101 protein-coding genes, 1 pseudogene and 1 riboswitch (1 of these 103 running past the window's edge) are annotated in these 115,343 nt (G+C 62.3%); of the genes and pseudogenes, 56 read left to right on the forward strand and 46 right to left on the reverse strand.

Annotated features, from left to right (window positions below; all coding sequences use genetic code 11):
* Positions 1-445: 445 nt before the first annotated feature.
* The 4 genes from V3330_RS17435 to V3330_RS17450 form a co-directional block, all read right to left on the reverse strand.
* Complete coding sequence (locus V3330_RS17435; RefSeq protein WP_354696732.1) at positions 446-1,507, reverse strand: efflux RND transporter periplasmic adaptor subunit; 1,062 nt, start codon at positions 1,505-1,507, stop codon at positions 446-448.
* Between the two features lie 14 nt (positions 1,508-1,521).
* Positions 1,522-4,626: an efflux RND transporter permease subunit gene (locus V3330_RS17440; RefSeq protein WP_354696733.1), complete on the reverse strand. Its 3,105-nt coding sequence runs from the start codon at positions 4,624-4,626 to the stop codon at positions 1,522-1,524.
* 267 nt (positions 4,627-4,893) lie between these two features.
* Complete coding sequence (locus tag V3330_RS17445) at positions 4,894-5,694, reverse strand: LytR/AlgR family response regulator transcription factor (RefSeq protein ID WP_354696734.1); 801 nt, start codon at positions 5,692-5,694, stop codon at positions 4,894-4,896.
* A gap of 303 nt (positions 5,695-5,997) precedes the next feature.
* Positions 5,998-6,990 (reverse strand): leucine-rich repeat domain-containing protein, encoded by a 993-nt coding sequence (locus V3330_RS17450; protein ID WP_354696735.1) that lies wholly within the window; start codon positions 6,988-6,990, stop codon positions 5,998-6,000.
* Positions 6,991-7,176: 186 nt separating this feature from the next.
* Here V3330_RS17450 and V3330_RS17455 point away from each other — a divergent pair, with 186 nt between their 5' ends.
* From V3330_RS17455 to V3330_RS17475, 5 genes are all read left to right on the forward strand, one after another.
* Positions 7,177-8,622, forward strand: coding sequence for a TrkH family potassium uptake protein (locus tag V3330_RS17455; protein ID WP_354696736.1), 1,446 nt, complete (start codon positions 7,177-7,179; stop codon positions 8,620-8,622).
* A 14-nt stretch (positions 8,623-8,636) separates the two neighbouring features.
* Positions 8,637-10,025, forward strand: a complete 1,389-nt coding sequence (gene trkA, locus V3330_RS17460; protein ID WP_354696833.1) for a Trk system potassium transporter TrkA — start codon at positions 8,637-8,639, stop codon at positions 10,023-10,025.
* A 249-nt stretch (positions 10,026-10,274) separates the two neighbouring features.
* Positions 10,275-11,453: an AraC family transcriptional regulator gene (locus V3330_RS17465; RefSeq protein WP_354696737.1), complete on the forward strand. Its 1,179-nt coding sequence runs from the start codon at positions 10,275-10,277 to the stop codon at positions 11,451-11,453.
* A gap of 177 nt (positions 11,454-11,630) precedes the next feature.
* On the forward strand, positions 11,631-12,077 hold the full coding sequence (locus tag V3330_RS17470; RefSeq protein WP_354696738.1) for a hypothetical protein: 447 nt from the start codon (positions 11,631-11,633) through the stop codon (positions 12,075-12,077).
* The gene (locus tag V3330_RS17475; protein WP_354696739.1) at positions 12,035-12,580 is read left to right on the forward strand and encodes a DUF8051 family protein; all 546 of its coding nucleotides are present in this window, start codon (positions 12,035-12,037) and stop codon (positions 12,578-12,580) included. The genes V3330_RS17470 and V3330_RS17475 overlap by 43 nt, the downstream gene beginning before the upstream one ends.
* A 211-nt stretch (positions 12,581-12,791) precedes the next feature.
* Here V3330_RS17475 and V3330_RS17480 read toward each other — a convergent pair whose 3' ends face one another.
* Positions 12,792-13,694: a class I SAM-dependent methyltransferase gene (locus tag V3330_RS17480; RefSeq protein ID WP_354696740.1), complete on the reverse strand. Its 903-nt coding sequence runs from the start codon at positions 13,692-13,694 to the stop codon at positions 12,792-12,794.
* Positions 13,695-14,258: 564 nt separating this feature from the next.
* On the opposite strand from V3330_RS17480, the gene V3330_RS17485 reads away from it, so the two are divergent.
* Positions 14,259-15,416, forward strand: coding sequence for a nucleotide sugar dehydrogenase (locus tag V3330_RS17485; protein WP_354696741.1), 1,158 nt, complete (start codon positions 14,259-14,261; stop codon positions 15,414-15,416).
* Here the strand turns inward: V3330_RS17485 and V3330_RS17490 are convergent.
* Both V3330_RS17490 and V3330_RS17495 read right to left on the reverse strand, forming a co-directional pair.
* Positions 15,403-16,512: a glycosyltransferase family protein gene (locus V3330_RS17490; protein ID WP_354696742.1), complete on the reverse strand. Its 1,110-nt coding sequence runs from the start codon at positions 16,510-16,512 to the stop codon at positions 15,403-15,405. The genes V3330_RS17485 and V3330_RS17490 overlap by 14 nt on opposite strands.
* A complete protein-coding gene (locus tag V3330_RS17495) occupies positions 16,512-17,600 on the reverse strand; it encodes an alginate lyase family protein (protein WP_354696743.1) in 1,089 nt (362 codons plus the stop codon). Before V3330_RS17495 ends, V3330_RS17490 begins: the two co-directional genes overlap by 1 nt.
* A 434-nt stretch (positions 17,601-18,034) precedes the next feature.
* Between V3330_RS17495 and V3330_RS17500 the strand changes: the two genes are divergently transcribed.
* A complete protein-coding gene (locus V3330_RS17500) occupies positions 18,035-18,199 on the forward strand; it encodes a helix-turn-helix domain-containing protein (RefSeq protein ID WP_354696834.1) in 165 nt (54 codons plus the stop codon).
* 644 nt (positions 18,200-18,843) lie between these two features.
* Positions 18,844-19,110 carry a hypothetical protein gene (locus tag V3330_RS17505; protein ID WP_354696744.1) on the forward strand — a complete coding sequence of 89 codons (267 nt, stop codon included), beginning with the start codon at positions 18,844-18,846 and terminating at the stop codon, positions 19,108-19,110.
* Here the strand turns inward: V3330_RS17505 and V3330_RS17510 are convergent.
* From V3330_RS17510 to V3330_RS17535, 6 genes are all read right to left on the reverse strand, one after another.
* Positions 19,070-20,452, reverse strand: coding sequence for an ApeA N-terminal domain 1-containing protein (locus V3330_RS17510; RefSeq protein ID WP_354696745.1), 1,383 nt, complete (start codon positions 20,450-20,452; stop codon positions 19,070-19,072). The two genes, V3330_RS17505 and V3330_RS17510, sit on opposite strands and share 41 nt — an antisense overlap.
* Positions 20,453-21,569: 1,117 nt before the next feature.
* Complete coding sequence (locus V3330_RS17515) at positions 21,570-22,871, reverse strand: metallophosphoesterase family protein (RefSeq protein ID WP_354696746.1); 1,302 nt, start codon at positions 22,869-22,871, stop codon at positions 21,570-21,572.
* A 38-nt stretch (positions 22,872-22,909) separates the two neighbouring features.
* Positions 22,910-23,746, reverse strand: a complete 837-nt coding sequence (locus V3330_RS17520; RefSeq protein WP_354696747.1) for an SGNH/GDSL hydrolase family protein — start codon at positions 23,744-23,746, stop codon at positions 22,910-22,912.
* 44 nt (positions 23,747-23,790) lie between these two features.
* Positions 23,791-23,922 (reverse strand): hypothetical protein, encoded by a 132-nt coding sequence (locus tag V3330_RS17525; RefSeq protein WP_354696748.1) that lies wholly within the window; start codon positions 23,920-23,922, stop codon positions 23,791-23,793.
* A 125-nt stretch (positions 23,923-24,047) separates the two neighbouring features.
* The gene (locus V3330_RS17530; protein ID WP_354696749.1) at positions 24,048-24,491 is read right to left on the reverse strand and encodes a hypothetical protein; all 444 of its coding nucleotides are present in this window, start codon (positions 24,489-24,491) and stop codon (positions 24,048-24,050) included.
* Positions 24,488-24,943, reverse strand: a complete 456-nt coding sequence (locus V3330_RS17535) for a hypothetical protein (RefSeq protein WP_354696750.1) — start codon at positions 24,941-24,943, stop codon at positions 24,488-24,490. Before V3330_RS17535 ends, V3330_RS17530 begins: the two co-directional genes overlap by 4 nt.
* A gap of 295 nt (positions 24,944-25,238) precedes the next feature.
* On the opposite strand from V3330_RS17535, the gene V3330_RS17540 reads away from it, so the two are divergent.
* On the forward strand, positions 25,239-25,436 hold the full coding sequence (locus tag V3330_RS17540; protein WP_354696751.1) for a transposase: 198 nt from the start codon (positions 25,239-25,241) through the stop codon (positions 25,434-25,436).
* Between the two features lie 609 nt (positions 25,437-26,045).
* On the opposite strand, the gene V3330_RS17545 is transcribed toward V3330_RS17540, so the two are convergent.
* The 4 genes from V3330_RS17545 to V3330_RS17560 all read right to left on the reverse strand — a co-directional run bounded on the left by V3330_RS17545 (position 26,046) and on the right by V3330_RS17560 (position 28,695).
* Positions 26,046-26,333: a HigA family addiction module antitoxin gene (locus tag V3330_RS17545; protein WP_435791841.1), complete on the reverse strand. Its 288-nt coding sequence runs from the start codon at positions 26,331-26,333 to the stop codon at positions 26,046-26,048.
* Between the two features lie 32 nt (positions 26,334-26,365).
* Positions 26,366-26,644 carry a type II toxin-antitoxin system RelE/ParE family toxin gene (locus tag V3330_RS17550; RefSeq protein WP_354696753.1) on the reverse strand — a complete coding sequence of 93 codons (279 nt, stop codon included), beginning with the start codon at positions 26,642-26,644 and terminating at the stop codon, positions 26,366-26,368.
* 73 nt (positions 26,645-26,717) lie between these two features.
* Complete coding sequence (locus V3330_RS17555) at positions 26,718-28,238, reverse strand: YifB family Mg chelatase-like AAA ATPase (RefSeq protein WP_354696754.1); 1,521 nt, start codon at positions 28,236-28,238, stop codon at positions 26,718-26,720.
* Between the two features lie 217 nt (positions 28,239-28,455).
* Entirely contained in the window at positions 28,456-28,695 is a 240-nt protein-coding gene (locus V3330_RS17560) for an accessory factor UbiK family protein (protein ID WP_354696755.1), read from the reverse strand.
* A 155-nt stretch (positions 28,696-28,850) separates the two neighbouring features.
* Between V3330_RS17560 and V3330_RS17565 the strand changes: the two genes are divergently transcribed.
* From V3330_RS17565 to V3330_RS17575, 3 genes are all read left to right on the forward strand, one after another.
* Positions 28,851-29,189: a P-II family nitrogen regulator gene (locus tag V3330_RS17565; RefSeq protein ID WP_354696756.1), complete on the forward strand. Its 339-nt coding sequence runs from the start codon at positions 28,851-28,853 to the stop codon at positions 29,187-29,189.
* A gap of 315 nt (positions 29,190-29,504) precedes the next feature.
* Positions 29,505-31,703, forward strand: coding sequence for a hypothetical protein (locus V3330_RS17570; RefSeq protein ID WP_354696757.1), 2,199 nt, complete (start codon positions 29,505-29,507; stop codon positions 31,701-31,703).
* Entirely contained in the window at positions 31,661-32,239 is a 579-nt protein-coding gene (locus V3330_RS17575; RefSeq protein ID WP_354696758.1) for a hypothetical protein, read from the forward strand. The genes V3330_RS17570 and V3330_RS17575 overlap by 43 nt, the downstream gene beginning before the upstream one ends.
* 63 nt (positions 32,240-32,302) lie before the next feature.
* Here the strand turns inward: V3330_RS17575 and V3330_RS17580 are convergent, their stop codons facing one another.
* Together V3330_RS17580 and V3330_RS17585 are read right to left on the reverse strand one after the other, a co-directional pair.
* Entirely contained in the window at positions 32,303-33,097 is a 795-nt protein-coding gene (locus V3330_RS17580; RefSeq protein WP_354696759.1) for a hypothetical protein, read from the reverse strand.
* 29 nt (positions 33,098-33,126) lie between these two features.
* Positions 33,127-33,288: a hypothetical protein gene (locus V3330_RS17585; RefSeq protein WP_354696760.1), complete on the reverse strand. Its 162-nt coding sequence runs from the start codon at positions 33,286-33,288 to the stop codon at positions 33,127-33,129.
* Positions 33,289-33,521: 233 nt separating this feature from the next.
* Between V3330_RS17585 and V3330_RS17590 the strand changes: the two genes are divergently transcribed.
* The gene (locus V3330_RS17590) at positions 33,522-34,100 is read left to right on the forward strand and encodes a hypothetical protein (RefSeq protein WP_354696761.1); all 579 of its coding nucleotides are present in this window, start codon (positions 33,522-33,524) and stop codon (positions 34,098-34,100) included.
* Between the two features lie 112 nt (positions 34,101-34,212).
* Here V3330_RS17590 and V3330_RS17595 read toward each other — a convergent pair whose 3' ends face one another.
* The 7 genes from V3330_RS17595 to V3330_RS17625 are packed head-to-tail and all read right to left on the reverse strand — an operon-like array spanning position 34,213 to position 41,146.
* The gene (locus tag V3330_RS17595) at positions 34,213-34,623 is read right to left on the reverse strand and encodes an ACT domain-containing protein (protein WP_354696762.1); all 411 of its coding nucleotides are present in this window, start codon (positions 34,621-34,623) and stop codon (positions 34,213-34,215) included.
* A gap of 32 nt (positions 34,624-34,655) precedes the next feature.
* A complete protein-coding gene (gene recG, locus V3330_RS17600) occupies positions 34,656-36,737 on the reverse strand; it encodes an ATP-dependent DNA helicase RecG (RefSeq protein WP_354696763.1) in 2,082 nt (693 codons plus the stop codon).
* Between the two features lie 38 nt (positions 36,738-36,775).
* Positions 36,776-37,156, reverse strand: coding sequence for a RidA family protein (locus V3330_RS17605; RefSeq protein ID WP_354696764.1), 381 nt, complete (start codon positions 37,154-37,156; stop codon positions 36,776-36,778).
* Positions 37,157-37,173: 17 nt separating this feature from the next.
* A complete protein-coding gene (locus tag V3330_RS17610) occupies positions 37,174-39,303 on the reverse strand; it encodes a RelA/SpoT family protein (protein ID WP_354696765.1) in 2,130 nt (709 codons plus the stop codon).
* 30 nt (positions 39,304-39,333) lie between these two features.
* Positions 39,334-39,597, reverse strand: a complete 264-nt coding sequence (gene rpoZ, locus V3330_RS17615) for a DNA-directed RNA polymerase subunit omega (protein ID WP_354696766.1) — start codon at positions 39,595-39,597, stop codon at positions 39,334-39,336.
* A 50-nt stretch (positions 39,598-39,647) separates the two neighbouring features.
* Positions 39,648-40,271 carry a guanylate kinase gene (gmk, locus tag V3330_RS17620; RefSeq protein ID WP_354696767.1) on the reverse strand — a complete coding sequence of 208 codons (624 nt, stop codon included), beginning with the start codon at positions 40,269-40,271 and terminating at the stop codon, positions 39,648-39,650.
* 5 nt (positions 40,272-40,276) lie between these two features.
* Positions 40,277-41,146: a YicC/YloC family endoribonuclease gene (locus tag V3330_RS17625; protein ID WP_354696768.1), complete on the reverse strand. Its 870-nt coding sequence runs from the start codon at positions 41,144-41,146 to the stop codon at positions 40,277-40,279.
* A gap of 182 nt (positions 41,147-41,328) precedes the next feature.
* On the opposite strand from V3330_RS17625, the gene rph reads away from it, so the two are divergent.
* The 5 genes from rph (at position 41,329) to V3330_RS17650 (ending at position 45,832) form a co-directional block, all read left to right on the forward strand.
* A complete protein-coding gene (rph, locus tag V3330_RS17630) occupies positions 41,329-42,048 on the forward strand; it encodes a ribonuclease PH (RefSeq protein WP_354696769.1) in 720 nt (239 codons plus the stop codon).
* Complete coding sequence (gene rdgB, locus V3330_RS17635; protein ID WP_354696770.1) at positions 42,041-42,667, forward strand: RdgB/HAM1 family non-canonical purine NTP pyrophosphatase; 627 nt, start codon at positions 42,041-42,043, stop codon at positions 42,665-42,667. Before rph ends, rdgB begins: the two co-directional genes overlap by 8 nt.
* Positions 42,651-43,838 carry a radical SAM family heme chaperone HemW gene (gene hemW, locus V3330_RS17640; RefSeq protein WP_354696771.1) on the forward strand — a complete coding sequence of 396 codons (1,188 nt, stop codon included), beginning with the start codon at positions 42,651-42,653 and terminating at the stop codon, positions 43,836-43,838. Before rdgB ends, hemW begins: the two co-directional genes overlap by 17 nt.
* A gap of 82 nt (positions 43,839-43,920) precedes the next feature.
* On the forward strand, positions 43,921-44,163 hold the full coding sequence (locus tag V3330_RS17645; protein ID WP_354696772.1) for a type B 50S ribosomal protein L31: 243 nt from the start codon (positions 43,921-43,923) through the stop codon (positions 44,161-44,163).
* A gap of 379 nt (positions 44,164-44,542) precedes the next feature.
* On the forward strand, positions 44,543-45,832 hold the full coding sequence (locus V3330_RS17650) for a citrate synthase (protein WP_354696773.1): 1,290 nt from the start codon (positions 44,543-44,545) through the stop codon (positions 45,830-45,832).
* 30 nt (positions 45,833-45,862) lie between these two features.
* On the opposite strand, the gene V3330_RS17655 is transcribed toward V3330_RS17650, so the two are convergent.
* The gene (locus V3330_RS17655) at positions 45,863-46,537 is read right to left on the reverse strand and encodes a hypothetical protein (protein WP_354696774.1); all 675 of its coding nucleotides are present in this window, start codon (positions 46,535-46,537) and stop codon (positions 45,863-45,865) included.
* A complete protein-coding gene (locus V3330_RS17660) occupies positions 46,500-48,986 on the reverse strand; it encodes a penicillin-binding protein 1A (RefSeq protein WP_354696775.1) in 2,487 nt (828 codons plus the stop codon). Before V3330_RS17660 ends, V3330_RS17655 begins: the two co-directional genes overlap by 38 nt.
* 369 nt (positions 48,987-49,355) lie before the next feature.
* On the opposite strand from V3330_RS17660, the gene pilM reads away from it, so the two are divergent.
* The 9 genes from pilM to V3330_RS17705 all read left to right on the forward strand — a co-directional run bounded on the left by pilM (position 49,356) and on the right by V3330_RS17705 (position 57,801).
* Positions 49,356-50,375, forward strand: coding sequence for a type IV pilus assembly protein PilM (gene pilM, locus V3330_RS17665; protein WP_354696776.1), 1,020 nt, complete (start codon positions 49,356-49,358; stop codon positions 50,373-50,375).
* Positions 50,375-50,971, forward strand: a complete 597-nt coding sequence (locus tag V3330_RS17670) for a PilN domain-containing protein (protein ID WP_354696777.1) — start codon at positions 50,375-50,377, stop codon at positions 50,969-50,971. Before pilM ends, V3330_RS17670 begins: the two co-directional genes overlap by 1 nt.
* Positions 50,971-51,621, forward strand: coding sequence for a type IV pilus inner membrane component PilO (locus V3330_RS17675; protein ID WP_354696778.1), 651 nt, complete (start codon positions 50,971-50,973; stop codon positions 51,619-51,621). Before V3330_RS17670 ends, V3330_RS17675 begins: the two co-directional genes overlap by 1 nt.
* Positions 51,618-52,157 carry a pilus assembly protein PilP gene (locus tag V3330_RS17680; RefSeq protein WP_354696779.1) on the forward strand — a complete coding sequence of 180 codons (540 nt, stop codon included), beginning with the start codon at positions 51,618-51,620 and terminating at the stop codon, positions 52,155-52,157. Before V3330_RS17675 ends, V3330_RS17680 begins: the two co-directional genes overlap by 4 nt.
* Positions 52,158-52,262: 105 nt before the next feature.
* Positions 52,263-54,395, forward strand: a complete 2,133-nt coding sequence (locus V3330_RS17685; protein ID WP_354696780.1) for a type IV pilus secretin PilQ — start codon at positions 52,263-52,265, stop codon at positions 54,393-54,395.
* A gap of 143 nt (positions 54,396-54,538) precedes the next feature.
* The gene (hutG, locus tag V3330_RS17690; RefSeq protein WP_354696781.1) at positions 54,539-55,348 is read left to right on the forward strand and encodes an N-formylglutamate deformylase; all 810 of its coding nucleotides are present in this window, start codon (positions 54,539-54,541) and stop codon (positions 55,346-55,348) included.
* Positions 55,338-56,696: a formimidoylglutamate deiminase gene (locus tag V3330_RS17695; RefSeq protein WP_354696782.1), complete on the forward strand. Its 1,359-nt coding sequence runs from the start codon at positions 55,338-55,340 to the stop codon at positions 56,694-56,696. The genes hutG and V3330_RS17695 overlap by 11 nt, the downstream gene beginning before the upstream one ends.
* Positions 56,693-57,328 (forward strand): DUF938 domain-containing protein, encoded by a 636-nt coding sequence (locus V3330_RS17700; protein WP_354696783.1) that lies wholly within the window; start codon positions 56,693-56,695, stop codon positions 57,326-57,328. The genes V3330_RS17695 and V3330_RS17700 overlap by 4 nt, the downstream gene beginning before the upstream one ends.
* Complete coding sequence (locus V3330_RS17705) at positions 57,325-57,801, forward strand: GAF domain-containing protein (protein ID WP_354696784.1); 477 nt, start codon at positions 57,325-57,327, stop codon at positions 57,799-57,801. Before V3330_RS17700 ends, V3330_RS17705 begins: the two co-directional genes overlap by 4 nt.
* On the opposite strand, the gene V3330_RS17710 is transcribed toward V3330_RS17705, so the two are convergent.
* The gene (locus V3330_RS17710) at positions 57,790-58,296 is read right to left on the reverse strand and encodes a SixA phosphatase family protein (protein WP_354696785.1); all 507 of its coding nucleotides are present in this window, start codon (positions 58,294-58,296) and stop codon (positions 57,790-57,792) included. The genes V3330_RS17705 and V3330_RS17710 overlap by 12 nt on opposite strands.
* A gap of 146 nt (positions 58,297-58,442) precedes the next feature.
* On the opposite strand from V3330_RS17710, the gene V3330_RS17715 reads away from it, so the two are divergent.
* Both V3330_RS17715 and V3330_RS17720 read left to right on the forward strand, forming a co-directional pair.
* A complete protein-coding gene (locus V3330_RS17715; protein ID WP_354696786.1) occupies positions 58,443-59,753 on the forward strand; it encodes a S1C family serine protease in 1,311 nt (436 codons plus the stop codon).
* Complete coding sequence (locus V3330_RS17720; RefSeq protein ID WP_354696787.1) at positions 59,750-60,757, forward strand: FHA domain-containing protein; 1,008 nt, start codon at positions 59,750-59,752, stop codon at positions 60,755-60,757. The genes V3330_RS17715 and V3330_RS17720 overlap by 4 nt, the downstream gene beginning before the upstream one ends.
* 12 nt (positions 60,758-60,769) lie before the next feature.
* Here the strand turns inward: V3330_RS17720 and V3330_RS17725 are convergent, their stop codons facing one another.
* Complete coding sequence (locus tag V3330_RS17725; RefSeq protein WP_354696788.1) at positions 60,770-61,774, reverse strand: threonine ammonia-lyase; 1,005 nt, start codon at positions 61,772-61,774, stop codon at positions 60,770-60,772.
* A gap of 116 nt (positions 61,775-61,890) precedes the next feature.
* On the opposite strand from V3330_RS17725, the gene pepN reads away from it, so the two are divergent.
* Both pepN and V3330_RS17735 read left to right on the forward strand, forming a co-directional pair.
* Positions 61,891-64,533 carry an aminopeptidase N gene (gene pepN, locus V3330_RS17730; protein WP_354696789.1) on the forward strand — a complete coding sequence of 881 codons (2,643 nt, stop codon included), beginning with the start codon at positions 61,891-61,893 and terminating at the stop codon, positions 64,531-64,533.
* On the forward strand, positions 64,526-64,963 hold the full coding sequence (locus V3330_RS17735) for a hypothetical protein (RefSeq protein WP_354696790.1): 438 nt from the start codon (positions 64,526-64,528) through the stop codon (positions 64,961-64,963). The genes pepN and V3330_RS17735 overlap by 8 nt, the downstream gene beginning before the upstream one ends.
* On the opposite strand, the gene V3330_RS17740 is transcribed toward V3330_RS17735, so the two are convergent.
* Positions 64,964-65,173, reverse strand: a complete 210-nt coding sequence (locus V3330_RS17740; RefSeq protein ID WP_354696791.1) for a hypothetical protein — start codon at positions 65,171-65,173, stop codon at positions 64,964-64,966.
* A 179-nt stretch (positions 65,174-65,352) separates the two neighbouring features.
* Here V3330_RS17740 and V3330_RS17745 point away from each other — a divergent pair, with 179 nt between their 5' ends.
* From V3330_RS17745 to V3330_RS17755, 3 genes are all read left to right on the forward strand, one after another.
* On the forward strand, positions 65,353-66,180 hold the full coding sequence (locus V3330_RS17745) for a hypothetical protein (RefSeq protein ID WP_354696792.1): 828 nt from the start codon (positions 65,353-65,355) through the stop codon (positions 66,178-66,180).
* 116 nt (positions 66,181-66,296) lie between these two features.
* On the forward strand, positions 66,297-68,180 hold the full coding sequence (gene mnmG / locus V3330_RS17750) for a tRNA uridine-5-carboxymethylaminomethyl(34) synthesis enzyme MnmG (protein WP_354696793.1): 1,884 nt from the start codon (positions 66,297-66,299) through the stop codon (positions 68,178-68,180).
* A gap of 356 nt (positions 68,181-68,536) precedes the next feature.
* Positions 68,537-69,349, forward strand: a complete 813-nt coding sequence (locus V3330_RS17755) for a sulfite exporter TauE/SafE family protein (RefSeq protein ID WP_354696794.1) — start codon at positions 68,537-68,539, stop codon at positions 69,347-69,349.
* A gap of 48 nt (positions 69,350-69,397) precedes the next feature.
* Here the strand turns inward: V3330_RS17755 and V3330_RS17760 are convergent, their stop codons facing one another.
* Positions 69,398-70,174 carry a DUF6065 family protein gene (locus V3330_RS17760; RefSeq protein ID WP_354696795.1) on the reverse strand — a complete coding sequence of 259 codons (777 nt, stop codon included), beginning with the start codon at positions 70,172-70,174 and terminating at the stop codon, positions 69,398-69,400.
* A gap of 141 nt (positions 70,175-70,315) precedes the next feature.
* On the opposite strand from V3330_RS17760, the gene V3330_RS17765 reads away from it, so the two are divergent.
* From V3330_RS17765 to V3330_RS17775, 3 genes are all read left to right on the forward strand, one after another.
* Positions 70,316-72,001 (forward strand): glutamine--tRNA ligase/YqeY domain fusion protein, encoded by a 1,686-nt coding sequence (locus tag V3330_RS17765; protein ID WP_354696796.1) that lies wholly within the window; start codon positions 70,316-70,318, stop codon positions 71,999-72,001.
* A gap of 111 nt (positions 72,002-72,112) precedes the next feature.
* Positions 72,113-72,694, forward strand: coding sequence for a LemA family protein (locus tag V3330_RS17770; protein WP_354696797.1), 582 nt, complete (start codon positions 72,113-72,115; stop codon positions 72,692-72,694).
* Positions 72,695-72,711: 17 nt separating this feature from the next.
* Positions 72,712-74,682, forward strand: a complete 1,971-nt coding sequence (locus V3330_RS17775; RefSeq protein ID WP_354696798.1) for a M48 family metallopeptidase — start codon at positions 72,712-72,714, stop codon at positions 74,680-74,682.
* Here V3330_RS17775 and V3330_RS17780 read toward each other — a convergent pair.
* Positions 74,599-76,254, reverse strand: coding sequence for a GMC family oxidoreductase (locus V3330_RS17780; RefSeq protein ID WP_354696799.1), 1,656 nt, complete (start codon positions 76,252-76,254; stop codon positions 74,599-74,601). The genes V3330_RS17775 and V3330_RS17780 overlap by 84 nt on opposite strands.
* A gap of 243 nt (positions 76,255-76,497) precedes the next feature.
* Between V3330_RS17780 and V3330_RS17785 the strand changes: the two genes are divergently transcribed.
* The 3 genes from V3330_RS17785 to V3330_RS17795 all read left to right on the forward strand — a co-directional run bounded on the left by V3330_RS17785 (position 76,498) and on the right by V3330_RS17795 (position 82,221).
* Positions 76,498-79,581, forward strand: coding sequence for an efflux RND transporter permease subunit (locus V3330_RS17785; RefSeq protein ID WP_354696800.1), 3,084 nt, complete (start codon positions 76,498-76,500; stop codon positions 79,579-79,581).
* Complete coding sequence (locus tag V3330_RS17790; protein ID WP_354696801.1) at positions 79,582-80,646, forward strand: efflux RND transporter periplasmic adaptor subunit; 1,065 nt, start codon at positions 79,582-79,584, stop codon at positions 80,644-80,646. It begins immediately after the preceding gene.
* Between the two features lie 357 nt (positions 80,647-81,003).
* Positions 81,004-82,221, forward strand: a complete 1,218-nt coding sequence (locus tag V3330_RS17795) for an NTP/NDP exchange transporter (RefSeq protein ID WP_354696802.1) — start codon at positions 81,004-81,006, stop codon at positions 82,219-82,221.
* A 4-nt stretch (positions 82,222-82,225) separates the two neighbouring features.
* On the opposite strand, the gene V3330_RS17800 is transcribed toward V3330_RS17795, so the two are convergent.
* Entirely contained in the window at positions 82,226-83,002 is a 777-nt protein-coding gene (locus V3330_RS17800) for an ABC transporter ATP-binding protein (protein ID WP_354696803.1), read from the reverse strand.
* The gene (locus V3330_RS17805; RefSeq protein ID WP_354696835.1) at positions 82,999-83,979 is read right to left on the reverse strand and encodes a FecCD family ABC transporter permease; all 981 of its coding nucleotides are present in this window, start codon (positions 83,977-83,979) and stop codon (positions 82,999-83,001) included. Before V3330_RS17805 ends, V3330_RS17800 begins: the two co-directional genes overlap by 4 nt.
* Positions 83,980-84,103: 124 nt before the next feature.
* On the opposite strand from V3330_RS17805, the gene V3330_RS17810 reads away from it, so the two are divergent.
* Complete coding sequence (locus V3330_RS17810; RefSeq protein WP_354696804.1) at positions 84,104-84,631, forward strand: RNA pyrophosphohydrolase; 528 nt, start codon at positions 84,104-84,106, stop codon at positions 84,629-84,631.
* Positions 84,632-84,693: 62 nt separating this feature from the next.
* Here V3330_RS17810 and V3330_RS17815 read toward each other — a convergent pair whose 3' ends face one another.
* Positions 84,694-87,009: a TonB-dependent receptor family protein gene (locus V3330_RS17815; protein WP_354696805.1), complete on the reverse strand. Its 2,316-nt coding sequence runs from the start codon at positions 87,007-87,009 to the stop codon at positions 84,694-84,696.
* Positions 87,010-87,215: 206 nt separating this feature from the next.
* Between V3330_RS17815 and V3330_RS17820 the strand changes: the two genes are divergently transcribed.
* The 3 genes from V3330_RS17820 (at position 87,216) to sufT (ending at position 88,817) form a co-directional block, all read left to right on the forward strand.
* The gene (locus V3330_RS17820; protein WP_354696806.1) at positions 87,216-87,431 is read left to right on the forward strand and encodes a (2Fe-2S)-binding protein; all 216 of its coding nucleotides are present in this window, start codon (positions 87,216-87,218) and stop codon (positions 87,429-87,431) included.
* A gap of 119 nt (positions 87,432-87,550) precedes the next feature.
* Positions 87,551-88,024: a bacterioferritin gene (bfr, locus tag V3330_RS17825; RefSeq protein ID WP_354696807.1), complete on the forward strand. Its 474-nt coding sequence runs from the start codon at positions 87,551-87,553 to the stop codon at positions 88,022-88,024.
* 238 nt (positions 88,025-88,262) lie between these two features.
* Complete coding sequence (gene sufT, locus V3330_RS17830) at positions 88,263-88,817, forward strand: putative Fe-S cluster assembly protein SufT (RefSeq protein WP_354696808.1); 555 nt, start codon at positions 88,263-88,265, stop codon at positions 88,815-88,817.
* A gap of 133 nt (positions 88,818-88,950) precedes the next feature.
* Here sufT and V3330_RS17835 read toward each other — a convergent pair whose 3' ends face one another.
* From V3330_RS17835 to V3330_RS17855, 5 genes and pseudogenes are all read right to left on the reverse strand, one after another.
* On the reverse strand, positions 88,951-90,033 hold the full coding sequence (locus tag V3330_RS17835) for an FAD:protein FMN transferase (protein WP_354696809.1): 1,083 nt from the start codon (positions 90,031-90,033) through the stop codon (positions 88,951-88,953).
* Positions 90,030-91,775: a phosphoenolpyruvate carboxykinase (GTP) gene (locus V3330_RS17840; RefSeq protein WP_354696810.1), complete on the reverse strand. Its 1,746-nt coding sequence runs from the start codon at positions 91,773-91,775 to the stop codon at positions 90,030-90,032. The genes V3330_RS17835 and V3330_RS17840 overlap by 4 nt, the downstream gene beginning before the upstream one ends.
* A gap of 142 nt (positions 91,776-91,917) precedes the next feature.
* Positions 91,918-92,535 carry a TetR/AcrR family transcriptional regulator gene (locus V3330_RS17845; protein ID WP_354696811.1) on the reverse strand — a complete coding sequence of 206 codons (618 nt, stop codon included), beginning with the start codon at positions 92,533-92,535 and terminating at the stop codon, positions 91,918-91,920.
* Positions 92,532-94,520 carry an O-linked N-acetylglucosamine transferase, SPINDLY family protein gene (locus V3330_RS17850; protein ID WP_354696836.1) on the reverse strand — a complete coding sequence of 663 codons (1,989 nt, stop codon included), beginning with the start codon at positions 94,518-94,520 and terminating at the stop codon, positions 92,532-92,534. The genes V3330_RS17845 and V3330_RS17850 overlap by 4 nt, the downstream gene beginning before the upstream one ends.
* Before the next feature lie 30 nt (positions 94,521-94,550).
* A pseudogene (locus V3330_RS17855) lies at positions 94,551-94,616 on the reverse strand (SEC-C metal-binding domain-containing protein); the annotation flags it as partial.
* Between the two features lie 226 nt (positions 94,617-94,842).
* Between V3330_RS17855 and V3330_RS17860 the strand changes: the two are divergent.
* The 11 genes from V3330_RS17860 to V3330_RS17910 all read left to right on the forward strand — a co-directional run bounded on the left by V3330_RS17860 (position 94,843) and on the right by V3330_RS17910 (position 108,998).
* Positions 94,843-97,299, forward strand: a complete 2,457-nt coding sequence (locus tag V3330_RS17860; RefSeq protein ID WP_354696812.1) for an acyl-CoA dehydrogenase — start codon at positions 94,843-94,845, stop codon at positions 97,297-97,299.
* Positions 97,300-97,376: 77 nt separating this feature from the next.
* A riboswitch (cobalamin riboswitch) is annotated at positions 97,377-97,584 on the forward strand.
* Positions 97,585-97,719: 135 nt separating this feature from the next.
* Positions 97,720-99,495 carry a TonB-dependent receptor domain-containing protein gene (locus V3330_RS17865; protein WP_354696813.1) on the forward strand — a complete coding sequence of 592 codons (1,776 nt, stop codon included), beginning with the start codon at positions 97,720-97,722 and terminating at the stop codon, positions 99,493-99,495.
* 126 nt (positions 99,496-99,621) lie between these two features.
* Entirely contained in the window at positions 99,622-100,206 is a 585-nt protein-coding gene (locus tag V3330_RS17870; RefSeq protein WP_354696814.1) for an RNA polymerase sigma factor, read from the forward strand.
* A complete protein-coding gene (locus V3330_RS17875) occupies positions 100,203-100,784 on the forward strand; it encodes a hypothetical protein (RefSeq protein WP_354696815.1) in 582 nt (193 codons plus the stop codon). The genes V3330_RS17870 and V3330_RS17875 overlap by 4 nt, the downstream gene beginning before the upstream one ends.
* The gene (locus tag V3330_RS17880) at positions 100,781-101,671 is read left to right on the forward strand and encodes a DUF4097 family beta strand repeat-containing protein (protein ID WP_354696816.1); all 891 of its coding nucleotides are present in this window, start codon (positions 100,781-100,783) and stop codon (positions 101,669-101,671) included. Before V3330_RS17875 ends, V3330_RS17880 begins: the two co-directional genes overlap by 4 nt.
* 341 nt (positions 101,672-102,012) lie before the next feature.
* Complete coding sequence (locus V3330_RS17885; RefSeq protein ID WP_354696817.1) at positions 102,013-104,976, forward strand: TonB-dependent receptor plug domain-containing protein; 2,964 nt, start codon at positions 102,013-102,015, stop codon at positions 104,974-104,976.
* 139 nt (positions 104,977-105,115) lie between these two features.
* Positions 105,116-105,763, forward strand: coding sequence for a hypothetical protein (locus tag V3330_RS17890; RefSeq protein WP_354696818.1), 648 nt, complete (start codon positions 105,116-105,118; stop codon positions 105,761-105,763).
* Positions 105,760-106,365: a hypothetical protein gene (locus V3330_RS17895; RefSeq protein ID WP_354696819.1), complete on the forward strand. Its 606-nt coding sequence runs from the start codon at positions 105,760-105,762 to the stop codon at positions 106,363-106,365. The genes V3330_RS17890 and V3330_RS17895 overlap by 4 nt, the downstream gene beginning before the upstream one ends.
* Positions 106,355-107,140 carry a hypothetical protein gene (locus V3330_RS17900; RefSeq protein WP_354696820.1) on the forward strand — a complete coding sequence of 262 codons (786 nt, stop codon included), beginning with the start codon at positions 106,355-106,357 and terminating at the stop codon, positions 107,138-107,140. The genes V3330_RS17895 and V3330_RS17900 overlap by 11 nt, the downstream gene beginning before the upstream one ends.
* 75 nt (positions 107,141-107,215) lie before the next feature.
* The gene (locus V3330_RS17905) at positions 107,216-107,800 is read left to right on the forward strand and encodes a 2OG-Fe(II) oxygenase (RefSeq protein ID WP_354696821.1); all 585 of its coding nucleotides are present in this window, start codon (positions 107,216-107,218) and stop codon (positions 107,798-107,800) included.
* A gap of 121 nt (positions 107,801-107,921) precedes the next feature.
* Positions 107,922-108,998 carry a hypothetical protein gene (locus tag V3330_RS17910; protein WP_354696822.1) on the forward strand — a complete coding sequence of 359 codons (1,077 nt, stop codon included), beginning with the start codon at positions 107,922-107,924 and terminating at the stop codon, positions 108,996-108,998.
* 6 nt (positions 108,999-109,004) lie between these two features.
* On the opposite strand, the gene V3330_RS17915 is transcribed toward V3330_RS17910, so the two are convergent.
* From V3330_RS17915 to V3330_RS17925, 3 genes are read right to left on the reverse strand one after another with little or no spacing between them, the layout of a single operon-like run.
* Complete coding sequence (locus V3330_RS17915; protein ID WP_354696823.1) at positions 109,005-109,685, reverse strand: putative 2OG-Fe(II) oxygenase; 681 nt, start codon at positions 109,683-109,685, stop codon at positions 109,005-109,007.
* 52 nt (positions 109,686-109,737) lie between these two features.
* Positions 109,738-111,102 (reverse strand): DUF697 domain-containing protein, encoded by a 1,365-nt coding sequence (locus V3330_RS17920; protein WP_354696824.1) that lies wholly within the window; start codon positions 111,100-111,102, stop codon positions 109,738-109,740.
* Positions 111,020-112,489 carry a GTPase gene (locus tag V3330_RS17925; RefSeq protein WP_354696825.1) on the reverse strand — a complete coding sequence of 490 codons (1,470 nt, stop codon included), beginning with the start codon at positions 112,487-112,489 and terminating at the stop codon, positions 111,020-111,022. Before V3330_RS17925 ends, V3330_RS17920 begins: the two co-directional genes overlap by 83 nt.
* Positions 112,490-112,744: 255 nt before the next feature.
* Between V3330_RS17925 and V3330_RS17930 the strand changes: the two genes are divergently transcribed.
* Positions 112,745-113,905, forward strand: coding sequence for a sensor histidine kinase (locus tag V3330_RS17930; protein WP_354696826.1), 1,161 nt, complete (start codon positions 112,745-112,747; stop codon positions 113,903-113,905).
* Here V3330_RS17930 and hemE read toward each other — a convergent pair.
* Both hemE and aroB read right to left on the reverse strand, forming a co-directional pair.
* Complete coding sequence (gene hemE / locus V3330_RS17935) at positions 113,878-114,957, reverse strand: uroporphyrinogen decarboxylase (RefSeq protein WP_354696827.1); 1,080 nt, start codon at positions 114,955-114,957, stop codon at positions 113,878-113,880. The two genes, V3330_RS17930 and hemE, sit on opposite strands and share 28 nt — an antisense overlap.
* A gap of 45 nt (positions 114,958-115,002) precedes the next feature.
* On the reverse strand, positions 115,003-115,343 hold the final stretch of the coding sequence (gene aroB, locus V3330_RS17940) for a 3-dehydroquinate synthase (protein WP_354696828.1). 763 nt of this gene lie beyond the right edge of the window; 341 of the gene's 1,104 nt are visible here — the last part of the coding sequence; its start codon lies beyond the right edge, outside the window — the gene reads right to left on this strand; its stop codon occupies positions 115,003-115,005.

The raw sequence follows: 115,343 nt of genomic DNA on the forward strand, positions 1-115,343 counted from the left end.
CCAGGCAGGTGATGCGGCGCGTTCCCCTCAGGGGTCTCGCCGCCAGGACGGCGGCGCGAAGGCCCCAGGGAAGGGTTAACGCCGTCCCCTGAGGGGAATGTGCCGCAGCGCCTGCCTGCTCGAGGGCACGTTTCTCCACGAGCCTTCCAGGTAAGGAGAATTGAACTGACGCGAAACCAGCAGCGTCTCCAGGCTGTTGCACCAAAGCCTCGAAGCGATTGTGTCGCAGCGTTTGTCTTTCGGAAACGTCTGAAGACTTTCAGGCCCGGTGATCAAACCCGACTGCCCGGATACAGCCACGGCCCAGAAAAGATTGAGATGGTTGGCAATCAAAACGGCCCGCCGACTGAATTCAGCCAGCGGGCCGCCAGGACGGGAAAGGAGCGCGGGTCAGACGATGATCAGGGAGAAAATCGCGCGCCCCACCCGTTACCTGATCGAACCATCAACTGTTGGTGAGCTTGGTCTCAGCCGCATTCGTGATAATTACCGACTGACCGGGCCGCAGCCGTTCCGCGCCCCGCACCACGACACGGTCGCCGGCATCGACGGCACCGATCACCTCGACCATCGAACCCAGGCCGATGCCGGTGTCGACCATGACCTTCTCGACGGTGTTTTCGGACGTCACCCTCAGGACGAACATTTCCGAGCCTCGCAGCACCAGGGCATCGCGTGGAATTGCAACCAGTTCGCGTGGGTCGCTGTTGGGCAGGGCCACCCGCACCGGGCTTCCCACCACCCACGCCGGGTCGGTGGCGGCCACCCGGATCTCGAACATGCGCGAACGCTCGTCGCCCACCGGAATCACCCGGGCCACCGGACTCAGGGACTCACTGCCGGCATGGTCGACGGACACCTCCAGACCGGGCCGGACATACGGGGAGACCGACAGCGGCGCCTGCACACGGATTTCCCGGTTATCGGTGTCGACGATACGGGCGACCGGCGTGCCCCGGCTGACAAACTCGCCCACCTGAACCAGCCGTTCTACCACCACGGCGGGGAACGGGGCCGCCACGCGGGTTTGTTCGATGCGGCGCCGGGTCTGCGCCACCGCGATGTCGGCCCGCTGGATCTCCTGCAGGGTCATGTCGAGCTGGGACTGGGCTTCGTCGATCTGGTTGGCAGCGGCATTGTCGCTGCGTTGCAGCCGCTGCAGTCGTTCCAGGTTGGCTTCCTGGAAACGCTTCTGGGCGCGCAGGCTTTCCAGCCGTGCCTGATTGTCTCCCAAAGTGAGTTTCAGATCGGTATCGTCGATGCGTGCGAAAGCCTCACCCGCCTCGATCCGGCTGCCGGGTTCGGCGACCCAGGTGATGCGGCCGTCGGTCTCCGCGGCCACCCGGGCATCGTTGCGGCTGATGACCGTTCCCGGTACCCACAGGGTGGCGGAGAACAGGTCTTTGCGGGCGGACTCCACCGACACCGGCGCGGGCGGCGCACCTTGCGCGAACAGGCTGCACGGCAAAAAGATGGTAAGCAGAGTCCAGGCGGTCAGGCGTTTCATATCCGGTTCCTCCGTCAGGCGACCGATTCCAGGTTGCGCGGTGGCACCCCGGCATCAGAGGACTGCGTCGTGGCATGTTTGCCCGCGCCCAGCCGCAGCAGACTCGGCAACATCAACAGGGTGAAGATCAGGCTGCAGGCCATGCCGCCAACGATGGCGGTGGCCAGGCCGCGGTAGATGACGCTGCCCTCGCCGGGCAGCAGCACCAGCGGCAACATGCCGAAAATACTGGTGAACGTGCTCATGAAAATGGGACGCATGCGTACCTGCAACGCGTGCTCGACGGCCTCGTCGCGGCTCATGCCTTCCTGCTCCGCGCTGCGGGTGCGGTCGACCAGCAGGATGGCGTTGTTGACCACCAGGCCCAGCAGAATGATGAAGCCGATCATGGTCAGCAGGTCCATCGGCTGGAAGCTGACCAGGTTCAGTGCCTGCAGAGCAATGATGCCGCCGACCCAGGCCAGCGGTATGGTCAGAACCACCATGGCGCTGTCGCGCAGCGAGCGGAACAGGCCGGCCATCAGCAGGAACAGAATGGCCAGCGCCATCGCAAAATTGCGGCTCATCGTTCCGATGGCCTCGCGCAGGCTGTCGGCGCTACCGCCATAGATGATGGACCCGTCCGCCGGCAGCGCGTCGCGCAGATCCGGTTCGACCTGCTCCCGGATCGTGGTGATCGCGGTTTCCAGGGATACGTTTTCGGGTGGGCTCACCGACAGCGACACGGTGCGCCGGCCATTCACGCGACGGATCTGGCCAGGTCCCGTCGTGCGTTGTACGCCGACCAGTTCGCCCAGGGGAACCACGCCGCCGGCAGGAGTCATCACCGGGGTCGCCTCCAGTTGTTCGGGGGTGTCCCAGTGACCGGACTTGAGGATGATGTCCATCCGGTTCTCACCGTTGAAGTATTCGCCCAGCCACAGCCCGTTGCCCAGCATGCGCACCACGCTGGCGACCTGGATGCGGTTCCAGCCGGCCTCGGCGATGCGGGCGTCGTCGGGCAGGATGCGCAATTCCGGCTCGGCCAGTTCGGGCGGTGGAAATGCTTGGACATTGGCGCCTTCGAATGCCGCCATCAGGCGTTCCTGGCCGGTGGCGGCGGCGCTGACCAGTGCCTGTTCATTCACGGCCTGCATGTGCACGGCGATGTCGCGCCCGCCGCCGAAACCGCCGAACAGGTTGCCTTGCGCCGCGAAGCCGCGGAAATCCGGTATACCCGCAAGGATCTCATTGCGCATGATCTCTTCCAGTTCCTTGACCCGGGACTGGTCCAGCAGTCGGGCGCCGACCGTGCCGCCGCCGCCCCGCCACAGCCAGATGTAGTAGTTCTTCAGGGCCGGCTCCCTGTCGCCGGACATGTACGGCTCCAGGCGTTCGACCAGGATCGGCGCGATCTCGTTTTCCCGGGTTTCCCAGTTGGATCCCGGGGGCATCTGCACGAAGGCATCCACGGCATCGCGTTTTACCGGCGGCAGGTAGTCGAGCTGTGGAAACAGGGCCCAGCTCAGGGCCAGGGGTACCGCGACCAGAACCGTGATGATGAGCGCGCGGCGTTTGCCGGTGCTGCTCGCCCGCATCAGCAGCCCCGACAGGCGCGAGGACCAGACCGGGGCGTCGTCGCGGGTCAGCCGTCGTGCCTTGAGCCAACTGCCGGCCACCGCGGGCAGAATGGTCAGGGCGACGAACAGGGACGCGACCACGGCGATGGCGATGGTCAGCGCCAGGTCGGCGAACAACTGCCCTTCCACGTCCTCCAGAAACAGCACTGGCAGGAAGATGGCCACGGTGGTGGCCGTGGAGGCCATCAACGCGCCCTTGACCTGCGCGGTGCCCTTGAGCGCGGCGACAAAGGGTACCTCGCCCCGCTCGCGCATGCGCACGATGTTCTCGGAAACCACGATGGCGGCGTCGAGTACCATGCCCACGGCGAAAGCCAGCCCCGCCAGTGAAATCACGTTGAGGGTTCGGCCCGTCACCTGCAGCACCACGAAGGTGGCGAGCAGGGAAACCGGAATCGCGGTGGCGATCAGCAGGGTGGCGCGGGTGTCGCGCAGAAACCACCACAGCACACCCACGGCCAGCAGCACGCCAAGCAGCAGGTTGTTGGTCACCAGGCGCACCGCGCGCTGAATGAACACCGAGGCATCGAAGGACTGTTCGATGCCAAGGCCCAGTTCGGCCAGAGGCCCTTCGCGGGCTTCGGCGACAACGGCTTTCACCCGGGTCAGCGCCTCCAGGACGTTGGCGCCGTTCTGCCGGTTGATGCGCACCCCCATGGCGGGATTGCCATTCTGGATGACGAGATCACGGCGCTCCCCGCGGCCGACCCCGATTTCCGCCACGTCACCCAGCCGAACCGGTCGGCCGTCGCGCCATTCCAGCACCTGGTTGCGCAACTGCTCCGGATCGTAGCGGCCCTCGAAGCGCAGGGTGTACTGGCGACGGCCCACGTTGACGAAGCCGCCCGAAACATCATTGCTCTGGCTGGCCACTGAGGCCACGTCGGTCAGCGGCAGTCCGAATTCCGCGGCCCGGTAGGGATCGATGGTGATCTGCAGTTCCTCGGCCGCGCCGGCCAGAATATCCACGCTGGCCACGCCGTCTACGGCCTCCAGGCGCGGTTTGAGAATGTCCTCGACCTGCCGCGCGTAGTCATCGACCTTGCCTGGCGTGCCGGGCAGCTTCTGCACGAAGAACCAGGTCAACGCCTGGTTGGCGGTGCCCTGGCCACCCATTTGAACCACCGGTGGATCGGCGTCGGCCGGCAGCGGCGGCAGGCGGTTCAGCCGGCCGATGATGTCCATCAGCGTTTCCTGCATGTTCGTATCGAGGCTGAACTGCATGTTGATCCATGCACCGCCGTTGAACGCGTTGGCCTCCAGCGTCTGCATGCCGGGCAGGCCCTGCAGCACGTCCTCCATCGGTTCCAGTATTTCCGACTCGACCTCGCGCGGTGACGCGGCGCGCCAGTTGGCCTGCACGCTCATCTGCGGAAGGGCGATGTCGGGAAAAAGCTGTACCGGGAGCGAGCTGACGCTGAACAGGCCGAACATCACGATGATGGCAACCGCCACCGCGACGCCCGCCGGGTTCGAAACCGCCTTCTCGGTGATGCTCATGTCCGCTCCCGCAGTCGGGGCCGTTACCGGCCCTTGTTATTTCGACGCCGACGGCGGTCCCAGGGTTACGGGGCCGTCCGGTGAGGGTGTCCTGATTCAGGGTTGCGGCATGTTAGAGCGTCAACGGGCGCGGAAGTTGTGCGAATAGTCATGGCCTGCGACGACCGGACGGGCGCGAGCGCCAGAACGAAGGAACACGGAATGGGTTGCACCCGCGTTTTCGCCCGGGCGCACGGGATTCGCTGCATGAATGCGTTATCGCCCGGACTAGCTGAAGTACTTGAGCTTGTCCTTGTAGGTGCGCGACAGCTTCAGGGTGTGCCCGCTGGTGAGGGTGAGAAAGTACTCGCCGTTGATGTGCGACTGCATCTCGCGCACGTGTTTGATGTTGACGATGGCGGAGCGATGAACCCGCTGCAGCAGCTTGGGGTCGAGCTCCTGTTCGAGCTGCTTCATGGTCTTGCGCATGATGTGCGTTTCGCCGTTCGCGTGCACGCACATGTAATCGCCGGCCGCGTCAACCCATTCGATGTCTTCCTGTTTCACCCAGGTGGTCTTGCCGCCGTCCTTGATCGCCAGCCGCGCCGGTTTTTTTTTGAGCCGGTCGAGATCCTTGTCGCCGAGCGCGGCAACGCTGTCAATGGGTTCGCCGGCGATTTCGCTGACCAGGTTGAGCAGCGACCTCCGTTCCTTCCTGGCTTTGCGGGCACCCTGCCGGTCACGCACGCGCTGCAGGGCATCCAGCAGGCGTTCGCCCTCGATCGGTTTGAGGATGTAGTCGACGGCGTTCGCTTCGAAGGCTTTGATGGCGAAGTCATCAAAGGCGGTAACGAACACGATGGAAGGGAGTTTGTCCGGCTCCAGCGCGCGCAACACATCGAAGCCATCCATTCCGGGCATCTGGATATCCAGAAACACCAGGTCCGGTTGGTGCTCCTGAATCACCTTCAGCGCTTCACGCCCATTGCGCGCTTCGCCGATCACATGCACGTCCCGGACCGATTGCAGGCGGTGACGCAGGCCTCTGCGGGCGAGTGCTTCATCGTCGACAATCAGGGTTCTCAGCATAGTTCGGGGTGTCTGCATCTTGGCCAGGCTGGCTGGCCAACCTAAGAAGCTGGCTAAGCACTGCGGCCAGGTTGGGCGCGGTGTGTATCAAAAGCATAGCATACAGATCGAGAGAGTCGCCCCGGATTCCGGTGACATCATCGCGGTAGGCGCACGGTGATGTCATAGCGTCCGCTCTGTGCGCCGCTCTACGTCTGGGCTCAGTGTTATTGAGCGACGTTAAAGCGGGTGGGGATTGTTTGTCCTGTCGTCAAGGATGTCCGGATTTCGCCCCGTTTATTCATCCAGGCGATCAATTCCACTTCAACTCCCCGGGACGGAGGTGCATGGTGAGGCAACAATGACGTCCGCTCCGAGAGAGGTTTTCAGGTGCTCAAGCCCCATGCACTCCAGTGGGTTGCCCTTAACGTTAAGCATCTGGATTGCACCCAGGTTTTCCAGCGATCGAACGTCAACCAGTCGATTGTCACTCAGATTCAGACGTTGCAGCGATATGGCACCAGAAAGCGCCGACACGTCAGTCAGTTGGTTCTCCGCAAGATCCAGTTCCTTGAGTACGGGAAGTTCGGCCAGGGCATCCACTTGTTCGAGCCCATTTCCGTCCAGCCGCAATACGGCCAACTGACGTATGTTTGCCAGGGGGTCAACAGTTGCTATTCGATTGTAGGCCAGGTCGAGCTCACGCAGTTCCGCGAGAACGGTCAGCGGTTCCGCTGATTCAATTTCGTTGTGGCTCAAATTAAGCCATTTCAGGGTTTCCAGTTCGGCGATTGTTTCAATGTTTTTCACCTGGTTATGACTGATGGAGAGATACTCCAGGCGCTTCAGGTGAGACAGAAAGGTGATGTCGGAAATTTCGTTATGGTCCAGGTTTAGCGAATTCATCACCATACGCACACGGCTCAAATCGACGTTTCTGATTCTGTTGTAGGTGAGGTCGATTTGTGTCACATGGTCCAGTCGCGCGATCGCGCTAACGTCGGACAATGCGTTATGTGCCAGATCGAGAATACTCAGGTTGACCAGGTTCTCGATGCCGTCCAATGACCTGATCGGTCTGCCGTCGGGGTTTGTGCACTCCAATCGCGTCATCTCTCCGGACGTTTTCCAACCTTGGTGCAAGGCCTGTTCCCGAACGCAGGCTCCAAGAACGGGGTCCGCGAAGACGAGTGATTCTATCGGCGTGTAGACGCTCGCATGGTGAGTACCGTCGCAGGAAGACAGAATGGCCGCGGCGGCCAGCAAAATTGCCCCCGTTGCAGCATGCAGGCACGCGGGTTCGAACTTCAATGCCATGGAAGGGAGCGCCAATACGGATGATGCATCATTTTAGACACTATCGCGGTACAATCCAAACCGACGGGTAATCAATTTCGAGTCACTCTCATCACAACGAATCGGCGTCCTTGTTCCAGTCCGGTTTGCATTCGGATGTAATCGGAATTCACAAGGCGCAACCGTCCCGGGAAAGGCGGCCCCGAAATGCACTGGCGAATGATAACGCACCTTTTTGGAGCCTTGCTGATCCTGTACAGCCTGAGTTTCCTGCCGTCCATTGGCATCGCTTTGGCCTACCAGGACGGAGAATGGCGCATATTCATGACGTCTTTCGTACTTTCTCTGCTGACCGGGCTTTTCCTTTGGTTTCCAGGAAGGCATCAAAAAAGTGAACTTTCGATCAGGGACGGGTTTCTGGTTGTTACGCTTTTCTGGTTGATTCTCGGCATGGTGGGGTCGTTGCCATTCATGCTGGGCCTCCACCTTGACTTCACCGACGCCATTTTCGAATCCGTTTCGGGGTTTACAACAACCGGGGCCACGGTCATCCACCAGCTGGACTTGCTGCCTCCTTCGATCCTGTATCACCGGCAGCAAATCCAGTGGCTGGGCGGTATGGGGGTCATCGTTCTCGCCGTCGCGATCCTGCCGCTACTGGGTGTCGGTGGCATGCAGCTGTACAAGGCTGAGGCGTCCGGGATTGCACAGTACGACAAAATGACCCCGCGCATTGCCCAGACGGCCCGCGCCCTCTGGCTCATCTACTTTTTGTTGACTTTGTTCTGCGCGCTGGGATTCTGGGCCGCCGGAATGGATCTCTTCGATGCCGTCGGTCACGCATTTTCGACGGTGGCCACGGGCGGTTTCTCAACCCACGACGCAAGCCTGGGTTTCTATGATGACCCCATTATCGAGACCATAGCCATCTTTTTCATGTTGGCCGGGGCCACCAATTTCGCATTGCATTTCGCGGCCTTGCGGCAGGTGACGATGCAGCCATATCACACCCAGCCTGAGATGCGGGCTTACTTGATGATTTTCGCAGCGGGTACCGGGGTGGTTGTCATCAGTCTCTATTTTGTCGGCACCTATGACACATTCATGGGCTCATTTCGTCAGGGCGCATTTCAGGTTGCCTCCATCCTGACCAGCACAGGATTTGCTACGGCACCATTTGCTGAATGGCCGCTGCACATTCCCCTGGTGCTGGTGACGCTGTCCTTCATCGGGGGCTGCGTCGGTTCGACGGCCGGCGGTATTAAAGTGGTGCGGGTTTTGCTCCTGGCGAAAATCGCCGTGCGGGAACTGTTTCATCTGGCTCACCCCCAGGCTGTCTTGACGGTGAATCTCGGTGCGGAGCCCGTGTCAGAAAAGGTCTTGTACTCGGTCAAAGGCTTCTTCGTCCTTTACGTTGTGACCATATTGGTGTTGACGGGGGCAAATATGGCCGTTGGCCTTGATCTCGAATCGGCTTTCGGAGCGGTCATGGCTACGGTCAACTTGCTTGGCCCCGGGCTGGGGGATGTGGCGACGACCTTTGCCGAGGTCAGTCCGGCAGTCAAGTGGCTCGGCGTTGCCGGAATGCTGGTGGGTCGATTGGAAGTGTTTACCTTGCTGATTCTTTTTCTGCCCGCTTTCTGGCGTCACTGAAGCCGGGCCTGGCCATAACATTCGAAACTATGAAAATACTCATATTGGGCGCGGGGCAGGTTGGCAAGACCGTTGCGCGGGCTTTGTCCCATGAGCGCAGCGATGTCACGATTATCGACAAGGATCCAAAAACGCTTCAGGATATGGAAGGGCGCCTGGATGTGAAAACCATTCTGGGACATGCGTCACATCCCGATGTGTTGATTCGTGCGGGGGCGGAAGATACCGAACTGATTCTGGCCGTCACCGACAGCGACGAGACCAATATGGTGGCCTGCCAGGTCGCCTACACACTGTTTCACATCCCGACCCGCCTCGCTCGCGTGCGCTCGAGTTCCTATCAACGACACTCCGAGTTGTTTGGGCACGAGGCGGTCCCCATTGACTTTCTGATCAATCCAGAAACGCTGCTGGTCAATTCGATCAAACATTTGATCGAACAGTCCGAGGCGCTACAGATACTGGACTTCGCCGACGGATTGGTGCAGTTGGTTGCGGTCAAGGCACATAGCGGTGGCCCATTGGTCGGTCATGAACTTCGGAGTCTGTCCCAAAAAATACCCAATGTGGCGACTCGTATCGTTGCCGTCTACCGCCATGATCAGGCGATTGTCGTCAGCGGTGCCACCGTGATCGAAGACGACGACGAGGTATTCTTCCTCGCCGCCACTCCCGACATCCCGGCAGTTCTCGCTGCATTCGGTCGATCTTCCAAGCCAGCCAAGCGCGTGATCATTGTCGGCGGAGGCCGCGTCGGTGAGCGACTGGCCCGCAGCATCGAAAACAATCACCTGGCTAAAATTGTCGAGCGTGACTACGAGCGTTGCCGGGATCTTTCCCGCATGTTGTACCAGTGTATTGTGCTTAATGGTGACGCGACTGACGCATCGTTGCTGCGGGATGAAGCGGTGGGTGATACGGATGTTTTTTGTGCCGTCACCGATGATGATGAGACGAATATACTGGCCGCCATGCTGGCCAAGCGCTATGGGGTCGGCAAAACCCTGTCGATCATCAATCACCCAGACTATCTCGATCTGTTGCGGGGTGGAGCCGTGGACATAGCCATCTCCCCGGCACTCTTCACGATCAGCGCGATCCTGGCGCACATTCGCAAGGGCGATGTCATGGCCGTGCATTCGCTTCGCCGCGGCGCGGCGGAAGCTATTGAGATCATTGCCCACGGCGACAAGACTTCGTCGCGGGTCGTAGGCCGCAAAGCCAAGCAACTGCCGCTGCCCAGCGGCACTGCCATCGGTGCCATCGTGCGCGAAGGTACGTTGTTGTTTATCAACTCGGAAACCGTCATTAGAACCGACGATCACATCATTCTGTTCGTGCCGGACAAACGCGATATACCCGACGTGGAGCGATTGTTTCAGGTGAAATCGGTCTTTCTTTAAACGATGAAATCAACGGATATTCGATCAATCATGGAGTGCCAGTTGGCCGTCGTGTCGACAATCGATGGTCCGGGAGCTATCTGTTTTGACCGGTCGAGCCGGGCGGGCACGGGCAGCCAGTACAAGAATCCGGCCTCGGGACCGGAGCAGCTGGGAGAATAGAACCCGCGACGCGAGCCGGCGAATGTGCCATCGTCTCGATTCCGGCGGCATATCGGTACAATAAGCGCGCACCGTTGGCGGAACCGTATGACACCTTCGTTTTCCCTGATTCCCGTGCTGTATCTACTCGGCGCCGCGCATGGCCTGTTTCTGGCCTTCGTGCTGCTGACCCGTTCGCCCGGGTCGGCACGCGCCAATCGGTACCTGGGTTGCTATACCCTGGTATTCGTCGCCGCGCTGGTCGATTACTTCATCGAACTGACCGGACTGGAACGATCCCTGATCGGGTTGCGGACGCTGCTGTGGCCCAAGGAATTCCTGTACGGCGTACTGGTTTACTTCTACACGCGCGAGATGACGACGCCCGGCCGCTACGTGTTGCGTGGCCGGCAGTGGTGGCATTTCGCTTTGCCCCTGCTGCACGTCGCCGTGACCTGGCCGTTGTTGTTGCTGCCCGGCGACACGCAGTTCGCCATTCTCAATGACCAGCCGGGCCCGCAGTTTCTGCAGCGGGCCTGGGCACTGCTGCTGGGCGATGCGGAACTCGTCGTTACCGTGGTGCAGCTCACGGTTTACCTGGGGCTGTCGCTGAGGCTGATTCGCCGACACCAGAAACGCCTGCCGCAGACCTTTTCCTATCGCGAAAAAGTCAATCTGTCCTGGTTGCGCAATCTGCTGGTGGGCACCTTCGCCGTCTATTTCATCTGGCTGGCGGCGGAATTTTTGAACCTGGAAGAATCGTTGGACGCCGGGCTCGATTTCGCGCTGGGACTCAGCATGGTCCTGCTGATCTACAGCATGAGCATCCTGGGACTGCGTCAGCCGCGCATCTTCGCCGCGGTGCCGGCCGATGCCCGTCCCGACATCGGCACCGTGGAAAGCGTGTCTCGCGATCACGAGCAGAAGTACCGCAATTCGGCCCTTTCCGCGGAAATGAGCGGACAACTGATGCGGGAGGTCGACGCCTTGATGCACCGTGAAAAACCCTACCTCGATGGCAGTTTGTCCCTGCCGCAGTTGGCCGCTCGGATGAATATTTCCAGCAACTATCTGTCGCAGGCCATCAATCAGCACGCCGGCCAGAATTTCTTCGATTACATCAACGCCCACCGGGTGGAGGAAGTGAAGGCCCTGATGCGCAAACAGCCCGATCAAACCGTGCTCGACCTGGCGCTGGACGCGGGCTTCAATTCCAAATCGGCGTTTTACACGGCTTTCCGGCGGCATGCCGGGAAGACACCCGGTCAGTACCGTAAAACCCTTTAGAAACATGAACTTGAATTGATTCCGGCCTTGAGTCTGCGGGGTCCTGATTCCTGATTTACAGGGAATTCGGGTACGGATACTCACGCCCGGACGACCTCGGCTCCAGACATCTCCAGACTGCTCCCCGGTCGGCGGCATCGCCGTTCGACGAACAGACACGACCGAGAGGAGCACATCATGAAAAACTTTCCATTTTCCGTTCTGCTGGTTTCCAGCCTGCTGACCGCCTGTGTCAGCGCCAACCCCGAAAAAGCACCCCATGGCGGAGGCCCCGGATCTGGCAGCGTGGTTTTCTATCGCACCCACAGCCTGCAGGCGACCCTGGCCGACGCCTACATTGGAACCGGCGACGACTACTTTCTGCAGCTCGACGAAGACGAGTACACCCGCGTTGAAGTCAAAGGCGGATTTCACCAGTTCAGGGCCCGGGCGCAGGGTAGCGTTTCGTCGGATACGCGGGTCAAGGTCAATCCCGGTGAGACCGTGTGTGTCGAGGCTCGGCCCAACTACGAAGAACTGGAGTGGTTGGCGGTGCCTTTCGTCAACGCCTTCATTCCCAGCTTCGTGCTGGAGGAAACGCCGTGTCCCTCGGCCGAGGAAATGTCCCGGTGGACCCGGGTGTGACGCCGGCCCGTCCCACTGCGAAACCCGGCCCCGCTGTGGCGGTGATGCTGATCGTTTCCGGGCTGATGCTGGCCACGCTGGCACCGGGAGGTCCCGTGGAAACACGGGATTTCTCGCACATCCAACCGGTGATACTGGGCCTGTTCAATGCGTATCTGACGGTCCTCGGCCTGGGGTCTCTGCTGCTGGGGTTCCTGGCGCTGAGGCGTCCGTTGCATCCGTCCCTGCCGGTGCTGGCCGGCCTTTCCTACCTGGCCGTTTACGGACTGGATCTGACCCGGGTTTTTCCGGTGTCGCCAACCCCGATGAACCAGGCGCTGTGGTCCATAGAAGTTGCGGGTCTGATCCTGGCGGTGCCGCTTTGCATATGCGGCTTCCTGCTCGGCCGCCGGGCGGCGCGGGGTGGGGCGGATCGATCGCTGCCCGTGTCGGCCTGGGTGATTTTCGCACTGGTCGGACTGGCCATCGTCGTGTTCACGACGCTGGAGGCCATGGGTCGGTAGCCGGGTTGCAGGAAGTCCTGCAGCGCAAGCACCGATTGCGGCTGGCCTTTTCGTGACGGCGCAACCAGGCTGAGTTGAGCCACGCCGGCATGCCAGCGCGGCAAGACCCGCTGCAGTTGGCCATTCCGCCGCATCGGCGGGGTGGCAACGCGCTGCCGTGTCCAGGTGGCAGTGCCGTTTCAGGCCGCGACTGCGATGTCGCTATCCGAGATTATCCAGCCAGCGGCGCTGGCGAACAAATGGCATACATTGCGCTATCGAAATGTACTTTGCATGCTGCATTAATTGCACGGTTGATATGGTATTTGGCAACTTTGCGTGCAGGTCGATCGACGTGCACATCATCAATTCCGAAATCAAGAATTCTGAAACCGAGTTGCCTGAGAAATGCTTTGAATACAGCCGGCGTAAAGTGTGTCAGGTGTATTTCTTCCCCAAATGCCAACTGGCCAAGCGAGTGTCGCTCGGCCGGGGATTTTCGGGTGCGTTTTACGCGGTCCCGCAGAATGGGCGTTAACTCATTGGGTATGGCTACCGCAACAATTCCGTTTGGCGTCAGACGGTGCCTGATGTCTTTCATTAGAAGCCGTGGAGCCGGTACATGTTCCAAAACATGCCATAGTGTGATGACATCGAAGTTTTGATAACGGTCTGGAAAATCGGCCAATTGCCCATGGTGAACGCGGTGTCCGTGTGCTTGCGCCTGTCGAACGCCGGTTTTTGATATTTCGGTGGCCTGCGTATCAAAGTGGCGCTTGGCAAATTGCAGAAAAAAGCCGTCGCCGGTCCCAATATCCAGCAGGTTTCCTGACTGCATGTGGCGGAGAATCAGTTGTAGTCTTTTCTCCCATAAAAACGTTCGGGCCGGCAACTCGTCCTGCCATCGGGAAAAGGTTAAACCGGATTCATAGGATTTCAATATGGCAGCCTGGGTTGGTCGGGGGGTTCTGAAATAGAGCGAACAGTTTTTGCAAACGTTCAAGTCAGGTAATGCCACTTGCCGATGTTCATCGGACAAGCAAGCGGGGCAGTTGTGGACTATTTCAGCATTCATGCAGGCCGGTGCTTGCTGGTTGGTCGATGACCACAATGATGCCGCATCACTACTGTCCATTTAGTGGTTTAACACGGTTTTAATTGAAGGCGTCCCACGCCAATGAGTCGTTTGGCCTCGTCTGCAATTGGTTTGCAGGACTTTTTCAGTTTACACGCCCCGGCTGAGTACCCGAATTGCGACCCGCAGGGCCAGTAGTGTTTTCGCAACAGCCTCAGGTTCAATGGCTTTTGGAATTTCACTGCGTGCCTGGCCGACTTCAATGCAGCGTCGAGAGAATGCTTCAAGTTCCCGAAAGCCTTCGAGAGGCAGCAAGGCCTGTTTTCATCGCGCCCGCCGACCCCACCCGGACGAATGGGTCAAGCTGCTGGATTCCCTCACCTGCCGCATCGTCCGGTGCGGGCTCATGCTGTCAGGACCCTGGTAGCCCGCAGGCCTCAGGCACCGGCGGGGAAAATGGATCGCCACATCCTCAAGGGGCCAGGTTTTACGGATTCTCCTCGCCCTCGATGAAGGCGGAAATGGAGTTAACCCGGGTGTGGAAACCGTCTCCCAAAAAAGGTAAATTTCCGTGTGCCATCAGAAGCTGAACAGCCCGCCACACGCACGCCCGATGTAACCATCGTGGGCGGATTGGGCCGCGTGGGCCTGCCGCTTGGAATCACTCTGGCGCAAGCGGGACTGCGCGTATGCCTGCTGGACAGAGACGCCGATAAAGCCGCGGCAGTCAACAACCTTGATATGCCATTTGTCGAACACGGCGCCGAGGCGCTGATGGAACAGACGATGGGCAGCGGCAATCTGTGGGTTTCGCTGGATGTCGCTGCTGTGGCGTCAAGCAGATACGTGGTGGTGACCATCGGTACATCCCTGGATCAAGGGCTGAAGCCGGACGCCCAGGAATTCATCGAAGCCATCTGCGCTCTCATTCCGTTTCTGAATGACGAGCACATCATCATCATCCGAAGCACCATCGCCACAGGCGTCCTGCGACGGCTCAGCGAGGCGCTGGCCGATGGCGGCTACGACGCCCACATCGCCTACTGCCCGGAGCGAATTGCCCAGGGGCATTCCATCCGTGAATTGAGAGAATTGCCCCAGATCGTTGCAGGCTTGAGCGAGACGGCGATCAGCGCTTCGGAGGAATTGTTCAGGCAAGTATCCCCCAGCGTCATTCGGGTCTCGGTCGAGGAAGCTGAACTGGCCAAGTTGTTTTCCAACGCCTGGCGTTATATCGAATTTGCCGTTTCAAACCAGTTCTACATGATGGCCCGCGAATGCGGTGCGGACTACGACCGGATTCGCCATGCCATGACCGAGGGTTACACCAGGATCAAGCGATTGCCGTCGCCGGGATTTGCAGGCGGACCCTGTCTGTTCAAGGACACCATTTACCTTGACGCGCTGGGCTGTGATGGCTTCCCGCTTGGTCGATCGGCGTTGGCGATCAATGAGGGAATGCCCGGGTTCCTGATCGACGAATTGCGGCAACGACATGATGTGGGCAAGGTCATCATCGGGATACTGGGCATGGCATTCAAGGCAGACACGGACGACACGCGCCATTCACTTTCCTATGCGCTGCTGGAACGTCTCCAGAGCCTCGGTGCCCGCGTGCTTTGCTCGGATGAGTACGTAGACGATGAAGATTTCGTCGCACTGGATGAGCTGATTGACCGCTGCGATATCGTGATCGTTGGCGTACCCCACCATGCCTACCGGGGGATGGAAGTACCGGCCACGGTTGAGGTGATTGATCCCTGGGGCATCACTGCCCGGTAAGGGCATGCGCGGGGCCGCGCTCAAGTACCTGATTGAAAAAATCGACGTGTTGTTGGGCGATCTGCGGCCAATTCCAGTGTTGCCGGGCAAAAGTGCGATTGAGTTCGCCGTGGCCGTCCTGGCTGAGCGCATACGCACGTTCCAGTGCCGCTGCCAAAGATTTCGGGTTACCCGGCGCGTATACAGGATTGCCTGTTTCGCGCAGCATCTCTCCAACAACCCCGGTGTCCGGGCCGACTACGACTTTGCCGAATGTGAAACCCAGTTGCAGATTGGCTGAGTTCAGCACATGGATGCGTGAAATCACCAGTACGTCAGCCGAATTGACGTAATACTGAACCTGCTCCGCAGGCACCCGCCCTACCCGAAACCGGACCCTTGAATCGATGGCTGCCCGGGCCCGGAACCAGTGGCGGCGAAACCTCTGGGCGCGGGTCTTTTTGTCTGATCGGCAAATCACCATCAAGCGGGCATCGCGCCGTTTCATCAACCGAAAGCCGTCAAGAACCTGCTCTCCTTCTTCAATGTGCCGCATGTCGCCGAAGGACAGGTAGACGCCGCCGGAATTGTCCAGTCGAAAGTGTTGGCGAGCGGCCTGGCGGCTGACGGTATTGGGAAAATTGACCGGCATTCCGGCTGGAATGATGGCGTGGGGCACATCAGCCGTTTGCGGGTAAGTAGATGTCCATTCGTCCAGCGAACTTCTGCCACGATGGATGATTCCGTCCATGTGGGAATAAACAGCGGCGTACAGTTGACGTGAAATTTCTGAATCGCGGTAGTGGGGAAATCGATTGTGAACCGTGGCGATCAGGCGGGTCGTGCGGCGCGCGGATTGCAGACACCGAACGAGTCGGCGCAGTTGCGATGGGTTCGGCGGCTTCCAGCTGAACAACACCTCTGGCCAGTGAAAATGTGCGATGTCGGCCTCGATTGATCCCCTCCAGAAGCGTTTGAGGCCCAACGTGACGTCGCCGATGTCCGGATGCTCACGTAGGGCACCCACCAGCAAGTCGATCGAGGGATTATCCTGCAGCTTAAGCGTGACTTCGAAAACGCCGATGGGTCTGTTCTGCATGGCCGTGGATTGCAACATCAATAAAACAACTGCCAGAACGGGCGAATGCCGTCACCGGGGTGAAACAACGGCTCAATGGAGTCCAGCTCGGGAACTCTGACGCACGCCGTGTCCGCGGATGTCCCGTAGATCGTATGAAAGGTGTAGGCAATGGGATGAAAGCGCTGTGTATCGAAGGCATCAATCTGGGTGTATGGCCATGGCCTGTCGACGTAATCCAGCAACCATTGCATGCCCTGTCGAATACTCCGGCCATGCTCGCCTTCGACTGTCCATAGATCCAGGCCGAACCCGTCCGCCAGCCTGGCGAGGTGAATCCAGCCCTGCATGTTGAAGCTGCAATAGCTCAGTGACTGGGTTCGCTGAATCTCGTAGACCTGCCGCCCTCGAGCGTCGAATTGCTCCGCCAGCCGGCGCCGGCTGCGTCGAACGGTCTTCTTGACCAGTCGCCGGCGCTCAAGAAACGACCCGATGGCGGCGATCTGCAAATCGTAGTAGGTCCCGTGGTTATTGGCTGTTGCGCACTCTTTCTTGCCCTGTGTGCTGGTGGTCAGCCATTTCAGGTACTGCCCCAGCCATTTTCTGAATTGCGCATGTTCTTGCTTCGAAACGGCCCCGGATCGAACGATGACCCGCACGGCATCCAGAAAATAGTACAGGTCCTTCATTTCAATGACGCCACTGGAAAACCCTTTGTTCCGGTTGTGCCCCCGTCTGACCTGGGCGTATTCAAGACTGGGATTCATGGCGGAACGCGGGTCGAGAAACCAGCTTCGAATCGAACGAGCCGCATGGTCAGCGTATCGCTCTTCTCCAAAATGCTCCCAGGCCAAAGCCAGGATGGTTACGTCATCGAAAGTACGCTGCAGACGCGTTCGGTCGAATTCCCCACAGAGATCGTCGTACAGCCTCGACCCGGGAACGCGGCGCCCGTCCCGTCTGACATATGGAAGGCCGGACTTCGAGTCCGGATCGGGCCACCAGTAAGGCGAGGGGCTCCAGTAGTCATGACGATCGCCGCTGGGCGCACAACCCGATTTGTCGAGGACCGAATACGGTCCGCGCAACATCGCCGCTTCAGCCTCTTCGGCGAGGCGTGTTGACAATGTGCGCCACGCGCCTGCTTTTAGTCGGCGACTGACTCCAGTATTCAAATAGACTCCAATATTTTATTCGACCCCGTATCCGACCCCGAATCCGACCCGCAGCATTGTATTGCCATCATCGCCGCGTAACCAAATTCAACCTCGGACCGCCCACGCAACCTGCGAAACTCCCGCTTCAGGCGGTTACTCCCTGCAGGCAGATAATCACCTGAGGCGTTGCTCCCGGCTGATCGGGGCGGTGGTAAGTGCGCAGCATCAAGAGAGCGTGCCCTGGAAGGCACGTTGGAGTCGATCCAGGTACGGTGTTGAATTGGGAAAAGGGCTCCACAGAGCCACCTATCTCAGCGATTCCAGCCATACTGTCGTATCTTGGCTACGATCCATTTCCAATGCCCAAATCAAGCGCAGAACACCTGCTCTCTAAACGTCATGAAATGGGGTGGTCGATTGAACAGGCCGCGGATGAGCTTGGGGTCGACCCGGCGAATTGGAGTCGGTGGGAGGGGGGGAGGCCGAATCTCTATCGTCGACACCGAAAATTGATTGCTTCGATCTGTGACGCGAACCAAGTCGAGTTCGAGAGCCAGGGCTCAAACTAGCGCGTGGCGCGCGCATCGCCCGATTCACCGCAACTCTCCATTCCCAGCTGATCCACGGGCAATCGCCCAGGGCCACATTCGGCCTGGACCGGAAATTCACGCCATAAGCGCCCGCCATTCTCTCGCTCAGGTGCGCTTGCAGATCCTTTTTCACCGATTCAGCAGAATTCGTCAATCCTCGTTGGGACAACACCGCACAAACAGTACCTGCCTCAGCCCCGAAAAACGCTGTTTATCCTTCCTAAACGCCGCCAAAATGGTTTTCTCGTTGATGCTTTACACTGCTCGGGGTACAAAATGTCCGAATTTTCTGAACATAACGTGTTTCAAATGTATGTGGCTAACGGTGAGAAGCCCGGCTTTTGGCTTCGCCGTACGACATGGGGTAACACCTGCGCAATGGTTACTTCGGTCGGAGAGTTCAGGGGGGCTCCGCCATACTACGGGAATCCGACGGTTCTCGCAGACATCTACGATTTGCGAACGGGCGCATTGAAGGAGAAGGGGGCGGTAATTCCTGTGCCCGGAACCTACAAGACTTGGCGTCTTATCGACCCTCCCGAATGGTCGAAGCAAGCCAATTAGACGCTTTCGGCCTGTTGCAAGAAATCTAGACTTAGCCAACAACAAGGCGTAATACTTAAGTGCGACAGTTCTACGGCGTTAATCCAGTTGAATACACATTTGTGAACATCGCTGTGCGCTTGGGTTACTCAAAGACCAAGGGGCGTAAGGCATTCTTCGCTTTCCGGCAAATCCAAAATGCTGGCATCGAATCATGGGAGCGCGAACATCCCTCAGAAGTCAGTGAGTGGCACCGTGAAATCATTGTTGTTGCCGGGTATCAAAAGATATTTGAAGAGCAGAAAATTACAAACGAAGCTTCTGCGAAAGACGGTGATTGTTCTTAACAATCGCATCGATCTCATCTTCATCGAATCCGAGAATTGCCAAAAAGCTCAATTGCAGCATAGCCTCTAATTTCAAGCAGATTCCGTAAAGTTGCCCGCTTGATGCTGCCTTGCTCTTCAGCGATTCATCCCAGTGAGTGAAATAATTTCGAGTATCAACGATTTTAGCGATTAGGCTTGACCTGCTTTTGGCATTGCCAAAGTGACGTTGGAATGGTTTCATGACTCTAGTAAGTCTTTTCCGAAGAGGAATCTCGTTGGCGTAGGTCATTTTTCCTTTGAGCCATTCTTTATAAGTGTCTGGGCAGGTTTCTATCAAAGTTTCAACGAGCTCATCAAATTCCGCATCGGCAAAATGTGTTTCGTCAGCTGATCTACGATGAAGTGATTCCACCCCTTGGGCCAGTGCCAGAAACTTACCTTCGTTGTACTTATTGGGCTGAAGTCGGGAGTTGAAGTAAAGCCCCAATGAAGGCCAAACAACGTCATATGCTTCAAACCAGTTTTTCAACGTTCTGTTGAAGTCTTTGATGTTCTTAAGCCTGAACAACATTGATCGAAAGTTGATTCGTGGTGGTGACTGCAAGAAAGAAATACTTGGATAGATAAGCTTAATCTGCCGAGGTATCAACTTTCCGCTGGCTAGTTCGTCAGTGATGGACTCGCTCGTGTAAGAGGCTTCGTCAACGGCTACAGTCTCGTCAATTGCCAAACTCAACAGGTTTGTTATCCGATGTACAACGCCTTGAAACTCCGATAATTGACGCGGGGTTTCAGACTTGATCACCAAATGTGCTTTCTGTTTTATTGTGGTTTCGCGCCAATAGGGCGGCCCCGGCAAATTGTACGAATAGGCTATTTCAAGCTTCATTTCGCTCGGCAGTACATACTGGACCTTGTTAATTTGGCGAAACTTGATGTCCATCTCGGAACAGTTCTCGTGATATTGAGTGCTAATCCCTGACAGACCGATCCACTCATCCAATCCCTCAACTGAAAAACAGAACGAGTTCAGTAGAATTTGTTCATTTTTTTCATATGCCACCCCGCATATTAGTTGACCCACATGGATGACAGATTTTGCTGGCACACCAAACGAGTGCATGGAGGAGGTGAAGAAACAATTTTCCAGAGTGACAAAACCTTCTTTTTCAACCAGACCACAAATTCTCGGAAGTTCCTGATCATCAAATAAAGCATTCCCTGTCTCGTTGAATGCTTCGAGAATTTCCAGTTCTATGCTTCCACCATCACGAACCGTTAAATTGCCCGGCACTTTCCGCCCTTCATTTGTTGCGAGCCAAAAGTTTCCCGATAACGAATGTTCTACCGGAATGCGCATGAATCACCCCTAATTTGAAGCCCAGAGGCAAACGATACTTATGTTAACCCGTCGTGTTGGGTTAGGCCCCGTTTCTTCGGACGGTTGAGATAAGAGTGATTTCCGTTTTTTCGCTGCTCTCCAGTCTATGGGCTGGATGGGGTCGGGCCAAGAAAATGCGTCATAACTAACTGAGTTAATGCAGTATTCCATTATTGTGGGGTTGGGTTTGTGCTCTTAGGTGGCAAGTTCTTTTGAGCAAAACCGTGCTTTAAAGGAATCCGGAACCGCTACGCCCTCTGTCGATTTGGGTTGACGCTCGATCGCCCTGGATCTGAGCGCTTCCGAAATCCACCTCCGGTGGTGGCGCCTGAGTGTTTCTGCTGTAGCGAAACCGGTCAGAAGGCATAAAGCTCCAACATCGATGATTCGGTAGCGCGTTGGCGGCGTCTGAATCTCCAGATATCCGCCGTCGTTCCACGGTCCGGGTGTCGGACCACGCCGGCCCGAACCATCGACACCGCAGTGGCGAAATAGCGGCCTTCCCTGAAATCACCCTAGCGCTCCGTGTGCTGGTTGGACTTCTGAGGGACCTGCCCGGCACCGCCTGGGTTCTAATTTCGCTTGGCTCTGGGCATGCAAGTCTCAAAAGCATGATTCTGATGCCCAAATGGCTGTTCTAAGGGACGATTATCCTGTTGATCTTTGTAAGAATCTTTTTATTTCAGGTTATTACACGCCCATGGGCTGGCCCGACCCCAATTAACCCTTTGCCCGAGATTGTAACGCCACCAGCTTTCGCCTCGGGAAACAAGGTTCGTCGATAGGTCTATGCGTTGCTATCGATCGGTCCAGTGACATTTTCGGGAGCCATAAGACAATTCCAAGACTCAGTCGCGTCTATTTTCCGAGCACAGGTCAAGTTCAGGAATGACGTCCAGCCACTGATCGAAACCGTTGACTGTTCAAAGGTTTCCTTGGGGCGATATCGGAATTGAAGGATTGCTAGCTAGGGTGATTGGAGCCTGGAAGAAAGTCGAAAAAACACACACGACATTCTGACGAAAAGCGGACTGTGGTTCACACCTTCGATGTTGGACGGCGCGGCTAGGCGTAGGCGTGTACATTCCCGGGATACCTACTGCTGAAGTTCTATATTCCTTGTATGTCGCTCGTCGTTCTCGAGGATGTATCGCTCTTGTAAGGAATTGGGGCCAATGACAAGCTCCATGTACCCATGTGGCAAATCGGACACCCCTCCCCGCTCGCTCCCGTAGCAGGTACACGTGCCTTGTGCTTCCCATTCAATCTCTTCATCAATGGGCTCACCACCCCTGGCTTCCTGAAACACACCGTTACCCACGAGCGATCCGACCCAGCCGTCTGGCGATGGCTTGTATGCTATGCATCGGTGCTCATGGCCCCAGTACCAGGCTGCAGTTTTTCGCAAAACCGATTGACCAATTTGCTCGACTAAGTCTTCAGATGCCTCGCCATGGGCAGATATTGGTGGGTGATGGCCCATGAGGATGAGACGACGGCCTTGAACAGAGTTGGCGAGTTTTGAGAGCCAATTCACTTGTTGACTATCAAGTGATCCCTTCTCACGCAGGACCGTGGCAGAGGCGAGAGACGTATCAAGGCAGGCTATCCTCCACGCGCCCGCTTCTATGCAAAAGTAGCGGCCTGGTTGCTGCAATATCGTCAATGCGTGCATGAAGGGTTCCGGACCAAAGTATAGGTCATGATTCCCTGCTAAGGCTGCACGCCTCGAAGCGGGCATTTCGAAGATGGCGCTTAGGAGGTTGACAAGCATCTCGCCTGCGCTTCCAGCAAAGTAGGTGTCACCCAGGTGTATTACGTAATCGTAGGTTGTCTCCTCAGTTGTCTGCGCCTTCATTAACTCGACCACGCGCTGTTGCGCCTTGCATCGAAATCCGGCATCGCCTATCACTGCAATCCTATGTTCTGGTTTGTCGTCGAGAACGACAGGGCCAGTTGGCGTTCGTCCCGCAAGATGAATGAAGTCGCGTTCATCCCTGTTGAGTAAGGCAGCGACTCCGGTAGCTATCCACTTGGCCAGGTTGCCACCTTGAACTCCAGCTCGAATTCCTTGGTCGTGGTAATACTTGCTTGTTGCCAGCACAGCGTCGTCGTATGTAAATGGCCCTTCAGCATGTTGATTGACGATATTCGGATCTTTCTCCAGCCTGTCGAGTCGCTCCCTAATTGCCTCTGCGACCTTGTCATTGAGATCTCGGGAGCTGGCTAGGTGCACGACTTCAAGAAGGCGCCTTTCGAATTCTTCAGTATTGAAAAACTCCTCTTCCAGTTGAGCTCTTCTTCTTTGTTCAGCGACTTGCAGCTGTTGCTGAAGTTGCTGGTTGGCATGTGACTGCTGACCGGTGGCGGGCGTTATTTTTTGGTATTCACGCGTCATGTTCGGATGTAGGCTCCTTGATGGGCTTCCTCAGCCAATTACACGTTTGTGACTATTTGACGCCTGATCACCGCGGCCAGCTTGTCACGTCCTCCCGAGGTGGGATGTAGCTCGTCCGCCCAGTCTTCCCTGGCTAGCGTGCCCCTCAGGTCCATATGATGGAAGTCTTGGATGCCAGCAGCGTCGTCGGACGCCAGGTCGGCCAGCATTTCATTGAATTGGTCGACCAGGAAATTGACGATCAGAACCTGGTCGTCAAGGTCATCGATTTCCTTCTTTTTGAAGCTGGGTAGTATCCAAGGCCCTGCAGTAATCAAACCACCGATCAGGGAAAGTCCTTCGCCCGACGGAAACGCATAGTCATAGCCATGGGTGATTATTGGTACCGATCGTCCCGCAGCTCCCACAAAGTGGTCGACGGTCCCTCTCAACGTACGATACTGGTTTCGCATCCGGTCGAGCGTCCTGTTCAGCGCAGTCCTGTTGACCAGCTGGATTCCCTCCCTGGTTCCGCCACCTGGGTGAAGGTATCGTTTCAACTCGGAGCCCACGATGTCATTCCCGCCGCCACTGAACAGAACGACGTCATACTGCTCTCGACCGAGCCAGTCCGGATTTGTACCCAATCCCCAGTCCCGATTGCGCGCGCTAACCATCTCCTCCAGTTCGGCCCCCGGATTGGCGACCGTGACGATGTTCACGGTGGCATAGTCGTTCAGCTTGCCGATCAGCGACTTACTGCTCCACATCAGGTGGCCATGGGTAAACCATGAATCACCTTCAGCGAGCACTCTCACCGCGTTCGGTTTCGAACGTCTCTGAATGCGCACAAACCGTTCGATGCGGCGTTGATAGTGACTAGATAATGTGGGCATCGCGGTCTCCTCGGCGTTGTCTTCGGGTTGGTGCGGCTCAGGGATCAGCCTTCCTTGAGGAACACAAGCACGAGAAAGTGCTCGACGGTGAAGGTCGATCGCAGTTCATATCCGGTTTGCGCACCAGCGTCCACGATACTCTGGACATCCTGCTCCAGGTCGCTTGTCTCGCTCATGTCAATCTTCTTCAGCTCAACGTCTGCCATGACTCATCACCTCGGCAATGTTCAGCGATACGTGGCGCCCTTGCAGACCAGGCATCGCATGATGTGAAAAGCAAAGCTGGTTCAGTGCAAGCCGCCTAGTTGTCGCTGAAGTCGTCATCCAGGTTCTCGATAGCTTTCACCGCGGCCGCTGTCTTCGCATCCACGCTCCCATCCTTGTCTCGGATGAACAGCGCGGTGGCTCCGCCTTGCTCGACCGCCTTGTCTCCAATGGCCAAGCGTTGGTAAATGGTTGAATTGGCAGTGCCGCCGTAGTAAAGCTCCATAAGAACGTTAGGTGAGTCTGCAGCGCCGTCTCCATGGTGGGGTTGGCCAGGCCCCGAGCTGCGGTTGGTGGGCACGAAGGCGTACTCCGCTCGTTTGTACCCCAATACCGTGTCGACACCCGTGCCTTGAGCGTTTTGTCCCACGGACAGTCCGAGGGTGGTTCCGGTAACCGTAACGACGGAAAAGCCGCTGGTACTCGTGCACGCAGACACGGTTAGCGCGAGCGCCGCGACGCCCAGAATCTTCATGCTCATTTGCTTTCCTCCCCTGTTGCATTCTGGATATGCACTTGAAAACGTAGCCCCGATTCCGGTGTCTTGCTGACCTCGACCAGTTGAGCCGGGACGGGATGCGAGAAATAGGTCGCCAAGATCGTTGAATAGCCAATACTTGCGTTGAAACCGGGTGCATCCGTTGCCATCAGACCAAACGCGCTGGCAGAAACGACACTGGTGCCGCCTGTAGGTTTTGCCGGAACTTCGAAAACGCAGATGCCTGCACACAAGTAACGCCAGGAATGCTCATCTTTCTCCAGAGGGATGGCAGTACACGCGGCTAACTGGGCAAAGAGCACCGGAAGCGATAACTGCCGCCAGCGAACGAGTCGACGAACCTTATTCGGGCTGTTCAGATTCGGAGCACAGCGCGATTTCGGACCCGTAGTATGGCCGTGAAGTAAAGCACTGGAGTTGGTTGGCATTGGCATCACAGAATCCGGATAAGCCATCAATCGCAGCCCATCTCTGGTGCGCGAAGTGCTGGTTGGCCTGACGCATCCTGTGTGCTTCGCCCATTGCGGGCGGCTAGGATCCTGCTAGCGCGAAAGTACTTTGGTCCTCGCTGGCGTACAGCTTCCCTCGTCTTAGTAGTGCGCGAAGGGAGCGAAATCTCTCACCTGCGGAGAAAAATATTCTTCGTCGTTACCTGGATAAGCGCATAGGGCGGTTCGCTCATTCCATCGGCCGCTGCAAAACCAAACACGCCCAGGATTGCTGGCCCAGGTGGCCGGTTTCTCGCTGCATGCTGCGACCGTGAGTGAAGCCCATCAGCGATCAAAGCTGGAGCGTCTGTGCCGTTACATCACCCGTCCGCCGATCGCCACCAAACGCCTGTCAGTGGATCGTCGAGGCCGGGTCGTCTATGGTCTGGATGGGTGGCTGGATGGGGTCGGGCCAAGAAAATGCGTCATAACTAACTGAGTTAATGCAGTATTCCATTATTGTGGGGTTGGGTTTGTGCTCTTAGGTGGCAAGTTCTTTTGAGCAAAACCGTGCTTTAAAGGAATCCGGAACCGCTACGCCCTCTGTCGATTTGGGTTGACGCTCGAGCGCTCTGGATCTGAGCGCTTCCAAAATCCACCTCCGGTGGTGGCGCCTGAGCGTTTCTGCTGTAGCGAAACCGGTCAGAAGGCATAAAGCTCCAACATCGATGATTCGGTAGCGCGTTGGCGGCGTCTGAATTTCCAGATATCCGCCGTTGTTCCACGGTCCGGGTGCCGGACCACGCCGGCCCGAACCATCGACACCGCGGTGGCGAAATAGCGGCCTTCCCGGAAATCACCCTGGCGCTCCGTGTGCTGGTTGGACTTCTGAGGGACCTGCCCGGCACCGCCTGGGTTCTAATTTCGCTTGGCTCTGGGCATGCAAGTCTTAAAAGCATGATTCTGATGCCCAAATGGCTGTTCTAAGGGACGATTATCCTGTTGATGTTTGTAAGAATCTTTTTATTTCAGGCTATTACACGCCCATGGGCTGGCCCGACCCCAATTAACCCACTTAACTAAACACCTCAGTGGGAAAGGGAGCCTATCAGGCGGCTTCGTTTCGAGGCTCCACCGTTTGCGCGATACGCTCCCCCGATTCAATTTCGGCCACCCTCAGATCATGGTTATTCTGGAGGCTCAGCCAGAATTCGGCGGTGGTTCCCAGGTAGCGGGACAGACGCAGCGCCGTATCGGCGGTTATGCTGCGCTGACGGTTCAGTATCGCAGTGATACGGTTTGCCGGGACATCCAGTGCCAGGGCCAGGGATCGGGCGGACATTCCCAGTGTCTCCAGCTCTTCGCGCAGGATTTCGCCGGGATGGACCGGCTGCATGCGATTCGTCATGGTCATCCTGTCTACCTCCACTAATGGTAATCCACGATCTGAACATCGTGAGGTCCGTCGGCTTCCGATCGAAAGCAGATTCGCCACTGGCGGTTAATGCGAATGCTGCATTGGCCTGCCCTGTCCCCGGACAAGTATTCGAAACGATTACTTCTCAGCTTCGCCAGATCGTCCAGACTCGCGGCGGCATGAAGCACCGCGAGTCGTCTCGCTGCCTGGCGTGCGAATCCCTCGAAGGCTTTCACGCGGTGCCCCGCGAAAAATCGCTCGGTCCGCCGGTCGCGAAATGTCCGGATCATCGACCGCCGGCCACTGATACATAGTACGTATAACGTATCATCGGCAGCCTCATTTCGCCAGCTTCGACACTGATCAGGCGCCGTACTGCGGTTGCGAATGCGCCGCGGCGCTTCGGTACGAGATTGCCTCCGCCAGGTGCGGCACGTCGATGTGCTCGGCTTTATCCAAATCCGCCAGCGTGCGGGCGACCTTGAGGATGCGGTGGCAGGCGCGGGGCGAGAGGGTTTGCTTTTCGGCTGCGGCCGCCAGCAGGTTTTTCGAGTCCGGTTGCAACTGGCAGTGGCGCTTCAGGTCGTCGAAGTCGAGGCGGGCGTTGAGCCGTCCCGCGCGTTCCTGCTGCAGCGCCCGCGCTGCGATCACCCGTTCACGCACCGGTGCGCTGGGTTCCGGTGTCGCGCTTTCGCATTCCGCCAGAAAGGCCTCCGGGCGCGGCACCTCCACCTGCAGGTCGATGCGGTCCAGCAGCGGTCCGGAGATGCGCGCCCGGTAACGGTCGATCTGCTCGCCGGTGCAGTGGCAGCGTCCGCTGGCGTCGCCGGCGTGGCCGCAGGGGCAGGGATTCATGGCGGCGACGAGTTGGAACGAGGCCGGAAAGACTTCGCGGGCGTTGGCGCGGCTGATCGCGATTTTGCCGGACTCCATCGGTTCGCGCAGCACCTCCAGCACGTGCCGGCTGAATTCCGGCAGTTCGTCGAGAAACAGCACGCCGTGATGTGCCAGGGAAATTTCACCGGGGCGGGGCCGGGTGCCGCCGCCGACCAGGGCGGCGGCGCTGGCCGTATGGTGGGGCGCGCGGAACGGCCGCATCCGCCAGTGCCGGAGGTCGACTCCGCCCAGGCTCAGTGACGAGACGGCGGCGACTTCCAGAGCCTCGGCATCGTCCATGATCGGCAGGATGCCCGGCAGGCGCGAGGCCAGCAGGGTCTTGCCGGTGCCGGGACTGCCCGTGAAGAGGAGATTGTGGCCGCCGGCGGCGGCGACTTCGAGAGCGCGCCGCGCCCGCGGCTGACCGACCACGTCGGACAGGTCGGCGTGCGGGTAGTCGTTAACCGGCTCCACCCGCCGCACCGGTTCGAGATCACCCTTGCCGTGCAGCCAGGCGGCCACGTCGGACAGGCAGGCCGCGCCATGTGCCCGGGTGCCTTCGGCCAGCGCCGCCTCGGCGCTGTTGCCTTCTGGAATGATCAGTACGCGCCCGTCACATCCTGCCCGCATTGCGGCGGGCAGCACGCCGCGCACCGGCTTGACCGCGCCACTCAGGGAAAGCTCGCCGATGAATTCCACCCCGTCCATGCGCTCGGCCGGTACCTGGCCACTCGCGGCCAGGATGCCGAGCGCGATCGGCAGGTCGAAACGGCTGCCTTCCTTGGGCAGATCGGCGGGCGCCAGCGAGACGGTGACTTTCCACTGGGTGAATTCGAACCCCGAATTCAGGATGGCCGCCTTGACCCGGTCGCGCGACTCGCGCACCGCCGTCGCGGGCAGGCCGACCAGCGTGACCGATGGCAAGCCGTGCCCGATGTGGACTTCGACCACCACTTCCGGCGCGTCGACACCACGGCTGCCGCGCGAATATACCTGGGCGAGATTCATCGGGCCTCCTCGATTCCGCGCTGGCGGCGGGAGGTATCAGTGTGCCGTGGCGTAGGCTGTCCGGCCGTCGGAGGATGGCTTCATGGGGTGTAGGAAAAACGCCCGATCCGGGCGCGGGAGCTGGGAGTTGGCCGATCGCAGCAGCCGTCGGGCGCGGCTCCGCCAACGCAAGAGGGTGCAATTTCGAGATGTCGCTCGGCCCGCCGCGCTAGGCGGCTCAGCCGCGCTCGAGATCGGCGATCTGCTGCTGCAGCGTTTCGAGTTTCTCGCGGGTGCGGGCCAGTACCGCCTTCTGCGCGTCGAACTCCTCGCGCGTGACCAGGTTCATGCGCTCGAAAGCGCGCGCCAGCACAAGCCGGAACTGTTCTTCGGCTTCGGTTCGGATCTGCGTGAAGCCGGGCGGCAGGGCTTCGCTGAGCTTGCGGCTGAGGTCGTCGACCAGTCGCATGTCGATCATCATTACGTTCCTCGGGGGTGAATCCGGTTGCGGCGCCATTATGCGCACATTAAAGTCGTGCGTTCCAGAGTCAGCCGCGTGGCCCGGGACAGGGCCCGGGATGCGGCGCCAATCGGGCGAACCCCGGCGACAGCAAACCGACAGGATATCCACGCATGAAAATGATCATCGCCATCATCAAACCGTTCAAACTCGACGACGTTCGGGATGCCATCGCCGAGACGGGCCTCAAAGGCATGACGGTGACCGAGGTGCGCGGGTTCGGTCGCCAGAAAGGCCATACCGAGTTGTACCGGGGCGCGGAGTACGTGGTCGACTTTCTGCCCAAACTCAAACTCGAGGTCGCCGTGCCGGATGACCGGGCCGATGCCGTGGTCGAGGCCATTGCCGATGCCGCAGCTTCCGGCCGCATCGGCGACGGCAAGATCTTCGTGCAGCCGCTGGAGCGCGCGGTGCGTATTCGCACCGGCGAAGAGGGCGACGAGGCCCTGTAATCGGCATCGTCGGCAGGCGTCGGCCCTCCTGCGTTCTGCCGGGGCGGGGCGGGGTGGGTGGTGAAATCCGCCAATGCCTGCGCGCCAGGCCCAACTGAAAGCGTCCGGCGGACAGGAAAACGTGTCCGGCCGAATGCCAATTGGCGGATTCACCAGAAACCAAATCGGGGTTTTGCGCGTCTATGTAACGTAACGCCGCCGATTGCACGTGGCCCCGGGCCGGATTCGCACGAAGGTCACCGGCTCAATCCATTTTGGCACGGGATGTGGATAGAGTAAGCCGACCCCCAGACGGGGCGGTATTTCTGGAGCAGCATGAGACAGCAACACTCATTTCTGTCGGCGACCCTGGCCGAGTTGACGCGGCGTCGGGTGCTGCGCACGCTGGGTGGCTATGCAGTCGCGGTCTTCGTGTTGCTCCAGTTGATGGATGCCGCGGTCGAGCCGTTGCGATTGCCCGACTGGCTGCCGACCCTGGTGGTGATCCTTCTGATTCTGGGCTTCCCGGTCGTATTCCTGCTCGCCTGGCACTTCGATTTGACCAGCGGCGGCATTCGCCGGGCGACCCGGGCCGGAATACTCAGCCGCCGCCAGTCCGGCCTGCTGTTCGGCTCCATGCTGCTACTGACCGCGGGTCTGGGATACGTGTTCTACGTGTATTACTCAGGCGTTTTCGCCGAGCCGCTGCTGCCGGCTGGGGCGGAAGCGGCCGCGGTGCGCAGTTTCTCCGCGCCGCAGAACTCGATCGCCGTGCTGCCGTTCGCCGATCTCTCGGCCGCAGGCGACCAGGCCTATGTTTCCGATGGCGTGGCCGAGGAAATTCTCAACCTGCTGGCCCAGGTGGAGGGTCTGCACGTGGCCGCCCGCACCTCGTCGTTCGCGTTTCGCGACCGGCAGACCGATATCCGTGAAATCGGCCGCGCCCTGAATGTGCGCACCGTGCTGGAGGGCAGCGTGCGCACCGCGGGCAACCGGATTCGCCTGACCGCGCAGTTGATCAACGTCGAGGACGGCTACCACATCTGGTCGCATTCCTACGACCGTGAGCTCGACGACCTGTTCGCCATCCAGGATGAAGTGGCCAGCAGCATCGCCAAGTCCCTGGTCGACTCCTTCGCGGGTCTCGAACGCCGCTCCGCGGGCAAAACCGACAGCCTGGCCGCGGCCAACGCCTACCGCACCGGCCGCCTGCACTGGTGGCGGCGAACGCCGGCCGAACTCGAGCGCGCCATCGGCTATTTCGCCGAAGCCCTGGAGCAGGACGCCGGCTTCGCGCCGGCCTATGCCGCCATGGCGGATACCTGGCTGCTGCTGTCGCTGTACGGCAACCTGAACCCGGTGCGCGCGATCGAAAAGTCCATGCCGATGATCGAAAAGGCACTGGCCATCGATCCGGCATCGGCGGAAGCCTACGCGGCACTGGGACTGGCACGTCAGCAGATCGGGCAAAACGATTCCGCCGAGTCGGCGCTGCGGCGCGCCATCGAAATCAACGAGGACTACATTCCCGCGCACCTGTGGCTGTCGAACACGCTGGGGGACCAGGGACGCCTGCCGGAGCAGCGACGGGTGCTGGAACAGGCCCTGGCCATCGATCCCCTGAACGAGGTGATGGCCGTCAACCTCGCGCACAATCTGCGGACCCGGGGCGATGTGGAAGCCGGGCGTACTCTGCTCGAAAACCTGGTCGAAGTCCGGCCGGACTCCACCATGCTGTTGCGTTCGCTGGCCCAGCACGAGTTTTACAGCGGCGCCCTGTTCGAAGGCTGGCAACTGGCGCGCCGCGCGCTGGTGCTGGAACCCGCCGATCCCACCCAGGTCGCCACCATGGCCAAACTGTGGCTCACTTTGGGCGAGGTCGACCAGGCCGATGCGCTGCTGACCGAGGCTCTCGAGAGCAACAGTCAGAACTACGGTCTGCTGGACACGCGCTGGCTGACCCTGGTGGTGGCCGGGCGGCTGGAAGATGCCGAACGGCTGGTGCGCGAGGCCATGCAGCGCGCGGGTGATGATCTGCCAACCGGCTTGCAACGCGTGTTCAACCTGCGTTTCGGCATGCTGGCGCTGGCGCGCGGTGACGACCTCGAAGCCAGGCGTCGCCTCGCTGCCGCGGTGGACACGGAGGATGAAGTCGCGCACGAGGGCGATACCGTGCTGGCGCTGACCCTGCTGGCCATGATCGCGCAACGCAACGGTGATGCCGCCGCGGCCGCTGCCTGGCTCGCTGAAGTGGAGCGCAAGCTGAGCCGGGCCCGCATCAACGGCGTCGATGATGCGGATTTACACTACAGCCAGGCGGCGTTGCTGGCCTTGCGCGACGATCCGGATGCGGCCCTGCGGGAGCTCACTGCCGCCTACGATCGTGGATTCCGCGAACTCTGGCTGCTGGAAATGGACTGGCGCCTCGAGCCCCTGCGCCAGACGCCGGAATTTCTGGCGCTGGAAGCCCGCATGGGTGAAGATATCCAAGCATGTCTCACGATGATCAGCGAAACGAGCCTGGCGATGCGTTGAATCCGGCGACTCGATCCGAACGGTCGCGGAAGTCCGCAGCCGAACGGAACACCGGGCCGGTCGAAACCCTCGCCGAACAGTTCCGGCGCAATTCAGTGGCCCTGATCAGCCTGCTGATCGCCGTCACCGCACTCGCCTACAACACCTGGCGCAACGAAACCAGCGAGGAACAGCGCAATATCCGGCACGCGGCCTTCCGCGTGCTCGAGGCGCTGGGTACCCTGCAGCAGGTGGTCGATGCCCGCTTCTATTTCCGAGATTCCCTGGCGGCGGATCGGTTAACCCGCGCGGAACTGCACCTGTCGGGTTACGGCAACGCCGCGCTCAGCAGGGACCTGATGAGCCTGATGCCCGAACCGGCGGCATCGGCGGGTACGCGGCTGCACACGGACTGGCTGGCCCATTTCGAATCCGTGGACGATGTCGGCGCGGGCGGAAAACACACCCCCGAAGCCGTGACCGCGGAGGCCGAACTGCGTGAATCCCTGGACCATGCGCGGTCAGCCGTGCTGCAGGTGATAGGAACCCTGGAGTAGCGGGGTTTGACCTTTGGCTTCCGCGCCAGGTGTCGGTGGCGGGTCCGGCTTGGGATCCGCGGCCTAGAGGTCCTCGAATCCGTCGGCGAAGATGAACCCGGAGACGAACGCGACGAAGGCCGCGTCGAGGTCGCCGGGGTTCCAGGCGGCATGCTGGTCCGAACCGTCGTACGCCATAGCCCAGGTTCCGCCGGGCGCATCGAGTTGCAGCAGGTCCTCGTCGCTGAATACCATGCCGCCGACCTCGCCGGCGATATCGAACGAAACGTAGATGCTGCCGCTGTCGGGCGCGAAATGCAGCGCGTCCAGATTCGCGGCTTCCGGCACGAGATCAAGGGAACCGTCGAAGAACATCAGGTAGCTGGCCCCGTCGACGAGGACGACGTCTTCGTCCATGACCGTCAAGCCCGGCAGCGCCACGGCAATGTCGAACGAGAGCAACAGCTTGCCGGCGCCATCGACACTGAGGGCGTCGAGCCGTGCGCCAGACGGCACACCGGCGGCCGAACCGTCCCATTCCAGGCTGTAGGCGTTGCCGTCATAACGCACGACATCCGACGGGCTCGCCCGGACGGCGCCCGGCAGTTCGACGGTGGTATCGAATCCCAGCAGGCGGTCGCCGTTGCCCAGAACGTGGTAGAGCGTGAGGTCCGCCGCGGCGGGAATGGTGCCAATGTCCTGCAGCGTTACGTTGCCCGCCAGGTTGTCCCGCGCGGGGTCGTGATCGGCCGTCGTGACCGAGGCCAGCGCGAGGGTGATGTCCGCGGAGACCTGCACGGATTCGACCTGGGCCGACACCGGGCCGGCGGCAAGCGCCGCGCACGCAGCCACGGTCATGTACGTATATCCCGTTCTCATTACCTTGCTCCCGAAAGTCAGGTTTCTTTTCATGGGCAGGTGGTGTCTTCGCCGCAGACGTTGGTGCCCTTGATGCGGAAGCCGTTGAGGTCGAGGTGAACCCGCTCGGCCGTGATTTCGATTGCAATGGTGTTCTCGGAGGGGTTGTCCAGGTTGCCGGTCAGTACGTACGCGCCCGGCTGGGACAGCACCAGCGGGAAGCCGCCGCCGGCTCGAGGCTTTGCCGGGGCAGGATCTCACGGCCTGGCGCTGACTCAGTTCGGCTACCTGACGTTTGATTTATGCTTGCCTGGGGGCTGGAAAAATGTCCCGAAAAGCTTACGTGAACGGTGCCTGGAATTTAGTATTGCTGGCGGCATGAGCGTTCAGCAGGTGGATGTGTGAGACTTCAAGGTCGGATTGACTCGCAGGACAGCCAATTTTCATGAGTATTTTTGAACACGTCTCGGTTTTCATATCAGTGATCCTCGGTCTGGCCGTCGTGCATTTACTGGGTGGTTTGTCCTTAATCCTCGATCGGCGCGTTTCGACACGCGTGTACTGGGTGCACATGCTTTGGACGGTCAACATGCTCTTCTTCACCTCCCTGGTGTGGGTGGGCAATTTCGCCTTGTCGGAGGTGTCCACATTCAGCCTGTGGCATTTTTTCAACTTGATTCTGTACTCGATGTTCATCTACCTGATGAGTGGATTGCTTTACCCCGTGCGAGGCGGTGAAGTAACCAATTTTCACCAGCATTTTGAAGACAACCGGGTTCGTTTCTATGCCGTTGGCCTGGGTCTGGTCATCACCGATGCCCTGGACGGGCTGCTCGAACAACAGGCCCTGGGCAGTGAGCTAAACGTGGGCCAGTTTTTTACCCTGACGGTGTACATGATCCTGTTCGCGATTGGCACGAGATACAAGAGCAGGCGGTTTGATGGATTTACAGCCATCGTGTTTTTCGCGGGTTTGCTGGGTTTTCTGCAAAGCCTGGTGATGATCGGGCTGGTGGATGCCTGAATGGCTGCAGAATCCGGGTACGAGCACAGGGCAAAAACGGTTCATGACGCCAATGACCATTCCCGTTTTCTGCAAACCCTGGAGTAGCCGGGCCTGTCACCGGGCGTACGTCTCAACCCTCTCCGTCGGCTCTGGTGACCGGGTATCCGGCGTCCCGCAGCGCCGCGGCCGCATCATCCCGCGCCTCTGAGCGCACCAGCACATAGTCGGTTTCCCAGCAGGACAAGGCGAAAATGCTGATGCCGGCCCGGGCCAGCACCTCGCTGATCCCGGCCAGGATGCCGGTGAGCGCGAAATCCAGCGGGCCATCGACCACCATCGCCGTCCAGCCGCGGGTGGATTCGCTCGCGTGCACCGCAACCGCTTCGTCACACACCAGCGTGGTCGTCTCCGGGGTGCGGAAACAGGCACAGATTCCGTCAATCGTGCGCGGGTCCGGCACGGGGTCGGCGGCGTCGAAACGGTGCACCGCGAATGCCCCGTCGAGGAAGGTGATTCCCACCCGGGGAAAGTCCTGATCCATGTCTTCGGTTCCTCCGTCCTGTATTTCGCGCTTCAGACGCCGGCAAAGCGCTCCGCCGGTCCGATCCAGCGATCGACCAGCTTGCGCGCCCGGCCGCGATCGGTCTCCAGCATGTGGGCCGCGGCCGGGGGAATGCGTTCGAGCAGATCCTGGTCACGGGCGAGGTCCGCCACCCGGAACTGCAGCTGACCGGTCTGGCGCGTGCCCAGAACTTCTCCGGGACCGCGCAGTTCGAGATCCTTCTCCGCGATGCGGAATCCGTCTGTGGTCTGGCGCAGGATGTTGAGCCGCTCGCGCGCCAACTGTCCGGCGGACGGATCGAACAGCAGCACGCAGGAGGCCTGCTGGCTGCCGCGTCCAACCCGGCCCCGCAACTGGTGCAGTTGCGCCAGTCCCAGCCGCTCGGCGTTTTCGATGATCATCAACGACGCGTTCGGCACGTCCACGCCCACCTCGATCACCGTGGTCGCGACCAGCAATTCGATGTCGCCCCCGGCGAAATCCTGCATGACCTGCTGCTTCTCCGCCGGCTTCAGGCGGCCGTGCACCAGGCCGATCCGCACGCCGTCGAGAGACTCCCGCAGCGCGCCGGCCACTTCCTCGGCGGCCTGGGCCTGGATGGCGTCGGATTCCTCGATCAGGGTGCATACCCAGTAAGCCTGCCGGCCCTCGCCGCAGGCGGCGGCAACGCGCTCGACCACTTCGCCACGGCGCTCGGTCGAGATGGCTACCGTGGTGACCGGCTTGCGGCCAGGCGGCAATTCGTCGATCACCGAGGTTTCCAGTCCCGCGTAGGCGGTCATGGCCAGGGTGCGGGGAATCGGTGTGGCGGTCATGATCAACTGGTGCGCCTGCTCGTCGGAGGCCGAGGCCTTGTCCAGCAGCGCGAGCCGCTGGTGCACGCCGAAGCGGTGCTGCTCGTCGACCACCGCCAGGCCCAGCTTGCGGAACTGCACCCCTTCCTGCATCAGCGCATGGGTGCCGATGACGACCGGATCGCCGCCGGCAATGCGCTCGAGCACGGCCTGCCGCGCCTTGCCCTTCACCTTGCCGCTCAGCCAGACCGGCTCGATGCCCAGCGGCTCCAGCCAGACCTGGAAGCTGCGCAGGTGCTGTTCGGCGAGCAGTTCGGTTGGCGCCATGATGGCCGCCTGCCAGCCATTGCCTACCGCGCGCAGCACAGCCATGGCGGCGACCACGGTCTTGCCCGAGCCAACGTCGCCCTGCAGCAGGCGCTGCATGGGATGACCGCGCCCGAGGTCGGAGTGAATTTCGCCCACCACCCGTTGCTGGGCGCCGGTGAGCGTGAAAGGCAGCGCGGCGAGGAACTGGCCTTCCAGGTCAGCCGCGTGGTCGAGCACCGGCGCGCTTTGACGTCGCTGGCGCTGGTGCAGCCACTGCATGCTGAGGTTGTGGGCCAGCAGTTCCTCAACGGCCAGACGTTGCTGGGCGGGGTGCCGGCGTTCGACCAGGGCCTCGACGTCCGCATTGGCGGGTGGGCGATGGATATAGCGCACGGCTTCGGTCAGGGAGGGTAGCTTGAGATTGCGCAACAATTCGGACGGGACCAGTTCCTCCAGCCCGATTTCGCCGGCCTGCAGTCGCGCCAGTGCCTGGTCGGTCAGCTTGATCCAGGTCGCCTGTGCCAATCCCTCGGTGGACGGATAAACCGGGGTGAGACGGTCGGGCACCGGCTCGTCGCGGCCTTCCACGATGCGCTGGTAACTCGGGTGGATCATTTCCAGGCCACGGTATCCGGCACGCACCTCGCCGAAACAGCGCACGGCCGATCCGGTTGAGAACTGTTGCCGCTGGGCATTGCGGAAATGAAAGAACCGCAGGGTGATCCGGCCGGTTCCGTCCGCGATAACGACCACCAGCATCGGGCGCCGCCCGCGCACGATGGCGCTGTGTTCCACCTCGCCCTGGATCAATACCTGGGCGCCCGGGTACAGGCCGCCGATGGGACGCAGGCGGGTACGGTCCTCGTAGCGGAAAGGCAGGTGGAACAAAAGGTCGGAGACGCTGCTGATCCCCCGCTGGTTCAGGGTTTCGAGCAGGCGCGGGCCGACCCCACGAAGTCCCTGGAGATCCTGGGGGTTGGCGGCCGGCATGTCAGCGGCGCCGGATCTCCGGGCCGCCACGGAACGGATCAGAGGCCGAGAACGCCATCCATTTCCACCTGGGCGCCGCGGGGCAGAGCGGCCACGCCGACAGCGGCCCGTGCCGGATAAGGCTCGTTGAAATACTCGGCCATGATTTCGTTCACGTGGCCGAAGTGATTCATGTCCGTCAGGTACACCTGCAGCTTCACGATGCGGTCGAGATCACCGCCGGCGGCGGTGCAGACGGCGCTGAGGTTGCGCAGCACCTGGTGGATCTGCGCCCGGATGTCGTCGCCGACCATCTCGCCGGATTCCGGATCCAGTGGAATCTGGCCCGACAGGTAGACCGTCTGTCCGTGGCGGGTCGCCTGGGAATAGGCGCCGATCGCGGCCGGTGCGCCGCTGGTGCTGATGATGTCCTTGGTCATGCGAGACTCCTGTGGATTCAGATGCGCGAGACGCGAATGACCTGGCTGTTGCGCCGCAGCCGGCGCAGTACGCGCGCCATGTGATCGCGATTCTCGACGCTGAGGTTGAATTGCATGGTAGCGGTTTCGGGATTGGATTCGATCATCACCACTTTCTCGATATTGCTTCCGGCTTCCGCGATGCTGGTGGAGATATTGGCCAGCACACCGGGTGCGTTATTGGTGAGAATTTTGACCGAAACCGGGAATTTGCCTTCGGTGATCGGCGCCCAGGTGACGTCGATGCAGCGGTCGGGGTGTTTGCGGAACTCGCGCACGTTGGCGCAATTGGCCCGGTGTACGACCAGTCCCTTGTCCGCCGACACATAAGCCATGATGCGGTCGCCCGGCACCGGCAGGCAGCAGGCGCCGAAGCTGAGCGCGCTGCCCTCGGATCCGGCGATGGCCAGGGCTTCCTCGGGCTCCACCCGGGCACCGACGACACTTGCGTCGGGGGCCAGCTTGGAGGCGACGATATTGGCCAGGGTGGTTCCCTGGGCCAGGTCGCGGAACACGTCTTCCTGTTCGGCGAGGTGGTTCTCCTTCAGGAACTGGTCCCAACGCTCGGCCGGCAAGGCCTCGAGGGAACTGCCGCGTGCGTTGAGGGCCTTCTCCAGCAGGCGAAGCCCCAGGGCCACCGTATCCTCGTCCTGCAGGCTTTTCAGGTAGGCGCGAATAGAGGTGCGCGCCCGCGCCGTTACGACGAATTCCAGCCATTCCGGCCGCGGGTGCGCGTCGGGATGGGTAATGATCCGCACGGTTTGTCCCGTGACCAGCCGGGTCGACAGGGGGACATCCTCATTGTCGACGAGCGCGGTGTCGGTGTGATTGCCGACGTCGGTGTGGATGGCGTAGGCGAAATCCAGTGCGGTGGCGTTGCGCCGCAGATCGATGATTTTGCCCTTGGGCGTGAACACGAAAATCTCGTCGGGGAAGAGGTCCGACTTGGCGCTGTCCAGGAACTCCAGCGAATCACCCGCGTGACGCTGGACGTCGACGAGCTGCATCAGCCACTCACGGGCGCGCACCTGGGCGGAGCCGTCGCTGCCGGGCTGGTGAGTCTTGTACTGCCAGTGCGCAGCCGCGCCCTTCAGCGCCATGATGTCCATCTCCTCGGTGCGGATCTGGATCTCGATCGGCAGGCCGTAGGGGCTGTTCAGAATGGTGTGCAGCGACTGGTAGCCGTTGGCCTTGGGCAGAGCGATGTAGTCCTTGAACCGGCCCGGCTTCGGTGGGTAGAGATTGTGGACCACGCCGAGCGCGACGTAACAGTGGGATTCGGTATGGGTGATGATGCGGAAGGCATAGAAATCGGTGACCTCGGAGAACGACAGGTCCTTGGTGAGCATTTTCTTGTAGATGCTGTAAGGCGTTTTCTGGCGCCCGCCGATCCGGCAGGGCACGCCGGCATCGTTCATCCGTACTCTCAGCGCATCCTTGATGTTTTCGACGATTTCCTGGCGATGCCCCGTCATGGTATCGAGATGTTCCTCGATGGTGCGGTAACGCCAGGGGTACAGGTTCTCGAAGCCCAGGTCCTCGAGTTCCAGTTTCATGTTGTTCATGCCCAGTCGGTCGGCGATGGGCGCGTAGATGTCCAGGGTTTCACGCGCGATTCGGCGGCGCGAATCCCGCGCCAGTCCGCCGAGCGTGCGCATGTTGTGCAGGCGATCGGCCAGCTTGATGAAAATCACGCGCAGATCGCGCGACATGGCCAGCATGAGCTTGCGGAAACTCTCCGCGTCCGCCTCGCTGCGGGTGCGGAATTTCATCTTGTCGAGCTTGGTCACGCCATCCACCAATTCGGCGATGGCGGGTCCGAATCCGTTGACCAGTTCGTCCTTGGAAAGCGGTGTGTCTTCCAGGGTGTCGTGCAGGATCGCGGCCGTGATGCTCTCGTGATCCATGCGCATGCTGGCCAGGATCTGGGCGACCGCGACCGGATGCAGAATGTAGGGCTCCCCGCTCATGCGGGTCTGACCCTCGTGGGCGCGCGCGCCCACGTCGAACGCGCGCAGAACGACGGCGACCTTTTCGGGATCGAGATAGGTGTTGAGCAGGTCCCGGAGCTTTAGGACGGGTTCAGGATAGCCGTTGGCAACCTGCATGGTCCGGGACTTGGGGAATGCCGCGCGCGCTCAGAAGGAAAAATCTTCCTCTTCGGGCGGGCTGTCAAAGGCTTCGGCTGCTTCGATTTCGGCCTGGATGATGTCCACCCGCTCCGCGTCGATGTGTCCTTCGGCGATCTCGCGCAGCGCGATCACGGTCGGTTTGTCGTTCTCTTCATCGATGAGGGGTTCGGCCCCGTGACCGATCTGGCGGGCGCGCTTGGTGGCGGTCAACACCAGTTCGAAGCGATTCGGAACGACTTCGAGGCAGTCTTCAACGGTAATTCGTGCCATGTGAATAATCCTGTAAAAACGCGATAATTTTTCGGGCTGAACCTGCCATTTTATTCATTTTCGAGCAACTCCGCCAGAAGCGGGGCAATTCTTTCCGCCTGGTCGGTTCGCACGGGCCGGCGTTCGCGGATAATGGCGTGCAGGTCGGCGAGGGCCGCTTGAAAATCGTCGTTGATCACGACGAAGTCGAATTCTTCCCAATGTTCGATTTCCGAGCGCGCCTTGGCCATGCGGCGTTCGATCACTTCGCGGCTGTCCTGGCCGCGGGATTCGAGACGGCGCCGCAGTTCCGCCAGCGAGGGTGGCAGGATGAATACGCTGCAGCAGGCGGCGAATGTCGTGCGGATCTGTTGCGCGCCCTGCCAGTCGATGTCCAGCAGCACGTCCCGGCCGGCCAGCAACTCGTGTTCCACGGCGGCCCGGCCGGTGCCGTAATAGTGGCCGTAGACCTCGGCGTATTCCAGAAACGCATCGTCCCGCACCCGCGCCATGAACTGCTCCTTGTCGATGAAGCGGTAGTGCCGGCCGTCGACCTCGCCGGGGCGCGGCGGGCGGGTCGTGAACGACACGGACAGGCTGAGGTTCGGGTCGCGATCCAGCAATGCCGCGATCAGGCTGGTCTTGCCGCCGCCGGACGGAGCGGCGACGACATACAGGGTGGGGGAACGTTCCACGCGGATTACTCGATGTTCTGGACCTGCTCGCGCATCTGCTCGATCAGGACTTTCAGTTCGACGGCGGCCTGGGTGGTGCGGGCATCCACCGATTTGGAGCTCAGGGTGTTGGATTCGCGATTGAATTCCTGCATCAGAAAGTCCAGCCGCCGGCCCACCGGTTTGTCCAGTTCAAGTGCCCGGCGTGCTTCGGAAACGTGTGCGTCGAGACGGTCGAGTTCTTCGGCCACGTCGATTTTCTGCAGCATCAGGGTGACCTCCTGCTCCATGCGGCCGGGCTCCAGCGGCAGCGGCAGGTCGGCGACCCGCTTGAGCAGCTTGTCCTCCAGGGACGCGCGAATTTCAGGCAGCAAACCGCGTACCACCTTGCCTTGCTCCGCCACGCCGTCGAGGCGTTCCCGAATCAGGGCGGCCAGTTTCCGTCCTTCCCGTTCGCGCGCGGCGGACAGGCCGATCAAAGCGTCGGCCAGGGCCTGCATGGCGGCATCGTGCAGCGGCCCGGGGTCGGGCGGTTGCTCGACCACCAGACCCGGCCAGTTGAGCAGCCGGCCGAGATCGGGTTCCTGCTTCAACCCGGCCATGCCCTGCAGGCGGTCATGCAGTTCCAGCAGATGTTCGGCCAGCGGAGCATTGAGGTTCAGTTCGTTGCTGCGAGCCGCGGGGTCGGGCGTGAAACGCAGGTTGGCGTCGATTTTGCCGCGGCTCAGCCGCGAGCCGAGCACCTCGCGCACGTCGGGTTCCAGCACGCGGAACTCCTCCGGCACCCGCAGCGAAATTTCCAGATAACGGTGATTGACCGATCGCAGTTCCCAGGTCAGACGCCCCGCCGGCGCGATTTGCTCCGCGGTGGCGAAGCCGGTCATGCTGTGTGTCATGGGTGAAGGATTCCGTGATGCATAATGATCGGCGTTGACGTTGGCGAACGCCGTAACAGGCCCCATGTTACCGGCACCGGGGCGACATGCAATGGCCGATTCCGGCAATCAGGCCCGGCGCCGAATTGCGAAACGCCGGCAAAACCTCCAATCCCACCTCCACAATGGACGAGAAAGACACCATGCAAAGACCCAGCGGCAGGCAGCCGGACGAGTTGCGCGAAACCACCATCACCCGCCACTACACCCGGCATGCCGAGGGTTCGGTGCTGATCAGTTGCGGTGGCACCCGCGTGCTGTGCAACGCGTCCGTCGAGGATCGTGTTCCGCCGTTTCTGCGCGGTTCGGGTGAGGGCTGGGTGACCGCGGAGTACGGCATGCTGCCGCGCTCCACCGGCAGCCGCATGGCGCGCGAGGCGGCGCGCGGGAAGCAGGGCGGCCGCACCCTGGAAATCCAGCGTTTGATCGGACGGTCCCTGCGGGCCGTGGTCGATCGCTCGGCGCTGGGCGAGCGCACCATCACGGTGGATTGCGACGTCATCCAGGCCGACGGCGGGACCCGCACGGCATCCATCACCGGTGCTTACGTGGCGCTTCGGGACGCTTGCGGCTGGCTGCTGAAGCACGGGCGGATCAAGTCCGACCCGATCCACGGCCAGGTGGCTGCCGTGTCGGTGGGCATTTACGACACGCACCCGGTTCTCGACCTGGACTACGATGAGGATTCGGCGGCCGAGACCGACATGAACGTCGTCATGAACGACGGGCGCGCCTTCATCGAAGTTCAGGGAACCGCCGAGGGCCACGCGTTCCGGCGGGACGAACTCGATGTCCTCCTCGACCTCGCGGATGGCGGGATACAGCGGTTGATGTCGCTGCAACGCGAGGCCCTTGGTGGCTGAAGACGGCCAGACCCTGGTGCTGGCCAGCGGCAACGCCGGCAAGCTGCGTGAACTGGGCGACATGCTCGCCCCGCTGGGTTGGCGGGTGCTCTCGCAGGGCGAATGGAATTTCGGTGAAGCCGTCGAGGATGCACCGACGTTTCTCGAAAACGCTTTGATCAAGGCGCGGCATGCCGCACGCAACACGGGCCTGCCGGCGCTGGCGGACGATTCGGGCCTGGTGGTTGACGCGCTGGACGGAGCACCCGGGATTCATTCAGCCCGTTACGCCGGCGCGCACGGTGACGACGCGGCCAACAACCGGAAACTTCTGGAGGCGCTGGCCGGCGTTCCGGAGGCGGATCGCGGCGCGCGCTTCATCTGTGCCGTGGCGCTGCTGCGGCACGCCGATGATCCGGTGCCCCTGATCGCCGTCGGTGAGTGGCGCGGCCGTATTCTCGAGGCGCCCCGGGGGATCGGCGGGTTCGGGTACGATCCGCTGTTCTGGGTTCCCGGGGAGGGTTGTACTTCTGCGGAACTGCCGCCGGAGCGCAAGAACCAACTCAGCCACCGGGGGCGGGCACTGGCCATGCTGTTCGACCGGCTGCGCAACGGTTCCGGGGATGAACCCGAACTCTGAATTCTCCGCGGAGTTGGCGCTGCCGCCGCTGTCGGTCTATGTGCATTTGCCGTGGTGCGTGCGCAAGTGCCCGTACTGCGACTTCAACTCCCACGAGGCCCGCGGAGACATTCCCGACGACCGGTATGTCGCGGCCCTGCTCGCAGACCTCGAAAACGATCTGCCGCGGGTCTGGGGCCGCCCGGTACACAGCGTATTCTTCGGTGGCGGCACGCCCAGCCTGTTCAGTGCCGCCGCCATCGGCCGGATCATTGACGGGCTGCGGTCACGTCTGAACCTGGTTCCGGGGGCCGAAATCACCCTGGAAGCCAACCCGGGCACCGTGGAGCACGACTGCTTCGAGGCCTACCGGGACGCCGGCATCAATCGCGTATCGCTGGGCGCGCAGAGTTTCGATGACGAGGCGTTACGGCGGATCGGGCGCATTCACGGCGCGAGCGAGATCGACCGCGCGGTCGAGTCCCTGCACCGCGCCGGGCTCGCCAACTTCAACCTGGACCTGATGTTCGGCCTGCCCGGCCAGACCGTGGCGGCCGCGGTCGAAGACGTGGATAGGGCGCTGGCGCACGACCCGGCGCATGTATCGCACTACCAGTTGACCCTGGAGCCGAACACCGCTTTTCACGCGCGCCCCCCGCGGCTGCCGGGTGAGTCGGCCTGTTGGGCCATGCAGGAACAGGCCGCGGATCGCCTGCAGGCCGCCGGATTCGGACAGTATGAAATCTCGGCCTGGGCCCGCTCCGGCGCGGAGTGCCGGCACAATCTCAATTACTGGCGTTACGGGGACTACCTGGGCATCGGCGCCGGCGCCCACGGCAAGGTCACCCTGCCAGCCGAAGGGGTTGTGATGCGCGGGTCCAAGCAGCGTCACCCGCGGGCCTACCTCGAGGCGCTCGACACGGGCCGGTGGCTTGCCGAGACCCGGGCCGTGCCCGCCGCCGAGCGCGTTTTCGAGTTCTTTCTCAACCAGTTACGCCTACGCGACGGGGTGCGTGCCACGGACTTCGGGCCGCGCACCGGTCTGCCCTGGTCGGCGGCCGAGGAGGCGGTGGAAGCGGCCATCGGGAAAGGGTTGCTGGAATGGAGCGGGCAACGGCTGATACCCACCGGGACCGGCTGGCGTTTCGTCAACGAAACCCAGGCGCTGTTTCTGCCCGGGGATCCGGCCTGAAACCCCTTTGTGCGGTTGCAATCCGATGGTCCTGAACGTAAACTGGGCGGTCTTTTGCGGGCGTTAACCGACGGAAATTATCATGAAAAAAGGCATTCACCCGGAGTACCGGGAAGTCGTGTTCCAGGACCTCTCATCGGATTTTGCGATCCTGACGCGTTCCACTGCCGATTCGAAAGACACCATCAAGTGGGAAGACGGTAATGAATACCCGCTGATCAAGGTCGATGTTTCGAGCGCTTCGCACCCGTTCTACACCGGCAAGCACAAGGTGCTGGATTCGGGCGGGCGCGTGGATCGATTCAAGAAACGCTACGGCAAGTAAGCCGGTCTGTTCGCCGCGCCGCGTGCAGCGACTCCAACCGGGGGTCGCACGTCCGGCGGCCGGCACCTGCGTCGATCCGGAGTTCGGGCAACACTGAGTGCGCCCGGTCTCCGATGGTTCGGACACGAGGCCCGCGAGCCGTCAGGTACGCGGGCTTTTTCGTGGCTGTCATTTTCGGGTTCGGGCCCGTTGCGAGTCCGCACCCGCGTGTGGAACGGTGGTCGCTGCGTTGCGCGGGTCCACACCCGTCAAAACGCTGATGCGGTGGCGGGTTGTGAGCCGCGTATGCGATACTGTTCAGCTGTGTTCGCCAACCCGGCCGTGGATTGTGGAAGCGGCTGTTGCGCCTGTTTCGAGGTGCATTTTCCAGGAGATACGAGTGTCTGAAAGAAAAGTTACCGTGACCGACGAGACAGCCGGCAAATCCATCGACCTGCCCGTGATCAGTGGCAGCGAGGGGGAGCCGACCATCGATATCAAGTCCCTTCCCTCGGAGTTGGGGTATTTCACCTACGATCCCGGTTTCACGGCAACCGCGGCCTGCACCAGCGAGATCACCTTCATCGACGGCGGCCAGGGCATTCTGCGCTATCGCGGTTACCCGATTGAACAACTGGCCGAGAAAAGCTCGTTCCTGGAAGTTGCCTACCTGCTGTTGCAGGGGGAGTTGCCCAGCGCCGAAGAGTACAGCGACTTCGAGCGTGACATCACCTACCACACGATGGTGAACGAGCAGCTGAATACGTTTATTTCCGGGTTTCATTACGACGCGCACCCGATGGCCATGATGGCTGGCGTGGTGGGCTCGCTGGCGGCGTTCTACCACGACCGCCTGGACATGGAAGATTCGGCACACCGCATGCTGGCGGCGAAGCGCATGATCGCCAAGATGCCCACCATTGCCGCCGCCTGCTACCGCCACCACATGGGTTGGCCCACCGCCTACCCGCAAAACAACCTGAGTTACTGCGAGCGATTTCTGCACATGATGTTTTCGGTGCCGGCCGAGGAATACAAGGTCAGCCCCTCCGCCGTGCGCGCGCTGGATCTGCTGTTCATCCTGCACGCCGATCACGAGCAGAACGCATCCACGTCGACGGTCAGGCTGGTGGGGTCCACGGGCGCCAATCCCTACGCCTGCGTCGCGGCCGGTATCTCGGCGCTGTGGGGGCCGGCTCATGGCGGCGCCAACGAGGCCGTGTTGAACATGCTGCACGAAATCGGCGATGTGAAGAATGTGCCGCAGTTCATCGAGCGAGCCAAGGACCGCAACGATCCGTTCCGTTTGATGGGATTCGGGCACCGCGTCTACAAGAACTACGATCCGCGCGCGTCGATCATCCGCAAGGCCTGCCACGAGGTGTTGCAGGAACTGGGTGTCGATGACCCGTTGATGGATCTGGCCATGGAACTGGAGCGAATCGCCCTGGAAGACGATTACTTCGTCGAGAAGAAGCTGTATCCCAATGTCGATTTCTACAGCGGCATCATCTACAAGGCGCTCGGATTCCCGGTCAGCATGTTCACCGTCATGTTCGCGATCGCCCGCACCGTGGGCTGGGTCGCGCAGTGGCTGGAGCAATCGGAAACTCCGACCAAGATCGGCCGGCCCCGCCAGGTTTACAACGGCCCCGTGGCCCGCGACTACGTGGCGCTCGACAAACGCTGAAGCACACCGCGCCGAAGCGCGTACGGGGGCTCAGCTTCCGTGCCGCGCTTCGGCAACCGGATTCAACAGACACTCCACCTCGGTCAGGCCGGCACGCCGTTGCGGCTTGCCGTCAATCGGTGAAGGCGGCGCCTGGCGCAGGTCGACCGGTTGGAATACCAGCAGCTCCACCGTTGTACCGTCGACTTCGACCACCAGCACCTGCATGGTCCGGTACCCACTGTCGTGCCAGCGGATGCGACGTTGCTCCTGGACGAAGGAAACGCCAGCCTCGAGAAAGTACAGAACCAGGTTTTCCGGCGCATCGCAGAACACGTGCAGTGATACGCGGGAATGCGGGCCTGCCGTGCCGTCCAGCACCGGCCCGACCAGTCGGGGTGAAAAAACTTCCAGGCGCCGCATCGCCTCGACGGCGGCGCCGCGCAAGCGATCCAGGTTGTCGGCATGCGCACTGCCGCCGTACAACCCCTGGTACATCAGCAGCGCATCCTGTACTTCGAGGTTGCTGGGCAGGGCCAGCCGTTCGCTGACGCCGACGCGCTCGGCCGCTTTCTTCTTCGCCATGTGGTAGTTGGGCTGCCCTTCGGTGGCGATGATGCGCGCGGCTTCCGCGGCGATTTCGCGACGGATCTGGCTGAACCCGCGGTTCTGGCGTGGCGCAAGGGAATCAGAAGATTTCGTACGGGTCTTCCGCTGACGGGGCATCTTCGCGCTCTCCTTCGGCTTCGGCTTCCATGGGGGGAAGCTTACCCACCTCGAATACTTCCATGATTGCGTCCGGGTTATCAAGTCTGGCGAGTAAACCGGTGTCGGGGTCGATGCGCGCCTGGGCGAGGCCGGGGGGCATGACCGGCTGCCTGTCTTCGAGACCCTCCAGTGCGACCTCCATGAACGCCATCCAGATCGGCAATGCCGCCCGTCCTCCCACTTCCCGGCGGCCGAGCGGTTCGAAATTGTCGAAGCCCACCCAAACCGACGTGACCAGGTGGTCGTTGTAGCCGGTGAACCAGGCATCGCGCTGTTCGTTGGTCGTGCCGGTTTTTCCGGCGAGATCGGAGCGGCCGAGTTGCATGGCACGCACGCCCGTGCCGCGCCGTACCACATCCATCATCATCGAACGGATGAGGTAGGCATTCTGTGCGGAAACGGCTCGCGGCGCGGGGCGGGCTTCCGTCTCGGTGTCCGCCAGAACGCCCTGCTCCGGCACGCCGAGGGGGTCCGCGTTTTCTTCTTCGCGAGAGATTTCAAGCGGACGGAATACGGGCTCGCCCGGCTCGGTCGGTTGCTGCGCGGCCAATTCGATTTGGTCTTCGGCACAATCGTCGCACAGCAACGGCGGAATCGTTCGGTAGATGACGTCGCCGTCGGCGTTGCGGATCTCTCGAATGAATTCAGGATCGACCAGGTAGCCGCCGTTCGCGAATGCCGCGTAGCCGCGCGCCAGGGAAAGCGGCGTCAGTGAGGCACTGCCCAGGGCCAGGGTCAGGTCACGGGGCAGCTCCGACGGATCGAATCCGAAGCGGGCGACATGCTCGCGCGTGAACTCGATTCCGGTGTCCCGCAGCAGCCTGATGGACACCAGGTTGCGTGAATTCACCATGGCTTCGCGCATCCGTGTCGGGCCGTAGAATTTTTCGCTGAAATTCTGCGGTTTCCAGGTACGCTCCAGTTCCGGGTCGTCGAACACGATCGGGGCGTCGTTGATCAGGCTGGCAGTGGTAAAACCGCGCTCCAGGGCCGCCGAATAAACGAACGGTTTGAATCCGGACCCGGGTTGGCGCCGACTCTGCACCACCCGGTTGTACTTGCTGCGGCTGAAATCGTAGCCGCCCACCAGAGCCCGGATGTCGCCCGTTTTCGGATCCAGCGAAATCAAAGCCGCCTCGACCTCGGGTATCTGCCCAAGCTGCCAGTTGCCCTCGTCGTCCAGCCGCACCCGGATCACGTCGCCCGGCGAGACGACGTCGTTCATCGTCTCGGGTTTGGCTCCGGTGCGGTTGCGGTTGATGAACCGCGCGGCCCAGTCGGGGCGGGGTACGGCCACGGTCTGCCCATCGCGCAGATACACCAGCGCCAGTTCGTCTTCGACTTCGGTGACCAGGCCCGGCATCAGGCCGGAAACGGGCCGGTACGGTTCCAGGATTTCGTTCCAGCGCGCCGGCGTGCCCGCGTCACCGAGGTCCACGCGGGCTTCCGGTCCCCGGTAGCCATGCCGCTCGTCGTATTCGGCCAGTCCGCCGGCAACCGCCTGGTTGGCCGCCATCTGCAGCCGGGAGTCGATGGTGGTGTGGATTTCGAAACCGCCGGTGTAAGCTTCTTCTCCCAGCAATTGCAAGGCGCGGACCCGCACCATCTCCGACAGGTACGGTGCCGATATTTCCGCCTTCGCCCCGTGGTAGAAAGCCTGGTCCTCCTCGTTCACTGCGGCCTGGTATTCAGCGTCGGTGATGTATTCCAGTTCGCGCATGCGACCGAGAACGTAGTTGCGCCGTTCCAGCGCACGTTCAGGAGAGTTGATCGGATTGATGCGCGAAGGGGCCTTGGGCAACGCGGCGATCATCGCGGCCTGGGCCAGGCTCAGTTCGGCCACGTCCTTGCCGTAGTAGACCTCCGCGGCCGCACCGACGCCGTAGGCGCGGTATCCGAGGAAAATCTTGTTGAGGTACAACTCGAGAATGTCGTCCTTGGACAGCTCGCGTTCAATCCGCAGCGCCAGGAATATTTCCTTGATCTTGCGGGTAAAGGTTTTCTCCGAGGTCAGGAAGAAATTTCGCGCCAATTGCTGCGTGATGGTGCTGCCGCCCACCGATTTCTCACCCGTGGTGGCCAGAATCCACACGGCCCTCGAGATGCCCTGGTAGTCCACGCCGGGGTGTTCGTAGTAGCGCGCATCCTCGCCGGCGAGGAATGCCTGTTCGAGACGGTCCGGTATTTGTTCCAGGGTGGCCGGTATGCGGCGCATTTCCCCGAACAGCCCGATCAGGCGTCCGTCCCGGCTGTACACCCGGAGCGGCACCTGGAGCTGAACATCCTGCAGGCTGTCGACCTCGGGCAGGTCGGGCGCGACGATCAGATAGGTGATGCCGATGGCCGCGAAACCCAGCACGGCCGCCGCCAGGAACGCGGTCAACAACCAGCGAATTGCTTTCTTCACGCGAATTTCCTGTTATGCTGTTTTGCAGAAGACGGAACTTTCTATCGCCGTGGAATCGGTCCGGAGTGCAGCGAACCAAACCACAGGTGCGATAGTAACAGGCAGGCAGGGAGGCGGCCGATTCATTCCGCGTTGGACAGCGTTTGCCGTCTTCGGTTCTTCCCTCCTGTGTGGTTCAAATAACAAAACCTGCCGTCTGACAGTGGCCGATTGGTTGGCTTCGGAAATCGTGACAGGGACGATCAGTCGTTGAGTTACCTGCCGATTTCTGTTAAAAACTAGTCTAGGAAGTGTCAATAAACCATTGTCGAACAAAGGATTGAGGGCAATTTGAAACTATTCGGCACAAAGAATCCGCCCATCATTGGGTTGGACATAGGGGCATCCAGCATTCGCTTGGTGCAACTTTCCCACCATGGATCGAACTATCGCGTCGATCATTTTGCGATTGAGCCGCTGCCCCAGGGCGTGATCGTTGAAAAGTCCGTGCAGGACATCGAAGCGATATCCGATGCGATCAAATCCGCCGTGCGCAAGTCGGGTTCAAACTCGAAATATTGTTCGGTGGCGGTATCCGGATCCGCGGTGTTCACCAAGACGATCAGCCTGCCGGCCAATCTCGCCGACGCCGATATCGAAAGCCAGGTTCAGATCGAGGCCAATCAGTACATCCCGTATCCACTGGATGAGATCAGCCTCGATTTCGAAGTGCTCGGGCCTTCGGCGCGCAACGCCGACATGGTCGATATTCTGCTGGCCGCGAGCAAGAACGAAAATGTCGAAAGCCGCCAGGATGCGCTCGAATCCCTGGGACTCAGGGCCAAGGTCGTTGATGTCGAGGCATTCGCCATCGCCAACGCCTTTGAGCTGATCCGCGAGCGCGAGGGCATACGCAATACCGAGACCGTCGGTATTTTCGATATCGGCTATGACTTGTCGACCCTCCTCATCCTGCGTAACGGCCGCGTGCTCTACACCCGCGATCATCCGTTCGGCGCACATCAACTGCTCGAAGAAATCATGCGGCGCTACGACATGACGGCGGAGCAGGCCTCTTTCTTCAAGCGCGGCGAGCCGGGGCCCGAAGATTTCGAAGACGCGGTGCTGGAACCGTTCATGCTGAACGTGGTGCACCAGATCAGCCGCGCTCTGCAGTTCTACAGTTCAAGCAGCGAATTCGCGAACATCAAGACGCTGTACCTGGCTGGCGACATGGCCATGCTGAAGGGACTCACGGATGTGGTCGAGCAGGAGCTCGGCATCAAGACCAACGTCGCCGACCCCGTCACCGGGCTGCAACTGGCGCCCTCGGTGGCCGCATCGGCGCTGTCGGCCAACGCGCCCAATCTGATGGTGGCAATGGGATTGGCACTGAGAGGGTTTGACTGATGGCTAGAATCAATCTCCTTCCATGGCGAGAGGAGGCGCGCAGGGAGCGGCAGCGCCAATTCCTCTTCTCGTTGGTCGGAACCCTGGTGCTGGGCGCGATACTGGTCCTGATCGTGGGCATGTTCTACGACCAGCGCATCAGTCAGCAGGAAGCGCGCAACCAGAAAATCCAGCAGGAAATCAACCGGCTGCAGGCCCGGATCGAACGCATCGCCGAACTGGAACGCACGCGAAACCGGTTGTTGTCGCGTAAACAGATCATCGAGGAGTTGCAGGCCAGCCGTTCTTTGACGGTCGAGCTGCTCGACAAGCTGGCCAAGACCATTCCGGTCGGCGTCACCCTGGGTAACGTGCGACAACAGGGGGCGAACGTGACCCTGCTGGGTTCGAGCCAATCGAACGCACGCGTATCGGCTTATCTCAACAGCCTTGAGCAGATGGACCTGTTCTTGAATCCTGAGCTTCAGTACGTCCGGGCCGCTGATAATCCCGCGACCCGCACCGAGCCCTACGAATTCGCCATCCGGGTCCGGCTCAAGCCAAAGACGCCTGAACAGGGCGTGGACGAGACCGGCGGCACGGCGGAGGCAAACTGATGCTGAATGAACTGAGGGATCTCGACTTCAATGACATTGGCAGCGCGCCGCTGGCCGTTCGCTATTTCATTCTCGGCATTCTGCTGGCGATCATTCTGACGATCGGATATTTCCTGCTCATCAAGAACAAGATAGAGCAGCTCGAGCGGGTGCAGGCGCAGGAGCAGACCCTGCGTTCGGACTTCGAGTACAAGCAGCAGAAAGCCGCCAATCTCGAAGCCTATGAGGCGCAGCTCGCTGAAATGGAGGAATTGCTGGAAACGATGTTCCGGCAGTTGCCGAGCAAAACCGAGATGGACAAGCTGCTGGTGGATATCTCGCAGACCGCACTGGGCTCGGGCATCGACGTTCAACTGTTCCAGCCCAACGCCGAAGCCCTGCATGATTTCTACGCCGAGCGGCCGATATCGGTCCGGATGCTGGGTGACTATCATCAGTTCGGCGAGTTCGTGAGCGGCGTGGCATCGCTGCCGCGCGTGGTCATTCTCACCATGCACGACATCGCGCTACGTCGGGCCACCAATCGAGACGTCGGCGTCAGCCGTAACGACGGCCGCCTCATTCTGGAAGGCACCGTGAAGACGTATCGGTACATCGACGAGGAGGAAGCCGCGGAAAGGGCCGAGGCCCAAAAGGGGGCGGCACAATGAGCACGATGTCCCGCACCTTCAAGAGCCTCGCGGCGTCGGCACTGGCGGTGGTGTCCCTGGCGGCCTGTACCGCTGAGCAGGACGACCTGAATCGTTACATCGCCGATGTCAAGGCGCGTCCCGCGGCACCCATACCTCCGATCCCGGAAGTCCGCACCTACACGCCGTACGAGTACGACGGCCTGGCCGGCCGCGACCCGTTCCGGATGTCGACCAGCGAAGGCGCGGAGCAGCAGGTGGCCGGTGACGGCGGTGACGGTCCGCGACCGGACCTGCAACGTACCCGGGAATATCTGGAGCGGTTTGAGCTGGATACCCTGACCATGGTCGGAACCTTTGAGAAAGAAACCAACGAGTGGGCGCTGATTCGAGATCCGGACGGAGTCATACACCGGGTCGCCGTGGGCAACTACATTGGTAAGAACCACGGTCAGGTCGGCCGGATCGACCCCGACGAAGTTCAGTTGAGTGAATTCATTCCCGACGGAACGGGCGGCTGGATCGTCCGTGATGCGTCAATGGCTCTGGGAGGTTAGATGGCCATGAATCGCGCGGAGCGGAACATCTTGAGAGGCAGTGCCATGAACAGCGACAAGGATAGGCTTTCGATTGAGCCGCAATTCTGGGAAAGAGGGCGCAGTATGCGTATTTTTAGAAATGGATTTCTGCGGTGTCTCGGCGTTCTTGTGGCGCTGGCGCCAATGGCGGTGGCAATGGCCGCCACCGAGGTCACCGGCATCAGCCACAGCAGCACCTCGGATGGCGGCGTCAGCATCAGGCTGTCGACGACCGGCGACGAACCCAGCGTCAGCGTGTTCGCTACCGAGAACCCGGCCCGGATCGTGCTCGATCTGGCCGAGACGTCCTACTCGGCCGGCAGTGATTCCGTCTCCGTCGGAATGGGGCCGGTACAACAGTATTCAGCGGTCGGCGCGAGCGGGCGGGTACGCCTGGTCGTCGACCTCAACCGTTCTTCGGGTTACGACTATACGACCAGCCCCGGGCAGGTGGTCCTGTCGGTGGCCGGTGATCAGGGATCGTCTGCACCCGTCGCCAGCAGTGGCAGAAGCGGCAGCAGCGGCAGCAGCGGTGGCAGTAACAGCATCACGGGCATCGATTTCCGCCGCGGAGAGGAAGGCCAGGGCCGTGTCATCATCGACATGGCGCGCCAGGGTACCAGCATGGCCGTCGAGGAAGGCGTGGACAGCCTCGTGGTCGATCTGTACAACGCGTCCCTGCCCCAGAATCTGAATCGCAGGCTCGACGTGGTGGATTTCGCCACGCCGGTGCAATACATCGACGCCAGTCCCATCGCCAACGGCACCCGGATCGCCTTGCGCGTCACTGGGGTTTATGAGCACCTTGCCTACGAGTCGGGCGACACCGTCGTCATCGAGGTCGAGGAGTTGTCCCAGATATCCACGGCGACGGAAGAAGCCGAGATCAAGTTCTTCGAGGACAAGGTGTATGAAGGCACCCGCGTAACCTTCAACTTCCAGGACATTCCGGTACGGTCCGTACTGCAGCTGATCGCGGACGTTTCCGACCTGAACATCGTGGTTGCCGACAGCGTGGGTGGCAATCTGACCTTGCGCCTGACCAACGTACCCTGGGATCAGGCTCTCGATATCGTCATGGATGCCCGCAATCTCGACATGCGCAAAAACGGCAATGTGATCTGGATTGCGCCCACCGCCGAGATCGCCGCGCGCGAGCAGCAGTTGCTGAAGGCACAGCAGGATCGCCGCATTCTCGAGCCCCTGCAGACGGTGCTGGTGCCGATGGCCTATGCCAAGGCCTCGGAAATGAAGTCCCTGATCGAGGAATCGACCAATGCCGTCGACACCGAGTACGGCCTGTTGTCCGAGCGTGGATCGGTCACGGTTGACGAGCGAACCAACACGCTGTTGATCACCGATACCGCCGAGCGCATCGTGGAGATTCGCGAACTTCTGACCGAACTGGACTTCGCCGTCCGGCAGGTACAGATCGAATCGCGCATCGTCATTGCCAGTTCGGACTTCGCGCATGAGCTGGGCGTCCGTTTTGGCGTGACCTATCTGCACGATGGCAGCAACATCGGCGTGATCGCGGCGGACGGCAGCGCGGCCGACATCGTCAACCCGTCGATCAATCCGCGCGATGACGGATTGCTGGACATTCCGGCCTTCCCCAACCGTTACCAGGTCAATCTGCCGGCTTCCAGCCAGAATGCCAGCACAATCGGCCTGTCCTTCCTCACCGATGACCTGATCCTGGATCTGGAGTTGTCGGCGCTGGAGAGCGAGGGCGAGGGCGAGGTCATTTCGACCCCACGTGTCATCACCGCCAACCAGGCGGAAGCCTTTATCCAGCAGGGTGTGGAGATTCCGTACGAGCAGTCGACTTCCTCGGGCGCCACCGCGGTGCAGTTCAAGGAAGCCGTGCTCGAATTACGCGCCACTCCGCTGATCACGCCGGATAACCGGGTTCAGCTGGACCTCGAAATCAAGCAGGACACGGTGGGTGAAATCTTCCAGACGGCTCGCGGCGGTTCGGTGCCTTCCATCGACACCCGCGAACTGAATACCACCGTTCTCGTCGACAACGGCGACACCGTGGTGCTGGGCGGTATCTTCCAGGACGAGAAATCCAGCACCGAGGACAAGGTGCCCTGGTTGGGCGATGTGCCGGTACTGGGCACTCTGTTCCGGCGCCGTGCCAACGAAACGAAGAAGCGCGAACTGCTCATCTTCGTGACGCCGACCATCGTCGAGGAACGGCCCACGCTTTAGCGTCTCGCCAACTTCATTCGATCGACGGCGCCCGGTTCTACCGGGCGTCGTCGTTTTTGCGCCGGCCGGCGCGATCCAGGCTTCCTGATTCCGGCCGGTGGGCAGGTGCATGAACGGCCGCACCCTCCTACACTGTGCACCCGATGACGAACGAACTCGAACCCCGCCTCGAACCCGGCGACTCGCCACTGCTGATCAGCATTCCGCACTCCGGGACCGGGCTGCCGGACGATTTGCGTCCGCGATTGACACCCGTTGCTCTCGGCCTGCCGGACACCGACTGGTTTGTGGACCGTCTGTACCACTGGGCGAACGCAGCCGGGGCCGGGGTATTGACCGCCACGGCCTCGCGTTACGTGGTCGACCTCAACCGGCCCCCGGACGATGCGCCGCTGTACGACGCGGACACCACACTGCTGACCACCGGAATCGCGCCCGCACAGGATTTTGGCGGTCGCCCGCTGTACCGCCCTGGTGCGGCCCCCGGCGCGGATGAGGTCACGGACCGCATCGGGCGGTTCTGGCAGCCCTATCATGCTCTGCTGCGGTCCGAGGTGGATCGTATTCGCGCCCGGCACGGATTTGCCGTGCTGCTCGATGCGCATTCCATCCGGCATGAGCTTCCACTGCTGTTCGACGGTTCGCTTCCGGATCTGAACCTGGGCAGCAACGGTGGCTCCAGCGCCGATTCGAACCTGCGCCGCCGGGCATATCAGACGCTCGACGAACCGGACCTGACACGGGTGCTGGATGGTCGCTTCAGGGGCGGTTACATCACCCGGCACTATGGGCGGCCGAATGAAGGCGTCCACGCCCTGCAGCTCGAAATCGCACAGCGTGCCTACATGCAGGAAGAACCACCGGCCTGGAAGCCCGAACTCTCTGAACGACTGCAGGCCGTGCTCAGACGCCTGGTGGATGAATTGCTGACCTGGAAACCCGATGCACCGTGAATCGACCATTGACTGCCGGGCGGCCCTGACACCCGATGGCTGGACCGGCCCGCTGCGCATCGGGGTCGACCCGGCCGGCCACATCTCGTCCCTGCATCCCATCAGCGCCGCGGAAGCCGGGTCGTCCGGATTCATCGTACCGGGCATGCCCAACCTGCACAGTCATGCTTTTCAGCGCCAGATGGCCGGCCTCACCGAGTTCGCCGTCGGTGACGACAGTTTCTGGACCTGGCGTGAGAGCATGTACCGCGTGGCGAGCCGGATTACGCCGGAACAGCTTCAGGCCATCGCGGCCTGGCTTCAGGTGGAGATGCTGGAAGCGGGGTTCACCTCATGCGCGGAGTTTCACTACCTGCATCATGGTCCCGCGGGCGAACCCTACGCGGACATCGCGGAGATGTCGCTGCGGCTTCTGGCCGCCGCCGGGGACAGCGGGATGGCCCTGACCCTGCTACCGGTGCTGTATTGCCGCAGCGGATTCGGAGCCCCTGGCGTGGAGCCGCATCAGCGTCGGTTCTTCAATCGGCCGGAGCGCTACCTGGACCTGCTCGGGCGCTGCCGCGAGGCTGTTTCGGGCGCACCTCTGCATCGCGTGGGCATCGCGCCGCATTCCCTGCGCGCCGTGTCGCCGGATGACCTCGACGCCGTTTTCAACGACGCACCGTCTGACGGGCAGATACACATCCATGTCGCCGAACAGCCTGCGGAGGTGGCGGCCTGCCGTGAGCAGCTGGGCACGGCGCCCGTCGCGTGGCTGACGGACCGGTATGAACTGGATGACCGCTGGTGTCTGGTTCACGCCACCCACATGGAAGCGGCCGAAGCCGAGGCCGCCGCCGCAACGGGTGCCGCCGCCGGGTTGTGCCCGACGACCGAAGCGGATCTCGGTGACGGTTTCTTCGACACGCAGGCCTGGCTCGCCGCCGACGGAGAATTCGGCATCGGCAGCGACAGCAACTTGCGGATCTCGGTCACCGAGGAACTGCGCCTTCTGGAATTTCAGGCCCGCTTGCGCGGGCTGCGCCGCAATGTGCTGGCCGATGCCGGGCTCGGTTGCGGCCGCAGCCTGCACCAACGCGCCACCCGCGGCGGAGCGCGCGCGCTCGGCCAACCCGTTGGCGAGATCCGGCCGGGCGCGCGGGCCGACCTGGTGGAACTGGACGGGGAGCATCCCCTGCTGGCGGGCCGGGACGGAGACACGGTTCTCGATACCTGGATATTCGCCGACCCGCGTGACATGATCCGCACCGTGTGGGTGGCCGGAATTCCCTGTGTACAGGCCGGCCGGCACCTGCGCCGCGACGTTCTCGAACCGCCGTTCCGTCGAGCCATGAGGGCGCTGGCATGAATCTTCCGCTGGCCTGGTCGGAAGCCTGCGACCGCAATAAACAACCCATCCTCGAGGTTCTGCTGGAAGTGCTGCCGTCGCGTGGCCGAATTCTGGAAATCGGGTCGGCCACGGGACAGCACGTGGTGCATTTCGCAGCCGCCTTGCCAGGGTGGGTCTGGCAGCCTTCCGATCAGGCCGCCTACCTGCCGGACCTGGAGGCACGCTTGCGTGCAGAGGGTGGAGTGAATATCGAGCCGGCGATCACACTCGATGTCGCCCGGGACTTTCCGGAGGGTCCGTACGACGCGGTGTATTCTTCCAATACGTCCCACATCATGTCCTGGCCCGAGGTTCAGGCCATGTTCGCGGGCGTCGGAGGCGTGCTGCGGGTGGAGGGCTTGTTCTGCCTGTACGGTCCGTTCAACGAGAACGGGGAATTCACGGCACCGAGCAACGCGGCATTCGACCGCCAGCTCCGCCAGAGGAATCCGTCCATGGGGTTGCGGGACCTGGCCGACCTTGAAACCCTGGGTCGTCAGCATCACCTGTTCTTGCAGCAGCGTTTCCCCTTGCCGGCCAACAATCAGCTGCTGGTATTCGTTCGCCGGCCCGAATCCGCATCCACCCGAACTGACGGAAAACCGGCATGAGCATGGAACACGACGAAGACGCCTGGCGCCGGGAGCAGGGGCTTGCGGCGCAGGCGCGCGCCCTGCTTTCCGGTCAACGCGACCGCATCGCCAACGCGGCCAACCTGTCCGCGTTGCTGTTCATGAGCCTGGAGGACGTCAACTGGGCCGGCTTCTATTTCCTCCGGGGCGACACCCTGCTCGTGGGTCCGTTCCAGGGCAAACCGGCCTGTGTCAGCATTCCGCTCGGGCAGGGGGTCTGCGGCACCGCGGCGCAGACACGCAAGACGCAGCGGGTGGACGATGTGAACCGCTTTGACGGACACATCGCCTGCGACGCGGACTCGCGCTCGGAGATCGTCGTGCCGCTGGTGCGCGAGGGTGAGTTGCTCGGGGTACTGGACATCGACAGCCCCGAGCCCAATCGTTTCAGCGCCGAAGACCAGGCCATTCTCGAGCGCGTGGCGCAGATCTGGCTGGAATCAATCGACTGACAGGTGTTTGCCACGGACGAGGTGAGCGAGCCGGCCCGTGGTGCGTGCGCCGAACCAGTCCGGGTCGAAGTCCACCACCGCCAGGGTGCCGGTCGGCAGACGCCGGAATTCGTCACGATGGCGTTCCGCGATCACATCGCCCACCAGCCGCTCGAACGAGGGATTGTGGCCAATGATCAGGACCCGGTCGGTCTCAGAGAAAGCCGCATCCAGCAGTTCGCAGAGCGTGGCGGCGTCAGCCTGGTACATCTGCGGGACGAATTGCGTCACGGCCTCGAGGTCGGGGTTTCTTCGCAGCAGGGGCGAGAGGGTTTCCCGTGTACGCTGTGACGGTGAGCACAGAATGCGCCCGGGCAGCTCCAGGTGTTCCAGCATCCAGTCGGCGATGCGCCGGGCGTGTTCGGCGCCGATGGGTCGCAGCGACCGGGCGAAATCATCCTGCCGGGGGGTCCAGGGCACGGCTTTGGCGTGACGCAGTACGCTCAGTTGCTGCATGGCTTCGGTCCGTTGCTGATCGCGTCTTGTCGACAATGCTGACGGTCGCGGGGCGATGTCCCGCCGGCTCCATTCTAACGGTCCGACGCGAAGGGTGAAATCTCCTCCGGGACGCAGGCCTTTGCAATAATGGAAAAATGATACGAATGCATTGCCGAAAATGGCGCCAACACACGCTGCGATGGCTTCTCGCCGGAACGGTTCTGCCGCTGCTGGTGACCGGCGCCGGCCCGTTGCAGGCGCAGGTGACCCTGGAGGATACGGCGGATCTGTATGCGCGCTGGCGCGATCGCACGGTCCAGGTGCAGGTCCTGGATCGCCAGTCCCGTTCTCGTTCCGCTTTGGGCTCCGGTTATTTCGCCGGTCAGCCCGGGTGGATCGTCACCAACTACCATGTCGTCGCCGACCTGGCGAACCAGCCGGAACGGCACGAGGCGCGTTACCTGTCCGAATCGGGACGCGAAGGCCGGCTCGAACTGCTGTCGGTTGACGTGGTTCACGACCTGGCCGTGCTGCGTGCCGAAGGCATGAAACCCACGCCCCTGGAACTGGCGCGGGAGGCGCCGCGCAAGGGCGCGCGCGCTTATTCGATGGGTTACCCGTACGACATTGGTCTCACCATCGTCGAGGGCACTTACAGTGGGATGATGGAGCGCTCGTTGTACGATCGGCTCCATTTCACGGGTTCCATCAATCCCGGCATGTCCGGCGGACCGGCCCTGAACCGGGCGGGGGAAGTCGTGGGCACGAACGTCGCCACCGCCGGCAACCAGGTGGGTTTTTTGGTGCCGTCCGTATTCGTACGAAATTTGCTCGAGAAAACCTCGGAACCGCGGGCCGCGACGCGGTCCCTGGACGAGACCATCGCCGGCCAGTTGACCGCGAATCAGTCCGCGCTCGCCGAGCGCCTGTTGAACGGCCCCATGCCGGTGACGAGCCTGGATGGATTCGATGTGCCCGGTGCGCTGGCCGACTGGCTGAACTGCTGGGGCAGCCGCCAGGAAGACGTGCCTGACGATCTCGACCAGATCTACTATCGGTGCGAGAGCCAGGACGACATATTCCTGTCCACCACGCTCAGTACCGGGATCATCCGCTACCAGCATGAACTGCTGTCTTCGGACGACCTGCATCCGCTGCGTTTCTACAAGCAGCTCGAAGATCGCGGCTACTACCCGCGACTGACGCTCGACGGCGACGAATCGACGGTGACCAACTACCGCTGCCGGTCGGATTTCGTTGACGCTCCGGAGACGGCCCTGCAGGTCACCTTTTGTGTACGCACGTATCTCAGTTATCCGGGTCTCTACGACGCCTACCTGAGTTCGACCAGCCTGGTCGAGAATCGCCGCGCACTGCAATCCACCCTGCTGCTCGCGGGTTTTGACTGGGATCATCTCAACGCGCTGTCCCGCCGCTTTGTTTCCGCCTTGTCCTGGGTGGGGGATCGACCATGAACGCATCGGGTATGGAATCCGGTCATCCCGTTGCCGCGACCGGCGAACCGCTGGGCGCGGTCGAGGTGCTGAGTCGCGGCGGCCACGTGGTGCAGCGCATCGCCTGGCACGGAGATCGACTGCGCATCGGCCGTGCCTACGACAACGACATCGTCGTCTCGGACCCCTATGTCTGTCCGCACCACCTCGAACTCGACCTGGGGCCGGATGGTCCGCGGGCCCGCGATCTGGACAGCGTGAACGGCAGCTATGCGGGGCGACACCGGCAACGGGTGGGTGAACTGCCGGTACGCGACGGTCTGGTAGTCCATTTCGGCCACAGTCAGCTCCGCTTCCACGCGGCCGGCGGCACCCTCGCACCGACCCTGCGTGACACGGCCCGGCATGGCCTGCTCGGCCGGCTCGGTTCGATCTGGGCGCTGCTGCTGGGTACCGTACTGGCAACGGCGGTGCTGGTCCTCGATGAACTGCTTGCCGGCGTGGATCGACCCACGGTGCTCGGTATGGCACGTGGCCTGCTGTATCCGGTCATCGGGGTTCTGGCCTGGGCCGGATTCTGGGCCCTGCTCAATCGGATTCTGGCGCATCGCGCCAATTTTCCGGTCCATCTCGCGATAACCCTGTTCGGTGTCACGGCCCTGTTTCTGGTGACCCACGTGGTGTCCGCGGCCTGTTTCGCGATGGCCTGGAACGGCGCTGTCTGGTGGGCCTCACTGGTCGCGGACGTGACGATCGCCGCCCTGGTCATTCTCGCCCATCTCCGGTTTGCCGCCCTCGGCAATTCCGCACGGATGACTGCCGCCGCCGGGCTGGCCGCGGTGCTGTTGTTCGGTGCGCCGGCGACCGGCGACATTCTGGAGCGCAATGCCTTCAGCACCCTGCCGTACCTGGAGCCGTTGTTGTGGCCGCCGGCTTTCCAGGGGCGCACTGGCGCCAGCGTGGAGGGGTTTTTCGAGCGTGCGGACGAATTGCGCGTCGCCGTCGATCGCGAAGCGGGCCGTTGAACCGCTCCGGGTTCAGGTAGCGGCGTCGTGAGCTTCGTGCGATCCGGCCGGGTTGGCGGTCAGCGCCAGCCAGTCGGCCGGCGAGATATTGGCACCGCTCAGGATCACCCCCACGCGCCGGCCGGCGAACGTGTCGGCCGAGCTTCGCAGCGCGGCGATCACCACCGCCGATGAGGGTTCGATCAGCAGGCGTAGATGGCGCCAGGCGACGGCCATGGCTTCGCGAATCTCATTCTCGGACACGGTAATGACCTGCTTGACGTGGCGCTGGATCAACGTGAAGTTCCGCACGCCGACCAGGGCCCGCAAGCCGTCGGCAATGGTGTCCGGCTGGCTGGATGCCACCCGCCGGCCGAGTTCCAGACTCCGGGCCGTGTCGTCGGCGCCGGCGGGCTCGGCGCCGAACACGGTGAGACCGCGTTCGCGCGCCACCAGAGCCGTGCCGCTGATCAGTCCGCCCCCGCCGATCGGCGCAAGAACGCTGTCGAGGTCCGGTATGCGCTGCAGCAATTCCAGGCAGGCCGTGCCCTGGCCGGCGATGATGTCGGGATGGTCATACGGGGGAACGGCGATGGCTCCCGACTCGACCCGGCTCGCCAGGCCCTCTTCACGGGCGGCCTGGGTGGGTGCGCAGAAGTGGATTTCACCCCCGTAACGGCGCACCGCCTCGATTTTCACCCGCGAGGCATTTTCCGGCATGACCACGTGTGCGCACCGCCCTTCGAGCCGGGCCGCCAGCGCCAGTGCGGCACCATGATTACCGGATGAGTGAGTGGCCACGTCTCCCGTGATGCCGTCCTCGGCCAGCCTCGCCAGTGCATGGCTGGCGCCCCGGAACTTGAACGCGCCGGTCCGCTGCAGGTTTTCGCATTTGAAGAAAAGCTGGCAGCCGAACGCATCATCCAGTTCGGGTTCGTGAATGACCGGAGTCTCCCGGACCCGGTCGCGAATGCGCGCTGCGGCGAGCTGCACATCGGCGAAATCGGGCAGATCCCCGGAGTCTTTGGACTGCGGCATGGTGAGTGAGCGCTCCTTGGCGATGCGGACCGGGCCCCAAGACCCGTATAATACGGCTCCCGCCGGTCAGGGGGCCACAGGTTCGTGCCGTCCGGCAGCTTCCGGAAACATCCATCATGAAAGAAGGTTTGACACCCAAAATCGTACGCCGCGAGGATTACACGCCCTATCCGTGGCAGATCACCGACCTGCGCCTGCGCTTCGAGATCGACCACCGCATTACCACGGTGACCGCCGAGATGGACCTGGCATGGCTCGGCGACGGCGAGGTCGGAGCCATCCGGCTCGATGGTCAGTGCCTGGAACTGGTCGGGGTCGAACTGGATGGGCGGCCGTTGCGGGCCGGCGAATACACGGTCGATGCCGACAGCCTGGTCATACACGAACCGGCGCGCGAGTGCAGTCTGCGCACCCAGGTCCGTATCCGTCCACAGGAAAACACCGCGCTGGAAGGCCTGTACGCTTCCGGCGAATTCCTGCTGACCCAGTGTGAGGCGGAGGGCTTTCGCAAGATCACCTACTTCCCGGATCGCCCGGACGTGATGACGAACTACGAGGTCACGCTGGAGGCCGATCGGGACCGCTATCCGGTGCTGCTCAGTAACGGCAATGCTGTGGAATCGGGTGATTCCGGTGACGGGCGGCACTGGGTTCGCTGGTGCGATCCCTTCCGCAAACCCGCCTACCTGTTCGCGCTGGTCGCCGGCAGGCTGGAGCACGTGGAGGACCGGTTCACGACCCGTTCGGGACGTGAGGTGACACTCCGGATCTATGTCGAACCGCAAAACCTGGACAAATGTGCGTACGCGATGGGCGCGCTGATACGCTCCATGCAGTGGGACGAGGAACGCTTCGGCCTGGAATATGATCTCGATATCTACAACATCGTCGCGACCGATGATTTCAACATGGGCGCGATGGAAAACAAGTCTCTCAACATTTTCAATTCCAAGTACGTACTGGCGCGCCCCGACACGGCAACCGATATGGACTACCAGTCCATAGAAGGCGTCATCGGTCACGAATACTTCCACAACTGGACCGGCAACCGGGTGACCTGCCGGGACTGGTTCCAGCTGACCCTGAAAGAAGGGCTCACGGTTTTCCGCGACCAGGAGTTCACTTCCGACATGCAGTCGCGGGCGGTCAAGCGCATCCAGGACGTGCGCGACCTGCGAACCCGTCAGTTTCCTGAGGATGCGGGGCCTATGTCCCACCCGATCCGCCCCGACCGGTACCAGGAGATCAACAACTTCTACACCATGACCGTGTACCAGAAAGGTGCTGCTGTCATCCGCATGTGCCACACGCTGTTGGGCGAGGAAGGGTTCCAGAAAGGCATGCGCCTGTACTTCGAACGGCATGATGGCGCGGCAGTGACCTGCGATGACTTCATTGCAGCCATGGCCGATGCCAACGGGGTCGATCTCGATCGTTTCGGCCGCTGGTACAGCCAGTCAGGAACGCCCGAAGTCCGGGTGCGCACCGAGTACCGGGCCGACGAGGGCCGCTACATCGTGGAATTGGAACAGCAAACGCCCCCGACTCACGACCAGAGTGAAAAGCAGCCCCTGCTCATTCCATTCGGCATCGGTCTGCTGACCCCGGAAGGGGCGGAAATTCCTCTGCGGCTGGACGGTGAAGAGGCCGCGGCCGGAACCAGCCGTCTGCTGGTGCTCGACGAACGTGAACAGCGCTTCGAGTTCGTCGACGTGCCTTGCCGTCCGGTGCCGTCGCTGCTGCGGGACTTCTCCGCGCCGGTGAAGCTCACCTACGATTATGCCCCGGAAGACCTCGAAGTTCTGATGCGCCATGACACGGACGCTTTCGTGCGCTGGGAGGCGGCGCAACTGCTCGCCCAGCGGGCCATCATGAACAATCGACAGGCGTTCCGGGAGGGGCGGGAGATGCAGCCGGACGCGGGCCTGGAACGCGCGTTTCAGGCCCTGCTGTCGGACCGGACGACCGATCCGGCCCAGTTGGCGGAAACCATGCGTCTGCCGGGCGAGGATTACCTCGGTGACTTGATGGCCGAAGTCGATGTCGACGGTCTGCATGCGGCCCGGAATTTCACGCGCACCACACTGGCCAGGAGCCTGGAAAACGAGTTTCTCCGGGTATACGACCTGCTGGACGACGGCGCCGCCTACAACGATTCCGGGGCATCGGTGGCGCGGCGCAGCCTGAAGAACGTCTGCCTGGGTTATCTGGCCGATCTCCCGTCCGGCGTGGAGCGGGCTCAGCGGCAGTTTCGTGCCAGCGACAACATGACCGATACCGTCGCCGCCTTGAGGGCGCTCGTACACCGCAAGGCCCCGGGCCACCGTGAGGCGCTGGAGCAGTTCGAGAAGCGCTGGGCGAGCGATCCGCTGGTCATGGACAAATGGTTCGTTCTGCAGGTCACCTGCCCGGGCGCCGATACCGTCGAGCGGGTGGCGGAACTGCTGGACCATCCGGCCTTCAGCCTGTCCAATCCCAACAAGGTGCGGTCGGTGGTCGGGGCGTTCGCCATGCTCAATCCCACGGGCTTCCACGCCGACTCGGGTGCCGGTTACGCACAGGTCGCGGACGTGGTGTTGCAGCTCGATTCGCGCAATCCGCAGGTTGCGGCCCGTATCGCCTCCGCCTTCAATGGCTGGAAACGATACGACGAGTCGCGCCGATCACTCATGCGCGCACAGCTCGAACGCATCCGGTCGGCTTCGCCCCTGTCGGCGGATGTGGGCGAAATCGTCGGTAACGCACTGGACGATGCCTGAGAACCGCTTGCGGGTGGTGACGACTGCCGCCTGGATGGCCTGCGCGCTCGCTGGCTGCGCCACGGCGCCGGACCCGGTTCCGGAAAAGCCGCCGGTCCGGTTCGAGATCGCCGGCGTGGACATTCGCAACGAACTTGACTACCCGGTGACCGACGTGCAGGTTCTGGTGCATGCGACCGGGGGCCTGGTTTCCTGTGGCACGGTGTTTCCGGACAGTTCCTGCGCCACTTCCTTCCCGCTCAGGGAATATCGTGGCGATGCCATCAGTGTCTCGTGGGAAGAGCGCGGGGAGCCCCGGTCGATCGAGGATTTCGAACTGGAGCCACCCCGGGGGCTGGATACCCGTAAACCCGTGTGGGTGCAGATTGTCGTTTATTCGCCGGGTAACGCCGGCGCGCGGGTTCTCAGTGAGCAACCTTCCCGGCGCTGATCAGGCCTCTCGAATCGCCTTCAGCAGCATTTCACGTTCCAGTTCCGCTTCATGCCGGGTGGAGAATCGCGGCGCCAGTCGCTTCTCGCCGGTGAACGCGATGTTGAACTGGAAGCCTTCCTCGCCTTCCGCCTCGAATACACGGGTGACGAACAGTATCTTGTCCACGACGATGGCATAGCCCTGGATTTCCCGGATTTTGTCGCTCATGAATCGAAATCTCCCGTTGCGGTTCGAGGGGTATGGGTGGTGTGCCGGTGGTATGTCGATGTAGGGACCGGCGGACATTCTAGCGGCTTTCAAAGAACCGGCCCGCAAACCCTGGCGAACCGGTTCCGTTCAGTCGTGATTCAGTCCCGGCGTGCTATCTTTGATGCATGAGTGAATGGATGAAAAACCCGATTCCAGGCTGGAATGCCCGCAACCGCGTGCTGCTGCTCGCTTCCTGCCTGGTTGTCGGACTTGCCGGGTGCGCCTCGCAGGGCCAGACCCGGCCGTACGATCTGGGAACGCGGGGAACCGTTGATGTCCCGGGTTACGCCGTCGCGAATTATGATTCGCGGAGTTGGGCATACGACCATGCCCTGTATTACCCGTGGTGGTCGATGGACCGCTTTTACCTCGGCTTCCACCCCTGGCGCCCCTGGGGCTACGGGCGCTGGAGTTACGGTTATCCGTATCGGGCCGGCTATTTTCCCGCTGACGCCTGGGGCTGGCCTTATCGCCCCTACGGTCCTTACGGCGCCTGGTACGGACATGTCGGTTACGCGCCGTACGGATACGATTCCCCCGTGAAACCGGCCCGGCCGGAACCCCGGCCTGTCGACTCGCACGGCGGCTTGCGGATCAGTGGCGGTGATCGACCCGGGTTCGAGAATGGTGAACGACGGCGCGACACGATGCGCCGTGGCCGGCCGGGAGAGTCCGGGAACGGGGCGGCGACTGAACAGCGGCCCGTCATGACTTCGCCGCGTACCGACGGGCGGGGCTTGACCGTCGTCGGCGGCCGGGACAACAAGGTCGGAATTTCCCGCACACAGCCCGTGACCAAAGGGCAGGACGCGGCCAGGAGTCGTGTGTCAACGGCGCCGCGGGTGCGCAGCAGACCGGCTGCGACACCACGGCCACGGCCCGTCGCACCGGCCACGAATCGTCGTTCCCCGGCGGCTGCCAATCGACCGGGAGGCCGTGGACGACGTGATCATGATCCGCGATGACCGCTCGCCGCGAGGCAGCCGGGCGCGGAGCACGCCGAGATGGAAAATGGCCGAAAGCCTGCACTATCTGATTGATTTTTAGTACAATGCGCGCCCTTTCCCGTGGCAAGTCGCGCATGAAGCATTCACGGACATTCGATGTGATCATCATCGGTGGCGGTCACGCCGGCACCGAGGCTGCGCTCGCCTCGGCGCGGGCCGGCGCCGCGACCCTGCTGCTGACTCATAACATCGAAACCATCGGCCAGATGAGCTGCAACCCCGCCATCGGCGGCATTGGCAAAGGCCACCTGGTGCGGGAAATCGATGCGCTGGGCGGCGTGATGGCGCATGCGGCCGATGCCGCCGGCATCCAGTTTCGCACCCTGAATTCCAGCAAGGGTCCGGCGGTGCGGGCCACCCGCGCTCAGTGCGACCGGAACCTGTATCGGGCCTACGTACGCCAAACCGTGGAGGGTCAAGCGAACCTGGCCGTGTTCCAGGCCTCCGTGGACGAGATTCTCGTGTCCGGCGACCGGGTCACGGGTTGCCGAACCGCGGCCGGCGTGATTTTCGAGGCGCCGGCGGTGGTGTTGACGGCGGGGACCTTCCTGGCCGGCCGTATCCACGTGGGCGAGGAATCGACGCCCGGCGGCCGCGCCGGGGATGCCCCGGCCGGAGCGCTGGCGGACAACCTCAGAGACATGGATTTTCCAGTGGGCCGCCTGAAGACCGGCACACCGCCCCGGATCGATGGTAAGACCGTGGATTTCACCCGGCTGAGCGAACAGCCCGGCGACGACCCGAGGCCGGTGTTTTCATTCGATGGCAGTCGCGACGACCACCCGCCACAGGTCAGTTGCTGGATCACCCACACCTCGGAGCGCACCCATGAGATCATCCGCGCCGCCTTGCACCGCTCGCCGATGTACAGCGGAACCATCGAAGGTGTGGGGCCGCGTTACTGCCCGTCGATCGAAGACAAGGTCGTGCGTTTCGCCGAGCGTACCAGTCATCAGATTTTCGTCGAGCCCGAAGGGCTGCGGACGCGTGAACTGTATCCGAACGGCATTTCCACCAGCCTGCCGTTCGATGTTCAGGTCGAACTGGTTCACAGCATTGCCGGTTTCGAGCAGGCGTTCATCACGCGCCCGGGCTACGCCATTGAATACGACTTTTTCGATCCCCGCGGCCTGCACCCCCATCTCGAGACCCGCCGCGTGCGCGGTCTGTTCTTCGCCGGTCAGATCAATGGCACGACCGGCTACGAAGAAGCCGCGGCACAGGGGCTCGTGGCTGGTGTCAACGCGGCCCGCCAGGTGCGAGGTGACACCCCCTGGGTGCCGCGGCGGGACCAGGCCTACATCGGCGTGATGATCGATGACCTCGTCACGCTGGGCACGCTGGAGCCCTACCGAATGTTCACCAGCCGGGCCGAGTACCGTCTGCAATTGCGCGAGGACAATGCCGATGCCCGACTGACGCCGGTCGGCCGGGAGATGGGTCTGGTCGGCGATCCGCGCTGGGAGGCGTTCAGCCGCCGCCAGGAGCGACTGGCGGCGGAACGCGAACGGCTGCGGGCGATCTGGGTCAGTCCGGCCAACGAGTTGGGGAGTGATGTTGCCGAGAGGCTCGGAATTCCGGTCAGCAAGGAGGTGCGGGCGCTGGATCTGCTCAAGCGACCGGAAGTCGCCTACGGCGGGCTCATGGCTGTGCCGGGTATCGGCCCGGGCGTGGACGATGAGCGGGTGGCTTTGCAGCTGGAGATCGAAGTCCGCTATGCCGGTTACCTGGATCGGCAGGAGGCTGAAATTCATCGGCGGAGAATTAATGAAGCTGTTGAAATTCCTGATGATTTCGATTTTTCATCCGTTCGTGGTCTGTCGGCCGAAGTGAGCGAAAAGCTCGCGGCAGTTCGCCCCGCGAACGTGGGTCAGGCAGCGCGGATTCCGGGACTTACCCCGGCCGCGATATCACTGCTGCTCGTCCACCTGAAACGACACGCCAGAAGGGTCGCATGAAGCGGTCGAAATAATTCCATTTAAATCACGATTAGCCAACGATCAATTCACAGATTTTTAACGCCCGATCGGTAAGCTATGAACCGTAAGTTGACTGTGCCTAGCGCGTCGCCCCTCTAGACAGGCAGTCCCCACACTTCTATGCCTTACGCGATGCGCTTTTAAGCCCCGGCAGTTTTGCCGGGGCTTTTTTTATGGGGCTTCCGGGAAGTGGCGATGTGCGCCGCGGCACAGCGGTGTGCATTTGGTTCGCAGCGGCTACACTTGGCCGACTTTCTGTGAATGGAGTGACCGGGATGGAATCGGTGCCATCGAATGGCTGTAGCGGCATGGAAACAGCGTGAGGACCGTGGCGGGTGAATGAGCTGTTCTTGTTGGCGTTGGCGATGCTCGGAACGGGGCTTGTCGGCGGCCTGATGGCCGGGGTGCTCGGCGTGGGTGGAGGGGTCGTTATCGTACCCATGCTCGAGTTTGCACTGGGGGTCATCGGCGTCGATGCGTCGATCCGGATGCACATTGCGGTGGCCACGTCGCTGGCCACCATTATTCCCACTTCCATCGCTTCCTCGCGGGCGCACTACCGACGCGGGGGGGTGGATCTGGTGATCGCTCGCCGCTGGGCGCCATGGATCCTGCTGGGCTCCCTGGCCGGCACCTGGGTGGCCAGCCAGGTCGACAGCCGTGTGTTGGCGATCCTGTTTGCCTGCCTCGCGGTGCTGGTCGCGATGCGCATGATGCTGAACATCCGCACACGGCCCCTGACCCAATCCGTACCCACCAGCCCGGCCCTGGCGCCGGTACCGGCCCTGATCGGCTTCGTCTCCGCCATGATCGGTATTGGCGGCGGCTCATTGACTGTTCCGACCATGAGCCTGATGGGTGAACCGATTCATCGCGCGGTCGGAACGGCGGCCCTGTTCGGGCTTGTCATCGCCGTGCCGGGCACCCTCGGATTCATGGCGACGGGTTACGGCAACCCCTTGCTTCCGGCGGGCAGCATCGGATTCGTCAATGGGCTCGGATTCGCGCTGATTGCGCCGACCACCGTTTTCGCGGCTCCGTTCGGCGCCCGCTTGGCGCACGCCATGAATCAGCGGCAGTTGAGCCTGATCTTCGGAGTGTTTCTCCTGTTGGTTTCAGTCCGCATGCTTGTTCGGGCGCTGGCCTGAGCCAGCATTTGTCCGGGTTGCGGCAGCGGATCCGAACCCCCGGGATTCTCAGTTCGCGTCACCGCGGTTGTCGCTGACCGGCCGGCAGCGAAACACCGTCTCGTGCTGCTGATCGGCCTCGTCGGAGCCGGCGCCGCGCGCGTACTGCCGATTCCACAGGGTGTCGAGATCCGGGTTTTCGGCCGGACTGGCGGTCTTGGCCTTGCGTTCACGCTCGCGGTAATTCTGCTGCCGGCGGGCGCCCCATTCGCGAAACTGCCGCTCGAAGTCCGGATCTTCGGCCAGGTCGTGAAGTTCGATTCCCGACTCCTCCAGCAAACCCAGCGGGTAGGGGAAAACCCGGGCGATGGGCTCTCCCGCCTCGAAACGAATGGTCTGGTCGGGGCGGGTGATGCGCCAGTTCATCGTGAATGGAAACGGCAGCCAGTCGGTGCGGATGAAGCCGTCCAGGGGCGCGATGTCCGCGCGGTCGTGATTGGCCGGACCCGTGACGACCAGGCCGTATTCCGGCGGCGTGCGGAACAGAAACGGCAGTTCCCAGGTAACCACGCCGCTGCCGAAGTGTGATTTGGGTCCGAACCGCAACTCCTTCTCACGGTAGACGAACAATTGCGTGTGTGGTGTCAATCCGTTCCAGCGGAACTCGCAATTGACCGGGTTCAGAATTTCCCAACCCATGGTATTGGCCGCCGACAACGGTATGCAGCGATAGGCATAACGATCGGGTGTGCGGTTCATCCAGTCGCGGCGCGGCCGGGCTGGCCGGATCAGCTGAGCCGCGTCGTCGGGCGCGCCGGGGAGGACATAGGCCTTGATCGTGTGCATGTCAGGTTCCATGGAATGGGCGGACGGGGCCGGCGTGGATTCGGCGTTGACCGTGCCGTGGACCGGGTCGATGCGCTAGAATTTAGCGTTTTCGCCGGGAGATTACCAAACCGGTGGATACCGCAGATACCGAGCCGTCGAATGAGCGCAGAAGAAACCAGCCGTCCCACGAACTTCATCCGGAATATCGTGATCGACGATCTCGATTCAGGGAAGCACTCCACTGTAGTGACCCGCTTTCCGCCCGAGCCCAATGGCCATCTGCACATCGGACACGCCAAGTCGATCTGTCTGAACTTCGGTCTGGCGGCCGAATTCGGTGGTGGCACCCACCTGCGGTTCGACGACACCAATCCGCTGAAGGAGAGTGAGGATTTCGCTCGCGCCATCCTGGCGGATGTTTCGTGGCTGGGCTTCGAGTGGAAGGAGTTGCGTCACGCCTCGGATTATTTCGAACAACTGTACGACTACGCCGTCCACCTGATCCGCAACGGCAAGGCCTATGTCGAAGAACTCTCGGCGGAGCAGATCCGCGAATACCGCGGCACCCTGACCGAGCCCGGGCGCGACAGCCCCTGGCGGGACCGGCCGGCCGAAGAGAGCCTGGACCTGTTCGACCGGATGCGCGCGGGGGAGTTCGAGGACGGCCGTTACGTGCTTCGCGCCCGAATCGACATGAGTTCCCCGAACATCAATCTGCGTGATCCGGTGATCTATCGCATTCGCAACGCGCCACATCATCGGACCGGTGATGCCTGGCACATTTACCCGATGTACGACTGGGCCCACGGGATTTCGGATGCCATCGAGGGAATCACCCATTCACTGTGCACCCTGGAATTCGAGGATCACCGGCCCTTGTACGACTGGTTCCTGGACAACATTCCGGCGCCCTGCCACCCGCAGCAGATCGAATTCGCCCGCGGTAACCTGGATTACACGGTGATGAGCAAGCGCCGGTTGCGGCAATTGGTCGAAGAGGGGCACGTGAACGGCTGGGACGATCCACGCATGCCAACCCTCTCGGGTCTGCGCCGGCGTGGCTACACGCCTGAATCCATTCGGGCTTTCTGGAACGAGATGGGAGTTTCCAAGAGCGAATCCATCATCGACATGGGTGTGCTCGAAAATGCACTGCGCAACGATCTCAACGTGCGTGCTCCGCGCTCCATGGCGGTGCTCGATCCGGTGAAGGTCGTGCTGACGAACTATCCGGAGGGTGAAGAAGAGTGGCTGGAAGCCCCGGTTCACCCCCAGGACGAAAGCATGGGCACCCGCCAGGTCGCCCTGAGCCGCAAAATCTGGATCGAACGGGCGGACTTCATGGAGGATCCGCCCCGCAAGTATTTTCGTCTCAAGCCCGGCGGCGAGGTGCGGCTGCGCCACGCATTCATCATCCGTTGCGACGACGTGATCAAGGATGCCGATGGCACGGTACGGGAGTTGCATTGCACCTTCGATCCCGAAAGCCGCAGCGGCCTGCCCGGTGCGTCGCGCAAGGTCAAGGGCACGATTCACTGGGTTTCGGCCGCGCACGGCGTTCGTGCCGAAGTCCGCCAGTACGACCGCCTGTTCTCCGTTCCGAATCCGCTGGGCGACAAATCACGGGATTTTCTGGAGTTTCTCAATCCCGATTCGCTGGAGGTGATTCCGGATGCCGTGGTCGAGCCGGAGGTGGCGCGTGGTGAACCGGGTGATTTCTACCAGTTCGAACGCACCGGCTACTTCGTGCACGACAGTGAGGATTCCCGCCCGGGCAGCCCGGTACTGAACCGCGCGGTCACCCTGCGTGACACCTGGGCCAGGTTGAGAAAAGCCGGCGGCTGAAACCTGGCCGGGACGGGTGGCGGGCTTGCCTTAAACCGCTGAGCCCGCTCGATTTTGCTAGACTGCTACCAGCCAATCGGGCTGGGAATTCACGGATGGGGGAGGAATGCCATGGGCTGGATCATTCTCGCGCTGATCGTCTTCGCGGTTCTTTATGCCATTGCGATCTACAACAAGCTGGTCGCAGGCCGGAACCAGTACAAGAACGCATTTGCCCAGATCGATGTGCAGCTGACGCGGCGCCACGACCTGATTCCCAACCTCGTGGAGACCGCCAAGGGCTACATGCAGCACGAACGGGAAACGCTCGAAGCCGTGATCAATGCGCGAAACGCAGCGGTTTCAGGACTGAAACAGGCCGCCAAGGATCCGACCGACCCCGATGCGATGAAGCAACTCGCCCAGGCTGAACAGGGGCTCAGTGGTGCGCTGGGGCGTTTGTTCGCGCTTTCCGAGGCCTACCCGGATCTCAAGGCCAATGAAAACATGATGCAGCTCTCCGAGGAGTTGACGACCACCGAGAACAAGGTGGCGTTCGCGCGTCAGGCCTACAACGACGCCGTCATGCAGTACAACACCTACCGCGAGTCCTTCCCCAACAATTTCTTCGCGGCGTGGTTCCAGTTCCGGGCCGCCGAACTGCTGGAAATCGAAGACGAGACGAAACGGGAAGTGCCGCGCGTCGCATTCTGATTCGCAGCGCAAGCTGAGTGAATTTCTTCGGGCATCAGGCTAAGGCGCGGCGCCAGACGCGCTGGTTGGTGGTTCTGTTCGTGATGGCCGTGGTGACGGTTGTAGCCGCGGTCGATCTCGTAGTGCTGCTGGTGCTGGGCTTCAGCGCGGATGAAACCGGAGTCACCGTGCCTCTGAGCAGTACCGCGTTGCGGCAGAACTGGGCGCTGCTGGCAACCGGTGCCGCGGTGACGGGCGGCCTCATTCTGATTGCCAGCCTCTACCGCAGCGTGCGCCTGCGCGCGGGCGGCGGCCAGGTCGCACGGGACCTGGGCGGCACACTGGTGGATTCCGATGTGCGCGATCCCCTGCGCCGGCGCCTGCGCAACGTGGTCGAGGAAATCGCCATCGCGTCCGGTGTGCCCGTCCCTGAAATCTACGTACTGGAGCACGAAGCGGGCATCAATGCGTTCGCTGCCGGATACACGCCGGCGGATGCGGCGGTGGCCGTGACCCGCGGAACCCTGGAACGGCTCGACCGAAACGAACTTCAGGGGGTGATCGCCCACGAGTTCAGCCACATCCTCAATGGGGATATGCGTCTGAATATCCGGCTCATGGGCGCGCTGTTCGGAATCATGGTTTTGACTCTGATTGGCCGCCGTATTCTGCTGCACTCGCGGCATTTCGGCCGGTCCCGGGACAAGGGCGTCGCGGCGGTGTTGCTGATTGCGCTGGGGGTGATGATCGTCGGCTCGGTCGGACAGTTCTTCGGGCGCTGGATCAAGGCGGCGGTTTCACGCCAGCGCGAGTACCTGGCGGATGCCTCGGCCGTTCAGTTCACGCGGGACACGACCGGAATCTCCGGGGCACTCAAGAAGATCGCCGCCTACCGTCCGGGCTCGAGCCTGGAGACGGATGCCGAGGAAATCAGCCACATGCTGTTCAGTCCCGGCGGCCGCATGTTCGTGTTCGCGACACACCCGCCGATCGACAAGCGCATCCGCCGGGTCGATCCGGGCTTCGATCCGTCCGAACTGGATCGCCTGGCCGCCGAAATGGTGCAGGAGGACATCGAGCGCGCGCAGCAGTTGAAGGCCGAGCGGGAGCAGGCCCGGGCGCGCGAAGCGAACGCCGCGTCCGGAAAGGCGGCCGGGCCGGGTGGCTTCGATGCCGGCCGCCTGATCTCCGAAATTGGTCAGCCCGGATGGGAGCGCCTGTTGATGGCCGCGACCCTGGCAGCCGCGATTCCGCTGGACCTGCGGCGCGCCGCGGAATCGCCGGAATGGGCACCCGAAGTGCTGTTCTACACCTTGCTCGATCCGGATCCGGAAGTGCGAGAACAGCAATTGCTCGAGGTGGCCAGGCACATGGGGGCGCAGCAGGAATCGAGTGTGCGCGCCCTGTTGTCCGCCGCCGGACCGCCGGTGCCCGAGCAGCGACTGCCGTTGCTGGAGCTGGCGTTTCCGGCGCTCAAACGGCGGCCGGACGAGTATGTCCAGCGCGTGTTGGCGACGGTCAAAAAACTGGTGGAGGCTGACGGCCGCATCGACGTCTTCGAATTTCTGCTGTCGCGGGTGATTGCCCAACATGTCTGGGAGTCCCGCAATCCGCATACCGTGCGCGTCTCGGGCCGTGCTTCTCTGGACGCTTGTGCGGATGCGGCACGTCGCGTTTTGGCGGTACTGGCGCGGCACGGACACGGGGATGATGACCTGGCGGCGGCCGCGTTTCGCGCCGGTGCGGATGAGCTGGAAATCGGCGCTGTCGACGACCTGCCGCCGGTACCGGACTGGATGGCTGCGCTGGATGAAGACCTTCCCCGCCTCGATCGGCTGCGCACCGCCGACAAGGAACGCCTGGTGCGGGCGTTGACCGCCACGGTCACCCACGATGGGGAAATGGCGCCGGTTGAACTGGAGTTGTTACGCGCGGTCTGCGACCTGATCCACGTCCCGCTGCCGCTGCTGGGTGGTGGCCGCGCCGTCGGCGGGACCTCCCCGGGCTAACCGGCTACCCAGCCGTTCCGCCGCGAATTTTTCCGCGATCATGATGGTCGGCGCGTTGGTGTTGCCCGAAATGAGCTGGGGCATGATGGACGCGTCCACCACGGATAAGCCGGGTACACCGTGTACGTCGAGTTGCGGGTTGACCACGGCCATTTCATCGATGCCCATTTTGCAGGTACCCACGGGGTGGTAAATGGTTTCCGCCTTGCGCCGGATGAATTCGAGCAGGTCCGCGTCATTGCGGCAGTCCGGGCCGGGCAGCAGTTCCCTGGCCACCCAGTCGCTGAAGGCCGGCTGGGCGAATATGCGCCGCGCCAGCCGCGCGCACTCCACCATCACCGTACGGTCATATTCCGTGCTCAGGTAGCGTGGCTGCAGCATTGGCGCCTCGGCGGGGTTGGTCGATCGCAACAGAATTTCACCGCGACTTTCCGGCCGCAGGGCGCAGGCATGTATCGTCATGCCATGGCCGGACAGGCGGTTGCGCCCGTGATCGTCGAGCAGGGCGGGTACGAAATGCATCTGGATATCGGGGCGGTCGTCCGTCGCGTGGCGGCTGACCACGAAACCGCCGGCCTCAGCAATGTTGGAGGAGCCCGGCCCCTTGCGGCCCAGCAGGTAGCGCAGGCCGACCACGATGTCGCTCAACTGGTCGTAGGTGACCGGGTGATTGCAGCAGACCAGGGTGCAGATATCGAGGTGGTCCTGCAGGTTGCGGCCCACCCCGGCCAGGTCCAGTCGAACGGGGATACCCAGGGCTCCCAGGTGGTCGGCGGGGCCGATGCCGGACAGCATCAGAAGCTGGGGTGAATTGATGGCGCCGGCCGCGAGAATCACGTGCCCGGCACGAGCGGTGGCGACCGTTCGCCCTTGCCGGTAACGCACACCCGAGGCGCGGTCTCCGTCGAATTCGATCGCTTCGGCGTGTGCGCCGGTGATAACCCGCAGGTTTTCGCGGCCACGAGCCGGGTTCAGGTAGGCCACGGCGCTGCTGCAGCGGCGGCCGTTGCGCTGGGTAACCTGGTACAAGCCGAATCCGCGCTGATGGGGTCCATTGAAATCGTCGTTCAAGCCCAGACCGGCCTCTGCCGCGGCTTCGAGAAACACGCCGGAGAGCGGATTGACGTGTCGCAGGTTCTGAACGCTCAGCGGGCCGCCGGAGCCATGACAGGGCGACGGGCCGTTTTCCTGGTCCTCGGAGTGAATAAACCAGGGCAGCACATCCTCAAAGCCCCAGCCTTTGTTTCCTGCGGCTTCCCATTCGTCATAGTCCTTGCGATGGCCCCTGCAGTAACACATGGCATTGATGGAGCTCGATCCGCCGAGAACCTTGCCGCGCGGCCAGTACAGCCGGCGTCCGCCCAGTCCGGCCTGGGGTTCGGTCTCGTATCCCCAGTTGATCGAACTTTGGCCGACCAGTTTGGCGAGGCCGGCCGGCATGTGGATGAACGGGTGCCAGTCGCGGCCACCCGCTTCCAGGAGCAACACCCGGTTCGACGGGTTTTCGCTGAGACGGTTGGCCAGTACGCAGCCTGCCGAACCGGCGCCTACGATGAGGTAATCATGTTCCATACGATTGCGTATTGTGTAATTTTGGCATCATATCCCATACAGGGTTCCGCGCAAGTCTGTGCAGCCGGTGATGTCCACTCGCGGCGGCTCACGGCGCTGATCCCGGTTGGCCCGTTCGGGACGTGGTGCAGGCCCCGATGTTAATCTATGTTGCTTGCATCAATCTGATGGGGAACGGGCCGATTCCGCGCCGGCTCGAGTGCCGAACCGGCCACCCCGGGCATCACGGAGGCAGGTTCGGACGTGACCCTGACGAAGATTTCACTCTCCAACCCCGTGGCGGTCGTTGTCGCGTGCATCCTCGTGTTCATTTTCGGGTCGCTCAGTCTGAGCCGCCTGCCGATTCAGCTCGCACCGGACATCGAACGCCCCGAAATCACCATCGCGACCGTTTGGCGCGCTTCGGCACCAAACGAAGTCGAATCCGAAATCGTCGAACCGCAGGAAGACGTTCTGCGGGGTATTCCTGGCCTGTTGCGGCTGCAGTCGACGGCGAATTTCGGCAGCAGTTTCCTGAACCTGCAGTTCGCCATTGGCACCGACATGAACCGGGCCCTGATCGAGGTGCTCAATCGCCTCAATCAGGTGCCGCGTTACCCGGTCGATGCCGATGAACCCGTGATCCGGGTGGGGGGCAACAACTTCGAGAAGATCATCGCCTGGTGGGCCATTCTGCCGGAAGAAGGCAATCCGCGGTCGATCGCGAGTTACCAGGATTTTGTCGAGGACGTCGTCGTGACCCGCCTGGAGCGGGTCCCCGGTGTGGCGCAGGTTGGTTCCTTCGGCGGGCAGCGGCACGAGGTCCGTATAACGTTCGATCCCTACAAGGCGGCGAACATCGGGCTCGACCTGACCGCCATCGCCGGCGAACTGGGGTCCAACGCGGACGTGTCGGCCGGCATCAGCGACGTGGGCCGGCGGCAGTACACCCTGCGCTTCAGCGGCAAGTACGAAGTCGAGTCGCTGGGCGACCTCGTGCTGACCTGGCGGGAAGGGCGGCCGGTTCGGCTGCGGGACGTCGCCCGGGTGGATATGACGATGGTCGATCCATCCGGAATTCTGCACCAGAACGGCGGCCCGTCGCTCGCCATCAACGCCACGCCTGAATCCGGTGTGAACGTGTTCGAGGTGATGCAGGGGCTCAACGCGGCGGTGGAGGACCTGTCGGCCAACGAACTGCGCCGGGCGGGCCTCACGATGGTGGGCGATTACGACGAAACGGAATACATCACCCAGTCCATCGGCATGGTTCGCAACAACCTGCTGCTCGGGATGACCCTGGCGATCGTGGTTCTGTGGTGGTTTCTCCGCAAGTTCCGCGCCACCCTGGTCGTGGCGCTCGCCATACCCTTGTGCCTTTTCTGTTCCTTCATGGTGCTGGATTTCGGCGGGCGTACCCTGAACATCATCTCGCTGGCCGGTCTCGCATTTGCGACCGGAATGGTGCTGGATGCCGCCATCGTGGTGCTGGAAAACATTTTCCGCCAGCGTGAAGCGGGACGCCACGGTGATGAGGCATCCATGCGCGGAACGAGCCAGGTCTGGGGTGCGCTGCTCGCTTCGACGGCGACCACGGTGGCCATCTTCATGCCGGTGGTCTTCCTCGAAGACGAAGCCGGCCAACTGTTCAGCGACCTCGCGGTTACGATTTCGGCGGCGGTGATCTCCTCTCTGCTGGTCGCCGTAACGGTGCTCCCGACCGCGGCCGCAAACTGGGTTCGCGGCCATGCCATCGAAGATCATCACCAGAACTGGTGGTCGTGGATCACGAACCACATCATGGCCTGGACCGACAATCCGGTGAAACGCTGGACCTGGGTCGGGACCCTGACCGTGGCGCCGCTGGCCCTGGCCCTGGTGCTGCTGCCGCCGGCGGACTATCTGCCCGAAGGGAAAAAGAACTTCTTCATGGGCTTCATCGTCACACCGCCCGGCATGGGCATCGAGAATGCCGAGAAGGAACTGGTCGACGTCATTGACCAGCGCTTGACACCGTATCTGAATGACGAACGCGCGCCCCATCTCGAGAATTACTTCCTGGGCCTTTCGCGTGGATTCGGCACCTTCTTCGGCGGGCGCGCGGCGAATCCCGGACAGCTCGACGAACTGGTGGGCATCGTGAATCGCGAGATCATCACCGGTTTTCCCGACTCCTTCGGTTTCGCGCAACGTGACCCCCTGTTCGGCGGCGCCCGCGGCGGCCGGCGGATCGACATTGACCTGGCTTCGGACTCGTTCGGTTCACTGTTGCAGGCGGGCCGCGTGGGCTTCCAGAAGGTGATGGAAGAGTTGCCGGGCGCGAATGTCAGGCCGGTGCCCGGGCTGGAACTGGCCGAACCCGAATTACGCCTGGTGCCGGACGACCGCAAGATCGCGGAAGTGGGTTGGAACCGGTCGCGCATGGCGACAGCGATACGGGCCATGGGAGACGGTGCGTTCCTGGGCGAGTATTTCGACGGCTCGCGCCGCTACAACGTGATATTGCGCGCCGAGGAATGGTACACCCCGGAGGAGTTGATCGCCCTGCCCGTGGCCACGCCCAGCGGCGATGTGCTGACCATCGGTGAAATGGTCGACCTGGTGCGCACGGCGGGCCCGTCGCAAATTCGCCGAATCGACCGCAAGCGCACCCTGACCCTGGCCGTGACGCCACCACCGTCCATGGCGATGGAGGAGTCACTGGACATCATCAAGCAGCGCGTGACGCCCGCCATCTGGGAGCAGATGCCGCCCGGAGGTTCGGTCAACTATCGCGGAACCGCGGAGGCACTCGATGAAGCGCTGGCCAGCATGTCGGGCAGTTTTCTGCTGGCCATCGTGATCCTGTATCTGCTGATTTCGGCGCTGTTCCGTTCATTCACCGATTCACTGCTGGTGGTGCTGACCATCCCGATGGCGACCGTGGGCGGGGTTGTGTCGCTGCGCCTGATGGACATCGCGCTGTTCGCCAGTGGCGGCCAGCAGATGGACCTGTTGACCATGATCGGCTTCGTGATTCTGCTGGGGCTCGTGGTCAACAACGCCATCCTGCTCGTGTATCGGGCCCGCGACGCCGAACGCGAAGGCATGGGGCGGCGTGAGGCCGTGCACACTGCGGTAAAATTGCGGCTGCGGCCCATTCTGATGAGCACGACCACCAGCATCTTCGGCATGATGCCGCTGATGCTGATTCCCGGCTCGGGCACCGAGCTGTACCGCGGGCTGGCCACCGTGATTGTGGGTGGTATGCTCACCAGCACGTTGTTCACCCTGATCCTGTTGCCCAGCCTTCTGCGCATGAACGAGGACGCCCGGCCCGCGACACTGCCGGCCGTGGAAACCGCCTGAATGAACATCATGGACTCTATCGCTCGCCAACTCCGCATCTGGTCCCTGCTGGTCGTGCTGATGCTGCCGGCCGCAGCATTCGCGCAACCGGGCGGCGGCCCCGCGCTGGTGCGCGTGGCGCTGGCCAGTATGCAATCCCTGGCGTCCGAGACACTCGTGCCCGGAACCGTGGTCAGCCGCAACGACGCCAGACTGGCGGCCGAAGTCGAGGGCCGCCTGGTCGAGGTTGCTGACGTGGGCACCCGGGTCGACGAAGGCGATACCGTCGCCACGATCGAGGATCGGGCCTTGAAGCTGCGTCACGCTGAGCTTCAGGCAGAGGTCAGGCGGGCCGAGGCGCGCCTGCGGTTTCTCGCCAACGAAGTGGACCGGATTTCCCGGCTGGCTGAATCCAACCTGGCCGCGATCACCCAGCTCGAACAGCTTCGTTCGGACCGGGACATCGCGCAGGGCGATCTCGAGGTGGCGCGGGCCCGGCTGGCGCAAAACGAGGATCAGCTGGAGCGCACACGCATCCGCTCCCCGTTCGGCGGGGTGGTTGTGGAGCGTCTCATGACGCCGGGTGAACGCGTCGTCGAGGGCAGCAAGGTGGTGCGGGTCGTGGACCCGAACCATCTCGAAGTCATCGCCCGCGCTCCATTGGAATACCTGGACTTCAGTGCGGCCGGTCAGCTTATAAACCTGAGGTCCGGGCCGTCTTCGGTGCTGGGCCAGGTACGCACGGTCGTGGCCGTGGGTGACGAGAATACCCATCAGTTCGAATTGCGAATCGACCTGGAGGGAGCGCCGTTTCCCATCGGAAAAACTCTGCGGGTCGGCATCCCCACATCCGATCGCCGTGACGTGCTGACGGTGCCCCGGGATGCGCTGGTACTGCGCCCGGAAGGTCTCAGCATTTTCGTGGTGGACGGCAACAACGAGGCCCGCCAGGTTGATGTCACCACCGGTATCGGCAGCGGCGAGCAGATCGAGGTGCGCGGCGCGATATCGTCCGGTGACCGGGTCGTGATTCGCGGCAACGAACGTCTCCAGCCGGGCCAGTCCGTTAATATCATGGACAGTTAGGGCCTGTTAACACGACGTGGATCCGCGCTGTTGTGACTGAAAAAGCGCCAATCAAGGCGCGAGGAATGAAGTTTGGTGACTCCAGATGAATGACGAGCAACGCAGAATGGCGCTTTTTCAGACCCAACCCTTCGGGCCGTGGTCGCTTTTCCGCCTGGCGGCGTTATCGCTCACTCAGGTAGCGGTGCTACCCCACGCTCGCTCTGCCTTGCCAGCCGCCAAAGCGGCCGACGGCAGCGCAGAACCACGTCGTTTTAACAGGCCCTAGTGCCTGCCGACTCGACGACCGCCGCCGCGCCGCCGGGGCTTTTCGAGAGACTGACCCGGGTCGAACGGGGTGAATGGGCGCGGTTGTCGATGGCTTTCGCCTACTTCTTCTTCCTGTTGGGCGGATACTTCATGCTGCGCCCCATTCGCGGCACCGTGGCGGCCTACAACACCGACGTTCTGCACTGGCTCTACACGGCCACTTTTCTGACCATGCTGGCCATTGTTCCCCTGTTTGGATTCCTGGTCTCGCGCTTCCGGCGTGGCCGTTTCGTTCCGGCGATTTACCTGTTCTTCATGCTCAACCTCGCGGGTTTTCTGGTGGCCTTCGAGGGGTCGGAAACTCCGCTCTGGATTCAGCGCGTGTTCTACGTCTGGCTCAGTGTGTTCAACCTGTTCGTCGTCTCGGTGTTCTGGAGCTTCATGGCCGATGTGTTCCGCCCGGACCAGGCGCAGCGACTGTTCGGATTCATCATGGCCGGCGGCAGCCTCGGCGCCGTTCTCGGTCCCCTGGTCACGGCGGGCCTGGTGGCGGGCAGCGGGGCCGCGGGCATCATGGCCATTGCGCTGGCCTGTCTGGGGCTCGCGACCCTGATGGCGATTCTGCTCGGACGCTATCAGCGCCGGACCACACACCATCCCGCGGCGGTGATCGGTGGCGGGGTATGGGAAGGAGCCTTGAGGGTATTTCGTTCGAAATACCTGTTGTTCGCTTGCCTGCTGATGCTGGTGCACAACCTGACCTCGACTTTTCTGTACAACGGGCTCGCGGTGCTGGTCGATACCCACATCGTCGGATTCAACGAGCGCACGGTCTTTTTCGGCTGGGTCGATCTGGTGGTGCAGGTCATCGCGTTCGTGTTCCAGTTCTTCATCACATCACGCCTGATCACCGCGCTGGGCATGCCCCGCACCCTGGTGATCATGCCGGCTCTGCTGGCGGCCGGGTTCGTGTTTCTGGGCAGCGCCCTGGGTCTGGTGCTCCTCGCCGCGCTGCAGGTGGCTCAGCGGTCGATGAACTACGGCATCCTGGGGCCGGCGAAGGAAATGTTGTTCACCGTGGTGGATCGTGAAACCCGGTACAAGTGCAAAAACTTCATCGACACCGCGATCTACCGCGGCAGCGACGTGACCGCGAGCTGGATTTTCCGCGGCCTGACCGGTGCCGGTCTGACCATTGGTCAGGTTGCCTGGGTTTACGTGCCGGTCATGGGGCTGTGGGCCTGGGGAGCCTGGCGGCTGGGCACGTTGTACAACGGTCTGCTCGAGGATCGGCTCACGGGCCGTGAAGAGGCGGCTCCGCCGTAAGGCCTCAGGCTCCGCCCGCCGGGTAGAAACGCGGTCCGGCCGGGCTGTCCAGCCGCTCGATCGGGCAGTCGTAAAGCCGCTCCAGGCTGTTTTCGTTTAGCATCTCCGCGGTGGGGCCGCAACACCACTGCCCGTCACCGAAGAGCATGACCACGTGCGTGCAGTAGCGCGCCGCGAGATTGACATCGTGCAGCGCCGACAGGGCGCAAGCGTTCCGTCCGCGCACGCGCTCGTCGATCATGCGCATGATATGCATCTGGTGGCGCAGGTCGAGGTGGTTGGTCGGTTCATCCAGCAGCAGGATGTCCGGGTCCTGCAGAAGCAGGGCGGCGAAGGCCAGGCGGCGGGCTTCGCCACCGGAGAGTCCGGTAACGCTGCGTTCGGCGAATCCGTCGAGATCGACGGCGCTCAGGGCGTTCCGGGCTGCGGCGATATCTTCGGGCCCCTCGCGCTGCCAATAGGACAGGTGTGGGTGACGGCCGGTCAGGGCGGTCTGCAGGACCGTGGAATCGAATACGTAGGCGGTGTGCTGCTGCAGCATGCCGATGTGGCGGGCCACGGCTCTGCGCGGCAGTTCGCCCAGCGGGCTGGCATCGAGTTCGATTTGACCGCGCTCGGCCGGTACGAGCCCCGCCAGGCAGCGCAGCAAGGTGGTTTTGCCGGCGCCGTTCGCCCCCAACAGGCCCCAGAACGTCCCCGGGGCCAGCGTCAGGTTGAAGCCGTCGACCACGCGGATTCCGGCGATGGAAACCCGCAGTCCGGAGCACGTGAGCGTCGTCACTGCCTCAGCCTCGCCCGATTGAGCAGCAGCAGAAAGAGCGGCACGCCGAGCAGTGCGGTCACCACGCCCACGGGGAGCTGGCGGGGCGCCAGGACCGTTCGGGCCAGGGTGTCCGAGACCACCAGGAACAGGCCGCCGAACAGGGTTGCCGCCGGCAGCAGTATGCGGTGGTCGGAGCCGACGATCAGGCGAACGAGGTGGGGTACGATCAGGCCGACGAAGCCGATGTTGCCGGCGATCGACACGGCGGACGCCGTCAGCAATGAAGCGAGCACATAAATCACCCAGAGCAGTTTCGTCGTGGGTTCACCCAGCAGGCGGGCCGTGGTTTCACCGATGGCCAGCACGTTGAGACTGCGCGCCATGCCCAGGCACGCGGTGAACACGAAGGCCAGCACAATGAGGGACCAGGGAGGCGCTCGCGAGTAGCCGAGGTCGCCAATCAGCCAGTACAGCATGCCGCGCAGGCTGCTGTCCGAGCCCAGTGCCAGTACCAGGCTGATCAGGGCCGCCCAGCCGGACGCCGTCACCACACCTGTCAGCAGCAGCCGTGTGCCACTCCACGGTCCGGTTCCCCGAGCCAGGCTGAAGACGAGAACGATGGATGCCAGTGAGCCGGTCAATGCCAGCAGGGGAATGTACGGAGCGGCCAGGCCTGCCGACATGCCCAGCAGGGCCGCGAAGGCGGCGCCTCCTGACACGCCGAGAATGTAGGGATCGGCGAGCGGGTTGCGCAGCAATACCTGCATCAGACAGCCGGACAGGGACAGCAGGGCGCCCACGGTCCAGGCCGCTATGGCCCGCGGCAGGCGCAGCCGCCAAACCAGTTCCCCGTTCCGGGATGAAGCATCGCCGAGCGCCGCCAGCCACTCGGACAAGGACAGCGAAACCGAACCGATAGCCGATGCGCCCAGCACTGCCGCGGCCGAGAGCAGCAGCAGTGACAGCAGGAGCAGGCGTCTGCGTGCTGTTGGCATCATTGCGTGGAAACGATTAACATCCGGAGGCTGAAGCCAGCAACGTATCACCGTGTTTTCTGGCAGGCAAGGCACGGTTGCCGCGCATCGCGCGCCGCCGTGCCGTGAACCGGACAAGTCAATCATGATCGACCCCGACGGCTATCGCCCCAATGTGGGCATCGTGCTTCTGAATCGTGAGCACCGCGTATTCTGGGCGAAGCGGTCGAACAACGACGGGTGGCAGTTTCCCCAGGGTGGGATGCGCACCGACGAGACGCCGGAAGAAGCCATGTATCGCGAATTGCGCGAGGAAACCGGCTTGCACCCCGATCATGTCGAGTTGCTGGGCAGTACACCCGGCTGGTTGCGCTACCGCCTGCCCCGCCGCTACCAGCGCCAGTACAGCAAACCCTTGTGCATCGGTCAGAAGCAGGTCTGGTTCCTGCTGAGATTCCTGGCCGAGGACTCGGTCCTGAATCTCCAGACCGTCGAAGATCCGGAGTTCAAGGCGTATCGCTGGGTCGACTTCTGGTACCCGGCGGACAATGTGATCCGATTCAAGCGCCGGGTTTACCGGCGCGCGCTTACGCTGCTCGAACCGATGACCGGGAAGGCAAACGGGAACGGGGCGGAACGGACCGGAAACCGGATAAGCGGTTCAGGCGGCTGAGGCCGGGCCCTGTTCGCCGCACGGGCGCCGTGCCGGTCCACGGGCACCCGCGCGCGCAAGGATCAGAAGTTCAGTTTCGCTCCCACGACAACGGTTCGTGCCTTGGCCGGCCGGGCGCCGTACGGCTCGCGGGCCGCGAGGTGCAATTCGTCGGTCAGGTTCTCGGCCACGGCGTAAAGGGTCCAGTCGGCATTGAACCGGTAGTGGGCGGAGAGATCGAAAATCGTCGCCGACTCCGTTTTCTCGTACTGGCCGCAACGGGCCTGGGTGCATACCGAATCCAGGTAGTTTCCGCTCAGCCGGAAAGACCAGGAACCGCGGTCCAGGCCGGTCGACACCCAGAGCTGCTGGTCCGTGATGTACGGTACCGGATCACCCTCGCTGACCGCCCCGAAGAAATCGGAATCGAATGAGGTCTGGAACTCGGCATCCATCCAGGTGTAGGTCATCTGCACCGGTACCCGCCAGCCGCCGGGTGCATCGAACCCCGTGGTCAGCGACAGTTCCAGCCCGGGAACGTGTACGCCCTCGCCATTGAATGCATCGCCTGGTGTGCAATCCGACCCTGAAGAATTCGTGCACTGTCCCACCAGGTTTTCGTAGTCGTTGAAAAAGAGCATGGCTTCCAGCGCCAGTCGGGACGTCTCATGGCGCAATCCCAATTCGTAATTGACGCTCTCCTCGGGATCGACGCCCGGCTGGTTGCCGGGTGCTGCGAAGCCGCGGTGGATCCCGCCGACGATCCGGGTATTGTCGGTCAGGGCATACAGCACGCCGATACCGGGCAGCCAGATGTCGACCTCGTTGCTGCGACGGCCGGTTTCACTGGCGGCGCTGCGATCCGACGGGTCCGGTCCGCTGCTGGCGTAGTCGATGCGCGAGAGTTCGATGTTTTCGTAACGCAGGCCGGCGGTCACGGTCCAGTCGCCCCAGTCGATGCGGTCCTGCACATAGACGGCCCAGGCGCGAGCGTCCTGAATCCGGTTGCCCGCGTTGCCTTCGAGTCCGATGGCGTTGAGTACCAGTTCGCCGCCGAGTTGCTGGTAGCTGTCGTTGCGTTGCAGCCGGTCTTCCTCGTCCTCGTGATAACGCAGGCCGGCTTCCAGTTGGTGGTGGGTTGCGCCAGCATCGAAAGCCAGATCGCCCACGATCTGCACCCCGCGCGAGTCGTACTCGCGGGAATTGTTGCGTACCTGGATGGACCCGTAGGCCGTGTCGGCGCCGTCCAGAATGGCCTGCAGCGTATCCGGTCCCAGTCCGCCCAGTGATTGTCCGCGATTGATCGCATCGATGACGCTGGCCCAGCCGGTGCGGCTGAACGATTCCGGGTCGGCGCTGCCGTCGAAATCGACACCTTCGGTCTTGTACCAGGCGCGTTCGAATTGGTTGTTGTAGGCGGTGATCGTGACACCGTTGCCGGCCTGGTTCTCGAGGCGCCAGGTGATCGCCACCTGCTGGTGCTCGTTGTGCATCTCGTCCTCGGACGAGAGCCCGTAGCGGCGCAGCGGGTCACCGCTGAAGTCGGTGTCGGTGAGTCCGAGATAGCTTTGCTGCGAGTCCTCTTCCGAATACTGCAGCTTGATCTCGAGGCTCTGGTACACGGATGAGGAAGCATCTGACCAGAATCCGAGTTTGGCCAGGTAATCTTCCTTCTGCAGGCCGGTCTGGTTGTCGCTGCGATCGATGGACTGGTAGCCGTCGGACTGCCACTGGTGCGTTTCCACCAGGAACGCCGCGCGCTCACTGCCGCCACCGTACCAGCCGTGGACGCGCCAGGTGTCGTCCGTACCGAATTCACCCTGCAGGTACCCGCGGTTTTCCTGGGGAATCGGTGTGCTTTTGAGGTTGACGGCGCCGCCGACCGTGTACGGTCCCTGTGAGATGGATGCGGGACCTTTGAGGACTTCGATCGAATGAACCCGGCCGAAGGTGGGGAAATAATAGGCCGACGGCGCGGAATAGGGGGCCGGGGCGATCAGGATGCCGTCTTCCATCAGGGTGATCCGGCCGCTTCTTTCAGCCGCGGTTCCGCGGATGCTGATGTTCGGGCGCAGCCCCCAGCCATCTTCCAGTTGCATCGACAGGCCCGGCACCCGCCGCAGTGCGCGAATGGCATCGGTGGACTCGAAGGCTTCGATGTCGCCAGGGGTGACCACGCCGGCCCCCCCGGTCACCTCGTTGGCTGCTTCCGCCGAGCCGAAGATGGTCAGAGACTCGAGGTGTGTGCAGCCCTCGAGGCCGGCCGTTTCTGTCTCCTTCCCGGCGTTCTCGTCCGGATCGCAAGCAGCGAGTACGGAGGGCGCGGTGAACGCCAGCGACATTGACAAGGTCAGCAGGGCGGGTGCGCCGGCGAGAAATGATCTGCGATCGTTGTGCATGAGGGTTCTCTGAAGTTTACAACCAATTGAGTGAGAATGATTCTTATTCAAGAGGCGGCATTGTAGAGAAATTTCATGGTATTGACAATCATTCTCATTTGCATCTATGATCGGGATGGCGAGAATGACCCGAAACGTGCGACTGCGCCGGGTTCGGGTCACAAAATGGATCAACGTGCGGTAACGAGCGTCCAACGGATACGAAAATGTATGTCTGTCTCTGCAACGGTGTGACCGAGAGCGCGATACGGAACGCGGTCGACGAGGGGGTCCGTACCTATCGCGAGCTCAGCTTCAAAACCGGCTGCGGCACCACGTGCGGCAGCTGCGTACCCGTTGCCCGTGCGCTGCTTCAGGAATGCCTGAGCGAGACGGAATCCCACTTCAGCCCGCCCGAACTCCACGTCGTCAGCGCTGCCTGAAACCCGTTTCTGCCGGTATTTCGGCGCTTGCCCCGTCAATGATTCTCATTCCGGTAGCGCTTTTGCCGGCGCGTTAGAATGATTGATTCAAACTCAAGAATCATTGGAGCGTGAAACACATGAAGGGCGACGCGAAGGTCATCGGATATCTCAACAGTGCGCTGCGCAACGAGCTGACCGCGATCAACCAGTATTTCCTCCATTCCCGCATGTTTAAGGACTGGGGGCTGAAGGGCCTGGCCGACTACGAGTACGAAGAGTCGATCGATGAAATGAAGCACGCCGATGAACTCATCGAGCGGATTCTGTTTCTCGAAGGGCTGCCCAACCTGCAGGACATCGGCAAACTCATGATCGGTGAACACACCCAGGAAATGCTGGAATGCGATCTGCGCCTGGAAATGGAGGCCATTCCGCTGTTGCGTGAGGCCATCGCGCATTGTGAGGAAGTTCGCGACTACGTCTCGCGCGACCTGTTCGACAGCATCCTCGAATCGGAAGAGGAGCACGTCGATTGGCTGGAAACCCAGCTCGAATTGATCGGCAAGGTCGGCATCGAGAACTACCAGCAATCCCACATGGCAGGCGACTGAGCTCGATTCGCGCTCCGGCGGTCATTGACATCCCGCCGTCCAACCCTCACGTTCACAGAATGGCGCGGGCCACCCCGGGTTTCAGGTCTCCCGGTATGGCGCCAGGAGATTTAATGACAATGGGGCCGGAGTAAGCGAGCGCAGCCGGTTTGACGCGCAGCGTCAAGAAGGCCAGCGAGCGAGCGACACCCCCATCAGTGGTGGCACTGCCATCGCCAAGGCAAGCGAGACTCGTCCGATGTTTAGTCACACCAGCCAACCCTGTACCTTCGAGCGCGACTGCGATGTCGTCATGATTCCGTCCGGGGACGAGGTAACCATACCGGCAGGCGCCGTGGGTTACATCACCCAGTCCCTGGGGGGCAGCTTCACGGTGTTTGTGGACGGCAACCTGTTTCGCGTTGCCGGTATCGATGCGGATGCGATTGGCAAAGAGCCCGTGGCTCCGCCCAGCCTTCCGGACGATGCCACCGAAGACGATGTGGAAAAACTGCTCTGGGATCAGCTCAAGACCTGTTATGACCCTGAAATACCCGTCAATATCGTTGATCTGGGTTTGATCTACCGCTGCGAGATGATTTCTGACGAGTCCGGCGGACGGCATGTCGAGGTGCAGATGACGCTCACCGCTCCCGGCTGCGGGATGGGAGACATTCTGGTGGACGATGTTCGCTCCAAGCTGGAACTGGTACCGACAGTCTCCCGGGTCGATGTGGAACTGACCTTCGATCCGCCGTGGAACCACAGCATGATGTCGGAGGCCGCTCGGCTCGAAACCGGGATGTACTACTAGGCCGACCTCTGCAAGCATTCCCGGCGGCACGGGTTCAGCATCGGTGCCCGATTCGGCCGACCCGCCCGGACCACGGTTTCAGAAATTGCGAGAAACCGAATCAAATCGAAACGGCCCGGGTGCCTGGGTGCGGTCAGGTTCCGGATTCGGTCCGGCCGATCACGTGGGCCTTCAGCCCCGCGGACAGGCTGACCCGGTCCAGCATGGGGCGGGTGGCGAATATCTGGCCACGCTCGTCGGTGATCAGCACCTCGCTGATCCCCAGCGGGGCGGCCACATTCTCCCAGTCTTCGATACCGGCCACGACCAGGGCGGTGGCGGCCGCATCCGCCCGAACGCCTTCGTGAGTGATCACCGTCGCCGACATGATGTCCCGGGTCGGCCAGCCGGTGCGCGGGTCGAGAATATGGGGATAACGTTCTTGGTGATCGTCGAGATGAAACCGTTCGTAGTTTCCCGACGTGAAAACCGATTCGTCGCCCTGGATTTCGATCGTGCCGATCACGCCGCCCAGCGGATTGCGAATGGCGATTCGCCACGGCCTGTCTCCCCGCTTTCCGAAGCCCCGCAGGTCTCCGCCGGCGCCGATCAGTGCGTTGTCGATTCCGAGGCTGTGGAGGATGTGACAGGCCTGGTCAACCGCATAGCCCTTGGCCAGGCCGCTGAAATCCAACTGCACCGCACGGCTGGGGTTGGCCACGGTGTCGCCGTGAATCTCGATGTCCAGAGCACTCGGGTGTCGTCCCACGACGGCCTGAATCTCGCCGGGACGCGGGATGGGTCCGACGATCGGGAATTGTGAGGTGTGAAATCCCCACATCGAAACCAGACGGCCAATGGCGGCATTGAAGCGCCCGCCGGTCTTGATCTCGAATTCCTGGGCAACGTGAATCAGGGTGATGATGTCCTGATCGGCCCTGGCCGGTTCGCCGACGGCGAATGCCCGGTTGATGGCGGTGAGGCGTCCGGGTTCCCAGGGATGCCAGTCGCGGTGCATTTTCTGCAGCGCCAACTGCAGTTCGCCGAAGGCGTCGCTCGCGAGGTCGTCATCGACGCCGGCGAGCTTCACCTCGACCAGGGTGCCGAACACGTAGAATTCGGCATCCTTCGTGCTGGATTCGGTGCAGGCACCGAGGGACAGCGCCAGAAAGACCAGGGTGCCGGCGAGAGCTCGCCTGAGATCAGGCCGGGTCGCCTTGAATGAAAACGGATTCAATCCGACTCCAGAGCGGATTGCACGCGTTCGCATTCCTGCCTGAGTTTCTCGGGAGTCCGGTTGCCGTATGAATCCAGGTATCGGGCAATTTCATCCAGCTCGGTTTTCCACTCGTCCTTCCGGACCTGCAGGATTGCTTCGAGGTCGCTGAGGGTGACGTCGGCGCCTTCCACCCGCAGATCGCCCTGGCCCGGCATCTTGCCGATGGGTGTGTCGACCGCCCCGGCGTCACCGGTACTGCGGTCGATGATCCATTCCAGTACCCGCATGTTCTGTCCGAAACCGGGCCACAGGAAACGCCCGTTTTCATCCTTGCGGAACCAGTTCACGTGGAATATCCGCGGCAGTTGGTCAGCCCGGTCCGCAAAGCCCAGCCAATGCGTCCAGTAGTCACCGAAGTTGTATCCGCAGAACGGCAGCATGGCCATCGGATCGCGGCGCACATCGCCCACGGCCCCGGTCGCGGCAGCGGTCGTCTCCGACGCCATGGCCGCTCCGAGCAGAACGCCGTGCTGCCAGGATTCGCTTTCGATGACGAGAGGGACCAGGCGTTCACGCCGGCCGCCGAAAATGATGGCCGTCAGCGGTACACCTTGCGCGGCCTCGGCCTGCGGCGAATAAGAAGGGCACTGCCGGCTGGAAACCGTGAAACGGGAATTGGGGTGGGCCGCCGGGCCGTTTGCCGGGTCGTAGGGGCGGCCCTGCCAGTCAAACGCGGGTGTGCCTTCGTCCAGTCCTTCCCACCACGGCTGCATGTCCGCGGTCACCGCGACATTGGTGAATATCGTGTCGCGGTTGAGCATCGCCAGTGCATTCGGATTGGTGGACTCGCTGGTGCCGGGTGCCACCCCGAAGAAACCCGCTTCCGGGTTGATCGCCCACATGCGCCCATCTTCGCCGGGCCGCATCCAGCAGATGTCGTCGCCGATGGTCCGGATTTTCCAGCCTTCGTACTCGGCGGGCGGAATCAGCATCGCCAGGTTGGTCTTGCCGCAGGCCGAAGGAAACGCCGCGGCGATATAGTGCACTTCGCCCTGCGGATTTTCGATGCCCAGGATCAGCATGTGCTCGGCCAGCCAGCCTTCGGTGCGTGCCTGGTGGCTGGCGATACGCAAGGCATGGCATTTCTTGCCCAGCAGTGCATTGCCCCCGTAGCCGGATCCAAAGCTCTGGATCTCGAGATCCTCGGGAAAATGCATGATGTATCGATTTTCGGGGTCGAGCTGCCCGGTGGAATGGAGGCCCTTGATGAACGTGCCTTCGCGCTCGATCCGGCGTAGCGCCGCCGTGCCCATGCGGGTCATTTTCTGCATGTTGACGACGACATACGGGCTGTCGGTGATTTCTACGCCGCAGCGGGAAATCGGTGAGTCGATCGGGCCCATGCAATAGGGGACCACGTACAGGGTTCGGCCCGCCATGCATCCCTGAAAGTGTTCGCGCATCATGGCGCGGGCCTTGTCGGGAGGCATCCAGTTGTTGTTGGGACCCGCGTCGGTTTCGTGCTCGCTGCAAACGTAGGTGAGGTGCTCGACCCGGGCGACATCATCCGGGTCGGAGCGGTGCAGATAACATCCGGGATGGGTTTGCTGGTTGAGCTCGATGAGCGTGCCGTCGGCAAGTTGCCGGTCCAGCAGGTCCTGGTATTCCTGATCCGAACCGTCGCACCAGTGGATGTGTTCGGGTTGGGTCAGGGCCGCAACCTGGTCGACCCAGGCTTTCAGTTCATCGTGGCTCGTCACGTCATTGTTTCCTCAGGTGATTCTCCCGGGGATGGGCGCGCGGTGACCCGGGGGCGGAAGAATAGAGGGGCGCCGGTTCGATTGCAACGGACTCGGGCCGGGCGGGGCGGGGCGAGAGCAATGGACCGGACGAATCCCTGAATCAGCGCTGACTTTCGGATTGGACCCCGGGTATCAGGGTCTGGATTACGTGCTCGATGTACGCATCGAAGGCTTCGCTGCTGAGCTGGGGCGTCTGGTGCTGGCGTTGCAGCTGCAGGAATCCCAGATACACGGAGTAAGTCAGCCTGGCCTGGTGCATTGCGGTGGTCTCGGGCAGGCCCAGTTCTTCAAAGGCCGCCGACAGGTGAGCGATACGCCGGTTCGCCACGCGCTCGAGAACCGGTTCTACCTGGGGGTGGCCTGCCGCTGCGCACAACTCGCTGTACACCTCATGGGTCAGCTTTTCCTTGCCTACCCGGCGGAAAAAGGAAATGAGCCGTTCGCGGGGGTCTTTGATTTCACCGAGTGACCGATTGAGGTTGCGGCTGTCGTGATCCTCCCAACGCTGCAACGCCTGTTCCAGCAGCGATTCACGGCTGGAGAAATGCCAGTAGAAACTGCCTTTGGTGATACCCATCCGGCGGGCCAGGGGCTCCACGGCAAGCGCCTGTACGCCCTTCTCGGAAATCAGTTCCAGCGCGGCGCGTTCCCAGTCCGCGGCGGACAGTGTGGAGCGCTGGTTTCGTTCCATGCCGTTTGCGGCTGCTCGTGCGCTCATGTTCTGCCCTCATCTTTACACCACCGCGCCCAAATTTCGCGCAGCGCACTCTCCAGTTCGGTGGTGAATGGCTGTGCGTTCGCCAGCGAGGAGTTCAACAGGCGCTTGCGCAAACCGGCCCTCATCGCGACGAGCCTGTCGGGGTGCGCGGACACCTCCGTGGCAAGCTCCAGAAAGCTATTCTCTCCGCTCGCCACCAAAGATTCCAGCCCAATACCCGACAACAGGCTGGCACCCACCCGGGAACGGTGGTCCGTTCCGGCCCGGCTCAGCACGGGCACGCCCATGAACAGGCTTTCGCAGGTTGTTGTTGTGCCGTTGTAGGGAAACGAGTCGAGAGTGATGTCCACCCGGTGATAGTGCGCCAGGTGTCCGGCCTGGTCTGCGGTGGGACCGGCGAATTCCAATCGCTCGGGCGCCACGCCCGAGCGGGCGAAGATTTCGGCTACCTGTCGTCGTGGTGCCTCGTGGCCGAGCGCCAGGTTCTTGAGCAACAGCCGCGATGCGGGAACGGCACGCAGTATCGCCGCCCACGATTGCAGCAGGGGTGGGTTGAGCTTGGGCATGGCGTTGAAGGATCCGAAGGTCACCTGGCCGCTTTGAAGGCAGGGGGATGGACCTGCGTCCGGTGCCGCCGCGGGCGGCCGGAACACCGAAAAATTCCCTGGCAGCCGAAGCAGTCGTTCGGTGGCCAGGCCGTCGGCGTCCCCGGGGGGATCGGTGACGGCATCGACAATCCGGTAGTCGACCGTCGACAGTCCGGTCGTGTTGGGGTAGCCCAGCCAGGTTAGCTGCAGCGGCGCCACGCGCCTTGCCAGCAGGGCCATGCGGTGTCCCTGGGTCAGCCCGTTCAGGTCGATGAGTATGTCGATGCCGTCATCCATGATCCGCTGGCGCAGCGCCTCGTCGCTGAGTGACGCCACCGGGTGGAAGCCGTGGCATGCAGTCTGAATCCGCCGGGTCATGGCGTCCGTTCGGGTGTGGTTGTGGTAGGCGATGACCTCGAACGATCCGGCATCGTGCGCCTCGATCACCGGAAGGATGAAGTGCGCCACCGAGTGTTGCCGGAAGTCCGATGACAGATAGGCGATTCGCAGGCGCCGTCCGGGATCCCGGGAAACGGAAAATGCCGTTGGTGTCGTTCCGGCCCGCGCCTCCAGCCAGCGTCCGGCCTGCCGGTGTGCGTCGAAGATTTCACCCGGCGTCGCCGTTTCGCTGTAATTGAGGGCGAAGGCGATATTCAAACGCGCCAGTTCATGATCGGGGTCGAGTTTCAGGGCACGCTGAAACCGGGGGATGGAATTCTCGTGGCCCGCCAGGCCGGCCAGGGCGGCGCAGCCGAGGTTGTACCAGGCGTCTGCGTGGGCCTGGCACAACGAACGATCACGCCGTTCCGCGGTGCTCGCCCTGTCTTCCCACCGGTCGAGTGAGGTTTCCAGTCTCCGGATCAGCGGGCCTTGATTAAACAGGCCCTCGGATTCACGGCCGGGCGAGCCCGGGTAACTGCCGGAGGCGGTATCGAGCAACTGCATCGCGACGGCGACGTCCAGCGCCGCTTCGCCGAGGGGCGGCTGACCGGTGGCCGCCTGACGGGCCGTGAGAGCGTCTCGATAGGCTGTGGCAGCGGAGTCCTCATCGCCCTGACGTTGCGCCAGAATGCCGGCAAAGTAGGAGGTTTCGCCGGGTCCGGTTCGCCGTTGGCCGAACGCGGTCAGGGTCTTGTCGGCCTCGTCCAGCCGGTCTTCGAAAAAATCGATTTCCAGGAGCCTGCGCCACGGCCCGGGGTTCGCGGGTTCGCGGCGCGCCCAGTCCCGCAGTGCCCTGCGGGCCCGTTCGAGGTCGCCCGGTTCACGCCGGGTGATCAGGGCGTGCGCCAGGGCGCGGCTACGCCCGCTGCCGGCCGGCAGGGCTTCGGCGGCCCGGATGGCGTCGCTCCACCTTCTTTCCCCCGGGGCCTGTCGCGCCGCCCCGGATGAGGACGCCAACCCGGGTGTCGCGACCGCGCCCGGTCGGGTTCGGCCATGGCAGCGCTTGTACTTCTTCCCGCTCCCGCAGGGGCAGGGTGCGTTTCGGGCGATCATGCGGTGGCCGGAAAAGGGTGTCCGGCGATTGTCTAGGCCCGTTTCCGGCCTGTCAAATCGCCGGATCGGGCGCCGCAGGCGGCGAGAATTGACTTATGTCAGCCAGTTTTCCATACTCTGCCGTATGGTAATCGTGAAATTTCCGGTCTTCAGTGTGTGGAAGGGTGTAATTTACCCGGTCCACTGACCAGGATTTGATTCGGGAGACTCCAAAGTGGCTTGGTTCATGTTATTGACATTATTGATTATTACCATCGGTTGCGCGTTTTACGGTGTGCGCCTTCGCACCTGGACGGCCGCAATCGCCGCCGGTATCGTCGCATTCGCGGCGAGCGGTGAGGTGGGCCTCGGCGCGCTTGTGTTCACCGCGCTCGGGTTCGCGATCATCGCGGTGCCGCTGAATGTGCTGCCGTGGCGTCGCCGGCTGATCAGCGCTCCGTTTCTTCAAACCTATCTGCGGATGATTCCGAGCCTGTCGGCCACCGAGCAGGCGGCGCTCGATGCCGGAACCGTGGGCTGGGAAGGAGAGCTATTCGCCGGCAAACCCGACTGGAAAAAGCTCCAGGATCAGCCCTATCTCGAATTGACGGTCGAGGAGAAGGCCTTCATCGACGGGCCGGTCGAGGAACTCTGCGATCGCCTGAACGAGTGGGAAATCACCCACCGGGATGCCGACCTGAGCCCGGAAATCTGGACTTTTCTCAAGGAGCACCGGTTTTTCGGCATGATCATTCCGAAGGACTACGGGGGGCTGGGCTTCTCCGCGATGGCGCACCGGGCGGTTCTGCAGAAGGTTTCCTCGGTCAGTTCGGTGGCGGGTACCCACATTGCGGTTCCCAACTCTCTTGGCCCGGCTGAACTGCTGCTCCATTACGGTACGGAAGATCAGAAATCGCATTACCTGCCGCGGCTGGCCCGCGGCGAGGAAATTCCCTGCTTTGCGCTGACCGGACCGACCGCGGGTTCCGATGCAACCTCGATTCCGGATTACGGTGTGGTCTGCAAAGGTGAATACGAAGGTGAAACCGTCACCGGCATTCGCCTGAACTTCGACAAGCGCTACATCACCCTGGCGCCCGTGGCCACGCTGATTGGACTCGCGTTCAGGTTGTACGATCCCGACGGACTGCTGGGGGGCGAAAAAGACCGGGGCATCAGCATTGCCCTGGTGCCGCGCGAGACGCCCGGCCTTGAAATCGGGGCGCGTCATTTCCCGATGAACGTACCATTCCAGAACGGACCCCTTCGCGGCAAAGACGTCTTCGTGCCGCTGGAAACGCTGCTGGGCGGCGTGGACCGGGCCGGTCAGGGCTGGCGCATGCTGGTCGAGCAGTTATCGGTCGGCCGGGCCATTTCCCTGCCTTCGTCGCAAACCGGCGGGGCGAAGACCGGCGCGCTGGCCACCGGGGCCTACGCACGGATTCGCAAGCAGTTCGGCTTGCCGATCGGTCGTTTCGAGGGCATCGAGGCGGCGCTTGCCCGCATTGCCGGTAATGCGTACAGCACGTCAGCGTTGTCCCGCATGACGGCCACGGCCGTCGATCTCGGTGAGCGGCCTGCGGTACCGTCGGCCATCGCCAAGTACCACGCGACGGAGAAGGCGCGCGAAGTCATCCAGGATGCCATGGATGTACATGGCGGCAAAGGTGTCATTCTCGGTCCGCGCAACTACCTGGGGCGTGCCTGGCAGGGCATGCCGATCTGGATCACCGTCGAGGGCGCCAACATCCTCACGCGCAGCATGATGATCTTTGGCCAGGGCGCCATTCGGTGCCATCCCTGGGTGCTGAAAGAACTGGAAGCAGCGGCCATCGAGGATTCGGAGAAACGGGAGCGCCGGTTCGACGAAGTGCTGTTCGGTCACGTCGGCTACACGATTCGCAATGCCGTGAGAAGCCTGGTGCTGGGCATGAGCTTCGGCAAGTTCGCCGCAGTCCCGAGCGACCGCCAGACCTCGCGCTACTACCAGAAACTGTCCCGCTATTCGGCGAATTTGGCATTCGTTTCGGACATTGCCATGCTCACCCTGGGCGGCAAATTGAAGCAGAAAGAACATATTTCGGCGCGCCTGGGTGATGTTCTGAGCCAGTTGTACATCTGTTCGGCCATGCTCAAACGATACGAGGCGATCGGGCGCCCGGCCGCCGATCAGGCCATCCTGTCCTGGGCGTTTCACGATGCGGTGTACAAGATTCAGCTCGCCTTGCGCAAAGTCGTCGATAACTTCCCCAACCGGCCCATGCGGGCCCTGCTCCGCGTGGTTGTGTTTCCGTTGGGACGGCGTGAGCGCGCACCCGGCGATCGCCTGACTCATAAAGTTGCGCAGTTGTTGCTCGCCCCGTCGGAGACGCGTGATCGACTCACCCACGGTATCTACCGGTCGGCCCGCACCGGAAATCCGATCGGACTGCTCGAGGAGGCGTTGCCGCAGGTGATCGCGGCCGAACCGCTGGAGCGAAAACTGATCAAGGCGATCAAGAGTGGGCAGGTCGATGGCATCACCTGGGAAGAGCAGGTCGCCGCCGCCGTAGCGATGGGTGTGCTCGGTAACGACGAAGCGGCCATTCTGGCGAAGGTCCGTGAACTCGTGCTGGAAATCATCGCGGTCGATGAATTCGAGACCGGGGATTTGCAACTCGGCCTGCGGCGCGACGCCGACCTGGGTACCCAGCACGCGGCCTAGAGCGCAACGAAAAACGGCCGGGCGTTTCGTCCGGCCCACTGTTATACTTTCGCCACCCCCGGCACATGCTCGTTCCGGGGGTGCGATTCGTTTTGGGTGTCCGCGACATGGCGTAAAACCGCCCTGGCGCGGGTGAAACGGGAAGCCGGTGTGAATCCGGCACTGCCCCCGCAACGGTAATCGAGTCATTACGGCTACCAGGCCACTGCACACAGTGTGGGAAGGCGCCGTACAGGCATTACGCCACTCGTGAGTCCGGAGACCGGCCCGAAACGCACAGTAACCTCGTTGCGGCGGGCAACCCGGGGCTGGTGATTCCCATCACTGACTCCCTGACCACCGCGGCGACTGTAACGCGGGTGCGCGAAGGGAGTTTTCATGTCTTGTTCCACAGTTCTGCGGGGCCGCCGGTCCTGTTCCATGGTTTTGCTGCTTGTATTGGCTTCTCCGCCCGTCGGTGCCGACGACGCGGCTCAACCCCATGAACTCAAGCCCGACCTGGTCATCACGCCGGGCCGGGCCGAGCAGTCGATCCATCGTATCGTCGATGCGGTCAGTGTCATCACACGCGCCGACATCGAGCGTTCAGCGGCCGAGGACCTGCCCGATCTGCTGCGCCTGTTGCCAGGTGTCGACGTGGTCCGAACAGGACCGGCCGGCGCTCAGACCAGCGTTTTTCTGCGCGGCACCAATTCGAATCACGTACTGGTGCTGGTCGATGGAATCAGGGTGAGTTCGACCAACACCGGTGCCTACGCCTGGGAATTGTTGCCCCTCGACCAGATCGAGCGGATCGAAGTCGTGCGCGGGCCGAAGGCGAGCGTGTGGGGTTCCGACGCCATCGGAGGCGTTATCCAGGTGTTCACGCGCAGCCGTCCGCAGCCGTACGCCCGGTTGACCGTTGGCAGCTGGGATTCGACGGAGTTCGCCGGCGGCTGGGGTGCCAGCAGCGAGCGTGGCAGGTTCAACCTGAGCGCCGGGTATCGGGACTCGGGGGGGTTCTCGGCGCAGAATCCGGACGGGTTTGGATTCGACCCCGACGACGACGGCCTGACAGCCGTTAATTTCGGACTCAACGCCGCCCACGATCTGGGTGGCGGGCAACTGCGCCTGAGCGTGCTTGCTTCCGACACCGAAACCGATTTCGATCAGGGTCGCTCCGATGCCGAGCAACTGCTGGCCAGCCTGAGCTACGAGGGTGCCTTTTCGCCGTCCTGGACACACCACCTGGTGGCCGGCTATGCCGGCGACCGGCTGGAGTCCGATTTCGGCTTCTTTACCACCGGGTTTCGCTCCGAGCGGTCGGAATTCGCCTGGCAGCATGCTGCCGACCTGGGTGCCGCCGGTGCGCTGAGGTTTGGTGTGGACTACACCCATGAAGTCGGCAGGGACGGAGTCGCGTTTGACGAACGTCGGTCCAACACCGGCGTTTACGCCGGGTTCGACCGCCCGGTCGGGCGCTGGTTGCTACAGGCCACGGCCCGGGTCGACGACAACAGCGAATTCGGCACTGAAGTAACCGGGCAACTGGGGGTCGGCTACGACCTCACGGATTCGTGGCAACTCGCGGCCTCCTGGGGCAGCGGGTTCCGCGGTCCGAATCTGAACGAGCAGTTTTCTCCGGGTTTCGGCGGCCTGTTCGCGGGCAATCCGGAACTGGAACCGGAGTCGTCGCGTTCGGCCGAAGCCCGTCTGCGGTGGGTGAATGACGCATCGGCGTTCGAAGTGTCGGTGTACCGTACCCGCGTGGACGACCTGGTGGCTTTCGAGGGTGAGGCGTTCCAGGCGGTGAATATCGCCCGGGTGGATATCAAAGGGGTGGAGGCGGAATACCGGTATGACGCCGGACCTTGGCGCCTGCGGGCCAATGCGACCCTGCAGCAGGCGGAGAACCGCGACAGCGGGGCGGATTTGTTGCGCCGGCCGGACCGCAAGGGTTCGCTGACCCTGGATCGGCGGTTGGGCCGGCATTCCTGGCTCGGCGTCGAGTGGTTCGTGTCCGGGAAGCGGCAGGACGTGGGAAGCGTCACCTTGCCGTCCTACACCCTTCTGAATCTGCGCGCGGGTTGGCAGTTCCTGCCGCAGTGGCGCGCGGAACTGCGGGCCGACAACCTGTTGGACGACGACTACGAGCCGGCATTCGGCTTCAATGGAGCCAGCCGGTCCGTGTTTGTTTCCCTGGCCTGGATTCCCTGAATCAGCAGCCCCGCGGGGCGATTCTTTCCCAACGCTCCGGGATTGCCGGCCGGATCGGCGGTACCATGATCCGGGCCGGCGGCCGGGCGTTTAAACTCTTTGCCGCTCCATCAGGTCTAATCAGTCATGGGAGGAGCAGCCACCGCTGCGTCGTGGATGGTGAACGATCGAAACCACGATGAGGACGATGACCGGCCCCTGGTGCTGCTTGCCCGGGGAGGCGACGTTGCGGCGTTCGAAAAGCTGTACCGCCGGCACCGCGATCGGATCTACGCGTTGGTGTGGCGTCTGTGCGGTGGCGACCACGGCGTTGCCGAAGACCTGATGCAGGAGGCGTTCGTGAGAGCCTGGACAAAACTGGAGTTGTTTCGCGGCGAAAGCCGTTTCGGCACCTGGCTGCATCGTCTTTCCGCCAACGTGGCCCTCAGCGACCGGCGCAGCCGTGTGCGGCGGTCGCGTTGGGAGAGCCCCATGGACGATGCCGCCGAGCGCGGCGCGGTCGGTGCCCGTGATGTGGGCGCCGGAGTCGGTCGTGATCTGGAGCGGGCCATTGCCGGCCTGCCGGAGCGGGCCCGTGCGGTATTGGTGCTACACGATATCGAGGGCTACAAGCACGCCGAGATTTCCCGCATGACGGGCATGGCGGTGGGTTCGTCGAAAGCGCAACTGCACCGGGCGCGCAAGCTGGTGCGCGCGGAACTGGAGGCATGAAGATGCACGAGGACGATCGCTACTGGCGGGAAAAGCTGGGGGGGTTGCCGCGCAGGCTCGAGCCACCCCGTGATCCGTGGGAGCGCATCGAGGCGCGGATTTCAGCCCGGTCCCCGCAAAGTGGCGAACGGCAGCGACGTCGCGCTTACTGGCCTCTGGCCGCGGCTGCGGTCGCGGTCGCCGCCATTGGCGTTGCGCTGCTGGGTGGCCGCGATACGCCGACGGTGGCGCTGCCGGACGAGAGCCCGCCCGTTCTGGCCGGGGTGGGTTATGGTGTGCCCGTGCAGGCGCCCGGAAGGGCCAGCGCGATGCAGGGCACCGAGCGTGAATATCGGGCCGCCCTGCGCGAATTCCGCGGAACGTTGGAAAGCGCGTCGTCCGGATCGCCGATCGGGGTTTATCTGGACCGGGGCTGGTTCGCACTCAGCAAGGCGGAGGGCGAACTGGCCACCGCGTTGCGACGGCATCCGGATGACCCTTATATCAATGAGCGGCTGGTGCAGCTTCGCACCCGCCAGGTGGAAATGCTGAGGCAGATGGCTTCGGCGGACCTCGCCTCACGGAGGCAGACCATATGAAACAACTACTGAACAGGAACCCGTGGATCGTCGCCGTTCTGGCGCTGCTGCCCATGGGCATCGCTCTGGCGGGCACCGAGATCGACGAAACCCGGTCCATGCCGGCAGACGGCCGGGTTCAGGTGGACAACCTGGCCGGCTCGATCGACATCAATGCGTGGGACCGCAATGAAGTCCGCATTACCGGTGAACTGGGTGATGGCGTCGAAGAGCTCGAAATCGGTGAATCGGCGCAGGGTGTGACGGTCGTGGTGCGCAACCGGCGAAATCAGCGCTATGTGGAGGAAACGCGGCTGCATCTGACCGTGCCGGTCGCGGCCAGCATCATCGCCGAGGGCGTCAGTGCGGACATTTCGGTGTCGGGGCTCGACGGCGGGCGTTTCGATTTGTCGACCGTCAGCGGCGATATCGATGTCGAGGCCCGGGCGGCCCGGGTTGACGTCGAGTCGGTGAGCGGAGACGTGACGTTCCGCGGGCGCACTTCGCGCATTTCGGTGGAGACCGTCAGCGGCGAGATCGATCTGGCCGGGGTGGATGGCGAAGTCCAGGTGACGACCGTTTCCGGCGACGCCGAACTGGAAGGTGGTACGGTCACCGTGGCGCGTTTTGAAACGGTATCCGGCGACCTGGACGCCGATGTCGATGTCGCCGGCGGCGGGCGTCTGAGTGCCGACAGCATGAGTGGCGACGTGAGAATCGTGCTGGATGATGCGCAGCAGGGGAATTTTTCCGCACAGACGTACAGTGGCGACATTCGGACCGATTTCGGCGCGGTCGACGCAGGATCGCGTGGACCGGGGCGCCGATTGAACCACCGTGAAGGCGATGGCGGCGCGATCATCGAAATCGAGAACTTCAGCGGCGACATTCGCATCCTGCGCCGCTGACCAGGCTTGGGCGCCCGGTCCCGGGCGCCGACCCACACATCGCTGCCTCATCACGGCCCGCGTTCCGCCGGGTCGCGCCGGCCGGCTACGTCAACCGTCGTATTTCTCACCTAAACTGCCGGAAAAGGCATGAATTCAGCCTGCGAAATTCCGTTAACACATTGTTAATTCGCGGTTAACAAAGCCTTTCCAATCGGTTCCGAATGGTGATACTATCCCGCCCAAGCTCGGACATGGCCCATTAGCTTGACCCATGTCACATGACCTGCGTCAACGCCACTTTTGATCCGGGTTGACTTCGATCGAAAGACAACCAAACCAAATAAAATTTGGAGAGTTCAATGAAACACAGCCGTAATCCTCTGTACCAGGCGGTGCAGTTCGCGCTGGTTCCCAGCGCTGTGGCAGGCTTCGCTCTCTCTTCTTCGCCAGTCTTTGCACAGGACAGCGACGAGGAGGCGGCTGATCTCGACCGGGTACAGGTTACCGGTTCGCGCATCAGTCGTATCGACATCGAGGGTGCCAACCCTGTCACCGTTCTGGACCGCGACGACATCAAGCGGACGGGCATTACCGATCTCGGCGAACTGGTGCAGGATCTGCCGATGATGAGCGGTTCCCCGACGTCCAGCCAGCGCAACAACGGCGGTAGCGGCCGGGTCGCTGTCGACATCCGCGGACTGGGCACCAACCGCACGCTGGTGCTGGTCAACGGCAAACGTCTGCCTTCGCTGTTCAACGATTTCTCTGTCATTCCCGTCGTGATGGTCGAGCGCATCGAAATCCTCAAGGATGGCGCATCGGCGATTTACGGTGCTGACGCCGTGGCCGGCGTAGTGAACATCATCACCCGTCGTGACTTCGAAGGCGCCGAGTTCGAATTCCAGATCGGCGAGAGCTTCGATGAAGGCGGGACGAACAAGACCACCAGCTTCATCACGGGTGGCAATACCGACCGCGGTAATTTCGTGATCGGTATCGAATACACCGAACAGGACGAGGTGTTCCTGTCGGCGTATGACGAAACCTATATCCGGCAGGCCGTGACGGTCTACGATCCGGTGGGCTTCGCACAGTTCGGTTTCTCGGGTGATCCGTGGACCGACGGCGACGGCAACGGCATCGCGGACTGGGGCACGTTCGGTTCCTCGCGTGTTCCTTACGGCCGTTTCGATCTCACCAACGCCGGTCTGGGCAACAGCTGGACCATCTGCCGCGATTCCGCCACCGGCGGCGCCTCGGTCGATGACTACGGCCCGCGTGGCGGTGACTGTAACGAGGCGACGTACGATTTCGCGCCCGTTAACTACATGCAGAACCCGTACGAGCGTTCCAGCTTCTTCTTCCAAGGCGATTACGAGTTGTTCGATAACGTGTCCGCCTACACGGAAGCGCGTTTCGCCAACCGGACTTCGGAGCAGCTTCTGGCACCTCAGCCATACGATTCCCGCTTCGACCCGAGCTGGGTGGATGCCGGCGGCACCGCCGCGATTTCCGCGGACAACTACTACAACCCGTTCGGTGTGGACATCCCGGAATGGCGTCGCCGCGTCAGTGAAACCGGTGGCCGTTCGTTCCAGCAGAATGTCGACCAGTGGCAGATCATTGTCGGCCTGACCGGCGATGTCGGTACCAGCTGGACCTGGGACTTGAGCTACAACTACGGCAAGAACGACCGCACCGATACCGACTTCGGTCAGTTCAACGGCACCCGTCTCGGACAGGCGCTTGGCCCGTCATTCCTCGATCCGACCACCGGTCAGGTCGTTTGCGGCACACCGGACAACCCGATTGCCGATTGCGTTTCGCTCAACCCGTTCACCAATCCGGACACCAATCCCATTACCCAGGAAATGCTGGATTACGTGTCCATTCCGCTGAACGACCGTTACATCAACGAGCGCCAGATCACCAACCTGACCCTGGTCGGCGACCTGATGGAGCTGCCGGCCGGTCCGCTGGCGGCGGCCTTCGGTTACGAGCGCCGCAAAGAGGATTACCAGTTCATTCCGGACTCCTCCAAGGTCACCGATGCCACCACCGGTAATACCGGCACAGGCACCCAGGGATCCTACGATGTCGACTCGTTCTTCGGTGAAATCAACATCCCGTTGCTGTCCGGAGTTTCCGGTGCGGAACTGCTCGAAGTCTCTCTGAGTGGCCGTTACGACGACTTCTCGATCTTCGATTCCTCGACCACGTTCCAGGGCGCCATCCGCTGGCAGCCGGTCCGCAGCCTGCTGCTGCGCGCCACGGCTGGCGAGGTGTATCGCGAACCGAACATCTCCGAACTGTTCGCCGGCGTGGGTGACAGCTTCCCGAACACGGTTGACCCGTGCTCGGGCCGTGGCGGTACCCCGGGCTGCGAAGGCGTTCCGGCCAGCTACGTTCAGTCGGACACGCAGGCCCGCGCCCGGATCGGCGGTAACATGAACGTGACGCCGGAAGAAGGCGATACCTTGACCGTCGGCCTGGCCTGGTCACCGACCTTCCTGCCTGGCTTCAGCATGACCCTGGATTACTGGGAGATCGAGATCGACGACGCGATCAATATCCCGTCCTCCAATGTCGTGCTGGCGGGCTGCTTCTCCGGTGGCGTGCCGGCTTTCTGCGACAACATCAGCCGCTTCCCGCAGGGTGACCTCGAGTCGGTGCTGACGCTGGTACAGAAAGTGGGTCCCGAAACCGCCGAGGGTATCGACTGGTCGTTCAACTACAACCTGAATACCGACATCGGTCTGTGGGACTTCTCCTGGTACGGAACCTACAACATCAAGCGTGAACAGCTGGTGCTGAAGGACTTCGACGGAGACGGCCTTGCAACGGCGGAATCGGCGGATGTGGTTGGCCTGTTCGAGCACCGTGGCCTGGGTCGTCCGAAGTCATTCCCGGAATGGCGCTGGAGGTTCGACACCGACTGGTCGCTGGGTGACTGGGGCGTGAGCCTGAGTGTCGAGTTCATCGACAGCGTCACCGATTGCGGTAACCCGAACGCAGACACCACGTACCTGACGATGTACTGCCCGGACGACGCCGAAATCGTTGCTGTCGACCCGGCGGATACCTACTTCGGTATTCCGCTCATCGATCGGGCGTACACCGGAACTACCGACGAGGTCTACTACTTCGACCTGGTCGGCCGGTACACCGTTCCAGGCTGGGGCTCGCAGGTCACTGTGGGTATCACCAACCTGACCGACGAGGAGTTGCCGTTCATCAACCAGGGCTTCAACGCGACGACCGACGAAGACACCTTCCGTGCCTTCGGACGTTCCTGGTTCGTCAACTTCAAGCACAGTTTCTAAGCCTGACGGCTCAGTTACTGCGTTAAGGTAATACGGAAAGGCCACCTCGAAAGAGGTGGCCTTTTTCGTTGGCAAACAGAGTAAATCCTGCCCGTCTGTCTGTCGCGTGACGGAGTGGTTTACCGTACGATGGGCCGCCATGACGACTGAGATCAAGCGTCCGGACTACGTCCGGCAACGGCTGCCGGAAATCGGTTTCTGGTTCGTCGACGTTCCGCGAACGTCCAGCACGGTTCTGCGCATGGCCTTCTACCGGCGATACGGCCGTCTGTTCGGCAAGCCGTCCGCGAGCAGCGGTATCGGCCTGGGCCTCATTCCGCCGCACGTTCCGGCAGCGCAATTGCGCGAAGCACTGGGACCCGATCTGTGGGACTCTCTGTATACCTTCTCCATCGTTCGCAATCCCTTCGAACGTGTGCTTTCACTATTCAGTTTTTTGCAGCAGAACGGCAAACTCCCGGGGATGAGTCTCAGCCAATATGTGAAGCGGCTCACCCGGCGGGAATTCGATTACCACGGCCATTACCTGAGCAATACCGGTTACGTCTGCGACGATCAGGGCGAAGTCCTGGTCTCCGAGGTGTTCCGCTACGATCGTCGCCCGGAGTGGCTGCCGGTCATCGCCGAGCGGACGGGTTGCCCCGAGTTGATGAAGGATCATTCGAAGGTTTACAGCACCGGTTCGGATTCCGGTCTGGATCGGTTCGACACCCGCTCCCGGCGACTGATCCGGAAGTTTTTCGCCGAGGATTTCGAGCGGTTCGACTTCGACCGGTCCGGTACATGATCATTTCCCACACCTACCGTTTCATCTTCGTCAAGACGATTAAAACGGCCGGCACCAGCATCGAGGCCTACCTGTCGCCGCATTGCGGGGACCAGGACGTCTTCACGCCATTGAATCCGCCGGTCAGCGGCCATCAGCCGCGAAACTTCGGACGCTTCTACAATCATTTTTCGGCCTGGGGCATACGTCAGGCGGTGCCAGCCGACATTTGGAATACCTACTTCAAATGGTGCGTGGAGCGGAATCCCTGGGACAAGACGGTTTCGGATTACTGCATGTTGCGGCATCGCAGCGGCGGGCGGGTGTCGTTCGAAGACTACCTGGCCCGCGGCCGGTTCCCCCGTAGCTGGGAGCTGTACACCGACATGGATAACCAAACGATTCTGGTGGACCAGGTGCTGCGGTACGAGAACCTGGATACCGAACTCGGTGCGGTTTTCGATCGGCTCGGCGTGCCCTGGGAAGGGCGACTCGGTGTCCGGGCCAAATCCGGCTACCGCACCGACCCGCGCCCCTACCAGGAATGGTTCGACGAGTCGCAGCGGGATCGGGTCGCGCGGGCGTTCGCCGATGAACTCCGCGAGTTTGCATATGCCTTCTGAATCCAGCGGCGCCCCCACCCTGCGAATCCTGCACCAGATGGCTCGCACCGGCGGGACGGTGATCTGCCGCTGCCTGGCCAGCATGCAAGGAGTCGTGCTGCTGAGTGAAATTCACCCCCTGGGCCTGAAGATGTTTGATCCGCTGCGTCAGGCACATGAGTGGTATGGATTGCTGACACCGAAGGACCTCGAGTCGATTCGCAGCGCCCCCTTGAACTTCCGCGCGGCGATTCGTCTGATCGCCACGCGGTGCTCCGAGCAGGGACGTCTGCTGGTGATTCGGGACTGGAGCCATCTCGACTACACCGGAGTGCCTTTCACGGGGCCGGCGGAGCACTCCAGGCTGGTGGAAGCGGTGGCCCCGGATTTCACGCTGCTGCGCCACGCAACGGTCCGTCACCCGCTGGACCAGTGGCTGAGCCTGTCCGGAAAGCCGGTGTTTCGGCAACACCTGGGGCCGCGCCGGTTCCTCAAAGGCGCAGCCCGTTTCGCGGACTCCGCCGCCGCCATTGGTTTTACCCGGTATGAGGATTTCACCCGGGACAGCGACGCCGCGCTGGAGCGCATCTGCCGGCATCTGAAAATTCCGTTCGATGCCGGGTACCGGAATCGGTGGGCGGATTACGACAACATGACCGGGGATGTTCTGCCCGGCCGTTCCGACGGAAAAATTCAATCCCTGCCGCGCCGGCAGGCAGATGAACAAACCGTGGCGGCATTTCAGGCGCTGCCCGGATACCGCCACGTCCTGATGACTCTGGGGTATGACGAGTGAGCGAAGCCGGACCATCGTATGATTGCGAACGGTATAATTCGTCCCGTCATGCCTCGGCTTGAGAGCAATCTGAGAATGGAAAATTTCTTCGGAATTTACGACCGTGCACTGAGCCCCGAATTTTGCCGGGACGTGGTCGAGCGGTTCGAGAACGACCCGCGCAAATCACGCGGCAAGGTGGGTGACGGCGCCTACCGTCCGGAATTCAAGGGGACGACCGAAATCGATTTCGCGGATATCCGGCAAGGCTGGGAAGACGTGATCAACACGGTCAATCAGAGCCTCACGTTTTACCTGCGGCAATACATGCAGAAGTGGGGTGACGCCTTTCAGTCGGTGGAAGTGCATCATGAGGGCTTTCGCATGGCGCGGTACAACCCGGGTGAGCAGTTCAACTGGCACTCCGACAACATCGCCGGTTCGTTCACCCGCGTGATGACGGCGATGTGGTATTTGAACACGGTCGAGGAAGGCGGCGAAACCGAGTACCGCTGGATGGGCCAGTCGATAAAACCGGTCGAAGGACGCCTGATGATCTGTCCGGTGGGCTGGCCCTACTATCACCGCGGCAACGCACCCGTTACCGGCCCCAAGTACACCATCATCACCCAGTTGCACCAGCAACGACGCAAGACGGCGCAGGAGAACGAGCAGCAGTGAGGCTGGCGGGCACCGTGGACCGGACCGGGCCCGGGGCTTGCGAATCGGGCGTGCCCCGAAACCATCCGTGTTTACGCCCGGTCGCGCCATGCGTCGGAAAGCTGCCGGGAAACGCCGCCGTATGAGCGAGACGGATGCGAACCTCGACCCGCGCCGGGACAGGGGGCCCCCGGTGGAGCCACCGGGCGGGCCTGAATGGCTTCTTGCCGGTATCGATCCCGCCCACGACGCGTTTCAGTTCGCGGCGGTTTCGCGAGCCACTTATCGGGATTCCGCCTTTCTGGATCACCGCATCCGGCCGCGTCCGGCCGAGGTGCGAACCGTTGCGGGCGAGGCCGTGGACCGGGCATTGGCGAGCGCGCCGCCGCCCCCGGCGGGCTGGATTTTCCACACCGCCTTCTGCTGTTCCACGTTGCTGGCGCACTGTCTCGACCACCCGGAGCGAACCCTGGTGCTGCGTGAACCTGCGGTTCTGTCACGCCTGGCGGCGCTGTGCCGCGAGTCTGCCGCTGCGGTTGATACCACGCTGCTTCAGCGCGTGATATGCCTGTCCGAGCGTCCGTTTGCCGGTGAACGGGTCGTGGTCAAACCGTCCAACTACGCCAATGCCCTGTTGCCGGCACTCGCCACGGGCCCTGGGAAAGACGATACGCCGCGCTCCTGTGTTCTGATGAGCTGCAGCCTGCGTGCCCTGTTGCTGTCCGTACTCAAGAAGCAGGACGAAGCGGAGCGTCTTCTGGCATCGTTTACCGACGCGCTGTTGCGTGACACGGATTACGCGGAGCGAACCGGAATCCATTCGGTGGCCGACCTGGACCTGTTGCGGCAGGCCGTGGTGTTCTGGCACTGCCAGCGTTATCAGTTTCAGGCCGTCTCCCGTGCGGCAAAGGCCGTCACGCTGGGCCTGACCATGGAACGCTTTCTGGCCGAACCCGCCTCGTCGCTGGCCGCTGTCGGCGCACACCTGTCGCTCGGTCTGGGCGACGGCTTGATTCAGGACGTCGTGGAGCAGGGTGCGTTTACCCGGCATGCGAAATCGGGCGCTGCATACGGTCCGGATCAGCGGCGCGTGGAAAGCGCGGCGATGGAACAACGTCACGGCGAGACTGTCGCAGGCGCGCTGCGCTGGGCGGAAACCGTCTTGAGGGATGTGCCGGTGGAGCCGCTGATGGCGGGTGAAGACCCGATCGGCGGTTGAAACCGTTCAGCTGTCCTGCCAGCGAAAACTGCAATTCGCCGCAACCGTGATGCGCGGCGCCTCGCCGAAGTACGGTGTGACCTCATGCTGGATGAAGGAGGGAAACACCAGCAGGTCACCCGGTTTCATCTCGTAATTGACCGAGCCCAGGTGATAGGGAGGACGCCATTGCTGATTGCCGGGGTCGAGGTACATGTTGGCGGTCACCCTCGGGTCCTTGAAATTGAGCACCCCTCCCGCGGGCCGGTCGTCGGGATGAACGCCGGGATCGACCATGTACACGGCGGACCACGTCGCATTCGAGTGAATGTGGCTGGAAATATAGCCGCCAAAACGCGTGACGTGGTACCAGGCATCCGTCATCACCCGTAATCGGCCGGCCTCGTCGGCCGAATAGCCGTTGGTCTCCATCACGGCATGCAGGATGCCGTGCAGAAAAAACCCCTTGAGTTCCTGAATGGCGCGGTTCAGGTCCTTGAACAGATCGAAACTGCTCTCGAAGATTCCCACCTGGTTGCTGGGAATGTAATCCGGGTTGCGATAGCGCTCGCCCTGGGATTCCTGGTCGAGAATGAATTTTCTGAGCTCACGGTTGAGCACGCCCTCGCTGGGATAGCGGGTGGAAAAAACGGGGGTGGCGTGGCTGCCCCATTGCCTGATTTCCGGCTTCGACGCGGTTGCGCTCATGAGTTTCGCTGTTTGAGGAACAGGGTGACTTTCCCGTTGATCACCGCCGGTGTCAAGCGGAAGACCTCTGGATCCGGTTGCGCAGTTCGGTGCGGGCCTCGCGCAGCAGTTCGTCGCGATCGAGCGTGGCGAGAATCGACCGCGCCACTTCCCGCGGCCCGTCGCCGCCCCAGGATTTGCCGCGTGCGAACCAGGTCTGGGCCATCCGCCCCACCAGGTAGGTGGCGTACCAGGCCAGCGCACCCTGTGCGGTCGCTGTCAGCGTGGTCGAAAGGCCGGCACTGGCCGTCTTCAGGGCGCTGGATACGAGGTTCAGACCCCAGTACGCCCCCATCAGGGCGACGAGCTGGGCGGAAATGGTCATGAGCAGCCGGGAGGCCTCCGAGCGCTGCATGCGAAAACCGTAAATTCGGCCGAGATGAGTCACCATGGCGATGTCCGTGCCGGCCGCCGCGAGCAGATCCGCCACCGGCACGGGGTTGACGGCCACCAGCAGGCCTTTCGCCAGGCAGTACTTGTGGATCAAGCGCTCCGCCAGGTCCCGGCGGGCGGCCACGATGCGCTGCGCGACCCGGGCGTCGAGTTCGCTGGCGAACAGGGACGCATTGAGTGCGGCCAGGACCTTGCCTTCACGTTCCAGCAGTTGCCACAGCACCGCCCGCAGTTCCTTCACGTCCGGCTCGCGCGGCCGGGTCATTTCCTCCTCGCGGCCGTCAGGTCCGGTTCGTAGGATGATTTCCGGCCGTGGGTGCGCGCTGACGGCGATGATGTGCTCGGCCGGCAGCCAGTCACGGGTGCGCTCGGCCAGGCGTTGCAGCAAAGCGGAAAGCTCGGTCCGGGTATACCGGTCGGCCTTGTTGAGGACCAGTACCACGGTGCGTCCGAGCCGGGCCAGCTGGCCCAGCGCGGCATGCTCGATTCGTGTGAGGTCGCCCTCGCAGACCATCAGGATCACGTCCGCCCGCAGGCTGACGTCCCGCGCCAGGCGCTCGCGCGCGCCGCCATCCAGCTCGTCGATGCCCGGCGTATCGAGCAGAACGGCCTGGCCGTCCTTCAGGGACTGCCAATCGGCTCGTGCCTCGCGGCGGGTTTCGCCGTGCAGTGCGCTGGTGCGAAACGCTTCGCGGCCCAACAGAGCGTTGAGTAATGACGATTTGCCGACGCCGACCCGGCCGTATGCGGCAACGTGCACTTCGTCGCGGTCGAGTTTTTGCGTAATGCGTTCGATTTGCTCGAACTCGTCGGCGAGTTCGGCGCGAATTCCCGACGGAATGGATGTGTCCTCCAGAAGGGACTTGAGGTTCCGGTTCGCGGCCAGCCAGTGCCGGCGGGCATCAGCGGTCCCGCTGCTTTCCGTTGCGGCCTTTTTGCGCCACCAGGCGGGCAAAGCGGATCGCACCCGATTCCAGATTCGCATTCAGTTCTTCCTCGAAGGCGACCGCTGCCGGCAGCGGTCTCAATTCTCCCCGGCTCGCCAGAGTCGCGGCCGCGGCTTTGCCCAGGCTGTCGAAAATCATGCCATAGGCGATGGCGTGAACCACGCCTCCGGATATGGTGCCGACTCCCGGGAAGGCTTTCATCGCGTTGCCGGCGATGGCGAGTGTGATGGCGGTCATGTTTTTGAGCCGGCTGCCGGCGAGTTGCAGAAAGGCGTCGATCTGCAACTCCTTGACCGGCACGTCATGGATGCGCGATAGCTCGCGGATCAGTTGCGTGGCCAGTACCGACTGAATGACCAGGTCCGAACCGGGAGCGACCGCGGCCAGGGCGCCGACCACCGCGCGCCGGGAATAGCGGGTGATCTGCTCGGCGGCCTGCTCATCACGATGTTCGCGCCGCGCACGATCCAGCTTTTCGCTGGCCAGCAGCAGTACCGCCGTATCACGCAGGGACTCCATCAGGTCACGGTTCTCGTCCAGGCGCCGTTGCACGGCGACGAGCAGCGGTTCGATCTGTGGCTCCCGGTCGCGGCTTTCCCGCTGCTCGATTCCCGAGCCGAGCAGACGGACCACTTCCTCGCGGCCCCCGGTTCGGATGGCCACCACATCGTGTTCCGGGAGTCCGGATCGTTCGGCCAGCCGTTGCGTGAGCACGTCGATTTCTTCGGACGTGTAGCGATCGGATTTGTTCAGGGCCAGCACCACCGGCTTGCCCTCCGCGGCAAGCCGCCGCAGGGGTTCGGCCTGACTGCCGGTCAGATCGGCATCGCAGAGGAAGATGACGAGATGGGCTCGCCGGGTTTCTTCCATCGCAGCCGTGTCGTCCTCGAAATTGAACCCCGGCAGGTCCGATACCACGATCCGGTCGCCCGATGGCGCCGTCCACTCGTGCCGCCGGATGCAGGCTGTGGTGCCCGCGCGTGGGTCGGTTTCCACGTTGGCCTCGGGCACCAGCGCATTCACCAGGCTGCTTTTGCCACTGCTGACTTCACCAAACAGGGCGATGTAGAGTTCGCCGCTGGCCTTGCGCCGCCGTTGCTCGCGGATTTCCTCCAGCGCCGGACCCACATCCACGCCGGCCTGGCCGGCTTCAGTCAGTTCATCGTGCAGGGAGTCGTAGTCCGCCGGCGCGGCACGGTCCGGTTTGTCCGGCTTCCTGCCCGGACGCAACCAGGACCAGAACAGGACGACCGTGACCAGGGGAACGGCGATGGCCAGGCCGAAATAAGCCAGCCGCAGCCAGGCCGGAGCTTCCCTGAGATAACTCCACACCGACAGGGCCGTGTCGGTTGCCAACAGAAATATGAACAGCGTGAGCAACGCGGCCAGCAGAATGACAATGGAAACCAGGAGCCTCAAAGGCATGGGTACGGTTCCGGCAGGTTCGCAGCGAAGAGTCCACCATTCTGGCGGACAGCCCGTAACCCGGTCCGCGTCCGCCATTCCGGTCACCCTATTCTAACAGCCGGGCCGGCAGGCTCCGCCAACCGGTTCACGGTTTTCGTCCGGCTGCATGTGCGGCGGGCGTTTGCGCAGGCCAGGCCGGCACGGTAGAGTAGATGTTCCTGAACCGTCCGCGCGGTTTCATCATCGTGTCCCCGCCCTCCAGCGGGGACCGCGATGTCCAGAAAGTCCGATTTCAAGTCATCCGAACGCACTGCCATGACAGCCACCGGCGGCGATTCGTCGCGGATCCTGGCATTGCTCCGACACGAACTCAAAACGCCGCTGGCGGGCTTGCTGGCCCTCGCCAACGAACTCTCGAGGGTGCCCCTGCCGACCCGCAGCCGGGCTGTGGTGCAGGCATTGGAGTCGAGCGCCCGACATTTGTCAGGAATGATCGACTCCCTGTCCTGGCAGGCACCTGCACGAATCAGCAGGCCAGTACACGGGCCCTTAGCCGTGGACCGGTTTTTCGACAGCCTGCTCACTGCGCATTGGCCGAACGCGCGTGCGCGGCACCTCGGCCTGTATCTCGAGATCGATCCGCGGGTCGCGGAATTCTGGCAGGTGGATGGCATTCGCTTGCGGGCCGTGCTCGATAACCTTTTGTCGAACGCGCTGCATGCCACCCGTGAAGGATTCGTGTACCTGCGCGTGCGCCCGGCCGGTAACGGCCGGACCGAATGCAGTTTGGAGGATACCGGATCCGGGGTCGCCGAGATGCCGGATCAGGCTTACGCCTGGGGTTGGCGCGGGCCGGGCGAATCCCTGAGGCGTCCGGACGGTTCGGGCATCGGCCTCTACGTGTGCCGACGGCTGGCCCGGGAACTGGGTGGCGACCTGGAGCACGGACCCCGAGTGGGCGGTGGTTCGGTTTTTCGCCTGCGACTGCCCGTGGGGCCGATGCCCGTGCACATGCGCCACCGTAGCCGCCTGCTTCGCGCCGTGGCCTGTCAACTGGTGCTGGACAGTCCGGAACGCGGGATCGCCGGCAGCATTCTGGGTCGAATCGGCGTGTCGGCCCTCGAGGTGGCGTCCCCCGACTGGAGTCGGGTCGAATCGGCGGGAAACGTCGTGATCTGTCACCAGGGAAACCTGCCCCGGCGAATCGGTGGCGGTTCCGCGCGACGGCCAGCGGACGCCCCGGTTCTGGTTTACCGGGCCGACCGGGGTACGGCCGATGGCCCACCGGCCATCGACAGGGAGATCAGGGATTTCGCGCCGCTGCGGGTGCGAGCCCTTCCGCGGCCGTTGATGCGAACCGCCATGGAAGCGCTGTTGCTGGAAGCGTCCCTGGCGTCTGCCGGCGTTCAGCCGGGAGCGGAACCCGGCGGCTGACCGGCGCCGCTGACCGAGCCGACCGTTTCGATCAGTATTCGCAGATGTTCCGGATCCACATCGGGGGTGATGCCGTGCCCGAGATTGAAAACATGTCCGGGTCCGGTACCGAAGCTGGAAAGACAGCGCGCCGTTTCCCGCCGAATAACGCTCTCGCCGGCCAGCAACACGGCCGGATCGAGATTGCCCTGCAGCGCAACCCGGTCGCCCACGCGTGAGCGGGCTTCCTCGAGCGAAATCGTCCAGTCGACGCCCAGGGCATCGCAACCCGTATCGGCCTGGGCCTCCAGGTCGCGCTGGCTGCCCTTGCTGAACAGGATGACCGGAACCCGCTCACCGTCGTGTTCGCGATCCAGGCCGTCAACGACCCGGGCCATGTAGCGCAGCGAGAATTCACGGTAGGGCTCCGGCCCGAGTACACCGCCCCAGGTGTCGAAAATCTGCACTGCCTGCGCGCCGGCACGGATCTGGGCGTTGAGGTAGTCGGTGACCGAATCCGCCAGGCGCGCCAGCAGGTCATGCGCCAGTTCGGGGGCGTCGAACAGAAGTTTCTTGGCGCGGCCGAAGGTCTTGCTGGAGCCTCCCTCGATCATGTAGGTGGCCAGGGTCCACGGGCTGCCGCTGAAGCCGATCAGTGGCACCTGGCCGTCCAGTTCACGCCGAGTCAGCCGGATGGCATCCGTGACATAGCGCAATTCCGAATCGATATCGGGCCGGGGAAGTTTTTTGATGTCGGCTTCCGTGCGTAATGGCCGTTCGAATTTCGGCCCCTCGCCTTCGACGAAGTAAAGGCCCAGTCCCATCGAGTCGGGAATCGTCAGGATGTCGGAAAAAATGATCGCGGCATCGAGGGCGAAGCGGCGCAACGGCTGCAGGGTGACCTCACAGGCGAGTTCCGGATTCTGACACAGTTGCATGAAACTGCCGGCCTCGGCGCGAACGGCACGGTACTCGGGCAGGTAGCGCCCGGCCTGGCGCATGATCCAGACCGGTGTGCGTGGCGTGGGTTCACGCAACAGGGCCCTGATCAGCAGGTCATTTGCAGGCTTCATGGTGGTGGGTCTCCGGTGGTGCGGAGCCGGTTTGACGGCTCGGATTCAGATGGCTCGGGAAGGGTCGCGACACGCGTCGATGGCGGCCGCGATTTCGGTTTCACTGCTGTCCTGGTCGATGACGGCTTCGCCGGTGGAGGTCAGTAGCACCAGCCGCAATCCACCCGCGACGGCCTTCTTGTCCAGGCCCATGGTTTCGATCAGCGGGGCGGTGGCGATATCGTCCGGCAGCGTGGTGGTCAGCCCCAGGGCAGCCAGCAACCGTTCCAGTCTAGCCGCCGTGCCCGCCTCGCACAAACCGCGGCGTTCACTCAGGCTTGCGGCCATGACCATGCCGATCGCGACCGCTTCGCCGTGCAAATAGCGCGCATACCCGGTCACCGATT

Source organism: Elongatibacter sediminis (genome assembly GCF_037892215.1).
GTDB lineage: Bacteria > Pseudomonadota > Gammaproteobacteria > Xanthomonadales > SZUA-36 > Elongatibacter > Elongatibacter sediminis.

What these genes read in the sequence shown, in the direction of transcription:
- V3330_RS17435 (WP_354696732.1), bottom strand. Translation starts at nt 1,507, where the DNA reads ATGAAACGCCTGACCGCCTGGACTCTGCTTACCATCTTTTTGCCGTGC.
- V3330_RS17440 (WP_354696733.1), bottom strand. Translation starts at nt 4,626, where the DNA reads ATGAGCATCACCGAGAAGGCGGTTTCGAACCCGGCGGGCGTCGCGGTG.
- V3330_RS17445 (WP_354696734.1), bottom strand. Translation starts at nt 5,694, where the DNA reads ATGCTGAGAACCCTGATTGTCGACGATGAAGCACTCGCCCGCAGAGGC.
- V3330_RS17450 (WP_354696735.1), bottom strand. Translation starts at nt 6,990, where the DNA reads ATGGCATTGAAGTTCGAACCCGCGTGCCTGCATGCTGCAACGGGGGCA.
- V3330_RS17455 (WP_354696736.1), top strand. Translation starts at nt 7,177, where the DNA reads ATGCACTGGCGAATGATAACGCACCTTTTTGGAGCCTTGCTGATCCTG.
- V3330_RS17465 (WP_354696737.1), top strand. Translation starts at nt 10,275, where the DNA reads ATGACACCTTCGTTTTCCCTGATTCCCGTGCTGTATCTACTCGGCGCC.
- V3330_RS17470 (WP_354696738.1), top strand. Translation starts at nt 11,631, where the DNA reads ATGAAAAACTTTCCATTTTCCGTTCTGCTGGTTTCCAGCCTGCTGACC.
- V3330_RS17480 (WP_354696740.1), bottom strand. Translation starts at nt 13,694, where the DNA reads ATGGACAGTAGTGATGCGGCATCATTGTGGTCATCGACCAACCAGCAA.
- V3330_RS17490 (WP_354696742.1), bottom strand. Translation starts at nt 16,512, where the DNA reads ATGTTGCAATCCACGGCCATGCAGAACAGACCCATCGGCGTTTTCGAA.
- V3330_RS17500 (WP_354696834.1), top strand. Translation starts at nt 18,035, where the DNA reads ATGGGGTGGTCGATTGAACAGGCCGCGGATGAGCTTGGGGTCGACCCG.
- V3330_RS17510 (WP_354696745.1), bottom strand. Translation starts at nt 20,452, where the DNA reads ATGCGCATTCCGGTAGAACATTCGTTATCGGGAAACTTTTGGCTCGCA.
- V3330_RS17515 (WP_354696746.1), bottom strand. Translation starts at nt 22,871, where the DNA reads ATGACGCGTGAATACCAAAAAATAACGCCCGCCACCGGTCAGCAGTCA.
- V3330_RS17520 (WP_354696747.1), bottom strand. Translation starts at nt 23,746, where the DNA reads ATGCCCACATTATCTAGTCACTATCAACGCCGCATCGAACGGTTTGTG.
- V3330_RS17525 (WP_354696748.1), bottom strand. Translation starts at nt 23,922, where the DNA reads ATGAGCGAGACAAGCGACCTGGAGCAGGATGTCCAGAGTATCGTGGAC.
- V3330_RS17530 (WP_354696749.1), bottom strand. Translation starts at nt 24,491, where the DNA reads ATGAGCATGAAGATTCTGGGCGTCGCGGCGCTCGCGCTAACCGTGTCT.
- V3330_RS17535 (WP_354696750.1), bottom strand. Translation starts at nt 24,943, where the DNA reads ATGCCAATGCCAACCAACTCCAGTGCTTTACTTCACGGCCATACTACG.
- V3330_RS17545 (WP_435791841.1), bottom strand. Translation starts at nt 26,333, where the DNA reads ATGCAGCCGGTCCATCCCGGCGAAATCCTGCGCGAAGAGCTGGAGACA.
- V3330_RS17550 (WP_354696753.1), bottom strand. Translation starts at nt 26,644, where the DNA reads ATGATCCGGACATTTCGCGACCGGCGGACCGAGCGATTTTTCGCGGGG.
- V3330_RS17555 (WP_354696754.1), bottom strand. Translation starts at nt 28,238, where the DNA reads ATGAATCTCGCCCAGGTATATTCGCGCGGCAGCCGTGGTGTCGACGCG.
- V3330_RS17560 (WP_354696755.1), bottom strand. Translation starts at nt 28,695, where the DNA reads ATGATCGACATGCGACTGGTCGACGACCTCAGCCGCAAGCTCAGCGAA.
- V3330_RS17565 (WP_354696756.1), top strand. Translation starts at nt 28,851, where the DNA reads ATGAAAATGATCATCGCCATCATCAAACCGTTCAAACTCGACGACGTT.
- V3330_RS17570 (WP_354696757.1), top strand. Translation starts at nt 29,505, where the DNA reads ATGAGACAGCAACACTCATTTCTGTCGGCGACCCTGGCCGAGTTGACG.
- V3330_RS17575 (WP_354696758.1), top strand. Translation starts at nt 31,661, where the DNA reads ATGTCTCACGATGATCAGCGAAACGAGCCTGGCGATGCGTTGAATCCG.
- V3330_RS17580 (WP_354696759.1), bottom strand. Translation starts at nt 33,097, where the DNA reads ATGAGAACGGGATATACGTACATGACCGTGGCTGCGTGCGCGGCGCTT.
- V3330_RS17590 (WP_354696761.1), top strand. Translation starts at nt 33,522, where the DNA reads ATGAGTATTTTTGAACACGTCTCGGTTTTCATATCAGTGATCCTCGGT.
- V3330_RS17595 (WP_354696762.1), bottom strand. Translation starts at nt 34,623, where the DNA reads ATGGATCAGGACTTTCCCCGGGTGGGAATCACCTTCCTCGACGGGGCA.
- recG (WP_354696763.1), bottom strand. Translation starts at nt 36,737, where the DNA reads ATGCCGGCCGCCAACCCCCAGGATCTCCAGGGACTTCGTGGGGTCGGC.
- V3330_RS17605 (WP_354696764.1), bottom strand. Translation starts at nt 37,156, where the DNA reads ATGACCAAGGACATCATCAGCACCAGCGGCGCACCGGCCGCGATCGGC.
- V3330_RS17610 (WP_354696765.1), bottom strand. Translation starts at nt 39,303, where the DNA reads ATGCAGGTTGCCAACGGCTATCCTGAACCCGTCCTAAAGCTCCGGGAC.
- rpoZ (WP_354696766.1), bottom strand. Translation starts at nt 39,597, where the DNA reads ATGGCACGAATTACCGTTGAAGACTGCCTCGAAGTCGTTCCGAATCGC.
- V3330_RS17625 (WP_354696768.1), bottom strand. Translation starts at nt 41,146, where the DNA reads ATGACACACAGCATGACCGGCTTCGCCACCGCGGAGCAAATCGCGCCG.
- rph (WP_354696769.1), top strand. Translation starts at nt 41,329, where the DNA reads ATGCAAAGACCCAGCGGCAGGCAGCCGGACGAGTTGCGCGAAACCACC.
- hemW (WP_354696771.1), top strand. Translation starts at nt 42,651, where the DNA reads ATGAACCCGAACTCTGAATTCTCCGCGGAGTTGGCGCTGCCGCCGCTG.
- V3330_RS17645 (WP_354696772.1), top strand. Translation starts at nt 43,921, where the DNA reads ATGAAAAAAGGCATTCACCCGGAGTACCGGGAAGTCGTGTTCCAGGAC.
- V3330_RS17655 (WP_354696774.1), bottom strand. Translation starts at nt 46,537, where the DNA reads ATGCCCCGTCAGCGGAAGACCCGTACGAAATCTTCTGATTCCCTTGCG.
- V3330_RS17670 (WP_354696777.1), top strand. Translation starts at nt 50,375, where the DNA reads ATGGCTAGAATCAATCTCCTTCCATGGCGAGAGGAGGCGCGCAGGGAG.
- V3330_RS17675 (WP_354696778.1), top strand. Translation starts at nt 50,971, where the DNA reads ATGCTGAATGAACTGAGGGATCTCGACTTCAATGACATTGGCAGCGCG.
- V3330_RS17680 (WP_354696779.1), top strand. Translation starts at nt 51,618, where the DNA reads ATGAGCACGATGTCCCGCACCTTCAAGAGCCTCGCGGCGTCGGCACTG.
- V3330_RS17685 (WP_354696780.1), top strand. Translation starts at nt 52,263, where the DNA reads ATGCGTATTTTTAGAAATGGATTTCTGCGGTGTCTCGGCGTTCTTGTG.
- hutG (WP_354696781.1), top strand. Translation starts at nt 54,539, where the DNA reads ATGACGAACGAACTCGAACCCCGCCTCGAACCCGGCGACTCGCCACTG.
- V3330_RS17695 (WP_354696782.1), top strand. Translation starts at nt 55,338, where the DNA reads ATGCACCGTGAATCGACCATTGACTGCCGGGCGGCCCTGACACCCGAT.
- V3330_RS17700 (WP_354696783.1), top strand. Translation starts at nt 56,693, where the DNA reads ATGAATCTTCCGCTGGCCTGGTCGGAAGCCTGCGACCGCAATAAACAA.
- V3330_RS17705 (WP_354696784.1), top strand. Translation starts at nt 57,325, where the DNA reads ATGAGCATGGAACACGACGAAGACGCCTGGCGCCGGGAGCAGGGGCTT.
- V3330_RS17710 (WP_354696785.1), bottom strand. Translation starts at nt 58,296, where the DNA reads ATGCAGCAACTGAGCGTACTGCGTCACGCCAAAGCCGTGCCCTGGACC.
- V3330_RS17715 (WP_354696786.1), top strand. Translation starts at nt 58,443, where the DNA reads ATGCATTGCCGAAAATGGCGCCAACACACGCTGCGATGGCTTCTCGCC.
- V3330_RS17720 (WP_354696787.1), top strand. Translation starts at nt 59,750, where the DNA reads ATGAACGCATCGGGTATGGAATCCGGTCATCCCGTTGCCGCGACCGGC.
- V3330_RS17725 (WP_354696788.1), bottom strand. Translation starts at nt 61,774, where the DNA reads ATGCCGCAGTCCAAAGACTCCGGGGATCTGCCCGATTTCGCCGATGTG.
- pepN (WP_354696789.1), top strand. Translation starts at nt 61,891, where the DNA reads ATGAAAGAAGGTTTGACACCCAAAATCGTACGCCGCGAGGATTACACG.
- V3330_RS17735 (WP_354696790.1), top strand. Translation starts at nt 64,526, where the DNA reads ATGCCTGAGAACCGCTTGCGGGTGGTGACGACTGCCGCCTGGATGGCC.
- V3330_RS17740 (WP_354696791.1), bottom strand. Translation starts at nt 65,173, where the DNA reads ATGAGCGACAAAATCCGGGAAATCCAGGGCTATGCCATCGTCGTGGAC.
- V3330_RS17745 (WP_354696792.1), top strand. Translation starts at nt 65,353, where the DNA reads ATGAAAAACCCGATTCCAGGCTGGAATGCCCGCAACCGCGTGCTGCTG.
- mnmG (WP_354696793.1), top strand. Translation starts at nt 66,297, where the DNA reads ATGAAGCATTCACGGACATTCGATGTGATCATCATCGGTGGCGGTCAC.
- V3330_RS17760 (WP_354696795.1), bottom strand. Translation starts at nt 70,174, where the DNA reads ATGCACACGATCAAGGCCTATGTCCTCCCCGGCGCGCCCGACGACGCG.
- V3330_RS17765 (WP_354696796.1), top strand. Translation starts at nt 70,316, where the DNA reads ATGAGCGCAGAAGAAACCAGCCGTCCCACGAACTTCATCCGGAATATC.
- V3330_RS17770 (WP_354696797.1), top strand. Translation starts at nt 72,113, where the DNA reads ATGGGCTGGATCATTCTCGCGCTGATCGTCTTCGCGGTTCTTTATGCC.
- V3330_RS17780 (WP_354696799.1), bottom strand. Translation starts at nt 76,254, where the DNA reads ATGGAACATGATTACCTCATCGTAGGCGCCGGTTCGGCAGGCTGCGTA.
- V3330_RS17790 (WP_354696801.1), top strand. Translation starts at nt 79,582, where the DNA reads ATGAACATCATGGACTCTATCGCTCGCCAACTCCGCATCTGGTCCCTG.
- V3330_RS17795 (WP_354696802.1), top strand. Translation starts at nt 81,004, where the DNA reads ATGGCTTTCGCCTACTTCTTCTTCCTGTTGGGCGGATACTTCATGCTG.
- V3330_RS17805 (WP_354696835.1), bottom strand. Translation starts at nt 83,979, where the DNA reads ATGCCAACAGCACGCAGACGCCTGCTCCTGCTGTCACTGCTGCTGCTC.
- V3330_RS17810 (WP_354696804.1), top strand. Translation starts at nt 84,104, where the DNA reads ATGATCGACCCCGACGGCTATCGCCCCAATGTGGGCATCGTGCTTCTG.
- V3330_RS17815 (WP_354696805.1), bottom strand. Translation starts at nt 87,009, where the DNA reads ATGCACAACGATCGCAGATCATTTCTCGCCGGCGCACCCGCCCTGCTG.
- V3330_RS17820 (WP_354696806.1), top strand. Translation starts at nt 87,216, where the DNA reads ATGTATGTCTGTCTCTGCAACGGTGTGACCGAGAGCGCGATACGGAAC.
- bfr (WP_354696807.1), top strand. Translation starts at nt 87,551, where the DNA reads ATGAAGGGCGACGCGAAGGTCATCGGATATCTCAACAGTGCGCTGCGC.
- sufT (WP_354696808.1), top strand. Translation starts at nt 88,263, where the DNA reads ATGTTTAGTCACACCAGCCAACCCTGTACCTTCGAGCGCGACTGCGAT.
- V3330_RS17845 (WP_354696811.1), bottom strand. Translation starts at nt 92,535, where the DNA reads ATGAGCGCACGAGCAGCCGCAAACGGCATGGAACGAAACCAGCGCTCC.
- V3330_RS17860 (WP_354696812.1), top strand. Translation starts at nt 94,843, where the DNA reads ATGTTATTGACATTATTGATTATTACCATCGGTTGCGCGTTTTACGGT.
- V3330_RS17865 (WP_354696813.1), top strand. Translation starts at nt 97,720, where the DNA reads ATGGTTTTGCTGCTTGTATTGGCTTCTCCGCCCGTCGGTGCCGACGAC.
- V3330_RS17870 (WP_354696814.1), top strand. Translation starts at nt 99,622, where the DNA reads ATGGGAGGAGCAGCCACCGCTGCGTCGTGGATGGTGAACGATCGAAAC.
- V3330_RS17875 (WP_354696815.1), top strand. Translation starts at nt 100,203, where the DNA reads ATGAAGATGCACGAGGACGATCGCTACTGGCGGGAAAAGCTGGGGGGG.
- V3330_RS17880 (WP_354696816.1), top strand. Translation starts at nt 100,781, where the DNA reads ATGAAACAACTACTGAACAGGAACCCGTGGATCGTCGCCGTTCTGGCG.
- V3330_RS17885 (WP_354696817.1), top strand. Translation starts at nt 102,013, where the DNA reads ATGAAACACAGCCGTAATCCTCTGTACCAGGCGGTGCAGTTCGCGCTG.
- V3330_RS17890 (WP_354696818.1), top strand. Translation starts at nt 105,116, where the DNA reads ATGACGACTGAGATCAAGCGTCCGGACTACGTCCGGCAACGGCTGCCG.
- V3330_RS17895 (WP_354696819.1), top strand. Translation starts at nt 105,760, where the DNA reads ATGATCATTTCCCACACCTACCGTTTCATCTTCGTCAAGACGATTAAA.
- V3330_RS17900 (WP_354696820.1), top strand. Translation starts at nt 106,355, where the DNA reads ATGCCTTCTGAATCCAGCGGCGCCCCCACCCTGCGAATCCTGCACCAG.
- V3330_RS17905 (WP_354696821.1), top strand. Translation starts at nt 107,216, where the DNA reads ATGGAAAATTTCTTCGGAATTTACGACCGTGCACTGAGCCCCGAATTT.
- V3330_RS17910 (WP_354696822.1), top strand. Translation starts at nt 107,922, where the DNA reads ATGAGCGAGACGGATGCGAACCTCGACCCGCGCCGGGACAGGGGGCCC.
- V3330_RS17915 (WP_354696823.1), bottom strand. Translation starts at nt 109,685, where the DNA reads ATGAGCGCAACCGCGTCGAAGCCGGAAATCAGGCAATGGGGCAGCCAC.
- V3330_RS17920 (WP_354696824.1), bottom strand. Translation starts at nt 111,102, where the DNA reads ATGCGAATCTGGAATCGGGTGCGATCCGCTTTGCCCGCCTGGTGGCGC.
- V3330_RS17925 (WP_354696825.1), bottom strand. Translation starts at nt 112,489, where the DNA reads ATGCCTTTGAGGCTCCTGGTTTCCATTGTCATTCTGCTGGCCGCGTTG.
- V3330_RS17930 (WP_354696826.1), top strand. Translation starts at nt 112,745, where the DNA reads ATGTCCAGAAAGTCCGATTTCAAGTCATCCGAACGCACTGCCATGACA.
- hemE (WP_354696827.1), bottom strand. Translation starts at nt 114,957, where the DNA reads ATGAAGCCTGCAAATGACCTGCTGATCAGGGCCCTGTTGCGTGAACCC.